The following is a 114,208-nucleotide window of genomic DNA, read 5'->3' as shown; positions in this document are numbered from 1 at the left end:
CGCCAGACCAAACACATGGGCATCGCTGACCTGCGCATGTTCCAGCAGGCTTTGCTCGACTTCCCCGGGCTGCACCGATTTGCCGCCGCTGCGAATGATGTCCTTGCAGCGGCCCTGTACCACCAGCAAACCGTCCGGGCGGATGCGACCCAGATCGCCGCTGCGCAGCCAGCCGTTGTCTAGCACCTGAGCGCTGAGGTCGGGCTGCTGCCAGTAGCCGGCCATGAGTTGCGGGCCCGCGATGAAGATTTCGCCTGTGCCTTGCTCATCCGGCCGGTCGATGCGCACGGCACTGGAAAACACCGACCGTCCTACCAGACCTTCCGCCGACTCGCCGCCCGCCCGCACTTGGGCCATCTGCGCTGCCGACAAGTAGCAACTCCACGGTGCTTCGGTCATGCCGTACAACACGCTAAGGCGGTCGCCAAACACACCGCAGGCGCCGTCGAGCACTTCGCTGGCCAGGGCGGCGGCGCCGATGTCGAGGGTCTTGAATCGCGGCAAGGCGGCGGCCTGCGTGCCGGCTTCACGCAGCAACCGCAGCAACTGGGTCGGCACCAGCGAGCTGAATGCCGCCTCGTGCTGCTGCAATTGCCTGATAAAGGTCGCCGCCTCGAAACGCCCGCCCAGCACCACGTGCCCGCCGCTGAGCAGATGCCCAAGCACCGCGACAGCGGCGATCGGCCACAGCGGCCGCACATTGAGCAATACGTCACCGGGCACCGCGCCACGGGCCATGACGATGTTCTGCAGCACCGCGCACAGGCTGGCATGCCGATGCATGACCGCCTTGGGCACGCCGGTGGTGCCGCCGGTGTAGTTCAGCGACGCCAGCGAATCGGCAGGCCGGGGCGGGCGTGGCGCCGCTGCAACGTCCGCTGCTGCAACGTCCGCCACTGCGATGAAGTTTTCCAGCGCCTCACACTGCACACCGGCCTGACGCAGCGGTTCGATCAGCGCTTGGTGCTGGCAGGAATACAGCAGCAACGCGGCCTGGGCATCGCGCACCTGCGCCAGCAACTCTTCAACCAACAAGGCCGGGTCCAGCGGTACGCGCACCCGGCCGTTGGCCATGCAGCCATAGTCGGCGAGCAGGTAGTCGATACTGGCCTCGGCCAGCAACGCCACCCGCGCACCGGTTGGAATATTGCGCTGTTCAAGGGTCAGGCCGAACGCACTCAATGTCTGATCGAGCTCGGCAAAGGTCAGGCGGCGCGCGCTGGCCGGCTCATGCAGGGCGATGTGCTCGGGCCACTTGCAGGCGGCCTGGTGCAGCAGTGTGCTGATGTCCATGCTCACCACCCGCTCAGGACGATGCGTCCGTTGACCTGTCGTGACTCCAGCAGCGCATGCGCCTGGGCCACTTCGGTAAACGGCAGTACCCGGTCGATCAAGGGCCGCACGTGACCGGCGGCGATCAGCGCCAGCGCGGTGCGCAGTTCTTCCAGTGTCGCGCTGCCCGAGCCCTGGATTTTCAGGCGCCGACCGATCAACAGGCCGGGCGCAATGGGCACGGCACTTGGGGCGACATTGCCCAGCACCACCACGCGCCCGCCGAGGGTCATGCTGCGCAGGGTTTCGCCCAGCGTAGAGCCGAGGTTTTCCATGGCCACATCGACGCCACGCTTGCCGGTCAGTTGCCAGACCTGCGCACTGTAATCGCCCCTGCTGACCACCACGTCATGGGCACCGAGCGCCTGCAGAAACTCGCGCTTGTCGGCGCTGCCGGTCACAGCGATGACCCGCGCACCCAAGGCCCGCGCCAGTTGCACCTGATGCGCACCAAGGCCGCCGCTGGCGCCGTTGATCAGCACGGTTTCGCCGGGCTTGAGCACCGCCTCGCCATGCAGTGCGCGCACACTGGTGGCAATCGGGCACGAGGCCAGCGCCGCCTGGGTGTAGTCAAGGCCGTCGGGCAATTCGACCGCCGATATCGCCGGCACGCGCAGGTATTGGGCGTAGGCGCCTTCGGTGTCGACCGAGGGCAAACCCAGGGCGCGGCACAAATCCTGGCGGCCGCGCAGGCATTGCCGGCATTGGCCGCAGAAACGCCGCTGGTAGATCACCACCCGCGCGCCGATGGCCAGGTTCGACACATCGGCGCCGACCTCGACCACTTCGCCGGCCACTTCATGGCCGAGCACTACGCCGGTGTGTGCACCGGGCAATTGTCCGGCGCGGTGGAGTAAATCGTGGTGGCAGACGCCGGCGGCGTGGACCTTGACCAGCACCTCGCCACGGCCTGCCTGTGGGGTGGGCACTTCTTCGACTTGCAGCTGCTCCGGGCCACCGAAGCCTTTCAGAACGATCGCTTTCATCATTTATAACCGTTAGTAACCATCTAATAATATGTTCATATAACAAACATGTTGTTTGCATTGTGCACATCTATTAAGTTTTCCCCACTTCGACGCTGACCTCAAGAGGCAATGCGTCTTTCTTTTGAAATGGGCGAAATCGGTTCATGACAGTCGAGTATCAGAAGCTGGGCGAAGGCGTCCTGCTGGTCACCCTCAACCGCCCCGAGCGCCTGAATGCGCTGAACAGCCAGACCAAGGCCGAGCTGGGTCAGGTGTGGCAGCGTGCCGAGGACGATGATGAAGTACGCGTGATCGTGCTGCGCGGTGCAGGCGAACGGGCGTTTTGTGCCGGTTCCGACCTCAAGGAAATCCAGGCCACCGGGCAGACCGCCAGCAGCGAAGTGCTCGCCCGCGCGCTGCCCGGTGTCGGCAACGCGCTGCGCAAGCCGGTGATTGCCGCCTTGCACGGCCACACTCTGGGGCTGGGCATCAGCCTGGCGATCCATTGCGATTTTCGTATTGCCCGGCATGACACGCAGTTCAGCTTTCCGGAAGTGCGCCACGGCATGCTGTCGGGCTTCAGCGCCATCACCCTGCCCGCCCTGATCGGCGAAGCGGCGGCGCTGGACATCATGCTCAGCGCCCGGCCGTTCGATGCCGCCCACGCCTTGAGCCTGGGGCTGGTCAACGAGGTAGTCGACGATCCTTTTGCCCGCGCATTTGAGCTGGCCGCGCAACTGGCCGCCCATGACCCCAAGGCCGTCGCCTGGACCAAGACACTGTTGCTCGCCGAACGCAATGAACGCCTGAAACGCCACCTGGCGCTGGTCGACGAAGCGCGCATCGACGTGATGCTCGACCGCTAGACACGAAAAACCATAACCAGATCTGCCCACACTTTTTCGCCCCACCAGTACTGTCAGGCACACCCACCACCAGGAATGGAAGCGGCGCTTCATTTGGAGCCTCAGCATGTTTCGCCCTTGCAGACCGTTTCGCCCCCGTCTCAGCCTGTTGACCGTCAGTATTCTGGGCCTGTGCACGGCGCCGTTGGCGCTGGCCGCCGATGAGCAGGACACCGCCCTGCAAACCGTGGTGGTCACTGGCGCCCGCGACAGCGGCCGCACGGTGGCCGAGAGCCTGGCGCCGATCGATGTGATCAGCGGCGAAGCGCTGGCGCGCTCCGGCAAGCAGAACCTGCGTGATGCACTGGCTGCCAGCGTGCCGTCGTACACCAACGCGGCAGGCTTTACCGGCGGCACCGGTCTGGCGGTGAAGTCGGCGACCTTGCGTGGCCTGGGCGGTAACCATGTGCTGGTGCTGGTCAACGGCAAGCGCCGGCACAACACTTCGCTGATCTTCGTGCAGACCGCCGCGACCTCCAGCGGCCAGTCGCCGGCCGACCTGGATTTGATTCCGGTCAGCGCCGTGGACCACATCGAAGTGCTGCGCGACGGCGCCGCCGCGCAGTACGGCTCGGATGCGATTGCCGGGGTGATCAACATCATTCTCAAGGGCAACGACCATGGCGGCAGCGCCAGCGCGTTGTATGGTCAGTACCGTGAGCGGGTCGGCGGCAAGGGCAACTTCGGCGCACGCGGCCAGGGGCAGATCAATCAGGGCTTTGCCTTGCCCAACGACGGTTTCTTCAGCCTGAGCGCCGACATCGGCATTCAGGAAAGCTCCAACGTCGCCGGTGCCGTGCCGGATTCGACGCGCATCTATTTCCCGCAGAACGGCCAGGCCGACCCACGGGAAACCAGCGAAAGCCGCTATCGCCAGCAGCTCGGCCAGCCGCGCTCGCAGACCTACAACCTGGGCTACAACGCCGAGTTGCCGCTCAACGACGATGTCACCCTGTACTCGTTCTCGACCGTCAGCCACCGCAATTCCACCAGTTGGGGCACCTACCGCACCGCTAACTCGCCGCAGAACATCGTCTCGGTGTACCCGGAAGGCTTCGCGCCGCGCTTTGTCGTCGAAGAAGACGATTTCCAGAGCGTGATCGGTGTGCGCAATGACAACCTGCTGGGCTGGAAATGGGACCTGAGCAGCAGTTATGGCCGCAACGACGCCAACATCCGCAACGAGCGCTCGCTGAACCCGTCGTTCGGTGCCGACAGCCCGCGCAATATGGACGGCGGCCATCTGATCGCCAGCCAGTGGACCAACAACCTCGACCTGACCCGCAGCTTCGACACTGGCTTGTTTGCCAAGCCGCTGAACGTGGCAACCGGTCTGGAGTTTCGCCGCGACGGTTTCGAAATCGAAGCCGGCGATTACGCCTCCTATGGCGATGGCGGCTATGTGTTCCCGGTCGGCCATCCGCTGGCCGGCCAGCGCCCCAACCCCGGCGCACCGGGCCTGGCCGGTTTCACCCCGCAGGATGCGCATAACTATTCACGCACCAACACCGCCGCTTATGTCGACCTCAACCAGAGCCTGACCGAAAAATGGGATGTCAGCCTGGCCGGGCGCTTCGAGCATTACAGCGACTTTGGCGACACCACTAGCGGCAAGCTGTCGACCCGTTATGCCTTTACCCCGCAGTTCGCGGTGCGCGGCACGGTCAGCAATGGCTTCCGTGCACCGTCGTTGCAGCAGGAAAACTATTCGTCGTCGCTGACCGCCTGGCGCGCCAACAGCTTTACCGGCCAGTTGGAGCAGAACACCACCCGTTATGTGACCGTCGACGACGCCGCCGGGCGTGCGCTGGGCGCGAAAAAACTCGACCCTGAGCGCTCGCTGAACTACAGCCTGGGCTTTGTCGCCACCCCGACCGACAACCTCAATGTCACCGTCGACCTGTACCAGATCGACATCAAGGACCGCATCCTGCAGACCAGTAACCTGCAAGGCACCGCCGTGTCCAACGTGCTGGCCAGCCAAGGGCTGAACCCCAACCAGATCGTCTCGTACTTCGGCAACCTGGCCGACACCCGCACCCGCGGCATCGACCTGGTCGCCGACTATCGCTACGACCTCGGCCAGTACGGCAAGACCCAATGGACGCTGCTGAGCAACCAGAGCCTGCAGACTATCGAGAAGGTCAAGGAGCCTGCCGCGCTGGCCGGCACCGGTGTCAGCGCCGTGGGCCGCGACCGTCAAGGCAACCTGACCACCGCCTACCCGAAAAACGTCACCTCGCTGAACCTGGCCTGGCAACTGGGCGACTTCGACGTGAATCTCAAGGGCACGCGCTATTCCAAAGTCGTCGGTCAAAACCAGATTTCCGAGAGCCGCGACGAGAAGATCCGTGCCGCCTTCATCACCGACCTGAGCCTGGGCTATTACCTGACCGATTCGGTGAAGCTGACCGTGGGCGGCGAGAACATCTTTGACCGCCGGCCGCAGCAACTGAATGCCGAGGCCAAGCGCTTCTACTTCTTCCCCACTGACAACCCGACCTACAGCTGGTATTCGCCGTACGGCCTGGAAGGTGCGTACTACTTCGCCAAAGTCGACGTGAGCTGGTGATCGCATGAGCCATTCAAACGCTACGCCAGCCGCGCATGGGCTGACCGGAGAAAGCCAAGGGTTCGATCAGGCGCTGTACCGCAAGCTGGCCTGGCGGATCATGCCGTTCCTGTTCCTGTGCTTTGTGCTCAATTGGCTGGACCGGGTGAACATCAGCTTTGCCCACTTGCAGTTCAAGACTGACCTGAACATCAGCGACGCGACCTTCGGCATCATTGTCGGCGTGTTCTCCATCGGCTATCTGCTGTTCGAGATTCCCAGCAACCTGTTGCTGGAAAAGATCGGCGCCAAGAAAACCATGATGCGCATCATGGTGCTCTGGGGACTGGTGACCATCGCCACCGCCTTTGCGCAGACGCCGATGCAGTTTTATGTGCTGCGCATTCTGCTGGGTGCCGCCGAAGCCGGGTTCTTTCCCGGTGTAATCCTGTACCTGACCTACTGGTTTCCGGCCAGTTACCGGGCACGCATCACCTCGCGCTTCATCATGGCGATTGCCGTGTGCGGGATCATCGGCGGGCCGTTGTCGACCTGGATCATGGGCCACTTTGCCGGCGTGGGCGGCTTTACCGGCTGGCAATGGCTGTTCGTGGTCACCGGTATTCCGCCGGTGATGGCGGGTTTGTTCGCCTGGTACTGGCTGGACGACAAACCGGCCACGGCCAAATGGCTTACCCCGGATGAAAAACAGCGCATCGAACAGGCACTGGCCAATGAGCGGCTCAATCGCAAACCCGGCGGCCACCAGCGTTTCGTCGAGGCGCTGAAGGACCGCAAGGTGTGGTTCATCACCCTGGCCTACTGCCTGACCATCATGTGCACCGGCAACGTCACCAATATCTGGGCGCCGTCGATCATTCGCGATTCGGGCGTGGCCAGCCTCAGCCAGTTGGGTCTGTTCTCGGCCCTGCCATATGTGGTCGGGGTCTGCGTGATGTTGCTCGCCTGCCATCACTCCGACCTGCGTCAGGAGCGCCGCTGGCACTTTGCAGTGGGCGGCCTGGTGGCGGCCAGCGCCATGTTGATCTTGCCCAATTTTCTGTTCAGCCCGTGGACGGCGATCAGCGTGCTGACCTTGATGACCAGCGGCTATCTGGTGGCCACGGCGGTGTTCTGGACCATTCCGACCTATTACCTGTCGGATCAGGCCAAAGCTGCAGGGCTGGCGATGGTCAATTGCTGCGGGCAGATCAGCAGCCTGCTGACGCCGATCATGATCGGCTCGATCAAGACCCATACCGGCAGCATCAGCCTGGCGCTGTACATCGTCGCGGGTCTGGTGACCTGTGGCGCCCTGATTCTGTTGTTCGGTGTCCCGCGCCAGGCGCTGCGTGACGCCTCCCCCGATGCCTGATTGTCAGATGGAAGAAGTAATGACCGATTACGTAGCACTGGCCGAACAACTGGCCGCCCGGATTCAACCCGGCGCCGCCGAGCGCGATGCCGGCAGAATCCTGCCCTTTGCCCAGCTCGACCTGATTCGCGAGTCCGGGCTGGGCGCAGCGCGGGTGCCAAAAGAGCTGGGCGGCGGCGATGTCGATCAGCTTCAGGTGGCGCAGATTTTCATGATCCTGGCCAAGGCCGACCCCAGCGTCGCCCAGGCGCTGTTTCCGCATTTCGCCACGGTCGAACACCTGCGCCTGATCGCCAACGAGCGCCAGCAGCGCGAATACCTCGGCGCCTTTGCCGAACGCAAATTGTCCTCGGGCGCGATTGCCGAGCGCAGTGGCGTGTTTCGTGGCGAGATTCATACCCGGCTGGAGCGTCACGGCGATCAGTTTGTACTCAATGGCAGCAAGTTCTACAGCACCGGCTGCCTGTTCGCCGACCTGCTGAAAATCCAGGCCGTGGATGAAGACGGCAATGCGGTGTACGTGATGCTGCCGGCCGGCACGCCGGGCGTGACCTTGCTCGACGACTGGGACGGCATGGGCCAGCGCGTTACTGCCAGCGGCAGCACGTTGCTGGAAAATGTGCAGGTGCATCCCGATCAGGTCATTCCACTGGCGCAGTGGTATCAGCGGCGTAATTACATCGGCGCCAGCGCGCAGTTGATTCATTGCGCGCTGGATGTCGGCATCGGCCTGGCCGCGCTGGACGATGCCATCGCCTGGGCGCGCAATGGCTCGCGTCCGGTGCGTGAAAGCGGTGTCGATAAAGCCAGCAACGATCCGTACATCCTGCACACCATCGGTGACTTATCGGCAAGCATTCATGGCGCGCAGGCGCTGGTCGAGAAAGCCGCAGGCCTAGTGCAGAAAGCTGCCACCGCGCAATTGCAAGGCCTGGCCGAAGGCGAAGCGCTGGACGCCATTCTGGCCCGCGCCTCGATCAGCGTCGCCGAAGCCAAGATCGCCTCGACCCGTGCGGCCCTGCATGTCTGCGAGCGGCTGTATGAAGTGGGTGGCGCGGCAACCACGCAAACCCGGCACAACTTCGACCGCCACTGGCGCAACGCCCGCACCCACACCACTCACGATTCACTGGCCTACAAATACAAGGCCATCGGGGACTATCTGCTCAATGGCAACTATCCGCCTATCGCCTTCACGTACTGACTTGATCGGCGCGGCACTGCTGCTAGCCCTGAGCATGGGCCAGGCGCAGGCCGCTGCCTTCGACACTGCAGCCGATCCCTGGGCCGACCTGCCCGCGCAGGTCAGCCAGCTTTTACCGGGGATCATCGAGCTGCGCCATGCCATTCATCAGCACCCGGAACTGGGCAACCGTGAGTTCGACACCCGCCAGCGCATCGCCCAACGCCTGCGCGAACTGGGGCTGGAGGTGCAGACCGGGGTGGCGCACACCGGCGTGGTCGGTATTCTCAAGGGCGGCAAGCCGGGCCCGGTGGTCGCAATCCGCGCCGAACTCGATGCGCTGCCGCTGAACGAGAACACCGGCCTGCCGTACGCCTCGACCGTGCGCGCCAAGGACATCGGTAACGACCTGCGCACCCGCGGCAAAGACATCGGCGTGATGCACGCCTGTGGCCATGACGCGCACATGGCGATGGCCATCGGCGTGGCTGAAGTGCTGGCCGCGCACCGCGATGAATTGCCGGGCACGCTGAAGCTGATTTTCCAGCCCGCCGAGGAAGGCCCGCCACTGGGCGAAGAAGGCGGCGCGGCGCTGATGATCAAGCAAGGCGTTTTGCAGGCACCCAAGCCTGAGGTGATCTTCGGTATTCATGTCACCGCCGGCACCGCTGGCACCTTCACCCTGAGCAAGGCGCGCACCACGGCCTCGGCCGACACCTTTGTCGCGCACATCACCGGGCGCCAGACCCATGCCGCCTTTCCATGGACCGGCATCGACCCGGTGCCGGTCGCCGCCCAGGTGATCCTGGCCTGGCAGACCATTCCCAGCCGCCAGTCGAACCTCAGCGTGCTGCCGGCGCCGGTGATTTCAGTGGGGCGTATCGAAGGCGGCGACCGGCACAACATCATCCCGGCCGAGGTGCGCCTGGAAGGCTCGATACGCACCGTCAGCGACGAACAGCGCGAGGATGTGCTCAAGCGCATGAGCAATACCGCACAGGGCATCGCGCAAGCGTCGGGAGCAACGGCGAAAGTCGAGGTCCTGCCCGGCGGCTACCGCTCGGGCTACAACGACACCGCCTTGGTCGAGCGCATGCTGCCGGTGCTGCAACAGCTATCGACCACACCGGTGAAGATCGATAACGGCACGTACGGTGCGGATGATTTTGCCGAGTATGCACGGCAAATCCCGGGGATCTTCATGCGCATGGGCGTGACGCCCAAGGCACTCGAAGGCCAGACCGTGTGGCCGACGCACTCACCAGGCTTTCAGGTCGATGACCCGAGCCTGGCGGTGGGGATCAAAGCGCTAAGCCTGATGACCTTGCGCTATATGCGTCACGAGGGTTTGTAAAAGACGGGCAATCAGGCACCACGCCCCATCATGCTCGCTGCTTGCTCCGTCGCCTCGGTGGTTCGGGTGGCCAGTTTGCGCACTTCATCGGCGACCACGGCAAAACCACGCCCGGCCTCTCCTGCGCGCGCCGCTTCGATGGCCGCATTGAGCGCCAGAAGGTTGGTCTGGCTGGCGATGCTCTGGATGGTGCCGACGATCTGCGTCAACTGGGTGATATTCTGTTCCAGGTTTCGCTGATGCTCGGCTTCGTTTTCACGCAGTGCCTCCTGCTCATGTTGCAGGTTCACATCCACCAGGGCACCGACGACACGCAAGGGCGCACCACTGGCGTCACGGCGAGTCTGGCCGCGCGCCCTGAACCAGCGGTATTCACCGGTTTTCATTTTCAGACGGTACTCGATATCGAAGGGCGTCTTGCCCGTGCGGTCATTCAAATGCGCACCGAAGGCCGTCAGGCTGCGTTCCTTGTCATCGGGGTGCAGTCGGGATGCCCAACTGTCCAGAACATCCGGAAACTCCTGGACCGTTTCAAAGCCCAGTAGCCGACGAAACTGGGGCGACCACCAGAAGGGGTTTTTCGGGTTGACCGGGTCACCCGCGATCACCTCCATATCCCACAAGCCGTCAGACAGCATCTCGCGGGCGAGCTCGAAGCGGGTGATGATCACGTCATGTTCAAGGTCGCGCTCGAGTTCATCGTGAATGTCACGCAGCGACCCGGCGACTCTCAGGGGCAAGCCTCTGGCGTCGCGCAAGGTTTCACCCTGTGCATAGAACCACCGGTAAGAGCCGTCTTTCATCGCCAGCCGGTTGCGCACCTTATAAGGCGTATGACCCGATTTGTCGTTGAGGTGCCTGGCAAATGCATCCAGTGTGGCCTGCTTGTCCTGCGGGTGCAGACGGTCGGCCCAACTGGCCAGCACGTTGGGAAAATCGCGTTCGTCAGTGAAGCCCAGCAGGTTGCGCAATTGTTGCGACCACCAGAAGCGGTTTTTCGGGTTGACCGGGTCACCGGCAACCACCTCCATGTCCCAAAGCCCTTCGCTGGACGCTCGGTTGACCAGGTCAAAGCGCGTTTCATAGGCGGCTGCAGAAGCCGCTGCCTCGGCGAGAAGACTGCGCGCCGCTTCCAGTTCCTGCTCCAGTTGATCGATACGTTGCTGCTCGGTACGACTTCTTGCGTCGAGGGTCGTCCAGGCGTCGTTGACGGCAGCCGCCGCCGCACAGCCCTGAACGTCCGGCCTGGCGCCTTGAGAAATGGAAGACAACAATTGCTCAAGCGCACGCCTGTCACGGCGAAAACCAAAAAGATGGAGCATGGAGAACTCACTCGATAAAGGTAATGGGCCTCATCCATGGCACTTTGCCAACTATATAGTTCAGCCCATCACCTGTAGTACACATTTTGCTACAGCGCCGACGGACGTGGATTTAACAGGCCTTCAGGCTTGATTAAAAAAAGCGCCGCCGTTAAACAGGGCACCTATAAGACCCGTGCGCCATGGAGGCCCCAGACAAACGCTTATGTCAGACACTACTGTTTCCCGAAACCGCCGCGCCCCCAAGGGCGAAAAACGCCGTGAAGAAATACTGGTTGCCGCCCTCGGGCTTTTCTCACTGGAAGGTTATGCCGGTGCGTCGATTGCGCGCATCGCCGATCTGGTCGGCATCTCTGTCGCCGGCGTGCTGCACCACTTCCCCAACAAGGCCGCGCTACTGATGGCCGTGCTGGCGCGCCGGGACGAGGTCAATCAGAACGTCGCCGACACGCTGCAGAGCGAACCGACTCTTGAGGGTTTCGTTGAAGGGCTGCAACAGATCAACCGGTCGAACGCCACAGCACCCGGTGTCGTTCGCGCGTTCAGTATTCTCAATGCCGAGAGCCTGGTGGAGTCGCATCCGGCCTGGGAGTGGTTCCAATCGCGTTACCGGATGATTCATCAAAGAATGCGCGCCCGGCTGGATAACCTCGTGGCGGCGGGGGAAGTGCGGGGGGATGTGGACCTGGACCTGATCATCCAGCAGGTGCTGGCGATGATGGACGGGCTGCAACTGCAATGGCTGCGCTTTCCGGAAACCGTCGACCTGGTCGCCAGCTTTGAAAGCTACATGGCCCAGGTCAGACGGGATATACAGGTGTAAAGCCGGGGGATCCGCGACAACCGAATCGCCCCGGCAAGGGTGATCAGTACTCGGTGTTGCCGTCGTAGTCGGCGTTACCGTTACTGTCGTCGATGTTTTCGTCCTGATTGAACACGCCGCCGGTCTTGACCGCCGGCAGCGTGGCCTTGACCGAGTTCAGCGCCGAGCGTGGCAGCGGGTTGCTGGTGGTGGTCGACAGTTCCTGGCGGAACGAGTTGACCAGCTTGGCATTGAGACGAATATCGTCGGAAGCCGCGCCCACGCTGATGTTGAAGGTGTCGGCATCGACGACCCACTGCTTGCTGGTGTCGTCGTAGTAAGCCAGCGAGCGGTCGTTGAGCTCGATGGTCACGTGACGGGTTTCACCCGGTTTCAGGAACACCTTCTTGTAGCCCTTGAGCTCTTTGACGGCACGCTCGACTTTCGGGTTCTGCTGGCCCACATACAGCTCGGCGACTTCGGAGCCGGCGCGCTGGCCGCTGTTGGTCAGGTCGAACGACACCTTGATCGGCGTGTTGCCCACGGCAACGCCCGGCGTGACCTGGATGTTGTTGTAGCTGAAGCGGGTGTAGGACAGACCATGGCCGAAGGCGAACAACGGCTTGGTGCCGGTCTTGTCGTAACCGCGATAGCCGAGCATCGTCAGGTCGTTCTTGTAGCTGATTTCCTTGAGCGTGCGGGTGTTATCGAAGTTCGGGAAGTCCGCGTACAACGGGTTGTCTTCGATGTTGCGCTCGATACTGATCGGCAGTTTGCCCGACGGGTTGACCTTGCCAAACAGAATCTCGGCCAGTGCCTGACCGCCGTTCTGGCCTGGATAGAAGGCGTGCAACGCCGCCGGAACCTGATCGATCCAGTCGCTCATTTTCAAAGCCGTGCCGCCGTGCAGGGTCACGATGGTGTTGGGGTTGGCCTTGGCGATGTTCTGGATCAGCTCGTTCTGATACTCGGGCAGGTCGAAGCTGTGGTCGAAACCTTCGCCTTCGTATTCGTTGCTGTTGCCCACCGCGACCACCACGGCGTCGTAGTTCGACAAATCGGTTGGTGCTGTCAGCGAAGCCCAGGCCATCTGCACACCGACCAGCCCGCCCATTGTCGACAGGTAACCGTCGCGGCGCGAGTATTCAAGCTTGACGTCGTACGCCTTGCCTGCTTCCAGCTTGATCTTGCCCGACACTGGAATCGTCGGCGGAATGCTCTTGTTGGTGATGTTCTCGCCATCGCCATTGTCGATGACCTTCTGGCCGTTGACCCACAAGCGCACGGCGCCGTCGGCACGCACCTTGAAAACCTGCTCGCCACCGGTGACCGGCGTCATCTGGCCGCTCCAGCGAATCGAGGTGTTGGCGGTGTCGCCATCGCTTGGCAGATCGTCGGTGGACCAGTCCATATTGACGTGGGTGTCGATACGGGTGGCCGAGGCATCGCCGGACCAGTTGGCGTTGGTGAAGAACTCGGTTTTCAGGCCGGCAACGTTGTTGCCCTTGCTGTCGGTGGTCGTCCACTTGGAGGCAGCAGGGTCCAGCGACAGGCCATCGAGAAACTCGACCTTGGCGCCTGGCGCCATCTGTTGCAGGCCACTCAGCTCGCTGATGTAGTGCGTGGCATCGACGTGGGCACTGCCAAAACCGGTGGGTGGCGCGTACTTGGCCAGATCACCGACCACGGCGATGCGCTTGACCCTGGCCTTGTCCAGCGGCAGCACGTCGTTCTGGTTCTTCAGCAGCACGATACCTTCACGGGCGATGTTCAGCGCAACCTTGTTGCTGGTCGCGCTGTTCATGTTGTGGGCGGTCAACGGGGCGATTTTGTCGAACTGGTACAGGTAGATGTTCTTGAGGATGCGGCGGACCTTGTCATCGATGGTCGCCATGTCCAGCTCGCCACTGTCCAGGTACGGCTTGAGCACCTTGCTGTTCATCTGGCCGCCCATCATGTCCAGGTCGGTGCCGGCCTTGGCGGCAGGCAGACCATTGACGATGGCGTTGTAATCGCTTTGTACCAGGCCCTTGAAGCCCCATTCCTTCTTGAGAATGTTGGCGATCAGGTGCTCGCTCTCGCAGGCGTACTCGCCGTTCACCTTCTGGAACGCACACATCATCATCGCGACCGTGCCGTTCTTGGTCGCCGACTCGAAAGGCGGCAGCGTCATCTCGCGCAGCACACGCTCGGGCATGACCTGATTGAGGATGAAGCGGTTGGTTTCCTGATCGTTGCCCGCATAGTGCTTGGCTTCGGCCCAGACACGGCGCTGCTGGATACCGTTGATCACCGCAGGACCGAGGCTGGCGCCCAGGAAGGGATCTTCACCGGAGAGGTATTCGAAGGCACGGCCGCTCCACGGCATGCGATACAGGTTCATGCCGGGGCCGGTGACGAACTGATAGCCGCCGGTCGCGGTGTCGTAGCCCAGCGCGCGGCCGAAATCGAGGGCGCGACGCGGGTTGAAAGTGGCCGCCAGGTTCGGACCGGACGGATAGACCACGCCTGGATCATTGCCTTCGCTGGTGTAGCGGATGCCCGCGCCGCCGTCGGCGCCGTGGATCTGCGGCACACCGTACTGAGACAACGGCTTGACGTCCCAGCCGCCGATGCCGCCGATGTAGGCCAGTTTTTCTTCCTGGGTCATCTTCGCCAGGGTGTTCTCTGCCGCCTTGTCGGCGCGCACCTCTCTGGCGGCCAGTTGTTCCTGGGTGGTCGCCGCGTTGGCATGACCGATTGCCAGGCTCAACAGAGCCAATGCACCAAACGTTCTACGGGTTCGCATAGATAAAAACACTCCTGATATCGCCTGCGCGCAATGGTCGCAGTTGACACGCCACACGCCTTTTATTCCGGGCAATAGTTCGCCTATACCGGTGCTTCATAATGAAACAGCGGACGAATAAAAATGACGCGCCTGCAAGCAAAGAACCTGGGCGATATAACTACTTAAATAAACTACTGGCACTACGCCAGTTAAATACGCGGTGGATTCCCGCGACATTTAAATTAAGACAATTGTTTTCAGTTGAAGTCAAACGAAATATAACAGTCATGAAACACATGGAAATTTTTTGACACACTCAGTGAACCTTGGCTAAACCTATAGGTCTGTAGGTTTAACAATTTTTACCAAACCTGCATCGATCCCCTGTGAAAAATCGGGCTATCCGAGGCCTTAAGCACGTGTCAACGCCCTTCTGCAGAGCGATGCCATCATTTCAACATTGTTAAAAAACTGGAGATTCATCATATGAAATTGCCACTAGTTGGTACGATTGCCGCCCTGACCCTGACGTTCGCCGCGACAACTATGGCGGCCGAGTCCGACACAAAAGAAACAGTATCCGGCGCACCTGACTCCACAGTCATGACCCAGGCCAAAAAAGTAAAGACCGAGAAAAAACAGCACAAGCAAGTTCAAGCCGACGAAAACACTCGTGGTCGCCCAACGAATAAAACCGCCACACCGTCCAACTAACAACCTGCACTAAAAAAGCGCCTTCGCTCCGGCGACTCATTAACACCACGTCGTGCCCTACTTTGAATCCTATTCACCTCCAACAACTGGCCACTCACTCGACGCAGGCACTGTGTGCCTGGCTGCTGGCCAATGCCGGACTGAAAACAGGTGATCTGGATCGGGCACGGCGCCTGGCGCAAGAGTCGCCGGGCAGTTCGCTGACCGAGTTGCTCACCCGCCTGGGCCTGGTCTCGGAACTGGACCTGGCCAAGGCGTGGGCATCGACGCTGGAGACGCCGCTGCTGGTCGCCGACGCGGTACCCATTCCCGGCGATGCCCTGCCCGTCCTCAGCGAGCGCTTCCTGCGTCACCACCGATTGTTGCCCATCGGCAAACATGCCGACGGCATCCACGTGCTGGCGGCCAATCCGGGTAATAGCTATGCGCTGGAAGCGATTCGCTATGCATGCCAGTTGCCGGTGTACCTGTCGGTTGGGCCGGCCAGTGAAGTCGACGGTCTCATCGAGCGCTTCTACGGCCAGGGCCGCTCGGCCATGGGCTCGCTGATCGAAACGATGGACGACCACAGCGGCGCCGAAGAAGACATCGAGCACCTGAAAGACCTGGCCTCGGAGGCGCCGGTCATCCGCCTGGTCAACCTGATTTTGCAACGCGCCGTCGAACAACGCGCGTCGGACATTCATATCGAACCCTTCGAAAGCCAGCTCAAGGTGCGCTACCGCATCGATGGGGTGCTGCACGAGGCGGAAGCGCCGCCCTCCAGCTCTTCGGCGGCGATCATCTCGCGCCTGAAAATCATGGCGCGGCTGGACATCGCCGAGCGCCGATTGCCGCAGGATGGGCGGATCATGCTGCGCATCCAGGGCAAGGAACTGGATCTGCGCGTGAGCACGGTGCCCACCAGTTTTGGCGAGTCGGTGGTCATGCGCCTGCTCGATCGCCAGACCGTGAGTTTTGATTTCCCCAGCCTGGGCATGGACGGCGAGCGCCTGCAGAATTTTCTCGATGTGCTGGAAAACCCCCACGGCATTCTGTTGGTAACCGGCCCCACCGGCTCGGGCAAGACCACCACCCTGTACACCGCGTTGTCACGCCTGAACACCGCTGAACGCAAGATCATCACGGTGGAAGATCCGGTGGAGTACCAGCTTGAAGGCATCAACCAGATTCAGGTCAAGCCTTCGATTGGCCTGGACTTCGCCGGCGCCCTGCGTTCTATCGTGCGCCAGGACCCGGACGTGATCATGATCGGCGAGATGCGCGACCTGGAAACCTGCCGGATCGCCATTCAATCCTCGCTCACCGGGCACCTGGTGCTGTCGACCCTGCACACCAACAGCGCGGCGGCGAGTATCACCCGCCTGCTGGACATGGGCGTCGAAAGCTACCTGATTGCCTCGACCGTCAAAGGCATTCTGGCGCAGCGGCTGGTGCGCCGGCTTGATCCTGTGACGCGCATCGCATTCGAGGTGCCCGCCGAGCTGATCGCCGAACACGGCCTGGACCGCTTTACCGAGCAGCGGCCGATCATGCTGTACCAACCCGCCAGCGAGTTGCCGGGCGGCGGTTATCACGGCCGCAGCGCAATCACCGAATTGCTGGTGATGAACGAAGAACTGCGCACCCTGCTGATGCGCCAGGCCGATGCCGCGACGCTGGAAGCCGCCGCCCGACGTGGCGGACTGCGCACGCTGTATGAAGAAGGCCTGCGCCAGGCCGTCGCGGGCGTGACCTCGCTTGAAGAGGTGCTGCGCGTCACGCGCGGCGATTGATCATGGCGCATTTCAAATACCGTGCGCTGGACGCCGATGGCGTCGCGCAGAACGGCACGCTGGAAGCGCCGGACCATAATGCCGCAGTGGCGATCGTGCAAAAGCGCGGCCTGTTGCTGCTCAGCCTGGAAGCAGGATCGACCAGCGGCCTGGGCGCCGCCCTGCGCCGTCATGCGCTGAACGGTGCCGCGCTGGTCAGCTTTACCCAGCAACTGGCGACACTGATTGGCGCCGGCCAGCCGCTGGAGCGCGCGTTAGGCACATTACTGCGCCAAAGCCACGACCCCAGGCGCCAGGCACTGATCGAGCGCATTCGTGAGCAGGTCAAGGCCGGCAAGCCGTTGAGTCAGGCCCTGGAAGAAGAGCACGGCCAGTTCTCGAGCCTGTACATCAGCATGGTCCGCGCAGGCGAAGCCGGCGGCTCGCTGGAGAACACCCTGCACCAGCTCTGTGAATACCTTGAGCGCAGCCAGAAGCTGCGCGGCGAAGTCATCAATGCCTTGATCTACCCGATCTTTCTGGTGGTTGGAGTACTCGGTTCGCTGGCGTTGCTGCTGGCGTACGTGGTGCCGCAATTCGTGCCGATCTTTCGCGATCTGGGCGTGCCCATTCCGCTGATCACCCAGGCGATTCTCGGCCTCGGTGAGTTTTTGAGTGCTTACGGCCTGCTGCTGTTGGCCGCCCTCGTTGCATTGATCTGGGGCGTTGCCGTCTTGCGCCGCGACCCGCAGCGACGCCAGCAACACGACCGGCGCCTGCTCTCGATGAAAGTCATCGGCCCGCTGCTGCAACGTATCGAAGCGGCGCGCCTGGCGCGAACCCTGGGCACGCTGCTGAGCAACGGCGTTGCGCTGCTGCAGGCCATGAACATCGTACGCCAGGTGTGCGGCAACCACGCGCTGCGCGCCCAGGTCGAGCAAGCCACCGAGCGGGTCAAGGGCGGCGGCACGCTGGCGCACGCGTTCGGCGAACAACCGCTGCTGCCGGAGCTTGCACTGCAAATGATCGAGGTCGGCGAACAGGCCGGCAACCTCGACAGCATGCTGCTCAAGGTCGCCGACGTTTTCGATGTCGAGGCCAAGCGCGGCATCGACCGCATGCTCGCCGCCCTGGTGCCCAGCCTGACCGTGGTCATGGCGGTGATGGTGGCGGTAATCATGCTCGCCATCATGCTGCCGCTGATGAGCCTGACCAGTAACATTTAGAGGAAACATCCCAATGAAAACCCTTAAGTCGGCCCGTCGTCAGGGCGGTTTTACCCTGCTGGAAATGCTCGCGGTCATCGTCTTGCTCGGCATCGTCGCCACCATCGTTGTGCGTCAGGTCGGCGGCAATGTCGACAAGGGCAAGTACGGCGCCGGCAAGGCGCAACTGGCCAGCCTGAGCATGAAGATCGAAAGCTACGGCCTGGATGTCGGCTCGCCGCCTGCCAACCTGCAGCAACTGGTGGCCAAGCCTGCGAACGCCACCGGCTGGGCAGGCCCGTACGCCAAGCAGTCCGACCTCAAAGACCCGTTTGGCCACGCCTTCGGTTATCGCTACCCCGGCGAGCATGGCAGCTTTGACCTGATCTTCTTCGGCCAGGACGGTCAGGCCGGTGGCGACGGCTACAAAGCCGACATCGGTAACTGGGAATAACATGCGCGCCCTGCCCCGCGCCCGCGGCTTCACCCTGTTCGAACTGCTGGTGGTGATCGTGTTGATCGGCATCAGCGTCGGCCTGGTGGGCTATGGCGTGGGCAAAGGCCTGCACAGTGCCAGCGAGCGGCGCGCCCTGGGCGAAGTGGTCCAGGCCCTGCGCGCAGCACGGGTGCAGGCCATCGTCACCGGGCAACCGGCGCGCACGCAGTTTGATTTGAACAGCGGCCGCTTTCAGGGACCGTTGCAAAAAGCCCGGCAGTTGCCCCGCGACATGCACGTACAACTGCAAACCGCTGATGGCCTGGGTTCGGCGTTCGAGTTCTATCCGGACGGTGGCGCCAGCGGCGGCCATCTGTTGCTGACGCGTAACGACAAACGCTGGCGGGTCGACATCAATTGGCTCACCGGCAACGTTCAGTTGCGCACGCTCAATTGAAGCGTAAGCGCGGTTTCACCTTGCTGGAAATGCTCGCCGCCCTGGCGGTATTGGCGGTGTGCAGCAGTGTGCTGGTGGTGGCGTTCGGGCACAGCGCGCGGGCGCTGCAACAGGCTCAACGCAGTGACCGGCTGAGCCTGGCGGCACGCTCGCTGATGGATGAGGCCAGCGCCGAGCGCTTGCGGCCAGGGCTGACCGAAGGCCGGTGGTCGGGTCTGGACTGGCGACTGAACATCAGCGCGTTACCGGCGGGCAATGCTTCGGTCAATGCATGGCGGCTGGATCTGCAGGTCAGCGACGGCTCGCGCACAGCGCATTACAGCGGCCTGCAACTGCGCAGTGCCGGTTCAGGTGCCGGGGCTGAGCAATGAAACTTCAGTCGCGCGGGTTCACTTTGCTGGAAGTGTTGGTGGTGCTGAGCCTGCTGGGCGTGCTGCTGATGTTGATCGCCGGCGCCATTACCGGCGCCAACCGCGCGATGGCCAAGGCCGAGCGCTACAGCACACGACTGGACGAGGTGCGCTCGACACAGAACTTTTTACGCAACGCCCTCGGCCAGAGCTTGCCCCTGGCGGCCGGCACACCCGGCGACAAACAGCCGCCGGTGTTTGTCGGTGAGCCACAAAGCCTGAGTTTTTACGCGCCATTGATGGCCAGCCTGGGCGGCGGTTTGTACCGCTACAGCGTGACGCTGGCGGCGGGTGAGCGCTTGCAGGTCAGCCTGCAACGCCTGCAAGAGCAAGGCCTGTTGCCTGTCGGCGAACCGCAGGTGCTGCTGTATCAGGTGCGCAGCGTGCGTTTCAGCTATCGCGGGATCTCGCCACAGGGCGCCGCCAGCGACTGGCTGGATCACTGGCCGTGGCCGGGGCGCCTGCCGGAGAGCGTGCGCATCGATGCGCAACTGGCAGGCCCCGTGCCCTGGCCGCGGCAAAGCATCGACCTGCGCCTGGATCTGTCTGGCGAGGCGCAAGCGTTATGAGCAAGCAACGCGGGGTCGCGCTGCTGCTGGTGCTGTGGGTCCTGGCGTTGCTGGGAACGCTGCTGGCCGGGCTGATTGGCTGGGTGCACCTGCAAAATCGCCAGGCGCTGTGGCAGCGCCAGCATACGCAAGCGGTACTCGCCGCCGAAGCCGGTGTCGGCATGGCGGTGCTGGCGCAACTGGACCGCGACCCACAGCGGCGCTGGAAGGCCGACGGCCAGCCGCACGCACTGCGTTTCGATGAGGCCACGTTGCAGGTCAGCCTGAACAGTGAGGCTGGCAAGCTCGATGTCAACGCAGCCCCAGTGGCGTCGTTCGACCGGCTGCTGCAGGCGTGCGGCGCATCGGCCGGGCGAGCCGGGCAACTGGCGCAGACGCTGGAGCGCCGCCGGGGCGGCAACCCGGCACCGCTACGGGTGATCGAGGAGGTGCGCGAGTTACCGGGCATGGATCAGGCGCTTTACCGCTGCGCCAGTGCGCACCTGACGATGTGGAGCGGGTTGCCCGCGCCGGATGCGCGCCTGGCCTCGCCCTGGCTGCGCCGGGCATTGAACCTGGCTCAAACCGGTACGGCTGGAAGCACCGGCACGGCGGACGACGCAGGATCAGTCATCACCGTACACAGCCAGGCAACGTTGCCGGGCGGTTTTACCACGACGCTGAGCGTCACCCTGTTACTGAACCCATTGAAGGAGGGTGTCAGGCCTTACCGGGTCCTGCGCTGGCAAGAATGAAGCATTTATTTTCCAGACGGCTTGGCCCGCTGCAGTCCAGGGTTCACAGCCAGTGGCGCGACAGCCGCGCCCAACAGCTGTGGCACGCATGGCTGCACGAACTGCAAAACATGTTGCCGGCGGCAGCACGAGCGCGCCTGCTGCCCCAGGTGCGCGAACGCCTGATCGACTGGCCACTGCGAGGCGATAGCCCGCCGCACGCCGATGAGCGCCTGATTCTGGTATTGCCGGCCAGCATGGTCCTGGCACAAACGCTGTCGCTGCCGATGGCGGCGTTGCGCGACCTGCACAACGTCATCGGTTTCGAGCTCGACAAGCACACGCCCTACCCCCGCGATCAGATGCACTACGTGGCCCGCGTGATCGGCAAAGAAGGCATGCAGGCACAGGTGCTGCTGGTGGCGATCCTGAGCGAGCGTCTGCAACCGGCCATCGATGAATGCAAGGCGCAGGGATTGGCGCTGCACGGCGTCGACAGCCGCGACGCGCAGGGCGCCCGACTGGGCGTCGACCTGTTGCCCGCCGAACAGAAACCGCCGCGCATCGGCGGTGCGCGTCTGCCCCGCTACCTGGCGCTGGCGTGCTGTGCGCTGGTATTCGCCTGCATGGCGCTGTGGCTGGATGCGCGCACGGCCATGGTCGACGCCATGCAACAGCACGTCGATGAGCAACGCAGCCAGGTGCAGCAGGTTCAGAACCTGCGCCGCGAATTGATCAACACCCAAGGGGCAGCGCGTTACCTCGCGCAACAGAAAGCCGCACAGCCGACGCTGTCCAGCCTGCTGGTCGACCTCACCGGTTGTCTGGGCGCCGACACCTGGGTCGAACAACTGGAGATCGCCGAGGGCGGCGCGGTTTCCATTGCCGGGCAAAGCGCCAGGGCCAGCGCCCTGATCACCCGCATGAAGGACTGCAAGACCCTGCAGGACGCGCAGTTCCAGGGAATCATCCAGCCCGACGCAGACACCGGCAAAGAGCGTTTTTCGCTGCGCGCCCAGTTACGCAAGGAGACCACCGATGCGCCGTGAATTGACTCAACGAGAACGTCGTGGTGCCGCACTGATCGTGCTGGCGCTGGTGCTATGGGCGGCGTGGTGGTTGCTGGTGCAGAGCTGGTTTCTCGATCCCTTGAGCGCTCTGCAAGAACAAGCCGACAGCCTGCGTGCGCAGCAACAGCGCTACGCCGGGGTCCTTGCGCAACGAGACAGTCTCGAACAGCAATTGCAGGCCGCGCGGCGCGACCCTTCGAGCCGCACCAGTCTGTTGCCGGGTGAAGACCCCAGCGCTGTCGCCGCTGATCTGATGCAGCGCAGCCTCGACATGGTCAAGGCCCACGCCAGTCAGGGCCCGGGCTGCCAGGTCACCCAGCGCATGCCGATCACTGAACAGCGCGACAGCGCAGAACCCTATCGTCAGGTGAAAGTCAGCCTGACACTGGAGTGCGCGATGGAGCCTCTGGCCAAACTGCTGCACGACGTCGAATACGGCCAGCCGTTTCTCTATATCGACAACCTGACCCTGCGGCGCGCAACGTCAGCCCCGGCCAGCGGTGGCGCGGGACGGCTGCAGGTCCACCTGTTGCTGCGCGGCTATCTGCAACAGGCGCCCGCGCCTCGACCGGGGAGCCTGAAGCATGAGGCTTGACACACTGACCCTCGCGCTGCTGGCGAGCACGGCGCTGCTGAGCGCTGCGGCCGTCAGTCTGGCGCTGGGCAGCGGACAATCCGTGGACTGGCTACCCGCGGGCCCGCCGCGTGAAGTGGCGCCTGCCGAGGCGCTGCAACCGACCCAGCCGTTGCCGCCTCAGGCCCTGGCGTTGACCTGGCAGCAGTCGATGTTCAGCCCCGACCGCAAGCCCGACCTTGCCACCGGCAAGGCGCAAGCTTCGTCTCTGGACGGCATCAGCCTCAGCGGCGTGATCATCGATGGCCAGGCCCAATGGGTGCTGCTGCGCATGCCGGACAAACGCCACCTGAAGCTTGCCGTCGGCAGCAGCCTCGATAACGGCTGGACGCTCACCGGCGCCACGCCACAGCAAGCCACCTTCACGCATCAGGGCCAGACCCGCGAGTTGCGCCTGCCCCTGCTGCGCCTTCCACCGCCTTCGAAAACTCCCCTCATTACCCTTCCAGACGTACCCACACCATGAACAATCGCTACCTTGAGTTTCCCCGTTTGCGCAGCCCTCTTATCTGCCTGGCCACCGCCGTGGCACTGGCCGGTTGCGCCACCGCACCGGAGCGTTTCGAAAACGACCCGGCATTGATGCAGGAAGCACTCGATGGCACCGGTTCACAACGCCCGCCACAGACCGAGGCAGCCCCGCTGCCCGCGCAGGCTAACGCACCTGCCGCAGCGCCCAGGGGCCAGCAGATCATTCGCGGCAACCAGACCTTCGTGCACGGGCCGGGTGCGCAGCAGCCGGCATCGGGCGCGAAACCGTCGGCAGAAGCCAGCGGCGATATCGTGTTCAATTTCAGTAACCAGCCGATCGAGGCGGTGATCAACAGTGTGATGGGCGACCTGTTGCACGAAAACTACAGCATCAACGAGGGCGTCAAGGGCGATGTCAGCTTCTCGACCTCAAAGCCGGTGAACAAGCAGCAGGCGTTATCGATCCTCGAAACCCTGTTGTCCTGGACCGACAACGCGATGATCAAGCAGGGTGACCGCTATGTGATCCTGCCGGCCAACCAGGCGGTGGCGGGCAAGCTGGTGCCTGAAATGCCGGTGGCGCGGCCGTCGAGCGGGTTGTCGGCGCGGCTGTTTCCGCTGCACTACATCTCGGCCACCGAGATGCAGAAACTGCTCAAACCCTTCGCTCGTGACAACGCCTTTCTGCTGGTCGATCCTGCGCGCAACGTGTTGAGCCTGGCCGGTACGCCGGATGAACTGGCCAACTATCAGGACACCATCGATACCTTCGACGTGGACTGGCTCAAGGGCATGTCGATTGGCGTCTATGGCTTGCAACGCGCCACCGTGGGCGAGTTGATGCCTGAACTGCAGAAGATCTTCGGCCCCGACAGTGGCATGCCACTGGCCGGCATGGTGCGGTTCATGCCCATCGAACGAACCAACTCGGTGGTGGCGATCTCGTCGCAACCGCAGTACCTCAGTGAGGTGGGTGACTGGATTCACACCATTGACGAGGGCGGCGGCAACGAACCGCAGATGTACGTGTACGACGTTCGCAACATGAAGGCCACTGACCTGGCCAAGTACCTGCGGCAGATCTACGGCAACGGCCAGATCAAGGATGACAGCGCCGCCAAGGTCGCCCCCGGCTTGCGCACCCGCTCGCTGTCTTCGCTCAATGGCAGCGGTAACGGTAACGGTAGCGCTGGCGGCATGGGGCTGGGCAGCAGCGGCAGCAATGCCGGCATGCAGACCGACAGGCAGCAGAATGAGGAAGATGGCCTTGGCGAAGAACCTGAAGACGACAGCGGCAGCAACATGGGCAGTGACAGCGCCGAGGGCAGCGACAGCGAGATGGCCAGCCCCGAGTCCGGCGCCAGCAAGCGCCTGGATGACAGCACGCGTATCACCGCGCAAAAAAGCAGCAACCAGTTATTGATCCGCACCCGCCCCGCGCAATGGGCCGAGATCGAGTCGGCGATCAAGCGCCTGGACAATGCGCCGATGCAGGTGCAGATCGAAACCCGGATTCTGGAGGTCAACCTCAACGGAGAACTGGATCTGGGGGTGCAATGGTATCTGGGCCGCCTGGCCGGCAACTCCGCCAGCACCACGGTCGCCAACGCCTCGGGCAGCCAGGGAGCGCTGGGTGGCGGAGGCGCTGGGCTGGGTGCCGCTGATTCGCTGTTCTATTCCTTTGTCAGCAGCAACCTGCAATTCGCCCTGCACGCCCTGGAAACCAGCGGCCGCACACAAGTGCTGTCGGCACCGTCGCTGGTGGTCATGAACAACCAGCAGGCGCAGATTCAGGTGGGCGACAACATTCCTATCAGCCAGACCACGGTCAACACCAATGTCTCCGACACCACGCTGAGCAGTGTCGAATACGTGCAGACCGGGGTGATCCTCGATGTGGTGCCGCGGATCAATCCGGGCGGTCTTGTGTACATGGACATTCAGCAGCAGGTCAGCGATGCGGACAACACCCAGGCAGCGGACAATAACGGCAACCCGCGCATCTCGACCCGCTCGGTCTCCACTCAAGTGGCGGTGCAAAGCGGCCAGACCGTTTTGCTCGGCGGGCTGATCAAGCAGGACAATGCCGACAGCGTTGCAGCGGTGCCCTACCTGGGACGCGTGCCAGGGCTGCGCTGGTTGTTTGGCAATACCAGTAAAAGCAAAAAGCGCACAGAGCTGATCGTGCTGATCACTCCAAGGGTGGTCACCAACAACAGTCAGGCGCGACAGGTGACCGATGATTACCGGCAACAACTGCAACTGATCAAACCGGCGAAGTAAGCGGCGGGAGCGCTGATCCACCAGGGCAGATGGAGTTGCCCTGACAGTGAGGCAAAATTCAGGCAATAAAAAAGCCACCCTGAGGTGGCTTTTTTATTTGCTTCAAGGAGTTCAAGGCCTTGAAGCCATGTATGGCGCAGCGGACGGGACTCGAACCCGCGACCCCCGGCGTGACAGGCCGGTATTCTAACCGACTGAACTACCGCTGCGTATCGCTTGTGTAACTCTTTTAATCGACCTGAAACAAACCTTCGGTAGTTTGTTTCACTGCCTGATTGAACAACCCTTGGGCTTTTCAATCGCAGACCCGGCGAACCCGGTCTGGATAATATGGCGCAGCGGACGGGACTCGAACCCGCGACCCCCGGCGTGACAGGCCGGTATTCTAACCGACTGAACTACCGCTGCGCATTCAGGACTTTCACCCTGGTTTTGACACTTTGAAAGCCCTCGTGAAACAGCCTTCAAACTCAACGATGGTGGGTGATGACGGGATCGAACCGCCGACCCTCTGCTTGTAAGGCAGATGCTCTCCCGGCTGAGCTAATCACCCTTTGCTTCGCTGAGGCCGCGAAATTTACGCACCTGACGAACCTAAGTCAATACCCTCATTGAAGTTTTTTTCAATCAGGGTAAAAGCAGCGCGCTTTTACTTGCAGCTATTCACTTGCAGCTTGCAGCTATTCTACGTAAATCATCTTGCGGCTCATGCCGCCGTCAACCACAAACTCTTGGCCTGTCACGAAACCGGAATTACGCGATAACAGCCAGGCGACCATGGCGGCTACGTCTTCGACTGTCCCCACTCTGCCGACCGGGTGTTGCGCGTGGTCGGCATCCGCCAGTGGTTCGGCACGCCTTACCGAAGGATCACGGGCGTCGATCCAGCCGGGGCATACAGCATTGACGCGAATTTCCGGGCCCAGGCTGATGGCCAGGGCATGGGTCAGGGCCAGCAGGCCGCCCTTGCTCGCCGCATAAGCCTCTGTATCGGGCTCGGACTGGTGAGCGCGGGTCGAGGTCAGGTTGACGATGCCACCGCCGTGAGCACGCAGGTAAGGCGCACAGTGCTTGGCCAGCAGCATGGGGCCGCTGAGATTGACCCCCAGCACCCGGTTCCAGTGCTCCAGACTCAGGCTTTCGAGTGTGCCGTTGTGCGCCTCGGACACCGCCGCGTTGCACACCAGCGCATCCAGCCGCCCGAACTGGCGCAGCACCTGAGCCACACCACCGACCACCTGGCTTTCGCTGGCCACGTCCATGGAAATGAACAAGGCGTTCTCGCCCAGGCTTTCGGCGACTTTGGCCCCGCGAATGCGATCCACATCGGTCAGCACCACCTGCCAGCCTTCGCTGATCAGCCAGGCCGCGATGCCCAGGCCGATGCCGCGAGCGGCACCGGTTACCAGGGCTACGCGGCCGTTGCTGTGGCTGTGCACCGGCAGCGACCAGTCACTCACAGTGCTGCCAGCCCGCGTGCCATGTCCGCTTGCAGGTCAGTCACATCTTCCAGACCGACCGCCAGACGGATCAGGCTGTCGCTGATACCCGCCGACGCACGCTCTTGCGGCGACAAGCGGCCGTGGGAGGTGGTGGCCGGATGGGTGATGGTAGTTTTGCTGTCGCCCAGGTTGGCGGTGATCGACACCAGCCGCGTGGCGTCGATGAAGCGCCAGGCGCCCTCTTTGCCACCCTTGACCTCGAAACTCACTACCGCACCGAAGCCTTTTTGCTGGCGCTGGGCCAGGTCATGCTGCGGATGGCTCTTGAGGCCGGCGTAATGCACCTTCTCGATGCCGTCCTGCTGTTCCAGCCACTCGGCCACCGCCTGAGCATTGGCGCAATGAGCACGCATGCGCAGGCTGAGGGTTTCCAGGCCCTTGAGGAAGATCCAGGCGTTGAACGGGCTCAGGGTCGGGCCTGCGGTGCGCAGAAAGCCCACCACTTCTTTCATCTGTTCGCTGCGACCGGCAACCACACCGCCCATGCAACGGCCCTGGCCGTCGATGAACTTGGTAGCCGAGTGCACGACCACATCGGCGCCCAGTTTCAGCGGCTGTTGCAGCGCCGGAGTGCAGAAGCAGTTGTCGACCACCAGCATCGCGCCCTTGGCGTGAGCGATTTCAGCCAGTGCAGAGATATCGACCAGTTCGGCCAGCGGGTTGGACGGCGATTCGACGAACAACAGCTTGGTGTTGCTCTTGATCGCCGCGTCCCAGCCGGCCAGTTCGGCCAGCGGTACGTAGTCGACTTCAATGCCGAAGCGTTTGAAATACTTCTCGAACAGGCTGATGGTCGAACCGAACACGCTGCGCGACACCAGCACATGGTCGCCGGCGCTGCACAGGCTCATCACCACCGACAGAATGGCGGCCATGCCGGTGGCCGTGGCCACCGCTTGCTCGGCGCCTTCAAGCGCGGCAATGCGCTCTTCGAAGGCGCGCACGGTCGGGTTGGTGTAGCGCGAGTAGACGTTGCCCGGCACTTCGCCCGCGAAACGCGCGGCGGCATCGGCCGCCGTGCGGAACACGTAGCTGGAGGTGAAGAACATCGGATCGCCGTGCTCGCCTTCCGGCGTGCGGTGCTGACCGGCGCGCACGGCCAGTGTGTCGAAGCCTACGCCTTCGAGATCACTGTCCAGGCGCCCTGCATCCCATTGCTCAGACATGCACGTATTCCTTGTACCAATCAGTTGTTGTACAGATCGATGATCGCACTCACCGCCTGGGTCTTGACCTTGGCAGCGTCGTTACGCGCATCTTCGATGCGGTTCAGGTAGTGCTCGTCGATGTCGCCGGTGACGTACTTGCCGTCGAAAACCGAGCAGTCGAAGTTGTCGATCTTGATCTTCTTGCTGCCGCTGACCGCTTCGATCAGGTCGCTGAGATCCTGATAGACCAGCCAGTCGGCGCCGATCAGGTCGGCCACTTCCTGGGTGCTGCGGTTGTGGGCGATCAGTTCGTGAGCACTCGGCATGTCGATGCCGTAGACGTTCGGGTAGCGTACAGCCGGGGCCGCCGAGCAGAAATACACGTTCTTGGCGCCGGCTTCGCGGGCCATCTGAATGATCTGCTTGCAGGTGGTGCCGCGCACGATCGAGTCGTCGACCAGCATCACGTTCTTGCCACGGAACTCAAGCTCGATGGCGTTGAGCTTCTGGCGCACGGATTTTTTCCGTGCCGCCTGGCCCGGCATGATGAAGGTACGGCCGATGTAACGGTTCTTGACGAAGCCTTCGCGGAACTTGACGCCCAGGTGGTTGGCCAGTTCCAGTGCGGCGGTGCGGCTGGTGTCCGGAATCGGGATGACCACATCGATGTCGTGCTCGGGACGCTCGCGACGGATCTTGTCGGCCAGGCGCTCGCCCATGCGCAGACGCGCCTTGTACACCGAAATACCGTCGATGATCGAGTCCGGACGCGCCAGGTAGACGTGTTCGAAAATGCACGGTGCGTATTTTGGATCGGGTGCGCACTGACGGGTATAGAGCTTGCCGTCGTCAGTGATGTACACCGCCTCCCCTGGCGCCAGGTCACGGATCAGGGTGAAGCCCAATACATCCAGGGCCACGCTTTCGGAGGCGATCATGTACTCGACGCCTTCGTCGGTGTGACGCTGGCCGAACACGATCGGGCGGATCGCGTCCGGGTCACGGAAGCCGACGATGCCATAGCCGGTGATCATCGCCACGACGGCGTAGCCACCACGGCAACGTTTGTGCACGTCGGTCACGGCCGCGAAGATGTCTTCTTCGGTCGGCTGCAGCTTGCCGCGCACGGCCAGCTCATGGGCGAACACGTTGAGCAGCACTTCCGAATCGGAATTGGTGTTGACGTGGCGCAGGTCAGACTCGTAGATCTCCTTGGCCAACTGCACGACGTTGGTCAGGTTGCCGTTGTGCGCCAACGTGATGCCGTAAGGCGAGTTGACGTAGAACGGCTGGGCTTCGGCCGAAGTCGAACTGCCCGCTGTTGGATAGCGCACATGACCGATGCCCATGTGCCCGACCAGACGCTGCATATGGCGCTGCTGGAACACATCGCGCACCAATCCGTTGTCTTTGCGCAGGAACAACCGGCCATCATGGCTGGTCACGATACCGGCAGCATCCTGGCCGCGATGCTGGAGGACGGTGAGCGCGTCATACAGCGCCTGATTGACATTCGACTTACCGACGATTCCGACGATGCCACACATGCGACACAACCCCTACTTAGTGGAACTGGATTTACCGAGCACGTCCTGAGCCATTTCCGGCGACAGTACCTGCTCCTTGAACGGTAGATCGGCAGGAATGCCGATACCGCTGGTTGACCACTGACTCGTCATCCCCAGAACGAGGTTTTTCGACCAGTCAGCGACCATGAGAAATTGCGGAAGCAGACGCGATTGCTGCCACCATTGATCCTGTTGCACCGGCCCCAGGCTCAGCAGCCCGACCGCGATGACAACCAGCAGGCCGCCGCGCGCCGCGCCGAAGACCATGCCCAGAAAACGATCGGTCCCGGACAGGCCGGTGACGCGAATCAGTTCGCCGATGAGAAAATTGACCATTGCGCCCACCAGCAGGGTGGCGACGAAAAGAATGATGCAACTGGCAATGACACGCGCTGAAGGCGTCGTAATGTAGTCAGCCAGGTGATGGGCCAGCCCCGCGCCGAACATCCAGGCGACCGCACCTGCAATGATCCAGGTCAGCAGCGACAGGGCCTCCTTGACGAAGCCACGCTTGAGACTGATCAAAGCGGAGATGGCGACAATCGCAAGGATCGCCCAGTCAACCGGAGTAAGTGCCACGTTGCAGCCTGCAGACGGATAAGGCGGCGCATTTTAGCAGAGCGGCCGCCCCTCGGTAAGCGGCGATTATCGGCGTAGAGCTTTTTCTCGAAAACCCAGGCTATCAACCGCGCTCAGGCTGGAAGCGCACGACGATACCCTTGAGCTTTTGCTGCTTGTCGAGCTGGTCGCGCAGACGCTCAGCCTCGGCGCGCTCGATCAGCGGTCCGACGAATACCCGGTTTACACCGTCAGCGGTGCGGATATAAGCGTTGTAACCCTGGGTGCGCAGGGTTTTCTGCAGGTTGTCGGCATTGGCCCGGTTGGACAGACTGGCCAATTGCACCGACCAGCTTACCGACAGGCCGTTGGCATCAACACCACTGGGGGTCGCAGGTTTTGCAGGCGCTACGGCGGCGGTAGCCGGCGCAGGCTTGGGCGCGGGCGCCGCAGGTTTAGGCGCGGGCGCTGCGGGCGCACTGGCAACGGGGGCCGAAGGCTGCACAGGTGCCGTGGGTGCAGGCGTGATGGGCATTGCCGGTGGCGCGTTGCCGGTCGGCGCCTGATCGACCAGTACCTGCTGCTGCTCAGGGACCGGAACCGGCTCTATCTGTACCGGCTGAACGACCGGTTCCTGTGGCGCCGCCGGGGCATCGACCTGCACCGAGCGGGCATCGTCCTGGCGAGTAAACAGCATCGGCAGAAAAATCACCGCCAAAGCGATCAATACCAGCGCACCGACCATCCGCTGCTTGTAAGCCTTATCCAGAAACGCCATGTGCAGCTTCCTCAATCCTCAATCGGTATGCCGGGCCAACCATTCCAGAGCCTCGGCAACACAATAAAAAGACCCGAACAACAGGATCTCGTCATCAGTTGTCGCCAGCGCACACTGCGCTTGCAGTGCCTGCGCGACGTCCTGATAAGACGTCACACTCGCGCCAAGGTTCTGCAGGGCCGACTGCAATTGCTCAACCGGTCGAGTACGCGGTGTCGGCAAGGGCGCTACAGCCCAGTGCCGGACACTGTCCAACAGCTCGCTCACAACGCCTTCGAGGTCTTTGTCCGACAGCAGGCCGAACACCGCCAGACGCCTGGCAGCCAGCGGACGCTGGGCCATGCGCTGCGCCAGAAAATGCGCGGCCTGGGGGTTATGGCCGACGTCGAGCAACAGCGTGAGGGTTTTGCCCTGCCAGCGGAATACCCGCCGGTCCAGTCGACCGACGATGCGGGTACCGCTCAGCGCCTGGCTCAGTTGATCGGCCTGCCAGGGCAAGTCAAGCTGAGCATAGGCTTGCAATGCCAGGGCTGCGTTTTCCATCGGCAGGTCGAGCAACGGCAAATCGCGCAGTTCAAGCGCCTGCCCTGCGCGGTTGCTTCCTTGCCAATGCCAGGCGTGCGCTTCGATACTCAGGTCGAAATCGCGACCGCGCAGCGACAACGGGCAATCCAGCTCGGCAGCACGGGCCAGCAAAGGCGCTGGCGGATCGAGATCGCCACACAGCGCGGGAATACCGGCACGAAAGATTCCGGCCTTTTCAAAGGCCACCGACTCGCGGGTATCACCCAGCCAGTCAGCATGGTCCAGACCGATACTGGTGACCAGCGCCAGATCGGCATCGATCAGATTGACCGCATCCAGACGTCCACCCAGACCCACCTCAAGCACCACGGCATCCAGTTGCGCCTGCTCGAACAGCCAGAACGCCGCCAGGGTACCCATCTCGAAATAGGTCAGGGTGATATCGCCGCGCGCCGCCTCGACGGCGCTGAAGGCTTCGCACAACCGAGCATCGCTGGCCTGCTCGCCCTGCACCTGGACACGCTCGTTGTAGCGCAGCAGGTGCGGCGAACTATAGACGCCAACCTTGAGCCCCTGAGCCTGCAACAAGGCCGCCAGGAAGGCGCAGGTCGAGCCCTTGCCGTTGGTGCCGGTCACGGTGATCACCCGTGGCGCCGGCCGGGTCAGGCCCAACTGACTGGCGACTTGCCGCGAGCGGTCCAGGCCCATGTCGATGGCCGACGGGTGCAGTTGCTCCAGGTAGGCGAGCCAGTCGCTCAGCGTGCGCGAGGTCATACGGTGGCCAGGTCCGGCTCTGCAACCACGGCTTCAAACACCGGCTTTGGCGTCTTTGGCGACGGCAAGCCAAGCAGTTGCGCCAGCAGCGTGGCCAGACGCACGCGCAGTTCCTGACGCGGAATGATCATGTCGATGGCACCGTGCTCGATCAGGAACTCGCTGCGCTGGAAGCCTTCTGGCAGCTTCTCGCGAACGGTCTGCTCGATCACGCGAGGGCCGGCGAAACCGACCAGCGCCTTGGGTTCGGCGATGATCACATCACCCAGCATCGCCAGACTGGCAGAAACGCCACCGTAGACAGGGTCGGTCAGCACGGAAATGAACGGAATGCCCTCTTCGCGCAGACGCGCCAGTGCAGCCGAGGTCTTGGCCATCTGCATCAGCGAGATCAGCGCCTCTTGCATGCGCGCGCCGCCGGAGGCCGAGAAGCAGATCATCGGGCAGCGATGCTCGAGTGCATAGTTGGCTGCACGCACGAAACGTTCGCCGACGATGGCGCCCATCGAGCCGCCCATGAACGAGAACTCGAACGCCGAGACCACCACAGGGATGTCCAGCAGGGTGCCGCTCATGGAGATCAGCGCGTCTTTTTCGCCGGTCTGCTTCTGGGCGGCGGTCAGACGGTCCTTGTACTTCTTGCCGTCACGAAATTTCAGGCGGTCCACAGGTTCCAGGTCGACGCCCAGCTCATTGCGGCCTTCGGCATCCAGGAAAATATTGATGCGCTGGCGTGCGCCGATGCGCATGTGGTGATCGCACTTGGGGCAGACGTCCAGGGTCTTTTCCAGTTCGGGGCGATACAGCACCGCTTCGCAGGATGGACACTTGTGCCACAGACCCTCGGGAACCGAGCTCTTCTTGACCTCGGAACGCATGATCGAAGGGATCAGTTTGTCTACCAACCAATTGCTCATGCTTTGCTTCTCCAGTACCGGTTAGGTTCCCGCACCGGACGCCAGTGCGTCGGGTGCATACCCTTGACTAAATTCGTAATAATGGACGGCGGCCCGCTGGCAACCGTCACATCAGGCTCCGTGCACTGCTTTCATGAATGCACGAATCTTGCCGTGATCTTTTATGCCCTTGTGCAGCTCGACCCCGCCACTGACATCCACGGCATAAGGCTGCACCTGGGCAATGGCCTGTGCCACGTTGTCCGGGTTCAGCCCGCCCGCCAGGATCACCGGCTTTGGCAGATTCCCGGGGATCAGGCTCCAGTCGAAGGTTTCGCCGGTGCCGCCCGGCACACCGGGCACATAGGCATCGAGCAACAGACCACTGGCCCTGGCATACACCCCGCAGGCCGCCGCTATGTCGTCGCCCGGCTTGACCCGCAGCGCCTTGATGAATGGCCGGTGGTAACCCTCGCAATCCTCGGGGGCTTCATCGCCATGGAACTGCAACAGGTCCAGTGCCACGGCCTCCAGCGTCTCGTTGAGTTCGCAGCGGCTGGCGTTGACGAACAATCCGACCGTGGTGACGAACGGTGGCAAGGCGGCAATGATCGCCCGCGCCTGCAACACACTGACCGCACGCGGACTGGGTGGATAGAACACAAAGCCAATGGCATCTGCCCCCGCCTCGACGGCGGCCAGCGCATCTTCTATGCGGGTAATCCCGCAGATCTTGCTTCGAACGGCTGACATGTTGCGAAACCTCAGTCCTTTCGGAAAGCCCCGGATGTTAACAAATGCTGTTGCAGGCGTCAGCCGGCAAGGTCTGCAAAGCCTGTAAGAAAGTGCGGACCGATGTAACGTTCCGGCAACTCGAACTCATCGCGGTACTCGACCTGCACCAGATACAGCCCGAACGGGTGCGCAGTCACGCCACCATTGCGCCGCACCCGGCTTTGCAAGACTTCTTCGGCCCATTGCGGCGCACGCTCACCGGTGCCGATGGTCATCAGCACGCCGGCAATGTTGCGCACCATGTGATGCAGGAAGGCATTGGCACGCACATCAATGACAATCATCTTGCCGTGCCGGGTCACACGCAGGTGATGCATTTGCTTGATGGGGGATTTGGCCTGGCACTGGCCGGCGCGAAACGCACTGAAATCGTGAGTACCTACCAGGTATTGCGCGGCCTCTTGCATGCGCTCGACATCCAGCGGCCGGTAGTTCCAGGTGACTTCCTGGCCCATGTGCGCCGGACGAATCTGATCGTTGTAGATCACATAGCGGTAACGCCGGGCGATAGCCTTGAAGCGCGCATGAAAATGCGCCGGCATGGCCCGCGCCCAGGTCACGCTGACATCGTGTGGCAGGCTGGCATTAGTGCCCATGACCCAGGCTTTTTCGGAGCGTTCCACCGTGGTGTCGAAATGCACCACCTGGCCGCAGGCATGCACACCCGAATCGGTGCGCCCGGCGCACTGCAACGAGACAGGCGTCGCCGCCACTTTGCCCAAGGCATTTTCAAGGACTTCCTGCACGGTCATCGCACTGCTGAGCTGACGCTGCCAGCCGTTATAGCGCGAGCCTTTGTATTCGACGCCCAGCGCAATGCGGTAAACGCCCTCGGCGGCCGTTTCGGCAGCCGGGTTATCTATGTTCGCCAAGGAAATACAGCCTGCGGGGTTACGAAGAGGGCGGCCATTATACGGCGGTGGAAAAAAGACGCCAGCAAGGGCGGGTCAGCCATTGCGGCCAACCCGCCAGAACATCACTCAGGCGATGCTCGCCAGCAGCTCACGGGCTTCGCTCTTCTGCCCTTCGTCGCCTTCGTCGACCACTTCACCAAGGATGTCGCGCGCACCTTCTGCGTCACCCATGTCGATGTAGGCGCGCGCCAGATCGAGCTTGGTGGCAGCCTCGTCAGTGCCCGAAAGGAAGTCGAACTCAGGCTCGTCGTCGAATGCCGACATATCGTTGCTGGTGAAAGCCTGCTCTTCGAGCGGCGGGCTTTCCAGGCTTTGCGACAGGCGATCGAGTTCGGCATTGACGTCGTCGATCTCGGACGCGAACGCCTCGCTGGCATGCTCGGTTTCGATCTCGTCGGCCAGCGACAGGTCGAAATCTTCAGGCAGTTCCAGATCGACACTGGCCTTTTCAGGCTCGCTCTCGCCCAGGTCCAGCGGGTCTTCACCCAGGCCGACCAGGAAGTCGTCCTCGGTACTGAGCACCGGATCTTCATCGGCAAGGTCCAGATCGAAGTCGGACAAATCGTCAGGCTCAGGACTCGTTGCAGACAGCGGCTCGGCAATCACCGGCTCATCAACACTGCTCAGCGAATCATCCAGCAGCAGACCGTCCAGATCATCGACAGTGACCACCTCATCGGCAGGCGCGGCCTCAAGCGCATCCAGACTCAGATCGAAATCGTTGTCCAGCGAATCGACTTCAGGCTCAGGCTCGACAGCCGGTGCCTGCTCAGGCTCGTCGTCGGCCAGCAACTCTTCCAGGTACTTGGCATCCAGCTCGGTCGACAGCGCAGCCGTGGTGGCGGCAACCGCCGCTGCTGCAGCGACGGCGGCGACCGGGGCGGCGGTGTCGGCCGCTTTAGGCTCAGGCGCTGGCGGCACGATGACAGGGGCTATTACCGGCGCCGGACCGGCCTCAGCTTGAAGCTTTCCCGCCGCCACCAACTTTCGTTCATGAGCCGCGAACGCCTTGTGGTTGCCTTGCTCGGCGTAAATCTCCATCAGCTTCAGGCGCAGATCGTCACGCTGCGGCTCTTCCTTGACCGACTCTTCAAGCAGCTCGACGGCCTGATTCATACGGCCATAGGCAATGTGGATCTCGGCCTGCACCAACGGATCGGTCGGACGCTCGCGAGAGGCATTGGCGGCGGCGGCGGCAACGGCCGCCGGCGCCATCTTGTAGCTGGGCGACACTTCCAGACCGTCGAAGCCGTCGGCCGGCGCATTCAGGTCCATGTCGGCAGCAAACTGAGAATCTTCGGCCAGCACCCGCGCCATGCGCTTGTGCTTCTCTTCTTCGGCCTTGGCATTGCGACGACGCGCCAGGAACAACAGCAGCAAAGCCAGAATGAGCAAGGCAGCGCCACCGATCAGCCCCAGCATGACCGGGTTGTCGAGTACCGCCTTGAGCGGGTCGGACGCAGGCTCTTCGGCCGTCACAGGTTCGACGGCCAGCGGCTGGTCAGCAGGTGGCGTGGCAACCTGAGCCGCAGCCAGAGCGTCTTCCGGGGCAATTTCGCCGGCCGGCTTGATCGGCGTGCCGGCGGCATCGACTGCCGTGGCTGGCAACGCTGGACTGGCTGGCGCAGGCTCGGCAGTGCCCGCCTGCATTTTGGCCAGTTGATCGTTCTTGAGGGTCATCAAGCGTTGCAGCTTGTCGAGCTGGCTCTGCAGGTCGCTCATGCGGCTTTGCAGCTCGGCGTTATCGCGGCGCGTGGTGTCCAGTGCTTCCTGAGTGACGGCCAGCTTGTTGGCCAGATCGCCGTCAGCGGCAGCGCCTTTCTGTGCAGACGCGGCACTGGCTGCGACCAGGCTGAGATTATCCCTGGCTTCGACCTGAGCAGGCGCTGCGCCTGCGCTGGCGCGACGGGTGGCATCGACCTGACGTGTACCGGCCGGCGTGCGACGACCTTCGCGCCAGGCACGATATTGCTGGGCCACTTCGGCCACGGCCTGGCTTTGCGACAATGAGGTAGTTTGTTGAGCCGTCGGCAGGCGCAGTACCTGGCCTTTTTTCAAGCGGTTGATATTGCCGTCGATAAAAGCGTCCGGGTTCAGCGCCTGGATGGCCAGCATGGTCTGCTGGATGGTGCCGCCATTGCGCACCTTCGCAGCGATTTCCCACAAGGTATCGTTGTTGGAGGTGACATACTGGGCAGACTTGTCAGCGGCCGGCGCCGGCAACGGCGCGTCGACAGGCTTGGCGGTCGCAGGCGCTGCAGGCGCAGGCGCGGTCACTGCAGGGGTCACCGCCGGCAATTGGGCAGGCGCAGCAACAGGCGCCGGTGCCGGCGTTGGTGCAGGCGCTGCATTTTCGGCAAACTTGGGCGGGTCAAGCAGCAGGCTGTATTCACGTTGCGCGCGACCATTGGGCCACAGCACCTGCACCAGGAACTTCACATACGGGTCACGCACCGGCTTGCTGGAGGTGATGCGCAGGACACTTTTACCGCCGGGATTAATCACCGGAGTGAACGTCAGGTCGCTGAGAAAGGCCTGCCGGGTAACCCCTGCCTGTGCGAAATCGGCGGTGGTGCCAAGACTGGGCACCAGTTGCGAGGCGTTGATGCCCCTGGCATCGGTCAGCTCGATTTCAGCCAGCAGCGGCTGGTTCAGGGTCGACTTGACCGACAACTCACCGAGCCCCAAAGCGTGCGCCATCCCCGATGACAGCGCCGAAGCCGCAGCTATTGCTACTACCAGTTTACGAACCTGAACCATAGCCCATCCCTTGTCAAATATTCCCCGAAGCTGAAGAACTTAGTTCCGCAATGGGTCTAAAGCATGCTGTTGCTAGAGTATTTCTGCAAATTGTTGCCAAGTATCTTTTACACATGGTCTTTTATCAACAATTCACCCAACTGCACAGCATTCAACGCCGCACCTTTTCGCGCATTATCGGACACAAGCCACAGACTGAGCTGACGCGGATCGTCGATCGAGCCACGCACCCGGCCGACATACACCACATCCTGACCGACCGCATCGCCCACCGGCGTAGGATAATCCCCCGCCTCGACCCGCTCGATTCCAGGTGCCGTGTCGAGCCGCTGGTTGATAGCCTGCACATCGACATCCTGAGCACTTTGCAGCGAGACACTGAAACTGTCGCCAAAAAACACCGGCACCTGAATGCACGTCACCGCGACCTTGAGTAAAGGCAGATCCAGCAATTGGCGCAACTCCAGCACCAGACGTTTTTCCAGCGTTACATGCCCGTTATCATCGGGGCTACCCACCTGGGCCAGCACATTGAAAGCCACCTGCCGATCAAAGAAGCGGGGCTCCAGCGGACGGACATTGAGCAGTTCGGCGGTCTGGCGCGCCAGTTCGCTGACCCCTTCGCGCCCCAATGTCGAGACGGCAAGACACGCCGTTACATCGACACGCTGGATGTCCAGCAGGTCACGCAAAGGTGCCAGCGCCAACGCCAGAGCGGTCGCCGACGGACTCGGGCTGGACACCAATCGGGCAGCAGACGACGCGGCCAGGCGTGCCGCGTTGATTTCCGGCACCACATGGGGTGCCTGCTCGCCAGGGAAAGCACCCGACAGATCGATGACCGAGCAACCGGCTTGCAGCGCGCGCGGCACGAAGCTCAAGCTGACGGCGGGACCTGCGGCAAAGAATGCCAGGCGCACGCGGGAAAAATCGAAGGCATCGACTTCACGCACCCGCACGTTCTTGCCGCGAAAAGCCAGCGAACTGCCGGCAGACTCGGCACTGGCCAGCAGGTGCAGGTCACCCACCGGAAAGTCGCGCTCTTCAAGAATCTGGACGATGGTTTCGCCGACAGTACCGGTGGCGCCGATCACGGCAATGGCAATGGACTGGCTCATGCAAAAACCTCAGGAAAAACAGGGAGCGGCACTTTACGCGTGCAATCCTTGTCAGGCAAACGAGCTCAAGGCTCAAGGCCTATACGGAAGAACGCGCCCTTGCTCCAGACACCCAGCCAGCGCTGCCCGTCGAGTTCACGCGGCACCGCCAGTTCGACCAGTTGGTAGAACACATTGCGATGAATCAAGGCCTCAAGATTGTCGCGCACATGCACATAAGGTGCAGGCTCTTGCGTCAGCGGGTCGATGTGCACACGCAAAGGATGATCGGGGCCGACCTCGACCTGCTCTTCGACATGGGTCTCAAGGCGCAGGACTTGTGTGTCGCCCTCGCCCGACACTTGCAAGGTCACGGCCACGAACGGCGCGTCGTCAACCTTGATGCCGACCTTTTCTACCGGCGTGACCAGAAAATAATCGTCGCCGTCGCGGCGAATGATGCGCGAGAACAGCCGCACCATCGGCTTGCGGCCGATGGGCGACCCCAGGTAGTACCAGGTGCCGTCGCGGGCAATGCGCATGTCGATATCACCGCAAAATGCCGGATTCCACTGGTGCACCGGGGCCGGTGCGCCGCTTTTTGGAATCTGCGCCAGCAGATCGTCAACCTTGCCTGACTCGCTCATCGCTCAAATCCTAACGGGAAAGCCCCAACAGACTACGAGCGTAGTCCTCAAGAGGCGGGCCGAGCAAATCTTCAGGGCGATTATCGTAAAGCGTCAGCAATCCGCCGCGGCTGCGAATGCGCGCACTGTCGATCAGGTAGCGAGTACTGGTTTCGATCAACATCAACTGAATGACGCCACTGTCGATGCCCAGCCGGTCCACCGCCTCTTCGTCAGCCCATTGATCATAGGTGCCGATCCGGTCGTCAGCCCTGGCAAAGCGGGTGTACAGCAGGTAGTGCGCGCCCGCACTGCGCGCCTCGGTCAAGGCATCGTCCAGCCCCAGCGGGCCACGGGCCCTACGCACCATGGGGAAGAATTCGGCAAAGTTATTGAACGCCTCTTCGGCCACCACGTTAGGGCGTGGGTAGGCTTTGCCGGGTGGCACAAAGGCGCCCTGGGCGATATAGATGAACGAATCTGGCTGCAGGCGAAAGTTGCCGGTGCGCCGGGTTTGGCTGTGATCGAGCAGGCCGGCGTCGCTGAACTGCTCACGTACGCCCTCCCCCATATCACTGACTTTCATGCAACCGCCCAGCGCCACAAGCGCCAGCAGCAAGACCAGGCTACGCATCATGTTCCTCCCAGAGGCCGGTGACGAAAAACCGGCGAATGGTCGCCAGATGCAGCTTCCGCGCCATTTCCGCTCGCATGAAGAGCCGTTGTTTATTTGTCGGCCGAATCCAGGGCAGGCTCCGGCGGATGATCCGTATCACGCTTGCGCTTGTTGCCCATGCGCACACCGATGTCCATCAGAAACTGGAAAAAGCCTTCCTGATCTTCGAGCACGTTGCTCCAGAACGGCGAGTGATACAGCGCCACCGCGCCATGCACCAGCGCCCAGGCGGCACAATAGTGAAAATACGGCGGCACATCTTCCAGCTTGCCTTCGTTGATACGCCCCTTGATCAGCAGGGTCAGGTGCTCGAAGTTGGAAGCGCGGATACGGTGCAGCTCTTCGACCATCTCGGGCACCTGATTGCCTTTGACGACCTTCTCTTCAAGGCGGTCGAACAGTCGGTAGCGCTGCGGATCACGCATACGAAACTCGAAATAGGCACGCGACAGCGCTTCCTTGTCCTTGTCGACATCGGCCGAGTGCAGCAGCTCGTTCAGGTCGCGCTCGTAATCGAGCATCAGGCGCAGATAAATCTCGGCCTTGGACTTGAAGTGCTTGTAGATGGTCCCTTTACCGATCCCTACAGCATCGGCAATCATTTCAACGGTGACGCTGTCTTCGCCCTGTTCCAGAAACAACTTCAGCGCAGTATCAAGAATTTCCTGCTCACGGCGGCGAAATTCACGGACCTTTCGAGGTTCTTTTTGCATATTGAGTAGATCTGCAGGGCTCAAATCGAAGCCGCGTATTATGCCTGTCTGGCGCGAAATTGCACGGACAAGCTATCCCTGTACCGGCCCGATAACAAGCAAGCCCGGACACCCGGCCGATCAGTGCTCAAAAGCCGGCGATACGCCGCCGATGAACTCCATATAGCCGGTGACCACCACATAAACGGCAAAATAGGCAAAGATCAGCGCCGAGGCGATATACGACCACTTGAGCATACGCTCGCCGAGCAAACGGCCACCCTGATGAGCCAGCGCGCACAACGCGAATGACCAGCACAGCCCGGCGACGAAAAAACCGCTCAAAAAAGCCGACGCACTGCCCAGGTCTGCGCCTTGCCGGGCAATGATCGCCCCACCGACAGCGGCAAACCACAAAATGGCGGTCGGCGACGACATAGCCAGAAAGATACCGCGAAAGAACAAGGTGCTATTGCTGTCGTTGGCCGGGCGCTCCTGGGTTTGCAAGACCGCTGTGGCCGACATGGCGCTCATGATCATTTTGAAGCAGAACCAGCTCAGCACCGCCGTGCCGCCCAGCCACAGCACATAGCGCACCGTCTCATACTGCAGCAATACGGCCATGCCGGTCATCGCCAGTACGGCATAGGCCAGATCGCCGAAACAGGTGCCGATGCCCAGCCACAAGCCTTTGGAAAAGCCACGCTGCATCGCCAGGGTCATCATGGCGATATTGGCCAGGCCAATATCCAGGCATAACGACAGGCTGAGCAGAAAGCCGTTGGAAAACTCCATTTTTCATCGCCTCACAAGACAGGAAAGAGCCGATGAGCGGCGCACAGACCATTCATCACGCTCTGAATTCGCGGTTTAGTATTCCAAAACTGTTTAAAAAATGATCAAAATCGACTGGACGCTACTGCATCCTCATCAATACTTAAAACGTTGGCGTGCATTCCCCCAAGTGTCGCGCCAGTAAAGGCACTCATGGATGACCTGCCTTTGTTTTACTCCTAATGGTCTTGGACCCGGATTCACCCCCCAGAACCCGGGTTTCTTTTTGCGCGCGATTTAACCCCGCAAGTGGGCAAGCGGGAACAGACGGGCGAAGTTGGCCGTGGTCTGCTCGGCAAAGCGCTCATAGGACTCGCCACGCAGCATGGCCAGAAATTCGGCCACTTCGCGCACGTATTGCGGCAGGTTGGGCTTGCCGCGATACGGAATCGGCGCCAGGTAGGGCGAGTCGGTCTCGACCAGCAGCCGATCGGCCGGCACCTGACGTGCAACGTCGCGCAGGGCATCGGCATTGCGGAAGGTCACGATCCCGGACAATGAAATATAAAAGCCCAGATCCAGTGCAGCCCTGGCCATGTCCCAGTCTTCGGTAAAGCAATGCAGCACGCCGGCCTGCGGCAGAGCTGCCTCGCGCAGCAGATCAAGGGTGTCGCTGCGCGCTGCCCGGGTGTGCACGATCACCGGCTTGCCGGTGACCTGGGCTGCCTGCAAGTGCAGACGAAACGAAGCCTGCTGCAACTCGGCAGCCTCGGGTTCGTAGTGATAGTCCAGGCCGGTTTCACCGATGGCCACCACGCGCGGGTGGTCCAGTTCGGTCAGCAGCCATTCAAGGGCAGGCGCCTCGCCCGGGGTCAGGTCCAGCGGGTGGATACCGACCGAGCAGTCGATGTCGTCATAGCGCTGCGCAAGGTCTTTGACCACGGCGGCGTTGTCGGCGCTGACGCCAATACACAGGAAATGACCGACACCTCTGGCGCGCGCAGCGTCGAGCGCCGCATCGAGCGACCCCGCGTGCGAGGTCAAATCGAGGCGGTCAAGGTGACAATGGGAATCTACAAGCATGGCAAGCACACAACTACATCGTATGGGTGGGACGGTCGGACTTGAGGGCGCCGGCCAGATGGGTTTCGATCAGGTTACGCGCGGTATTGTCGCCGTCGCTGAATTGCACGCCGACGCCGGCAGCGCGGTTGCCCTGCCCGCCTTTGGGCGTGATCCAGATCACGCGCCCGGCGACCGGGACCTTTTCCGGCTCGTCCATCAGGTTGAGCAACATGAACACTTCATCGCCCAGCTTGTAGTTCTTGCCGGTCGGAATGAACAAACCGCCGTTCTTGACGAACGGCATGTAGGCGGCATACAGCACAGACTTGTCCTTGATGGTCAACGACAAAATGCCGTTACGCGGACCTGGACTGATCGGCAAGCTCATTGCAGCTCCTCGAAATAACGTTCAACGCAGTCTACGCCTGTCCTGGCAGACCTGCCCACTGCACCAGCAAGGCTTCAAGCAACAGCACGCGGTTAAGGTTGGCTTTGCCCATGACTTTCTGGCGCTGCGCCAATACCCAGTCCTGAATAGCCAACACCTTGCTGCGTGCCGACTTTTGAGCAAGATACTGCACCACCTTGCGCATGTCGTGCAGGCCCAGGCCGTCTTCGTCCTGGGTCATCTGATAACGCAACATCAGGTGCGACCAGTCGCAGAACCAGTCGAACAGCAACAGCAGCGGCACGTCTTTCCAGGCTTCGGCCAACTGAGTGGGCGATTGCTGTTGCTTGAGCAGTTTCTTGACGCCGTCGACCACCAGCGCACGCTGTTCACTGACGCCCTGGGCATGCAGCTTGACCGCCAGCAGCGGCGACCCGGCCGCCAGGGTCAGCAGTTCGCCGCGCAGCGCCTCGCTGACATCCGGCAGTGCAGCGCCCAGCCAGTCAAGGCTCATGCGCTCGCCCGGCAAAGGGCACGCCTGCTGCACACAACGACTCTTGATGGTCGGCAACAAACGGCTGGGCTGGTGGCTGACCAACAGCAATACGGTATTGCCCGAGGGCTCTTCGAGGCTTTTCAGCAGGGCATTGGCCGCATTGATGTTCATTGCCTCGACCGGCTCGATGAGCACCACCTTGCGCCCGCCCATTTGCGCGGTCTGCACCACGAAGCTGACCAGGTCACGCACCTGATCGACCTTGATCGGCTTGTCGGCCTCTTCAGGCTCAAGAATGTAGTTGTCCGGGTGACTGCCCGCCGCCAGTAACAGGCAAGACTTGCACTGTCCGCAGGCATTCAGGCTCTCGGGCCGCTGGCACAGCAACAGCGCCATCAGCCGCTCGGCCAGCGCGCGCTTGCCGATGCCGGCCGGGCCGTGCAACAGATAGGCATGTGCATGCTGAGGGCGACCGGCCAACTGCTTCCATAGAGCGTCCTGCCAGGGGAAGGCCTCAGCCACGGCAGCGTTCCAGCAAGGCAGGCAGCAGGGCATCTAGCGATTGCTGGACCTGCTCCAGCGACTGCGAGGCATCGATCAACTGGTAGCGTGCCGGCTCGGCATGGGCGCGCTGCAAATAGGTGCTGCGCACCGCATCGAAAAACGCCCGGCCTTCTTGCTCGAAGCGATCCAGCCGACCACGCGCCGCCGCACGCGACAGACCGATTTCCACCGGCAAGTCGAAGACCAGCGTCAGGTCAGGACGCAGCTCGCCCTGGACGAACTGCTCCAGGATAGCAATGCGCTCGTGCGACAGCCCGCGCCCGCCGCCCTGGTAGGCGTAAGTGGCATCGGTGAAGCGATCACACAAAACCACCGCACCCTGCGCCAGCGCCGGACGAATGACCTGGGCAATGTGCTGGGCACGGGCGGCGAACACCAGCAGCAACTCGGCATCGCTGCTCATGCTTTCATCGCTGGGTGCCAGCAGGATCTCGCGAATGCGCTCGGCCAGCGGCGTGCCACCAGGCTCGCGGGTCAGCACCACGTCGATGTCATGGGCGCGCAACTGCGCCGCCAGGTATTCGCGATTGGTGCTTTTGCCGGCGCCTTCCGGGCCTTCGAGAGTGATAAACAGGCCAGTCACAGGAAATCCTTGAAGGTCATTGCGCAACCGGCTCGTCACCGGGCGCTTGCCCAGCCTCGGCAGGGTCGGCTGGCGCAGGGGTTGAGTCGGTGGCCGGCGCAGTCAACGGCGCCGGACTTGAACGGTAATCGGCGCGGCGCTTGATCTGATACTCGCGCACTGCCGCATTGTGCTCGTCCAGGTTGGCCGAAAACACATGGCTGCCATCGCCCTTGGCAACGAAATACAGGCTGCGCCCGGCCACCGGATGCAGGGCAGCATTGATCGCTTCGCGACCGGCCAGGGCAATCGGCGTCGGCGGTAAGCCGGCAATGACGTAGGTGTTGTAGGGCGTAGGCTCTTTGAGGTGGGCGCGGGTGATCTTGCCGTTGTAGCGCTCACCCATGCCGTAGATCACGGTCGGGTCGGTCTGCAGCAGCATGCCCACTTGCAGACGACGCACGAAAACCCCGGCGATCTGGCCACGCTCCTGAGGCACACCGGTTTCTTTCTCGACCAGTGACGCCATGATCAAGGCCTGGTACGGATCGACATACGGCAAGTCTGGCGCACGGTCGCGCCATTCATCGTCCAGCACATCCTCCAGACGCTTGTAGGCTTGCTTGAGCAGTTCGGCATCGCTCATGCCGCGAACATAGCGATAGGTGTCGGGGAAGAATCGACCTTCGGGCACGATGCCCGGATAGCCAAGCCGCGCCATCAGCTCGCTGTCGCTGAGGCCCTGCAGGGTTTGTTCAAGCTTTTCCTGACGTGCCAGCGCTGCACGCACCTGACGGAAATTCCAGCCTTCGACTAGCGTCACGCTGTACTGCACGACTTCTTTGCGCTTCCAGACACCGAACAGGTCCTGCACGCTCATGCCCGGTGTCATGCGGTACTCACCGCTGTGCAACGGCTGGCCGGACAGGTTGAAGCGCCAGTACAGGCGCAGCCAGAACGCGCCATCAATGACACCATCGCCTTGCAGGCGATTGAGGACACCCGATGGCGTAGAGCCATTTGGTACATCCAGTAAACGCTCCTCGGCAACCTTCAAGGGTTGATGCAAGGCCTGGTGTTGTTCCCAGAGCGCATAGCCGAGCCCCAGCACAACCAGAACCACGGCAGTTTCCAGCAACACCAATAATTTTCGGATCACGAATCAGTTACCCAGAAGCATGCACGCAATAGCCTGCAGTTTACGGGTGAGCGGCCCGACCGGCCAGTTCAACTGTGCGTACCCACGCACCGGCCAGATGCCATACACGCTATTGCACACAAAGAGTTCGTCCGACTGCTCAAGGTCGGACATCGACACATCGCGGATTTCGACAGCAATCCCCAGTGTTTGTGCCTGAGCGAGGATTTCTTCGCGCATCACGCCAGCCACGCCACAGCGGCTCAAATCCGCAGTGAGCAATACGCCGTTACGAATCAGGAACAGATTGCTGTACACCCCTTCGACCGGGCGCCCCGACATGTCGCGCATCAGCCCTTCGGCATAATCCGGGTCGCGCCATTCGGCACGGGCCAGCACCTGCTCCAGGCGATTGAGATGTTTGAGGCCAGCCAGCAGCGGCTGCTCGGCCAGGCGTGTCTGGCACTCGAACAGGCGCACACCCTGCTGGTAATGCCCGGCTGGGTAAACCGGTGCCGACGAACCCTGGAGTATGCGCCGGGGTGCTGCATCGAGTGCCGGGGCATAACCGCGCTGGCTGTCGCCACGGGTCAGAATCAGCTTCATGACCCCTTCGCCCAGTTGTGCAGCGAAGCGGGTCATTTCATCGCCGATCAGCGGCAGGTCCACGTCGATGGCCAGCCGCTGGCAGGCGTTGTCGAGGCGTTGCAGATGACGCTCGAACAACAAGGGGCGGCCCGCTTTCACGGCGATGGTCTCGAAAAGGCCATCGCCGTACGCCAGACCCCGGTTGCTCAGCGACAGTGTGTCCGCCGGGCAACCGTCGATCCAGGCCGGCATCACTCGTTGAACCGGCGGAACACCAGCGAGCCGTTGGTACCACCAAAGCCAAAGGAGTTGGACAATACGACATCGATCGGCATACGCCGGGCTTCATGGGCAACGAAGTCCAGGTCACAGCCTTCGTCAGGCTGGTCGAGGTTGATGGTCGGCGGGGCCACTTGATCGAGCAGGGCCAGCACGCTGAAAATCGCCTCGACGGCGCCTGCAGCACCCAGCAAGTGGCCGGTCATCGACTTGGTCGAACTGACTGCCAGCGTGTAGGCGTGCTCGCCGAACACGCTCTTGATCGCCTGGGCTTCAGCGAGGTCGCCGGCCGGGGTCGAGGTGCCATGGGCGTTGATGTACTGCACCTGCTCGGGATTGATCCGGGCATCGCGCAAGGCATTGGCGATACAACGGGCAGCGCCTGCGCCATTGTCGGGCGGCGAGGTCATGTGAAACGCATCGCCGCTCATGCCGAAGCCGACCAGTTCGGCCAGGATGGTGGCGCCACGCGCCTTGGCATGCTCAAGCTCTTCGAGGACCAGCGCACCGGAACCGTCGGACAGTACGAAACCGTCGCGATCCTTGTCCCAGGGACGACTGGCACGCGCAGGCTCGTCATTGCGGGTCGACAACGCACGTGCTGCGCCGAAACCGCCCATGCCCAGACCGCACGCGGCCATTTCGGCACCGCCGGCAATCATCACATCGGCTTCGCCATAGGCAATGTTGCGCGCCGCCATGCCAATGCAATGGGTACCGGTGGTACACGCCGTGGAAATGGCGTAGTTGGGCCCCTGTGCACCCAGATGGATAGACAGGAAACCGGAAATCATATTGATGATCGAGCCTGGCACAAAAAACGGAGAAATCCGTCCCGGCCCCTGCTCGTGCAGCAGACGGCTGCTGCTCTCGATGTTGGTCAGACCGCCAATGCCAGAACCCATGGCAACGCCGATGCGCTCACGATTGGCATCGGTCACTTCAAGCCCTGCGTTACGCACAGCCTGAAAACTGGCCGCCAGGCCATACTGGATAAAGAGGTCGACCCGCCGCGCCTCTTTGGGCGCCAGGTATTGAGTGACGTCAAAATCCTTCACCGAACCACCGAAGCGAGTGGTGAAAGCCGACAGGTCAGTGTGCTTGATAAGATCAATGCCACTGCGGCCTGCCAGAATGCCTTGCCAACTGCTGGGTACATCATTGCCCAGTGGCGATATCATTCCCATCCCGGTGACCACGACGCGTCTACGCGACACAGGACTCTCCTTCTCTCTCGTTGGCGAAACATCTTCATCGTTTTAAAGAAAAAACCGCACGCCGGTAAAAGCAGTGCGGTTTTCCCATGACAGCAGGCAGCGATTACGAAAAATCAGCCTTGGTGGGCGTTTACGTAGTCGATGGCAGCCTGAACGGTGGTGATCTTTTCCGCTTCTTCGTCAGGGATTTCGGTCTCGAATTCCTCTTCCAGAGCCATGACCAGCTCAACGGTATCCAGGGAGTCAGCACCCAGGTCTTCAACAAAAGACGATGCATTTTTTACTTCGTCTTCTTTGACGCCAAGTTGCTCGGCAACGATTTTCTTGACGCGCTCTTCGATGGTGCTCATACCTAGTTTTAACTCCTAGTGGAAATGTTCAGGCATCTGGCCAGAGGGTAAGTGTATAGAAGAGGTTTTGGGCTTTTCAAGCTTATCGCACCCCTACGACTCCCCGCCGACCCTGTACCCCTTGAAAGATTGCAGCTTTATAACGGATTTTAGACAGCTCGTATTACATTTTTTTGAAACGAACAGTCGCCATCAGCTCACATGTACATCCCGCCGTTCACCGGGATTGTAGCCCCGGTCACATAGCCTGCACCCTCGGACGCCAAAAATGCCACTACGTTGGCGATTTCCTGCGCTTGCCCCAGACGCCCCAGAGGAATCTGGGTCAGCAAGGCTTCACGCTGGGCATCAGGCAGCTCGCGAGTCATGTCCGTGTCGATAAAGCCTGGCGCGACCGCGTTCACGGTCACAGCACGCGAACCGAGCTCACGCGCCAAAGCACGGCTGAAACCTTCAAGGCCAGCCTTCGCGGAAGCGTAGTTTACTTGACCGGCGTTGCCCATGGCACCGACTACCGAGCCAATATTGATGATTCGGCCCCAGCGCGCCTTGGTCATGCCACGCAAAACGCCCTTGGACAGGCGGTACAGACTGGTCAGGTTGGTGTTGATGACGTCATGCCATTCGTCGTCTTTCATGCGCATCATCAGATTATCGCGTGTGATGCCGGCATTATTGACCAAGATCGCAGGAGCACCAACGCGCGCCTGAATGGTCGCCAGCACCGCTTCGACGGACTCGGCGCTGCAAACGTCCAGCGCCAGGCCAAAACCTTCGACGCCGTTTTCCTTGAGGGTCGCAGTGATGCGCTCTGCACCCGCTTCGGATGTCGCGGTACCGACAACCACGGCACCGTTGCGCCCCAGCTCCAGAGCGATGGCCTGGCCAATCCCACGGCTCGCGCCGGTCACCAGTGCAACTTTACCTTGCAGACTCATGCAGATTTCTCCTTGTTCAAGCCAGTGCCGCACGCGCGGCAGCAAAGGCATCGGGGGTATCCAGGTTGTAGGTCACTACGCCATCGGCGCAGCGCTTGTTCAGGCCGGCGAGCACTTTGCCCGGGCCACACTCGACCAATTGGGTCACACCGAGACCTGCCAGGCACTGAATGGACTCGACCCAGCGCACTGGCTTGTACAGCTGCTCAAGCAGATCGCGCTTGAGGATCGCCAGATCAGTCACGGCGGCGGCGCTGACGTTCTGCACCAGCGCAATGCCCGGCGCTTGCCACTCGATAGCTTCGACCGATTCGGCAAACCGCTCGGCTGCCGGACGCATCAACTCACAGTGCGACGGCACGCTGACCGGCAGTGGCAGCGCACGCTTGGCGCCACGCGCCTTGCACAGCTCGATGGCGCGCTTGACGGCCTCGGCACTGCCGGCAATGACGACCTGGCCTGGCGAGTTGAAATTCACCGCACTGACCACTTCGCCTTGCGCCGCTTCAGCACAGGCAGCAATCACGTCGGCATCGCTCAGACCGAGAATCGCAGCCATACCGCCCTGCCCGGCCGGCACGGCCTCCTGCATCAACTGACCGCGACGCTCGACCAGCCTGACGGCATCTTCCAGCGTCAGGCTTTGCGAGGCCACCAGGGCACTGTATTCGCCCAGACTGTGACCGGCGACATACGCAGGCACCGCGCCGCCCTCGGCCAGCCACACATGCCACAGGGCAATGGAGGCTGTGAGAATGGCCGGCTGGGTCTTGTCGGTCTGGTTGAGCAGCTCGACCGGACCTTCCTGAACCAGCTTCCACAGATCGTAGTTCAGCGCTTCGGACGCCTGCTCGAAAGTATCGAGGATCAACGGATGTTGCGCGCCTTGTTCGGCAAGCATGCCGAGCGATTGCGATCCTTGACCCGGAAAGACGAATGCGAGGGATGCAGACATGTAACAGGCCCCTGAGTGATTATCTTTGAAATGAGCCGCCGGCGTGGCCGACGGCATGATGCAAGTCTTCACGACCAAATTGACACAACTGAACGTTTGGATGATCCGCTCGCGGGCAGCGTCACATTTGCGCACGCCCCTGCAATAGCGTTTCAAGCCGCCCGCGCAGGCGTTGCGGCAGATTTTCCTGAACCTGCACCACCGCGCGCTGAATCGCGCTTTGCAGGCCTTCGACACCGGCAGCACCGTGGCTTTTGACCACGATGCCTTGCAGGCCCAGCAAACTGGCGCCGTTGTGTCGCGCAGGCGCAAGGTCGCTTTGCAGGCGCTTGAGCAACGGCAAAGCCACGACCCCCGCCAGCTTGCCAAGCACACCTTGCGTGAACAAGGTTTCAATTCTGCCAGCAATCATGGTCACCAGTCCTTCACTGGACTTGAGCAAGACATTGCCGACAAAACCGTCGCACACCACGACATCCGCCTCGCCACGGTACAGGCCGTCACCTTCGACAAAACCAATGTAGTTGAGCCCTGACGCCGCGTGCAGCAAGGTTGCCGCCTGACGCACCTGCTGGTTGCCCTTGATGTCTTCGGTACCGACATTGAGCAGCGCGACTTTTGGTCGCGGCACACCCAGCACTTCGGCGGCCACAGCACCCATGACCGCGAACTGGTACAGGTTTTCGGCACTGCAATCGACGTTTGCACCCAGGTCCAGCAACTGGCAATAGCCATTACGGGTCGGAATCGCCGCCACCATGGCTGGCCGGTCGATTCCCGGCAGGGTCTTGAGGACGAAACGCGACAGCGCCATCAATGCTCCGGTATTGCCGGCACTGACGCACGCTTGCGCCTGACCGCCAGCCACCAGCCCAAGCGCCACACGCATCGAAGAATCAGGTTTGCCACGCAAGGCCTGTGAAGGCTTCTCATCCATGGTGATGACTTCGCTGGCATGCACAACGTGCAGGCGCGTACGGTCCACACCCTGCTGGCGGGCGATCAGTTCTTCAAGAAGGGGGGCTTGGCCGACGAGGACCAGGTGCAGCGAGGGGTTTGCAGTCAGGCAGGCGAGGCTTGCCTTTACAATGCTGCGGGGACCGAAGTCCCCGCCCATTGCGTCGATCGCGATGATCGGAGCGGACAAGAAATTACTCGTCAGCGCCCTTGTCGATCACTTTGCGGCCACGGTATACGCCTTCTGGCGATACGTGGTGACGCAGGTGAACTTCACCGGTGGTTTTCTCAACCGACAGAGCGCTGGCCTCGAGGGCGTCGTGCGAACGGCGCATGTCGCGGGCAGAGCGGGATTTTTTGTTCTGCTGAACAGCCATAATTGATTAACTCCTAAACGTTTGGGTCACGCTTTAACTGCGCCAATACACTGAACGGGTTGGACCGTGTTACCTCGTCCACGCTCGGTTCGGGCTCATCGAGACCCGCCGGTTGCTGGCATTCTTCCGGTTGATGAGCCGGCACGATGGGCAAGGCAAGCAGAAGCTCTTCCTCGATCAGTGCCAGCAGATCCAAAGGATCTTCGCCCAGTTCCAGTACGTCATAACCTTTCGGCAACGACTGGGTATTCGCACCCTCCTTCACCACGATGTAGGTACATTCGCTTTGGATCGGCAGGGTGACCAGCTCAAGACAACGCTGGCAAACCATTTTGACCGGGACCTGCAACTGGGTGTGGAAAACCACCGACCGGCGCTCATCTCGCTCGAAAATGAATTTCGCTTGTACCGTGCCGACATTGTCGGCCAACGGGTCGCACAGCCTCTCCAGATCGGCCAGCTGCACATACCCTTCAAGGGAAGTACCGCGATCAGCCAATTTGCGAGGGTCAACGTGAGGTGGAATCTGGTCATTCAACATAGGCGCAGCATTCTAGGGATCACCCCTTGGCATGTCAAAGGAAATTCAGGCCTGTCACCGAGTACCGGCTCTGATTAGAATTCATCGTTCAATCCGTGGAGAACCGCATGCCATCCCTGCTTCTTGCCTCCAGCTCGCCTTACCGGCGCCAATTGCTTGCCCGTTTGCGCCTGCCGTTCACCTGCAGCTCGCCCGACATCGACGAAAGCCACAGGCCCGGCGAGAGCGCCATCGAACTGGTACAGCGCCTGGCACAAGAGAAAGCCCAGGCCCTGGCTGACAGCCATCCCGACCACCTGATCATCGGCTCCGATCAGGTCGCGGTACTGGGCGAGCAGATCCTCGGCAAGCCGCACACGTTCGAGCGCGCCCTGGCGCAACTGTCGGCCGCCAGCGGCAGGCAGGTCACGTTTCTGACCGGTCTGGCACTGCTGAACAGCCGCACCGGCCAGTGCCAGGTCGACTATGTGCCATTCAGCGTAAAACTTCGCGAGCTCGACAACGCCACACTGGAGCGCTACCTGCACGCCGAACAACCCTACGACTGCGCCGGCAGCTTCAAGGCCGAAGGCCTGGGCGTCAGCCTGTTTCAGAGCACCGAAGGTACGGACGCCACCAGTCTGATCGGCCTGCCCTTGATTCGACTGGTGGACATGCTGATAAAGGAAGGCGTCAACCTTCCCTGAAATCAGCGCAAGGTGGGTCCGGTGAAACCGGCCCACATCGCCAGACGCTCGGCAATGCTGGTGCCCAGCTTCTTGGAGAACCGGTCAAACGGCGACTCCTGAATCGTGTAGTCGACGATATCCTTGGCACCGATCACCTCACGAGCCACATAGCTGGAGCTGCCCAGCCCATCGACCAGCCCCAGCCCGACAGCCTGCTCGCCGGTCCACACCAGACCGGAGAACAGCTCGGGATGCTCCTTGTCCTTCAGACGATCACCACGCCCCTGCTTCACGCTGGCAATGAACTGGCGATGCGTGGTGGCCAGCACTTCTTGCCAGAATTGAGTTTCGTCAGCCTTCTGCGGCTGGAACGGATCGAGAAACGCCTTGTGCTCGCCCGAGGTGTAGGTACGCCGGTCGACACCGAGCTTTTCCATGACCCCGACAAAGCCGAAGCCCGCCGCCGTGACCCCGATAGAACCGACAAGGCTGGCCTTGTCGGCGTAAATCTGATCGGCCGCACTGGCAATGTAGTAAGCCCCCGAAGCGCCCAGGTCGGAAATTACCGCATAGACCTTGATGGCCGGCTTCTCGGCACGCAAACGACGAATCTCGTCGTACACATAACCCGACTGCACAGGGCTGCCGCCTGGACTGTTGATGCGCAGGATCACGCCACGAGTCTTGCTGTCTTCGAAAGCCGCTCGCAGGCTGCCGACGATGTTGTCGGCACTGGCCGACTCCTTGTCGGCGATCATGCCCTGAATTTCGACCAGCGCCGTATGATCGCCTTTACTCGACGCTTTCTTGTCGCCAAACAAAGGCACAAACAGCAGCAAGGCCGTGAACAGATAGGCAAACGTCAGAAACTTGAAAAAAATACCCCAGCGCCGGCTTCGACGCTGCTCCTGAACACTTGCCAGCAGGGTTTTCTCCAGCAACTTCCAGCTCTTGGCATCTTCCGGCGCCGCGTCTTTTTCCAGCGACGGCGCCTTCCATTGGTCAGACATAGCTCATTCACCCCACCTGCGAAAACTAATTACCACGTCCATCCAGCCAGGTACGCAGCTCGGAAAAATGCTCGATAGCCAACCGCGGCCCGTATTCGCGCAGCGAGTCCAGCGATTGCGCACCATAACCCACCGCCACCGAATCCATACCGGCATTGCGTGCCATCAACAGATCGAACGAAGCGTCACCAATCATCAGCGAGCGCTCGGGCGCAACATCACAATGCGCCATGATCTGGTGCAGCATCAACGGATCAGGCTTGCTGGCCGTCTCGTCGACAGCCCGGGTGATATCGAAATACTCAAGCCAGCCATGCGCCCCCAGCACCCGATCCAGCCCGCGCCGAGCCTTGCCGGTCGCGACCGCCAGACGGTAGCCCTGCTCACGAAACACCTGCATCGACTCCAGCACACCGTCGAACAGCGGTGAAGCCACCTGATCCATGGCCATATAGCTGTCGGCATAGCGCTGGCGAAAATCCAGCAGTGCATTGGGGGAAATATCCGGGTACAGCGTACGAATGGCCTCAGGAAGCCCCAGACCGATGATGCCCTTGATCGCCGCATCATCACGCACCGGCATGTCGCCAGTGATAGCGGCTGCGCGCATGGACTCAACGATACGGCCGATGGAGTCGGCCAGGGTGCCGTCCCAGTCGAAGATCAGCAGGTCATAGTCACGGCGCACTCAAACGCTCCACGGTCTTGGCCCACACCTCATCGACGGGAGCCTGCAATTGAAGAGAGCCACCATCGGGCAGCGGCACATTGAGCATGTAGGCATGCAAAAACAGCCGCTTGCCGCCCAGGTCGCGAATCTCGCGGGTGAAATCCTCGTCACCGTATTTGGAGTCACCGGCAATCGCGTGCCCGGCATGCAGGGTGTGCACACGAATCTGGTGAGTACGACCGGTGACCGGCCTGGCCTCGACCATGGTGGCAAAATCACCGAAACGACGCAGCACCTTGAACAGCGTCAAGGCTTCCTTACCCTCGTCGTTGACTTCGACCATGCGCTCGCCCGAACGCAAGTTGCTCTTGAGCAACGGCGCCCGCACCTGCTTGCAACTGGCCGGCCAGTTGCCGCGCACCAGCGCCATGTAGCGCTTGTCGACGCCATCGCCGCGCAAGGCCTCGTGCAGATGGCGGAGCATGCTGCGCTTCTTGGCAATCATCAGCAGGCCGGAAGTGTCGCGATCCAGACGATGGACCAGCTCCAGCTCCTTGGCATCGGGGCGTAACTGGCGAAACGCCTCGATGACGCCAAAGCTCAGGCCGCTGCCGCCATGCACGGCGATGCCGGCAGGCTTGTTGATCACGATCAGCCCTTTATCTTCATGGACAATCGACGCTTCCAGGCGCTGCAACAACGCCTGCGCCACCGGCACTGGCTCGTCGCGCTCAGGCACCCGCACCGGCGGAATGCGCACGATGTCGCCCGCCTGCAATTTGTACTCGGGCTTGGTCCGCCCCTTGTTCACCCGCACTTCGCCTTTGCGCACGATGCGGTAGATCAAGGTCTTGGGCACGCCCTTGAGGTACGTGATCAGGAAGTTATCAATACGTTGGCCGGCAAGTTCCGGGGCAACCTCGACCAGCTGGATGCCGGGGGTTGGGGGGGCAATATTCGTCATGCCGCGAATGATAACAATTTTTTATGGATTTGAAGCACTTAATGATTGCTGCTATAGTCGCGAACGCCGCCAAAAGCGGCCGGACAGCGGACAAACGGTTGACAACCGGCCCTGACCAACGCAATTCACAGGGCGGGAGGCCGCCCTGCAAGGCTTAGGTGACAACAAAGCCCCCTGGAAATGTAACGAGCGCAGGTGACATGAGGCCTGTAATACGCCGGATCGCTGAGTCAACACTCGCCTTCCCGAGCGAAGAACCCACGGCCAGTTCACAAGGTGCAGTCGCTTCCGGGCGCTTTGAGCGAAGCCTTACGAACTACGCCTCGAGCCATGATGCGCGACCTTCCACGGGAAGATCGCGGTAAATGCCAACCCGCTGCGGATTCTGCGCGCGGCAGCACCCGAATTATCAGGGATACGTGTAGGGCGGAGATGCACGACCATCGGACTGTGTAGCAACAACGCTGTTCAAAGACGCTTCATCTCGTCCGCTACCGATGGCCGATTCCTCCTCCTGATCAAGCTTTTGCTGACTGGGTGTCTTATGTCACCACAGCAAACAGGAAACGTCGCCGCGACTTTCCGGCCCTGTTGGCCGGGATCCTCGCCAGAAACTGGAGCGCTTCGGCACTCCTGACGTGCTCTGACACCGACCGTGAGAAGTCGTGTGTGCCGAACGCCGTTTCCGGCAGCCCGGAAACCGACGGTACTACATGAAAAGAATGCTGATTAACGCAACTCAACCCGAAGAGTTGCGTGTTGCCCTGGTAGACGGCCAGCGCCTCTACGATCTGGACATCGAGTCCGGTGCACGCGAGCAGAAAAAGGCCAACATCTATAAGGGCCGCATCACTCGCATCGAACCCAGCCTTGAGGCCGCCTTTGTCGACTTCGGCTCCGAGCGCCACGGCTTTCTGCCCCTAAAAGAAATTTCCCGCGAATACTTCAAGAAAAACCCTGAAGGCCGGGTCAACATCAAGGACGTCCTGAGCGAAGGCCAGGAAGTCATCGTTCAGGTCGAAAAAGAAGAACGTGGCAACAAGGGCGCCGCCCTGACCACCTTCATCAGCCTGGCCGGCCGTTACCTGGTGCTGATGCCCAACAACCCGCGTGCCGGCGGCATCTCGCGCCGTATCGAAGGCGAAGAGCGCAACGAACTGCGCGAAGCCCTCAACGGCCTGATCGCTCCGGCCGACATGGGCCTGATCGTGCGCACTGCGGGCCTTGGCCGCAGCAGCGAAGAAATGCAGTGGGACCTCGATTACCTGCTGCAACTGTGGACCGCCATCAAAGAAGCCTCGCTGGATCGCTCTGCGCCGTTCCTGATCTATCAGGAAAGCAACGTGATCATCCGCGCGATTCGCGATTACCTGCGCCAGGACATCGGCGAAGTGCTGATCGACAGCATCGAGGCCCAGGAAGAAGCCCTGACCTTCATCCGCCAGGTCATGCCGCAGTACGCCAGCAAGATCAAACTGTACGAAGACAGCGTGCCGCTGTTCAACCGCTTCCAGATCGAAAGCCAGATCGAAACCGCCTTCCAGCGCGTGGTCGAACTGCCGTCCGGCGGCTCGATCGTGATCGACCCGACCGAAGCCCTGGTGTCGATCGACATCAACTCGGCGCGCGCCACCAAAGGCAGCGACATCGAAGAAACCGCCCTGCAGACCAACCTGGAAGCGGCCGAAGAAATCGCCCGCCAACTGCGTCTGCGTGACATTGGCGGCCTGATCGTCATCGACTTCATCGACATGACGCCGGCCAAGAACCAGCGCGCCGTCGAAGAAAAAGTCCGCGAATGCCTCGAAGCCGACCGCGCCCGCGTTCAGGTCGGCCGTATCTCGCGCTTCGGCCTGCTGGAAATGTCCCGTCAGCGCCTGCGTCCTTCGCTGGGTGAAAGCAGCGGTATCGTCTGCCCACGCTGCAACGGCACCGGCATCATCCGTGACGTCGAATCGCTGTCGCTGGCCATTTTGCGCCTGATCGAAGAAGAAGCCCTGAAAGACCGCACCGCCGAAGTCCGCGCCCAGGTGCCGATTCCGGTTGCAGCCTTCCTGCTCAACGAAAAACGTAACTCGATCACCAAGATCGAACTGCGTACCCGCGCCCGCATCGTCATCCTGCCGACCGATCACCTCGAAACGCCGCACTTCGAAGTGCAGCGCCTGCGTGACGACAACCCGGACGCCAACATCAACACCAGCTACGAAATCGCTGCAGCCGCCGCTGAAGTCGAAGACGTCGTGCCGCAGGTCAGCGCCACCCGCACCCTGGTTCGCCAGGAAGCTGCGGTCAAGACCGCACCGGCTCGTGCCAACGCTCCGGTTCCTGCCGAAGAAGCAGCACCGGCTCCGGTCGCCGCACCGGTACCGGCGCACGAACCCAGCCTGTTCAAGGGCCTGGTGAAGTCGCTGGTCAGCCTGTTCGCCACCAGCAAGCCTGAACCTGTCGCTCCGGTCGCTGCCGAAAAACCGGCCAGCACCGAGCGCCCGGCGCGCAACGACGAACGCCGTAATGGCCGTCAGCAGAGCCGTGGTCGCAACAACCGTCGCGACGAAGAGCGCAAACCACGCGAAGAACGCGCCGAACGCGCTCCACGCGAAGAGCGTGCGCCTCGCGAAGAACGTGCTCCGCGTGAAGAGCGAGCCCCACGCGAAGAACGTGCACCGCGCGAAGAGCGCGCACCTCGTGAAGAACGCGCACCACGCGAACCTCGCGAAGACACTGCACCGCGTGAAGAACGTCCGGCCCGCGCCCCGCGCGAAGAGCGCAACTCTCGTGATCGCAAACCGCGCGAAGAGCGTGTGCGTGAACTGCGCGAGCCGCTGGATGCCGCCCCTGTAGCTGCAGCTCTGGCAGCCAGCACGGTAGAGGCACCCGCCGCCGATACACCGGCCGTACGTGAAGAACGCCCGGAGCGCGCGCCACGCGAAGAGCGCCAGCCACGTGCGCCGCGTGAAGAGCGTCAACCACGCGTCGAGCAGGACACTGCTGCAGGTGAAGAAGAAGCACTGAACGCTGAAGACCAGGCGCACGACGACCAACAGGATGGCAACGACGGCGATCGCCCTCGTCGTCGCTCCCGTGGCCAGCGTCGTCGCAGCAACCGTCGCGAGCGTCAACGCGATGCCAACGGCAACATCATCGAAGGCAGCGAAGAAGCTGGCAACGATGAACACAGCGACGCCGTGGCCGCCGGCCTGGTCGTTACAGCAGCCGTTGCAGGCGGCGTGCTCAGCGCCCCGGCCGAAGCCGATGCCAATCAGCAAGCCGAACGCGCCAGCGAAACCCCTGCCCAGGCCATCGAGCCTGCTGCACAAGTGGTTGCCAACGCCCCTGAAGCCGTAGCACCTGCCACCGCAGACGCTCCAGCCGAAACCGTTGAAGCACCTGCTGTCGAGACGATTACCAGCGAAGTCCCTGCTGCACCTGCCGCACAAACAGCTCCGGCTGTCGTTGAAGCCCCGGCTGTCGAAAGCACCGAGCCTGTACCTGCAAGCCCGGCCGCTCCAGAAGTCGAACTGGCCAGCGAGGCACCGGCACCGATCGTCATCGCCGACGACCAGCCAGCAGCACGCTTTACACCGACACCAGAGCCAACGCCACACGTTGAAGCTCCGGTCGAGGCGGTAGCAGAAACTGACGCTCCGGCAACCGAGTCTGCCGAGCTGAGCGTACCTGTCGCCCAGGCAGAGCCTGAAGCGACTGAGGCACCGGCCGTCATCGCCGAAGCGCCGGTGGTTGAATCGCCGATCGTTGAAGCCCCGGCAGTTGAAGCACCGGTTGTCGAGGCGCCCGTCGTTGAAGCGCCAGTCGTGCAAGCGCCGGCTGTCGAAGCGCCTGCAGCCCCCGTAGCTGTAGAAGTACCGGCCCTGCCGGTCAGCAGTTCGGGCCGCGCCCCTAATGACCCACGTGAAGTGCGTCGCCGCAAGCGCGAAGAAGAAGAGCGTCGTCGTCTCGAGGCCGAAAACCAGGCAGCCCCAGCGGCACCGGTCGAGGCACCTGCCGTAGAAGCTCCTGTCGTTGAAAATGCGGCAATCGAAGCACCAGCCGTAGAACCGCTGGTTGTAACCGAAGCAGCACCTGCTCAGAGCACCACTGAGGAAAAGGTCGAACAGACCGCACCTCAGCAGGCCCTGACTGAGGAAGACAGCCGCGAAAGCAAACCGCTGGTCTGATCGTCCCGATAAAAAAGCCCCGCCTGTGTAAGCAGGCGGGGCTTTTTTTGTCTGTGATTCATGGCCATAGCCTCAACGAGAGAATCACCATGCCCATTGCTTTAAAAGGCTTCACTGAAACCGATGTGCCGGACCAGTCTGGCAAATGCTTTATGGTCACTGGCGCCAATACCGGATTGGGCTATCAGATCACCCGCGCACTGGCTGCACGTGGCGCACGTGTCTTGCTTGCCTGCCGCGACCAGGCCAAGGCCGAACAAGCAATCCAGCGTATCAAGGCCATCCACCCGCAGGCTGATCTGACGTATATCGCGCTGGACCTTGCCGATCTATCCAGCCTCCAGGCAACAGCCACAAAAGTGGCCACTGAACCCCGCCTCGATGGGCTTATCAATAACGCCGGCGTGATGACGCCGCCCTTGATGCGCACCCGACAGGGTTTTGAGCTGCAGCTCGGCGTCAATCACCTGGGCACGTTTGCCCTGACTGCCCTGTTGCTGCCAAAGCTGAGCGAAACCCCAGGCTCACGCATCGTGACGACCTCAAGCATCGCGCACCGGGGCGCCAGCATCGACTGGAACGATCTGAATGCCGAAAAAAGCTATAACCGGATGACACGCTATGGCGCCAGCAAGCTGGCCAATGCACTGTTCTTTTTCGAGCTGGACCGACGCCTGCGCGCGGCACACTCAAATGTCACGGCACTGGGTTGTCATCCAGGCATCGCCGCTACGGAACTGGGACGCTTCATGGGCCCCATGCAGTTCTTCGGCCCGCTGGTCAGGTGGTTTCTCAACACCGCAGAAAAAGGCGCCTTGCCGGCGCTGCAAGCCGCCACCGGTGCGGTAACGCCTGGCGCTTATTACGGACCGACCGGTTTGGGTGAGGCAAGAGGTGTTTCAGGCGAAGCGTCACGCTCGGCGAAGGCGCAAGACCCCGCACTCGCACGACGACTCTGGGATGAGTCGATTGCCATGACCGGCATCGACCCCGGCTTGCCACCTGCCGATCAAGCCGCGCGGGCTTAATACAGGTTGGGCTCCATCTCCAGGCTGACCCCGAAACGCTCGACGATATCGGCCTGGATACGCTGCGCCAGATTCAACAGTTGCACGCCAGTGGCCGCGCCATAGTTGACCAGCACCAGCGCCTGTAACCGATGCACGCCCGCATCGCCCTCGCGAAAGCCCTTCCAGCCGGCCTGCTCGATCAACCAGCCTGCCGCCAGCTTCACCTGGCCATCGGCCTGTGGATAAGCCACCAGTTGCGGATAACGCAGCTTGAGGGCATCGGCCTGCTCAGCAGAAACCTGCGGATTCTTGAAGAAACTGCCGGCATTGCCCAATACGGCAGGATCGGGAAGCTTCTCGCTACGAATAGAACAGATCGCCCGACTGACATCCAGTGGCGTCGGCTGGTCGATGCCCAGCTCACTCAGGCGCTGACGTACCGGACCATATTCAAGGTGCAGATGAGCCTCGCGGCTCAAGGTAAAGCGCACCCGCAAGATGATCCAGCGCCCGGGATTGCGCTTGAAGACGCTGTCGCGATAGCCGAACCGGCACTGCTGCAAAGAAAACGCGTGCAGTTCACCGGTTTCACGCTCCAGCGCGATCAGGCTGTGGAACACATCCTTGATCTCGACCCCGTACGCACCGATGTTCTGCATCGGTGCTGCACCGACCGTGCCGGGGATCAGGCTGAGGTTTTCCAGCCCCGCCAGCCCCATCTGCAAGCAAGTCTGCACAAACGGATGCCAAGGCTCGCCAGCCTCGGCCTCGACCACGACCTGCTGCGGCCCATCGCTGACTATGCGCACACCACGACTGGCCATGCGCAACACCAGCGCCTGCACATCAGCGCTCAGCAACAGGTTGCTGCCCCCACCGATCACCAGCAACGGCACCTGCAACTCACGGGCCCGGGCCAGCGCCTGGCGCACCTGATCGTCGTCATGAGCTTCCGCGAACAGCTGCGCCTGCACATCAACGGCAAAACTGTTGAACGGTTTGAGAGACACCGCCGGGCGCACGTCAAGACTCATCAGCCCTCCAGCAAGCGCCGCACGCGCTCCAGGTCTTCAGGGGTGTCCACACCGGCCGGCGGTGCTTCGACAGCGTCGGCCACGTGAATACGCACGCCGTGCCAGAGTGCTCGCAACTGCTCCAGAGACTCGGTGTTTTCCAGCCAGCATGGTCCCCACGCGACAAAGTCATGCAGAAAGCCCGCACGGTACGCATAGATACCGATGTGCCGACGATACGGTACGCCTTGCGGCAGTACATCGCGGCTGGCCGCCAGTGCATCGCGCGCCCAGGGCAGCGGCGCACGACTGAACGTCAGGGCCAGGCCGTTGATGTCGGTCGCCACCTTGACCACATTGGGATTGAACAGGCTGGCAACGTCTTCAATCGGCTCGGACAGGGTAGAAATACCGGCTTCAGGGTGCGCCGCCAGGTTGGCCGCGACCTGATCGATAAGTGCTGGCGGAATCAATGGCTCGTCACCTTGCACGTTGACCACGATCGCATCTGCCGCCAGGCCCAGCTTGCCGGCCACTTCGGCCAGACGGTCAGTGCCGGAATTGTGATCCTCACGGGTCAGCAAGACTTCGGCACCAAAGCCTTGGCAGGCCTCGGCGATACGCGCGTCATCGGTGGCCACGACCACCCGCTCGGCACTGCTTTTGCGAGCTTGCTCCCAGACATGCTGAACCATCGGCTTGCCGGCAATGGTCTTGAGCGGTTTACCGGGAAAACGGCTGGAGCCGAAACGGGCCGGAATGACGACGGTAAAGGACGCTGTCATTTTTCCAGACGCTCCTCGGCAGTCAGGGTACGTGCCTCGCTTTCGAGCATCACCGGGATGCCGTCACGAATCGGGTAGGCCAGGCCTGCGCCCTTGCTGATCAACTCGGTCTTGTCGGCGCTGAGTTTAAGAGGTCCCTTGCAGATCGGGCAGGCGAGGATGTCGAGCAGTTTGGTATCCATGGAAGATCCCGTCATTTAATAAGATGTGCCAGCTGCTCATCGAACCAGCTGACGAATGCCGTGGAGGGCTTGGCGTCCACGGCCAGATACCACCAGTCTTCGGCGGCGAAGGACCGGCATTTCACCGCATCCTTCTCGGTCATGACCAACGGCAGCGCAGGTGTAAAGCTCAGTACCTGCGCATCGAATACAGCATGGTCGGCGAAGGCATGCGCCACAGGCCGCCAGTCTAGCCCTTCAAGGGTGTTGAAGAAACGTTGCGGGTTGCCGATACCGGCCACCGCATGCAGCGCTTGCCCCGGTGGGAAATGCTCCACGCCGACCCGTTGACCGGTGCGCAGATTGACCAGCGCCGAAGGCTTGAGGGTAAAGGCAAAGCCATCCTCACGATCGGCCTGGGCACCGTTATAAAGCAGCGCATCGACGCTTTGCAGGCGCTCGACCGGCTCACGCAGGGGGCCGGCCGGCAAACAGCGGCGATTGCCCAACCCGCGCGCGGCGTCGATCAGTACCAGTTCCAGATCACGGGCCAGGCGGTAATGCTGCATGCCGTCGTCGGAAAGGATCAGGTCCAGAGGTTCAGTGTCGAGCAGCGCCTGCACGGCGCGCCCGCGATCCGGGTCGATCACCAGCGGCACGCCGGTGCGCTGCACGATCAGCAAAGGTTCGTCACCGGCCTCGGCAGCGCTTTGTTCAGCACGCACCCGCCACGGAAAACTCGGCGGCTTGGCGCCGTAACCGCGGCTGACCACACCAACCCTCAGGCCCCGCGCACGACAGTGCTCGATCAACCACAGGATCAACGGCGTCTTGCCGGTGCCGCCAACGGTAATGTTACCCACCACCACGACGGGCACTGCCGCCTTGTAGATCGTCCCCTCACCGGCCAGAAAGCGCGCCCGCCTGGCATTGACCACTCGGCGATACAGACACTCCAGCGGCCGCAACAGCGTCAGCGCCGGATGCCCGCCATACCAGGCGGCAAGCAGACGGCCGGAAAGCGTCATCAGTTAGCCGCCATCAATTAGCTGAAGCGGCCTGAACGGTCGTCATGCGCAAATGGCTGAACCCCAGCTTGCCGGCCGCATCCATGGCCGTGACCACCGCTTGATGTGGGGTCTTGCCATCGGCACTGATCGACAGTGGCAGGCTGGTGTCACCGGCCGACTCACGCTGCAGGGCATCGATCAGGCTGGCCAGATCGTTGCTGGGCAGCAACTGGTTGTTCACCGAAAAGATCCCGTCGGCATTGATCGCGATGTCCACCTGCTTGCGCGCAGCGTCATCGTTCGAGGCCCCGGTCACCGCCTGTGGCAGGTCGACACGCAGTTGAGTCTCACGGGTAAACGTGGTGGTCAGAATGAAGAACAGCAACAGGATGAACACCACATCGATCAACGCCACCAGATTGATGTCGATGATGTCGCGCTGTTTGCGGCGACGGAACTTCACTTTCTCTTGCCCCCGGTCTTGGCCAGCGACTTGAGATCGACCGGCGCATCGACCAGGTCGACTTCGCGATCACCCTGCACCACTTCAACCAGACGAATAGCCTGTTGCTCCATACCGACCACCAGTTCGTCGACCCGGCCTTGCAGGAAGCGATGGAAGAAAATCGTCGGGATAGCGACCATCAGGCCCGAAGCGGTACAGATCAGCGCCTTGGAAATACCGCCGGCCAGGACCACGGCGTTGCCGGCGGTGCCTGTCGCGTTGAACGAGGCGAAGATGTCGATCATGCCCAGCACGGTACCCAGCAAACCGAGCAGCGGCGCCATGGCACCGATCGACCCCAGCGCACTCAGGTAGCGCTCCAGTTCATGGATAACGCGTGCGGCCGCCTCTTCGATGCTCTCCTTCATGATCTCGCGACCATGTTTGGAGTTGGCCAGGCCCGCTGCAAGGATTTCACCCAGCGGCGAGTCGGCGCGCAACTGCTTGAGTTTTTCGCCGTCGAGTTTATTTTCCTGAATCCATTGCCACACCTGTCCCAGCAGATGCGGCGGAGTGATCCGGCTGCTGCGCAGCGTCCAGAGGCGCTCGATAATGATGCCGGCTGCGACGATCGAACTCAAAATGATCGGCAGCATCATCCAGCCGCCGGATTTGACCAGTTCCCACACAGTGCCGTCCCCCCCTGAAAAATTGGCGCCACTCTAACACGACCGATGTCAGGTATCGACGTATCAGTCTCGCCACCAGCGCCGCTGCGCGCGCGCGGCCTCTGGCTGGCCGAAAGTCCCCAGGCGCAAACCGATTGCCCCTGCTTCTGCACTGTCGTACATGACAATCCCCAGCGCCTTGTAACGCGCCTTTACCACAGGGTGCGGGTGGCCAAAATTGTTGTGCCTGCCACGGGAAACCAGCACGCCTTCGGGGGCAACACGCTCCAGCAACCGCCGTGAAGATGAAGTACGACTGCCATGGTGTGGCGCCTGTAACCAATGCGCCTGTAGCTCAAAGTCGGCCGTCAGCAGGGCACGCTCGGCACCTGACTCGATATCACCGGTGAGCAACAACCGCTCACCGCTCGCCTCGACACTCAGCACACATGAAGACTCGTTGCTGCTGCGGGCATCGTCCCAGCGCCAGGTCGCGAAACTGACCCCGTTCCATTGCCAGCGCTCACCATTGCGACAAGGCCTTGCCGCCAATAACGGCGGCAAGGCCTCGGCTTCACCGCTCAGCACCTGCTTGACGGGTACGCCACGCTGAACCGCCAGCGCGCCACCGGCATGGTCGGCATGCGCATGACTGATCAGCATCAGGTCCAACTGACGCACCCCGGCTTTGCGCAGCACTGGCAACACCACTCGCTCGCCCAGATCGACCCCTGCCGCGGCAGGCCCTGCGTCATATAGAAGGCTGTGATCGCGGGTGCGCAACAGAATCGCCAGCCCTTGCCCGACATCCAGTTGCAACACTTCAACCTGCCCGTGCGGGATCTTCTCGGCCGGTGCAAACACGCACAACAGCAGCAACGGCCAGCCCAGCAGGCGCATGGGTAACCCCGTGGGCAACAATAACAGCAGCGCACCGAGCAGGCTCAAAGCCCAGGCCCACCACGGCAGGGTCGCCGGCAGCCAGGCCGGCGCCTGTACGGCCAGCCAGCCCAGAAACACGAACAACACCTGCAAGGCACCACCTGCCAGCCACAGCAAAGACTCGCCGACGCCGGGCAACGGCAATAGCAGCGTGCCCAGCAAAGCCAGCGGCAAAACGATCAGGCTGACCCAAGGCACCGCCAACAGGTTGGCGAACGGTCCACTGAGACTGACTGGCAGGTTCAGTGCCAGCAAGAAAGGCAACAAGCCAGTCGCGATCAGCCACTGCGCACGGGTCCAGGCCTGCCACCAGCGCCACCCGCCCAGCCGCCCGCCAAACGCCAGAATCAGCACGCCCACTGCCGCGAACGACAGCCAGAAGCCCGGTTGCAGGCTGGCCAGCGGCTCAAAGACCAGCACCAGATTGAGCGACACCAGCCACGGCCAGATCAGCCCCAGATGGCGAAAACGCAAACGCCACAACAGCACCATGGCGACCATCGCACAGGCGCGGCGCACCGGCACTTCAAACCCCGCCAGCAGCCCATACCCCAATGCCGCCGCAAAGGCCAGGCCGCATGCCCACGGCAACCATGGCAAGGCACGCGGCCACAACCCCCAGCGAGCCAACGCGGCAATCAGGAAGTACACCGCGCCGGCCAGCAACCCCACATGCTGGCCCGAGATCACCAGCAGATGTACGGTGCCGGTCTCTTGCAGTACCTGCCAGTCGTCGCTCGACAACCCGGCACCATCGCCGAGCACCAACGCCGCCAGCCCGCCCTCACGGCCCTGAGCGTCCACCGCCAGCAGCCGCTGACGAATAGCCTCACGCCAGGCCGAATGCCCCGGCGCCAATAACTGTCCGTCGACCACCGTGCCGCTCGCACCGATACGCCGCGCCAGCAGCCAGGCCTGGTAATCGAATGTACCGGGGTTGACCAGCCCGTCAGGGCGCCGCAGCTTGACCGCCAGGCGCCAACGCTCACCACTGCGCACCTGAGGCCCGCCATGCCAGCTCATCCGAATACGCTTTGGCAACCGCGCCCGCCGTGAATCGGCATCCTTGAGTTCGAAACGCATGACCCCGTCCCTGTCACTCGGCAGCCCAACCACCTCACCCTGCAACCATAGCGTCTGGCCATCGAGTCTAGGCAACAGCTGGTCATCCAGCGCCGATTGCGCCGACACGCACGCCCAGCTCAAACCCAGCAACCACATCGCCAGCGGGTAGGTACGCCAGGGCAACAGCATCAAGGCCAGCAACGGCATGAGCAGCAACAGCCAGACCGGCGGCAATGCCGGCAAGAAACGCAAGGTCAACAGACCCAGTGCAAGCGCGACCATCCCTGTGCGCATGAGCATTCCTCAAGACGGGAAAGCCGCACAGGATGGACCTCAAAAACGGGTGGCGCAGCGGCGGAGTGTTGCAGCGTTTTAGCGGCAAAAATCCCCTCGCTACACAGCCCTTTTCTTACAGCCCCTGAAGAAATGCCCTGCTTTTTTCTGCACGGTAAATGGCTAGCCTCGTGGGTCTTTGCTGCAACGACTGACAGGGACACACACATGCTCACCACCGACGGTCATTTCAGCCTGCTCCTCAAGGACTCAAGCCATGACTTTCAGGTGCTGTCTTTCGACGGCGAAGAAGCCATCAGCCAGCCTTACCGATTCAACGTCGAACTGGTCAGCGAACGCCCGCGACTGGACCTGCCATCACTGTTGCACCAACTGGCGTTCCTGACCTTCGAGCGCGACGGCGCAGGCATTCACGGCCAGATCCAGCACATCGTGCAAAAAGACAGTGGCAGACGCCTGGCCCACTACAGCCTGACACTCGTACCACGGCTGAGTTATCTGCAGCACCGGGTCAATCAACGCATCTTCCAGAAAAAGACCGTCCAGCAAATCATCGAGGCGGTTCTCAAGGAACACGGGCTGTTCAGTAACACGTGCCAGTTCAGGCTCGCAGGCCGCTATAAGGCGCGGGAATATTGCGTGCAGTACGCCGAAAGCGACCTGCACTTCATTCAGCGCCTGTGTGAAGAAGAAGGCCTGCATTACCACTTTGAACACAGCCGTGAGCAGCACACGCTGATCTTTGCCGACCACCAGAGCATGTTTCGCAAACTGGCCTTGCCCGTCCGTTACCACCCGCCCAGCGGCGCGCAGGCAGACGAAACCGTGATCCAGCAACTGAGCATGCGCCTGCAAGCACGCAGCAGCCGCGCCACTCGGCGCGACTACGACTTTCAGAAAGCCAGCCGGCAACTGGAATACAAGTCCCCCGCGGACCCGGCAATTGTTCAGCCAGACCTTGAGGACTACCGCTACCCCGGCGGTTTCAGCGGCGAAGAGCGCGGCAAGCCCTTGACCCAGCGCGCTCTGGAGCGCAGCCGTATCGATTATTGCCAGGTCGAAGGCAGTAGCGATCACCCGAAACTGCTCAGCGGCCATTTCATGACCCTGCGCGACCACCCGCGACAGGAATGGAACGCCGAATGGCTGTTGAATCGTGTCGAGCACCAGGGCAAGCAACCTCGGGTGCTGGAAGAAAACCTCACCCACATCGATGACCGCCACGGCTTCAGCCAGGGCTACCGCAACCGCTTCACCGCCACGCCTTGGGATACCTTCTTTCGCTCGGCACTGAACCACCCTCGACCCCGGATACTCGGCAGCCAGACCGCACGGGTAACAGGTCCGGCCAGCGAAGAGATTCATTGCGATCAATTCGGCCGAGTCAAAGTGCAGTTTCACTGGGACCGCCACGGTCAATACGACGCCGACAGCAGTTGCTGGCTGCGGGTGGCGTCCAACTGGGCGGGCGACACGCATGGCAGCGTCACCATTCCGCGCATCGGCATGGAAGTACTGGTGACCTTTCTGGAGGGCGATCCCGATCAGCCGGTGATCAGCGGCTGCTTTCCCAACAGCATCAACCCTGCGCCCTACCCGCTGCCAGCGAACAAGACCCGCAGCGTGTTTCGCAGCCGCAGCACGCCCAAAGGCACCGGCTACAACGAACTGCACATCGAAGACCGTACCGGTCAGGAGTTGATCTACCTGCACGCACAGCGCGATCTGGAACAGAAGGTCAACAACGACAGCCGCCTTGAAGTCGGCAAAGACCGGCTGGAGACCATCAAGGGCAATAGCATCAGCCAACTGGAAGGCGAAGCCCGGTGCACGGTAACGGCGGATCGCAAAACCCACTTGAAGGCTGACGATTACCTGCATATCGAGAGCAATAGTTACACCCGCGCAGGACAGGTGCTGGCCATCGAAGCGGGCCAGCAGGTCCACCTCAAATCGGGGGCCAACCTGATTATCGATGCCGGAGCCAGTATCACCCTCAAGGCTGGAGGCCAGCATCTGCAGATCAGCATGGCTGGCATTTTCAGCAGCAGCCCGATCCTTCCCGGCGGTCCGGCACTGGTCGGCATGCCTGCCTTGTCGGCGATACCGACCCCGCTAGCCGCCTTGCAGGCGCTGACCCTCACTATGCAAAAACAAGCCTTTCGCAGTGCCGCACAACAGGCAGCACCGGTGTGCGCGGTGTGCCAGAAACTCAGGGCGCCAGGAGCATGAGAAATACGTACCTGCTGCTCGACAGCGCGCAGATCGACGAGCTGCCGCAGTTCCTGCTGAGCCTTGGGCAATTCATGCCCTGCCATCCTCTTTACCTGACCACAGTCTATGCGGAACTGGCTGACTGCGGCCCGCTGCTGGTACCCGTTGTTCCGGGCAGCCAGTTGGCACTTTCGTTTATTCAGCGGTGGCGCATGCACGCCGGTATCTGGCTGGAAACCGATGCTCCGGAGCCGGCCTTGCTCGATCACTTGCGCAGCCTGGTGCATGTGAGCCTGGAAGGTAAGGTCACCGCGTTCTTTCGCTATCACGATCCACGTATCGCCCGGCTATGGCTGCAAGGCCTGCAACCCATCGAGCGTGATCGGGCCATGGGCCCGATCCAGTTGATCCGCTTGCCTGCCGAAGACGGCAGCGACCTGTCGATTGTCAGCAGCGGCCAGACACCAGGGCAGCGTTATGCGCACACGCCCTGGCTGCAGTTGAGCGCCGCCCAACTCGAACACCTCGGCCAGGCACAGCGCCAGCAATTCGACCGACACCTGATCGAGCATTGCCAACGGTATTTCCCCAGCGCCTTGCATGGGCTTGATAACGCTGCGCAACACGCGTGGGCACAGGCCTGCCAGCTCAGCGCCGGACGCCAGGGTTACAGCACGCAAGACGAAGTCACTCGCTGGGTCAGCCTGCATGTGCATTTGGGTGCGAACTTTCCGTATGAGTCCACCCATCAGGCCTATCGGAAGATTCTTGAAGCAGCAGGTCTGTCGCCCGCGCAACGGCTGGATGGCCTGTTAAGCGAACTGACCCTGCAACTGATTCATGACCAGGAGCCTCGCTCATGAGCATTGACGCAAATGAAACCGCCCTGATCAACCTCAGCAACGCCGACCGGGCGGCCAAAGCGCAGCCTCATTTAGACATCAACAGCCCGCTTGCCGCCTGCGCGGCCAGCCAGGACAAGATCTTTGTGGTGCCGGTGCGCTATGCCCTGGCCGAGCAGGCCGCCAGCCACCCGAGCTGCCAACCGGGCGTCCAGCCCAAAAGCCATTCGATGGCTGCACGCAGGTTGCGTACCGGCTTTCTCTACCTGTGGCAAGGCACCGGCCCCCTGCAACGTTACGGCGTGTGCGCCGAGGGCAAACTGGACCCCGAAGCGCTGGATGACGACGATACCCGGCTCCAGCGCGGCACCCAGACCGGTATCGCATTGAGCAAACACCAGCCGGCGTGGCTGATGTACACCGAGTACCCCCTCGATATGCCGCGCTGCCAAGAACTGGCACAACCCGCCATCCGGCAAAAACGCATGCGCCAGATTGACCTGCCGGAGGTGGCCAACCAGTTACAGGCTGACCACTGCCCGCCGCTGGAAGCCACCGAACAGGTCATCGCCGAACTGATGCCGGAAACCTACCACTGGGGCGTGGTCAGCGACCATCAACGCAACGGCGAAACCGAACGCCAGCAAGCCTATGACCTGCGTGAAAAGATGCTCGAAAACCCTACACCTGAAACCCTTCAGGCTTACACCGACGCCCTGTACTGGGTCGGTGAGCGCGACTATGTCATGTCCAAACACGCAGGCGCCGCCAAGGACCGCCCGCCTCCCGGCGACTGGAGTGCACACGACTGGCACGCCTTGCGCACCCGTGGCTGGTTGCAGTCGGCGAAGCAGGAGGCACAAGGGTTATGGGCGGTGTTCGCCTGCCTCGACGATGACCTGGGCGTACTGCGCGATATCGATCATGAACAGGACCATCTGGAAATCAGTCACCAGCAGTGGATTGGCGAGAACCAGATACGCCTGACGGTGGGCGGATTTGTGCGCAGTTTGTTGACCGAGGACGGGGCGGAGGTGGCGAATCTGGTCAATTACCGTTATGTAGAACGCAACCTCGGCCTCACGCCTGAACAAGGAGAGGTTCTTTTAGACATCAATGCACAAGCAGAACCGTTGCGTTTCGAAGAAGCCCGCCTTGCCAATGCTCAAACCGTACAGATGACCACCGAGGGCAAGCAGCAACTGGCCAATATTCGGGAACAGATCAGGCAGTTGCAATTACCGATGGCGAAATTCCTGCCTGTTGAGCTGCATAAAGACGTCGACAAAGAAGTCCGGCGCTATCGAAAGCAGAAAGATTACAACCAGAGAAAAGGCAAGTTCAGTGGCAGGATCGATGAAAATATCGACCTGCCCGCCATGAATAACTGGCTGGACGAAACCGCACCGGCCCACTACCAACGCGTCAAGGAACGTCATGAGCTGCTGTATGCCGACCGGGGTATTTTCCTGGCGCGTCATGACAGCGGCACGTGGTTTGTGAACTATGACGACGCCCACCACCGTGAGTGGCTGGACGATCTGGCAGAAGGCTGCCTAACCGCCCAATGCCTGTACAACCAGGGCGCCGAACAATATGCCGGCTATGTGCGCAGCAAGGATCCCGGAGCCTTGCGACAGTTGTTCTTCTCCTGGAGCCCGAGCCTGGAAGCCGCGCTCAACAGTGAAACGCGCCTGGGCGAAATAATGGCAGCGCTGAGCGACGAGAACCTGAGCAACACCCAGGCTGCCTTGTCCAAAGCACTGGGTGAAGCGGCCAACCCGGTGCTTGCGCATATGCGGGTCATGGCCGATGACAGTCGCTGGGTAACCATGGTCAACCGGCTTAGCCCGGCAGTACTGCTGCTGCGAAGCAAACTGGATCGTCTGAGCGAAAGCTGGGTAGGGATGATGGTCTTTGCGAGGACCAATGCGCAGATTGGTTTCAAATGGAGCAAGGACCAGAACTTCATGGTCTTTGAGGCCTTTGGCAAGGGAATTAAAGAACTGGAGCAATGGGCAAGAAGCACGGCCTTTGCTATCAGTAAAGGCAATACGGCTAACATTCTTAATAGCAAGGTTGTACAAAACAGCGGGGGCCTGACACCGCTGCTTGTGTTGGTGCTCAATACCTGGAATGCCAGTCGGTATGTCAATGACGCATCCATCGTCGAGAGGATGGGTGAACAACGCACCTATGATGTTATTTCTGCAGTGTTGTATACCGCTGCGGCGTTGATGGCGGTTGTGGATAACGTGGTACGAAAGGGGTACGGGCTATCGGAATACAGAGCCCTTTCCAGACAGATGCCCATCGCTCCATTATTTGGCGGCATCATAGGCCTTCTATCATTTGAGGCAGCAAGATACGAATTCAAGTCGATTCAAGAACAAATTGAAAGCTCACACAATTCAGTAGACCCTTGGCTGAAGCTCCGGAAAAACATAGTAGGCGGCCAAATGGCTGTTTATGCAGCCCAGGCAGCAGCAGGATTCGGTTTCACCATGGCCGCCATTACAGGCGTTATAACCCCCAGTGCCGCCATTGCTGGATTCACGATCGTGATGGCCTATTTATTCTGGGTTATCGCCTTTATGGGCGGGCTCTATCTGGTCGCCTGGTTCTTTCAAAAAACACCTTTGCAGAATTTCTTACATCATTGCTGCTGGTCCAGACAGAAAGCCGGCGACCTTTCACCCATCACCCTGAGCGCACAAAAAGACGAGATGGATGAGCTGCTCGTATTGCTTTACTCACCACGTGTCAATTTCAAGGAAAAATCCGAAAAACCTGACTCAGGCAAGATCCTTTACTTACAGGATGAACACTACGTCGAGGCTGTGAGCATTGACTTGCCAGGCGCACTGCCCAACAGCGTACGCCTGGATATCTCTTTGATAGGCGACCCTATTGACTATGAGTTGTGGATGGAACGACGACGCAAACCCGGGCTGCATACACCGCCGTACTTGATACGCGACATGGGGACTCACTGGCTTGAAAACAGCCATTGTGAATGGATCCCTCCAGATGAAGGCCAGGGCCTGCGTATCACTGGAGTATTTAAAAAAGTTGCCTATAAACTGGCCTCGCTACCCCAAAACGTCTCCATTCGAGTGAAATACAGCTCACCGCTCACCTCACTATTGCAAATAAACCGCTTTATTGGTGGCGAAGAGGGCTTGTCTTTTACCCTTACGCCCAAGGGCGGTGTCATCCCATTACGCAACGATGAGACACTTATCCTGAACAATGTAATAGAGCATCGATTAGGCGAACAACAATGTTCAAAATTCCTGCAACCCAAGGCTAAAAAATGAGCACGCCACCCGCAGGCTCCTTTAAAAAGACACTCGTCTCTCGAAAAGATTATCTGGCACCCCTCCCTCTGCCCACGGGGCAAAAGCCAAGTGACTGCCTTAATATCATATGGCGCAAAAATGATATATTTCTGGACATAAACAACTACAACATCGGCACGGCATCCGCACTGGCCTGGTTTCAAATAGTATCTTGTCTAGCACTTGCAATACCACTAAGCTACATAACCTCTTCTATAGCCTGGGAGATATTGTTGTTTGGCGCTGTCATGACCTGCATATCTGTTGTATTTTTGATCATTGGCCTGAGGCGCCCCACCCCTCTTCCCATGCGTTTCAATCGTCAACGCCGCGAAGCCTGTTTTCTGCACAAAAACGGCGAGTACCGGATCATCCCCTGGGAAAGCGTTGTAGCGACCATCACTGAGTTTTCGACCGTAACCCAAGGCGGACGTATCTCTCATGGCATGTTACTTATCAGCCTGGAAAATCCCGATACCGCCGATAAAAACCAGGACTTTGCGATGGTTTTCCCCTGCGGCGGCGGCAAACCTGCCATGGCGTTGTGGGAGTGCGTGCGCACGTATATGGAGGTGGGTCCCGATGCCGTAAGCGATCTCACCGCCAAGTTCGCCCGTACCAAGGGAGTCTGGGCCAGCTATCTGGACGATCTTCGCGACGCTGCCAAGCGTAAAGGCTGGTTCAGAACCCTGCTCCGGGAGGGTTTATTCGAATTGCTTATCTTCAATACATTACTGGCCGATCTGCTGGAACGCAAAAAGCTCTACCCACTTCCCGACCTCGACCACCCCGACATCATCGAATGGTCCAAACCCCTGCCCCGCGAACAATGGGCTAGCCCATCCCCCGAGTTTCAGGCTGCTCTGGCCAAGCTACACCCCAGCCAGAAATAACCAGAATTCCCCACCGGGCCAGCAGGCCCGGAGAGAAACCAACCATCAGTGGCGCATACCCCGCCCACTCACCAACAAGCGAATACAGAAAACATACAGCAGCACACTCGCCACTACCATGAACGCCAGCGCAATGCTGATGCGGATATCCGACACGCCCAGAATGCCGTAGCGGAAGGCGTTGACCATGTGCAGCACCGGGTTGGCCAGTGACACGGTCTGCCAGAACGGCGGCAGCAGGCTGATGGAGTAGAACACGCCGCCCAGGTAGGTCAGCGGAGTCAGGACGAAGGTCGGAATGATCGAGATATCGTCGAAGTTGCGCGCGAACACCGCGTTGACCAGGCCCAGCAGCGAGAAGATGGTCGCGGTCAGCAGCACCACGACGATAGTCACGCCCAGATGGTGCACTTGCAGGTCGGTAAAGAACATCGACAGCACGGTCACGATCACGCCGACCATCAGGCCGCGCAGTACGCCGCCCAGCACGTAGCCGATGAGGATGGTGTGCGGCGAGACCGGCGAGACCATCAGTTCTTCGATGGAATGCTGGAATTTGGCGCCGAAGAAGCTTGAGACCACGTTGCCGTAGGAGTTGGTGATGATCGACATCATGATCAGCCCCGGCACGATGTACTGCATGTAGCTGAAGCCGCCCATGTCGCCGATCTGCCGGCCGATCAGGTTACCGAAGATCACGAAGTACAGCACCATGGTAATCGCTGGCGGCAGCAGGGTTTGCGGCCAGATGCGGGTAAATCGTCGTACTTCGCGGTAGACGATGGTGTTCAGGGCCACCAGATTGGGGCGCAATTCGCCGGTTTGCTTGCTCATTGGGCTACCTTCTGCAGGTTCTTCTCGACCAGCGATACGAACAACTCCTCGAGTCGGTTGGCTTTGTTGCGCAGGCTCAGTACCTCGATCCCTTGCTGGGCCAGTTGGCTGAACAGCGCGGTGATGCCTACGTTTTTGTCGACCTGCACTTCAAGGGTGTGGTTGTCGATCAGCTTGCAGGGAAAGCCCGGCAGTTGCGGAGCAGCCGGATAGGATTGCTTGAGGTCGAGCACGAAGGTTTCTACCGTCAGGGTATTGAGCAATTGCTTCATGCCCATGTTCTGCACGATTTCACCGTGGTCGATGATGCCGATATTGCGGCACAGCTGTTCGGCCTCTTCCAGGTAATGGGTAGTGAGAATAATGGTGATGCCCTTCTGGTTCAGCTCGGTCAGAAAGGTCCACATCGAGCGGCGCAGTTCGATGTCCACGCCAGCAGTCGGCTCGTCGAGAATCAACAGGCGCGGCTCGTGCACCAGTGCGCGGGCGATCATCAAACGTCGCTTCATGCCGCCGGACAACGAACGCGAAGGCACATCGCGCTTGTCCCACAGCCCAAGCTGGGTCAGGTATTGCTCGGCACGTTCCCTGGCGACTTTGGCCGGAATTCCGTAGTAGCCCGCCTGGGTCACGACGATGTCGAAGGTCTTTTCGAACTGGTTGAAGTTGAATTCCTGCGGCACCACGCCGATCGAGCGCTTGAGCGCAGCCGGGTCGCGGTCCAGGTCATGGCCGAAAATACTGACCGTGCCACTGCTCTTGTTCACCAGCGTCGAAAGGATGCCGATGGTGGTGGATTTGCCGGCGCCGTTAGGGCCAAGCAAGGCGAAGAAGTCGCCTTCGGCCACTTCCAGATCAATGCCCTTGAGGGCCTGGAAACCGTTGCCGTAGGTCTTGGTGAGCTGTCGGATGGACAGGGCTGAACTCATAGCGGAAAACGCACCCATCTGAAGAATAAGGAAGGTCCATGGTGGCCTGATCGAACCATGTTCCTTGGCCAGGCCACTCAAGTACAGACACATTCATTAATAATAAGTATTAAACAGACACAAAAAAGCTCGACGAGCTGTAACCGGTCAAAATCAAGGCCTCAGGTCAGCGGCGTCATGACGGCTTTGCGATACGCCGGGCGAGCGCTCAGGCGCTCGTACCAGGCTTGCAGGTGCGGCAACGGCGCGCGCTCGATGGGCATTGCGAACCAGCCGTAGGCGAAGCAACCCAGCGGGATATCGCCCATGCCCAGTTCATCGCCGGACAGATAAGGCTGATGGGCCAATGCCGCATCGACGATGGCCCACAGCTCATTGAGTTCTTGCACGCCCCGGGCAATGGCCGCCTTGTCCTGTTGCTCAGCCGGGGTACGCACCAGCCCCCAGAACACTGGGCGAAACGGTGCGGCCAGGGTCGAACTGGCCCAGTCCATCCATTTATCGGCCTGTGCACGGGTTTGCGGGTCAGCCGGATAAAAGCCCGAATCTGCGCCATAACGGGCCGCCAGATAACGCACGATGGCGTTGGATTCCCAGAGGATGAATTCGCCGTCCTCGATCATCGGCACACGGCCGTTAGGATTCTTGGCGCGGTAATCGGGCTCGTCGACCAGGCCGAATTCACCCCCGGCATTCAACGACTGGTAAGGCACACCGACCTCTTCTGCGATCCACAGCGCTTTGCGCACATTGGTGGAATTCTGACGTCCCCAGATCTTGAGCATTGCGTTTTCCTCCTTGGCAGTTCGGGCAATCACGGCCTGCCAGTCTACCCTGTCAGGGTCGCAACTTCCTCGTTGCACGTACCCATAGCAACTTACAGAGACTCACAGGGTCACTATCGAGATTGCCCGCTATCGGGTATCCAGTCTTTGACAACGCCCTGAGCGTTGTCATCACGGAGGATTCTTTATGCTGTTGTTGTGGATTGCAGGACTGGTGGCCGGCATTGCCTGGCTGGCCCACCGGCGCATCACACCCGTTGCCACCCTGGGCATCGTCGCGGTGTACCTGTTGGCCATGGGTATCTGGAGCCATGCGCCGGGATGGCTGCTGGCGATTTTCTGGTTGTTGTGGCTGGCCGTATTGCTGCCTGTAGTGCTGCCCGACCTGCGCCGTCAGTACTTCAGTGCGCCGATGTTTCGCTGGTTCAAGAAGGTATTGCCGCCGATGTCTGAAACCGAGCGCGATGCCATCGAGGCCGGCACGGTCTGGTGGGACGGTGAACTGTTCAGCGGCCGGCCCAACTGGAACACCCTGCTGGCCTATCCACAAGCGCGTCTGACCGAAGAAGAACAAGCCTTTATCGATGGCCCTACCGATGAGCTGTGCGCGCTGGTCAGCGACTGGCAGATCGGCCAGGACATGGACCTGCCGCCAGAAGCCTGGGCGCATATCAAGACCCACGGTTTTTTTGCCCTGATCATTCCCAAGGAATATGGCGGCAAAGGCTTCTCGGCTTATGCCCACTCGCAGGTCGCCATGAAACTGGCGACCCGCAGCGGCGACCTGGCCTCTACGGTCATGGTCCCCAACTCGCTGGGCCCTGCCGAATTGTTGCTGCATTACGGCACCGATGAACAGCGCAACCATTACCTGCCACGTCTGGCGCGGGGCGATGACATTCCGTGCTTTGCACTGACCGGGCCGCTGGCTGGCTCCGATGCCGGGGCGATGCCTGACACCGGCATCATCTGCAAGGGCCAATGGCAAGGCGAAGAAGTGCTTGGCCTGCGCCTGAACTGGGAAAAGCGCTACATCACGCTGGGGCCGGTGGCTACCCTGCTGGGCCTGGCCTTCAAGGCCTACGACCCTGATCATCTGCTGGGCGAACAAGAAGATCTGGGCATCAGCCTGGCGCTGATTCCGACTGACACCGCAGGCGTCGAGATCGGCCGTCGCCATTTGCCGCTGGGCGCAGCCTTCATGAACGGCCCCAACTCCGGCAAGGACGTGTTTGTACCGCTCGACTTCCTGATTGGTGGTCAGGCGATGCTCGGCAAGGGCTGGATGATGCTGATGAATTGCCTGTCGGTGGGCCGTTCGATCTCGTTGCCGGCGGTCGGCACCGGCGCGGCCAAGTACACCAGCCTGGTGACCGGCCAGTACGCTCAGGTACGCGAGCAGTTCAATGTGCCGCTGTCGGCATTCGAAGGTATTCAGGAAGCGCTGGCGCGGATCGGCGGCAATGCCTGGCTGATGGACAGCGCACGCATTCTGACTGCCAACGCGGTGGACCTGGGTGAAAAGCCTTCGGTGCTTTCGGCCATTCTCAAGTACCACCTGACCGAACGTGGCCGCGAATGCATCAGCCACGCCATGGATGTCCACGGTGGCAAGGGCATTGTCATGGGGCCCAATAACTATCTGGCACGCAGCTGGCAGACCGCACCGATTTTCATCACCGTCGAAGGGGCCAATATCCTTTCGCGCAATCTGATGATCTTCGGGCAGGGCGCGATTCGCTGCCATCCGTTCGTGCTCAAGGAAATGGCCCTGGTCGGGCGCGAAGATCAGCAGCGGGCGCTGTACGAGTTCGACGACCTGCTGCTGCGCCATATCGGTTTTGCCGTCGGTAATGCCGCCAGTACGCTGGTACTCAACTTCGGCCTGGGCCGGTTCGACAAGACACCTGGCGACAGTCTGAGCCAGGGTTACTTCCGTGCGCTTGACCGTCAGGCGGCAGCTTTTGCGCTGCTCGCAGACCTGAGCATGATGCTGCTGGGCGGCGAACTGAAACGTCGCGAACGCCTGTCGGCACGTCTGGGCGATGTGCTCAGCCACTTGTATCTTGGCTCGGCGGCGCTCAAGCGTTATCACGATCAGGGTTCGCCTCAGGAACTGCGCCCTCTGCTGCGTTGGGCCATGGAAGAAAGTCTCGGCGAGGCTGAACGCGCGCTGGACGAACTGCTACGTAACTTCCCCAACAAGTGGCTCGGCTGCGCCTTGCGCGTGGTGGTCTTCCCGTTCGGACGTCGACACAAGGGACCGTCGGATGCACTGGACGCCGAAATCGCTCAGTTGCTGGGGCAATCCAGGGGCGAGCCGGCGCTGGAAGCGTTGCTGACAGGCTGCTACCGCCCACAATCGGCAGATGATCCGGTCGGCGCGCTGCAACAGGCGCATGACCTGCTGCAAGCCGCTTATCCGGTGCGCCGCAAGCTGGCCCACGCGATAAAGAGCAAGCAGCTCGATCTGGCACCCGGCGAGTCGCCGGTGGCTGCGGCCGTGCAGTCCGGGATTCTGCAAGCCAGTGAAGCGCAGAGCCTGGAAGAGGCCGAGCGCGCACGGCGCAAGGTCATCGACGTGGATGATTTTGCCAAGGAAGAGTTGACCCTGGCGCCAGGCAAGACCCGCTAAACGTCACAACGTCATACACACAGCGGGCGCGCAGAGCTTTATACTCTCGCGCCCGTTTTGTCTTTGAGGATTTCACCATGGCCGACGCCATTCTCGACCATCACCTGAGCCTGCTGGCTCACCTGCGCAGCATTCTGGTCGCGCTGGGCGAGGCAGAACAGGTTCCCGAAGAAAGTCATTCCCTGTTTCTGGAGCGCTTCGACGAACTGCTCGAGCAACTGCCGCAGGACCCGATCGAAAGCCAGTACCTGGGCCAGGATATTCTCTGCCAGATCATCCAGCGCTATCCGCAGATCGCTCATCTGGTGCCGCGCGATCTGTTGTGGTTCTTCGGCGGTGATTGCCTGCACTTCATGCCGGACGACGAAATCGAGCTGTATCAGGCGCTGGAAGAGCGCCGTTTCGAGGCCGAGCAAAACGAAGAACCGTTCGACTGGCTGCAAGAAAAACAGCTACTGGCCCTGTCGACGCAAGGCCAGTCGCACTAAGCCTTATTCAAGGCTGGCCAGCAAATCGCTGGCCATCTGCTGGTGGGCTTCGTCAGACTCGTCGAGCACCTGCAACAACAAGCGCCGCGCCTGATCGATCTCGCCTTCATCGATCAACAACTGAGCCTGATTGATCAAGGTCAGCGGTGTTTCGTCCAGATCCAGCAAATCGAACTCCATGCCCTCGTCACCGGCGAAACTGTCGAGAAAGGCATCGTCCAGCTCATCGCTGGCAGCCGGCTCAATCACTTCCAGCGGTTCGATCAGCTCGATGGACTCGGCTAACGGCGTTTCAGGATCCGACAGATCGCCCAGAAACGGGTCGTCCTGCAACTCGAACACTTCCGGCAATTCATTGAGGTTCGAAGCAAAGCCAGGATCGGTTTCGACCGGCGCCAGGGTTTCAGGCGCCTGACGCGCCGCCGGGGTGTCGAAGGGATCGACCAGATCCCAGTCGGCATCCATCGACAGATCGTCGAGATTGAGCTGAAATTCGTCGGGATGCTCAGGATTGAGTGCAGCCGCCGCCGTTTCATCGAGTTGCGCAGGCGGTTCGGGCTTGTCCGATGCACTTGCAACTGCCGCAAGGGCCACAGCAGCCACTGCTGCCGCGACTGGCGCAGCACTTGAAACGGGCGCAGGCGCTGTGGGGGTGGGCTTGAGTTGCGGGTAACGATTGCGCACGGCCTGGATTTGCTCATCGGTCATACCGTGATCCAGCGCGGTCTGTGTCTCGCGCTCAAAACCTGTGGCATCCCCCTGCTCGGCCAGCAGTTCGAGAATGCGCACGCGGATATCTTCGCGCTCAGGCTGCTTGTCCAGGGCATCGCGCAAAATACCCATGGCTTCGTTGAAACGGCCATAGGCTATGTAGATGCTCACGCCATCAAGGGCATCAGGGGCAGCGCCCGCCAGACGTTTGGCGGGGGCCGGCTCCTTGCTCAGTGACGGCGCCGTTGCCTGGGTGGATACCGGTTGTGGCGACACTGCCGGAATTTCATACACCGGCAGCACCGTCGACTGCGCAGGCTTGATCAGCGGCTCTTCCGGGGCGACTACAGGTGCCACCGGTTCAGGCTTGCGACGCTGGCGACGCGAATACACAAGCCCCGACAACAGCAGGATAACCAACAATGCGCCCAACAATAGCGGCAGGCTGAACAGCGGGTTGTCGTCAACGGTTTGTACGGCTGGTGCAACAACGGGAGCGGCAGCCACCACCGGAGCGGCCGGCACCATGATCGGCCCGGCAGCAGGCGCGCTGGCTTCAGTCAGGCGGACCTGCAGCACCGACACGGTCTTGTCCCTTTCGATCAGCTGCTCCTGCAAGCTTTGGTTCTGGGCCTTGAGCTCATCGACGCTGCGCGCCAGCTGCTGATTTTCGATGGCAGCCGCAGCCAGCTCGGCCGCAGCAAGCTGAACCTCGGCAGGTGCGGCAGGTGCTGGAGCCGAAACGGGCGCATTGTTGGCTGGCGCATTACTGCTGACCGAGGCCGGCAGCACCGCGTTGTCGGGTACCAACAAGCTTTGCCCGGCTTTCAGCGCAGAACCCGAACCATTTGGAAACGCCAGCGGGTTCAAGGCCTGGATACCTTCGGCCAGTTGGGCAGCCGGTACTTTGCCGCCAGGGCCTTGCAGGCGTCGTGCAATGGCGCCCAGGGTGTCGCCGCTCGCTACGGTGTAATGCTTGCCTTGCACCGCTGGCGGCGGCGCCACCGGCAGACGCGAAGCGGCCGACGCAGCCTCCTGGGCGCGGGCTTCTTCCTGACGACTGCGGGTCGCCGCCAGACCTTGAGGCGAGGTCGCAGGGTCAAGCAGCAATGTGTACTCGTGCAGCAGATCGCCATTGGGCTGCGCCACTTGCACCACAAAACTCAAATACGGCTCAGTGACAGCCTTGGAGGACTGCACCTGAATAAAGCTGCGATTACCGCGAATCACGGGTGTAAAGCGCAAGTCATTGAGAAAGAACCCACGCTCGATACCTGCCTTGGCAAACGCCTCGGGCGAGGCCAGCTTGACGATGAGGTCATCGCTGCTCAAGCCATCGGTCTCGATCAGTGCGATCCGTGCATTGAACGGTTGATTCAAGGCCGAGTGCAGGGTGATTTCACCCAGACCCAGCGCCGACGCCAGTCCCGACCAGGATAACGACGCCAGTGCCAGCGACAGCACCATCGCAGCCTTGGCGCCGCCACGAACCACAGCCCTGAAGTCGTCCTCGACAACCACCTGAGATCTTTTCAGCATGCGTCCCCTTGAGGAAACCGGACACGGCTTCTCGTGCTTGAAATATGTGCAAATAGTATGAGCGAGAACGTGCCGCTGTGCCTCAGGTTCTTTCCAGATTAGCCAGTATCCGCGCATGCACATGCATGCACTGCTGCAGCTCGCTTTCATCGATACCGGTCAGCAGTTCGGCGCGCAAGGTATTGGAAATGGCCTCGATCTGCGCGATCAACGGTGTCGCACTGTCGCTGAGCAGAATCTTTTTGGCCCGGCGGTCTTCCAGTACCGCCTGGCGGTGCACCAGCCCCTGGCTTTCAAGGCTGTCGAGCAAACGGGCCAGGGTCGGCCCCTCGACGCCGACGCTTTGTGCCAGTTCACGCTGGGTCGGCGCGTCATCGAAACGCGCCAGATGCAGCAGCACCAGCCAACGGGCCTGGGACAAGCCCAGGCTGGCCAGGCGCCGGTCCAGCTCGGCGCGCCAACCGCGGGTCAGTTGGGCCAGTTGCATCCCGAAGCGGTGTTGATCTGTCAGTGGCATGGCAAACTCTTGATTGAAACAATTGTTAGGCAGCTAAGCATGGTCCCCGGTGCCGATCAAGGCAGCGTGTGTGACCTTTCGTCACAGCAGGTTACGCCTCGAACTCCGACTGCAAGGCCGCCCGAACGCAATACAACACACCGTCCGGCACGCGACCGCTGAACTGCGCGGCCACTTCGCTGACCGGCGGCAATTCGCCTTCACCATCGAGGAAGGCATCCTGAATTTCGCCCAACAGGTCCTCAGGCAAGTCCAGCGCCTGCTCCACCGACAACTGCTGTTTGCCAATGGCCTCGGCCAGCAGGCTGTAGACGTTCTTTTCCGAACATTGTAATTGCCCGGCAATTTGCGCAGGCGTCATGCCGGCCCGCGCCAAGCTGATCAGTTCATGACGCAGGTCGGTGACCACGCGCGGCGCCTCGGCCTTGCCACTGAGCACCTCCAGAAAGGCCTCGCCATAGCGCTCCAGTTTGCGTGCCCCCACACCGCTGACCCGGCCCATGTCGGCCATCGAGCCTGGCTGGCTGCGCAGCATTTCCAGCAGTGTAGAGTCGGGGAAGATCACATAAGGCGGCACGCCATGCTCTTCGGCCAGGCGCCGACGCAGGGCGCGCAGGGCTTCCCATTGTTCGCGCTCTTCGCCGCGCACCAATTGGCTGGCAGGGCTGGCGCCACCGGACTTGCTGCTGGTCTGCGGCTTGAGATCACGGCGCAACTGCAGGCTGACTTCACCGCGCAATAAAGGCCGGCAGGTGTCGGACAGGCGCAGCCCGCCGTAACCTTCAAGGTCGATATCGGCCAGCCCGCGAGCCACCAACTGGCGGAACAACGAGCGCCATTCACCCTCGGAATGGGCTTTGCCGACGCCAAAGACCGACAAACGCTCATGCCCGAAGCTCTGCACCTTGTCGTTGCTCTTGCCCAGCAATACATCCACCAGATGGCCGACGCCATAGCGCTGCCCGGTGCGGAAGATCGTCGACAGGGCCTGGCGCGCAGGCTCCGTGGCGTCCCAGGTCTGCACGCCGTCGACGCAGTTATCACAATGCCCGCACGGCTGTGGCAGGTCCTCGTCGAAATAGGCCAGCAGCGCCTGGCGCCGGCAGCGGGTTTCTTCGCACAACGCCAGCATGGCGTCGAGTTTGTGATGCTCAAGACGTTTATGCCGCTCGTCGCCTTCGGAGCTTTGCAGCATCTGCTTGAGCATCAGCACATCCTGCAACCCGTAGGCCATCCAGGCATCGGCCGGTAAACCATCGCGCCCTGCCCGGCCGGTCTCCTGGTAGTAGGCTTCGAGCGACTTGGGCAGGTCCATGTGCGCAACGAAGCGTACGTTGGGCTTGTCGATGCCCATGCCGAACGCAATGGTCGCGACCATGATCAGGCCTTCCTCATTGAGGAAGCGCTTCTGGTTGGCCGCCCGTACATCGGCAGGCAAGCCTGCATGATACGGCAGCGCCGGGTAGCCGTTGTCGCTGAGGAACGTCGCTGTTTCTTCGACTTTCTTGCGCGACAGGCAATAAACGATGCCGGCATCGCTGCGACGCTGGGACAGGAATGCCAGCAATTGCTTGCGTGGCTGCTCTTTGGGCACGATGCGATAAAAGATGTTGGGCCGGTCGAAACTGGACAGGTAGCGCTCGGCATTCTGCAAATGCAGGCGGCTAACGATCTCTTCGCGGGTACGCTTGTCGGCCGTAGCCGTAAGGGCAATGCGCGGAACGTCCGGGAACAGCTCGGCCAGTTGCCCCAGTTGCAGGTATTCAGGCCGGAAATCATGACCCCATTGCGAGACGCAATGCGCCTCATCAATGGCAAACAGGGCAATCTTGAGGTTCTGCAAAAACGCCAGCATGCGTGGCTGAACCAGCCGCTCGGGCGCCAGATAAAGCATCTTGATCTCGCCCTGGCGAATCCGCCCGGCCAGCTCGCGCTGCTGTTCGGCGCTCATCGTAGAGTTGAGCGCCGCAGCCGACACACCCAGCTCATCGAGGGTTGCGACCTGATCGTCCATCAGTGCGATCAGCGGCGAGACCACCACACACAGGCCATCACGCAACAGGCCAGGGACCTGAAAGCATAACGACTTGCCGCCGCCGGTGGGCATCAGCACCAGGGCATCGCCACCGTTGGCCACACGCTCGATGATCGCACCCTGGCTACCCCGGAAACTGTCGTAGCCGAAGATGTCCTTGAGAATGTGTTGAGCCTGTTCGAGCATAATTACCCCGGGTTGTCCTGCAACAGCGGGCCACGCGGTCGAGCCGCCCGGCCGTAAACGCGGCAGTATACCCGACCCTTTGTGGCAAGGGACGCTTGCGACATAAGCGGTCGAATATCGATCCTGACACCATGGTGGGTAGCGCACCGGACGCTCAGGGCCTAGAATTCAGCATCGTTTATTTCCTAGGTAGTCCGTCCATGTCCTTCGCTGAGCAACTTACCCGCCTGCAAGTCTTTCTCGATGCAGATGACCTGCACGATGAAGCACTGGACTATGTGGCCGCCCACGGCTTCATGACTGCCTTGTCGATCTGTGCCGACGAAGTGCCGGAGCGCGAGTGGATCGACGCCCTGTTCTCCGAGCCGCCGCACTATGCAAGCGACGCCCAGCGCGAAGAGGTCGAAACCACGCTGGTGCTGCTCAAGGCCCATATTGCCCGCCAGCTGGCCTCGGACGAAGAGTTCGAACTGCCGTGCGACCTGGACCTGGGCAACGACCCGGACGATTCCGACCTGCGCGGCTGGTGCATCGGCTTCATGGAAGGGGTGTTCCTGCGCGAAGAAGCCTGGTTCGAACAGGCCGAAGAAGAAGTCAGCGAAATGCTCCTGCCGATCATGGTGGGTTCGGGCCTGTTCGACGAGCAGCCTGAGTTTGCCGACATCGCCCAGGATGCCAACCTGATGGACGACATGATCGTGCAGATTCCAGAAGCCCTGACTGCACTGTTTCTGCTGTGCCAGGCACCCGACGAAAAACCGGCGATTCTCAAGCCTCGTCACCACTGAGATGCCGCAACACCCGCCGCGCACCAGTCGTCATGCACTGGTGCGCTACGCGCTGCTGGCCGCCGGCTGGCTGAGCGTGGTGCTGGGCATCGTCGGCATTTTCCTGCCGCTGCTGCCCACCACTCCCTTCCTGCTGCTGGCCGCTGCCTGCTTTGCACGCAGCTCACCCCGCTTCTACCACTGGCTGGTCGATCACCCGCGCCTGGGGCCCTGGATCCGTGATTATCTGCACGGCAACGGCATTCCGCTCAAGGCCAAGGTCTACGCCATCGCCCTGATGTGGATCAGCATCGGCATTTCCTGCTGGTGGGTGCCGCTGACCTGGGTGCGAATCCTGTTGCTGGTCTGCGCCACGCTGGTGAGCGTGTGGATAGCGCGTCAGAAAACGTTGCACACGCCTGTCAAACCGGCATAAGCCTTATGCAAAAACCGTCTGATCCTGATTAAAAGTTGTTCTTAGCTGTTGTTACACGCTTGTGACGCTTCACGGCGCCCGGCGTTACACCTCACATCAGCAAGGACCCAACCCCATGCGCGATTTTCCTCCGCTTTACAGCGCTATCCTGCGGGCGCTGGCCGAAGCGCTTATACCCGCCCTGCCGACCCATCATGATGATTTTCAGGATAATGGCCACACAGCCCGAAACTCGCCTGACAGTCCACTGGCAAAACATAGCCAGGTTACGCGGACACTGAACCCTTCGGGCTTGCGGCAACTACGCGGTTGAAGGACGTCAGGCGACGGACAGACTGTCCAGCGAACGGTCAACCAGCATTTTGGTCATTTGCGCCAGATGCAGGACGGACAGGTTCAGATCGCGACCTGCACCCTGAGTGGCTTCGGTACCTTCACTTGCCGTTGCGATAATGCAGCGCAGCAAATCGGAGGCGTGATTAAGGGCTGTTTCCGGATTCACGGTGTCGATAATCGAAAACAGACAGGATGTGGCGGGCTTACAATCGGACATGAGTGATCTCCATGAGGCTTGCGGTGGCCAGCGTCCTTGTCGACCAAACATAGCGTCGCGGCGCACCGCGAGCTGCGGGCCTTGCGACACCGGCGCCTATGGCAACCGGAGTACCGCGACTGGCGCAGAGTAGGGAGCTACTGCGCCAGGTGCAAGGTATCGGTGAATACTAGGACATTTCACTCAAAGCTAACGGAATGTTCTGTAGTTCCTTCCCACATGAGCGGCCACATAAACACCTGATTGGCACGCAACTTTCGCGCAAATACTATTTTTTCCTATCCTTGGCGAACGCCGCTTCCAGTGCTTCATTAAGAGTGCGCAGAACTTTGACCCGCGCCCAGCGCTTGTCATTGGCCTCAACCAGCGTCCAGGGCGCAATCGATGTGCTGGTGCGATCGACCATATCGCTGACCGCCTGACGGTACTGCGGCCACTTCTTGCGATTGCGCCAGTCGTCCTCGGTGATCTTGTAACGCTTGAAGGGGATTTTCTCCCGCGCCTTGAAACGCTCCAGCTGGGTTTGCTGATCGATCGCCAGCCAGAACTTGACGACCACCACGCCGGCATCGGTGAGCTGTTCCTCGAAATCGTTGATCTCGCCGTAAGCGCGCAGCCAGTCGGTGTCGCTGCAAAACCCTTCGACCCGCTCCACCAGCACCCGGCCATACCAGGAGCGATCAAAGATAGTGAACTTGCCCCGCGACGGAATCTGCCGCCAGAAACGCCACAAATACGGCTGCGCCCGCTCGTCTTCGCTGGGCGCGGCAATGGGCACGATATGGTACTGACGCGGGTCGAGTGCCGCTGCCGCACGGCGAATGGCACCGCCCTTGCCAGCAGCATCATTGCCTTCGAACACCGCCAGCAGCGCATGGCGTTTCATGCGTTTGTCGCGCATGTTCAGCGACAATCGCGCCTGCTCGGCAATCAGCTCGACCTCGTAGTCGTCTTTTTCCAGTGACAGGCTCAAGTCCAGACTGTCGAGCAACGTCAGGTCATCGTCATGAGTACCCCGCGCGCCTACAGCCAGCGCCTGGGGTTCGACCTGCGGCGTATTCAGCGCCGCCTGCATGCCTTCGAGCAGCAGCCGACCGACCGTCAGGCTACGGTAGTTGGCGTCTGCCCCCTCGATCACATGCCAGGGTGCATATTCACGGCTACTGCGGCGCAGCACACGTTCGCCGAAACGCACAAACCTGTCGTAGGTTTTCGATTGCTGCCAGTCCAGCGGGCTGATACGCCAGCTGTGCAGCGGGTCGTCGCGCAAACTCTTGAGACGGTGCTTCATTTGCTTGCGCGACAGGTGAAACCAGAACTTGAAGATCAGCGCGCCTTCGTCGCTGAGCATTTTTTCCAGGCGCTCGGCACCACTGATCGCCTGATCGAGTTCAGGGTCCTTGAGCAGGCCATGAACACGGTCTTGCAGCATCTGGCTGTACCAGTTACCGAAAAAGATCCCCATGCGCCCCTTGGCCGGCAACTGGCGCCAATAGCGCCAGGCACGCGGGTGATCGAGTTCTTCATCGGTTTTCTGATCGAAGGTCCGCACCTCGATCAGTCGCGGGTCCATCCATTCGTTGAGCAGCTTGACGGTTTCACCCTTGCCGGCACCTTCGATGCCGTTGATCAACACGATGATCGGCCTTTGTGCCTGCTCATGCAGTTCGTACTGCGCATCGAGCAAGGCCTCGCGCAAGGCGGGCACTTGTTCGTCGTAAGACTGCTTGTCGATGGCGTGGCCGATTTCGGCGGATTCGAACATCAGAAACTCCCTTTGCCAGCTCTGGTGGATAGCCCTTTGCCCATTAAAAGACCACCAATGCAGCAAATGGGTCAATCGGTTTGCCGCCCACATAGCACGTGCGGCAGGTAAACTGGCGCGCCTGCCGCCCCCGTAAAGACCGAGCCAACATGACCAGCCCCCTTCACCATGCCCAGATCGTCTGGGACGAACATGGCAATCCCAATTCCAGCGTGTTTGGCGATGTGTATTTCGCCACCGGCTCAGGCCTTGAAGAAACCCGCCATGTGTTCATGACCCAGAACAACCTGCGCGAGCGTTTCTCGACCCTGCCCGCAGGCGGGCGGTTGGTGATCGGTGAAACCGGTTTTGGCACCGGGCTGAATTTTCTTTGCGCCTGGCAGCTGTTTGCCGAGTGCGCGCCGGCGGATGCACAACTGCACTTTGTCAGCGTCGAGAAATTTCCGTTGAGCCGCGCCGACCTGCAACGTGCCCTGGATTTGTGGCCGGAACTGGCCGCACAGGCAGCGCCGTTGCTGGCGCAGTACGTGGCGATTCATCCGGGCTTTCAGCGCCTGATCTTCGAGGACCAACGCGTCACCCTGACCCTGCTGATCGGTGACGCCCAAGAGATGCTGACGCAACTGGACGGGCAGATCGACGCCTGGTTTCTCGACGGCTTTGCGCCGGCGAAAAACCCCGACATGTGGAACGACGCCCTGTTTGCCGAACTGGCCCGGCTGTCGGCGCCACAGGCAACCCTGGGCACGTTCACCAGCACCGGCTGGGTGCGGCGCGCCTTGAAAGCGGCGGGTTTTGCCATGAAGCGCATCCCCGGCATTGGCCACAAATGGGAAGTGATGCGCGGCACCTTTGCCGGTTGGCCGGACGAAGTCGCGCCGGCGGCTGCGGTCAAACCCTGGTTCGCCCGCCCGCCTGCGCTTGAGATTGAACGCCGGGCACTGGTGATCGGCGGCGGCCTGGCCGGTTGCAGCACCGCGCGCAGCCTGGCCATGCGCGGCTGGCAGGTCATGTTGCTGGAGCGCCACGACGCCCTGGCCAGCGAAGCCTCGGGCAATCCGCAAGGCGTGCTGTACCTGAAACTCTCGGCCCACGGCACCGCGCTGTCGCAGTTGATTCTTGCCGGCTTCGGCCACACTCGGCGCCTGCTGGAACGCTTGCAGCGCGGTAGCGAATGGAGTGATTGCGGCGTATTGCAACTGGCCTTCGACGCCAAGGAAGCGCAACGCCAGGCGCAACTGGCCGAGGCTTTTCCCGAAAGCCTGCTGCACTTGCTCGATCAGCCAGCGGCAGAGCAACAAGCAGGTGTACATCTGGGCAGTGGCGGGCTGTATTACCCCGAAGGCGGCTGGGTGCACCCACCGGCACTGTGCCGCCAGCAGGCCGCGCATCCGAATATCCAGACGCTGTTGCACCATCAAGCGCTGGAACTGCGCCGGGTCGACGGTCAATGGCAGGCATGGGACGGCGAACGCCTGCTGGCCAGTGCACCGGTAGCCATTTTGGCCAATGCCGCGCAAATCAAGGATTTCGCACAAAGCGCCGAGCTACCGCTCAAGCGGATTCGCGGGCAGATCACCCGCCTGCCCGCCACCAACACCAGCCAGCATCTGCGTACCGTGGTTTGCGCCGAGGGTTATGTGGCCCCGGCCCGCGAGGGCGAGCACACGCTGGGTGCCAGCTTCGACTTTCATAACCTCGACCTGACCCCGACCCTTGAAGAGCACCGCAGCAACCTGCAACTGCTGGAAGAAATCTCCACCGACCTGAGCGAACGTCTAAATGCCGCCCATCTGGATGCAGAACAACTGCAAGGCCGAGCCGCGTTTCGCTGCACCAGCCCCGACTACCTGCCCATCGTCGGCCCGCTGGCCGATCGTCAGGCATTTGTCGACACCTATGCGGCACTGGCCAAGGACGCGCGCCAGGTGCCAGCACTGCCCTGCCCCTGGCTGGACGGCTTGTACATCAACAGCGGCCACGGTTCACGCGGACTGATCACCGCCCCCTTGGCAGCCGAACTGCTGGCCGCCTGGCTGAACAATGAGCCGTTGCCCATGCCGCGTAGCGTGGCCGAGGCCTGCCACCCTAACCGGTTTGTTTTGCGCAACCTGATAAGAGGCCCGAAAACACAGAGCAAAAGCTAGATTGTGCGTATTTCTGTAACAGGCAATTGCAGCAACGCCTTTGACCTGAGCGTCGATTGCCCCTACGGTGAACACTTGCACAGTGCTGAAAATGGAGGCTTGCATGCTGTTCCGTCAATTGTTCGACAGCCAGACATCCACCTACAGTTACCTGCTGGCCGATCACGGACAAGCGCTGCTGATCGACCCGGTCAAAGAGCATCTGAATGACTATCTTCAGTTGCTTTCCGACCTGGAACTGCAACTGATCATGGCCATCGACACCCATACCCACGCCGACCACATCACGGCCCTGGGCGACCTGCGCGATGCTACCGGCTGTAACACCGGGCTGGGCCAGGAAAGCCAGGTGCCGTGCGCCAGCTTCACGTTCCACGATGGCCAGAGCCTTGCCCTTGGCGGTCGCGAGCTGACGGTCTGGCACACGCCGGGGCATACCCGTGATTCCTACTGTTTCTTGCTGGCTGCACGGGGTCGCCAGCCAACCTGGCTGTTCAGCGGCGACACGCTGTTGATTCGCGGCAGTGGTCGCACGGACTTCCAGAACGGCAGCGCCCATCAACAATGGAGCAGCCTGCAACGTCTGTTGAATCTGGGCGATGACACGCTGGTGTTCCCGGCGCACGACTACAAAGGCTGGACCTGCTCGACCATTGGCGAAGAGCGGCGACACAACCCGCGCCTGCAAGTGGCCAATGCCGACGAATACGCGGCCCTGATGAGCGACCTGAACCTGCCGCCACCGCGCCTGCTGGACGTTGCGCTGGCGGCCAACCGGGCTTGCGGCCAGAACTGACCCGGCCTTCAATGTGAGTCATCGCCCATGCTGCAGGTTGTCGATCTGCTCAAGCACTACCCCACAGCTCTTGGCCCATTGCAAGTGCTCGACGGGGTCAGCCTGCAACTGGCGCAGGGTGAAAGCCTGGCGCTGATGGGCGAGTCGGGCAGCGGCAAAAGCACCTTGCTGCACCTGATCGCCGGGCTGGACCGCGCCGACGGCGGGCATATCGAGATTGACGGCCAGCGTCTCGACGGTCTGAGCGAAGCCAGTCTGGCGAATTGGCGACGCACCGGCATCGGCCTGGTGTTCCAGCAGTTCAACTTGATCGGCAGCCTCAAGGTGGCTGACAATCTGGCGTTTCAGGCACGCCTGGCCGGGCGCCATGATGCGGCATGGCTGGCGCATCTGGTCGAACGCCTGGGCCTGGGCGATCTGCTGACCCGTTACCCCGAACAGCTGTCCGGCGGTCAGCAGCAGCGCGTGGCCATCGGCCGCGCCCTTGCCTCGCGTCCAGTCCTGTTGCTGGCCGATGAGCCGACCGGCAACCTCGACGAAGCCACCAGCGACGAAGTCCTCACGCTGTTACTCGATCTGCTGGCCGACAGCCCCACCAGTCTGCTGATGGTCACACACAGTCCGCGCATTGCCGCCCACCTGATGCATAGGGTGGTATTACACAAGGGGCGGCTGGTCAGCGCCGATCAGTCCTGAGATGTCGGTGCTTTACTGGACACTGCGTGCCCTGCTCAGCCATTGGCGACGCCATCCGGTGCAGTTGTTCAGCGTGCTCACTGGCTTGTGGCTGGCTACCGGTCTGTTGACCGGTGTACAAGCGCTCAACAGCCAGGCGCTAGACAGTTATCAGCGCGCCAGCCAGTTACTCGGTGGCGAGCCGCAAAGCTGGCTGACCACCTCGTCGGATACGCCATTTCCCCAACAGATTTTCGTCGACCTGCGCCGCGCCGGGTGGCCGGTTTCACCGCAGGTGCAAGGCCGCGTGACGCTGAATGGAGAGCGCTTGCAACTGATTGGCATCGAACCGCTGACCCTGCCCCGCGACCTGGCTTTGGCCGGGCAACGTCAGGGGGTCGGGCAACTGCTGGATTTTCTGCGTGTGCCGGGCGTGACCTGGATTGCCCGCGACACGCTGCAAGCGTTGGGCCTTGAAGAAGGCCAGCAACCAACGAGCGATAACGGCCAGACCCTGCCACCGCTGCGCAGCCTGGCGGACATGGCCCCCGGCGTCCTGCTGACCGACATCGGCGAGGCGCAGCGGGTGCTGGCGATGCCGGGGCAGATCAGCCGCCTGCTGGTGGCCCGCGACTTTGCCGCCGCCAATCCCGTCTTGCCTGCGCCGATGGCAGGCCTTTTGGTCATGCAGCACGGCGACAGCAGCGACGATCTGGCGCGGCTCACCGAAAGCTTTCACCTGAACCTTGATGCCTTGGGCGTACTGGCCTTTGTCGTCGGTCTGTTTATCGTGCATGCCGCCATCGGCCTGGCGCTGGAACAGCGACGCGGCCTGCTGCGCAACCTGCGCGCCAGCGGCGTCAGTGCGCGGCTGCTGATCGGTGCACTGGGCCTGGAACTGACCGGTATGGCGCTGCTGGCCGGGGTGGCCGGGATAATCAGTGGCTACCTGCTGGCCGGCTGGCTGCTACCGGACCTGGCGGCCAGCCTGCGCGGCCTGTACGGCGCGGCGGTGGCAGGGCAACTTGACCTGAGTGCTTCGTGGTGGCTGAGCCGTCTGGCCGTGGCCTTGCTCGGGGCGCTATTGGCCGGAGTCAGCAGCCTGTTGCGCGCCGCCCGCCTGCCCTTGCTGGCACTGGCTCGGGTACAGGCGTGGCGTCAGGCTTATGAGCGCTGGTTACGCCGGCAAGCGCAGATTTCAGTGCTGGCCCTTGCCGCTGCGTTGCTCGCATTGATGGGTGACAACCTGCTCAGCGGTTTCATCCTGGTGTCCGCCATCCTGCTCAGCGCCGCGCTCGGCCTGCCGGTGCTGCTCGATAAAATGCTCGGGGCGGCGCTGCGGCGCAGTCGCTCGGTACTGGGCCATTGGTTTCTGGCTGATTGCCGCCAGCAGCTTCCAGCGTTGAGCCTGGCCTTGATCGCGCTGCTGCTGGCCCTGGCCGCCAGTATCGGCGCTGGCAGCATGACCTCAGGCTTTCGCCAGACCTTCGGCGACTGGCTCGACCAACGCCTGAGCGCCGAGCTGTACGTCACCGCCGCCAGCCCGGAACAGGCCCGCGACCTGCACACCTGGCTGACCCGGCAGCCGACGGTCAGCGCAGTGCTGCCCGACTGGCAGGTCAGCATTCGCCTGCAAGGCTGGCCGGCGGAACTGCACGGTGCCGTGGCGAATCCTCATTATCGACAGCACTGGCCCTTGCTGGCTGCCAGCGACGGCGATGTCTGGCAACGTCTTGCCGACGAAGACAGCGTCATGATCAGCGAACAACTGGCTCGACGCCTGGGCGTTAATCTTGACGACTCACTCGATATCCCGGTGCCGCAGGGCCGCTGGACACCGCGCATCGTGGGGCTTTACGCCGATTACGGCAACGCCCGTGGTCACTTGCTGGTCGATGCGCGGCACCTGTTGCAGCACTGGCCGGACCTGCCGCCCAGCCGTTTCAATCTGCGCATCGCGCCCGCCGATATCGCCGCATTGACGACCCAATTGCAGACGGTCTTTGCGCTGGATGATAACCGTATCGTCGACCAGCAACAGCTCAAGGCATGGTCCAGCCGGGTCTTCGAGCGCACCTTCGCCGCCACCGCCGCCCTCAACAGTCTGACCCTGGGCGTGGCCGCTATCGCGCTGTTCATCAGTTTGCTGACGCAAAGCCAGGACCGCCTGAGACAACTGGCGCCGCTGTGGGCCCTGGGCGGCACGCGGCGTCAGTTGATGCTGCTCAACCTGGGCCAGACCTGGCTGCTGGCGAGCCTGACGTTACTGGCCGCCTTGCCGCTGGGCCTGCTGCTGGCCTGGTGCCTGAACGCCGTGATTCAGGTGCAGGCCTTTGGCTGGCGCCTGCCTTCGCACCTGTTTCCAGGCCAGTGGCTGAGCCTGATGGCCCTGGCGCTGCTTGCCACGCTGCTGGCCTCGGCCTGGCCGTTATGGCGCCTGTACCGCAGCCAGCCAGGCGACCTGCTGAGGAGCTTCGACCGTGAGAATTGACTGGCTGGCCATCCTGCTCGGCGCGTTGCTGCTCAGCGGTTGCGATGACCCAACGCCAGCCACGCAGGGTTTTGCCGGGCTGGGCGAAGACAGTGGTGCGTTCACCGAAGTGACGCCAGGCCGCCCTTTCGTCTTCCCGCTGGACCATGCACCGCACGCAGGCTTTCGCATCGAATGGTGGTACATCACCGCCAACCTGAAGGATGCCAACGGCCAGCCGTTTGGCGTGCAATGGACCCTGTTTCGCAGCGCCCTGCGCCCAGGCCCAACGACATCCGGCTGGAACGACCCCTTCCTGTGGATGGGCCACGCCGCCGTGACCTCAGCCACCACCCACCACGCCGCCCAGCGCCTGGGGCGTGGCGGTGTCGGCCAGGCCGGCGTGAACCTGACGCCGTTCAGCGCCTGGATCGACAACTGGTCGTTGAACAGCGAACTGCCCGCCGGCAGCAGTGCCGACCCCATGACCCAAGCGCGCCTGCGGGCCAGCGACCCCAGATTCGAGTATGACCTGCAACTGACCAGCGACCGGCCTCTGGTGCTACAGGGCGAACAAGGCTACAGCCGCAAATCCGAACAAGGCCAGGCCTCGTACTACTACAGCCAGCCGTTCTTCAGCGTAAAAGGCCAACTGCGCATCGATGGCCAGAACCACGCTGTAACAGGCCAGGCCTGGCTGGACCGCGAATGGAGCAGTCAGCCGCTGACTGCCGATCAAAGTGGCTGGGACTGGTTTTCTTTGCACCTGCGTGATGGCACGCGCGTGATGCTCTATCGCATCCGCCGCGACAGCGGCCATCACTACCTGATCGGCAGCTGGATCGGTCAGGATGGCAAAGTGCAAAGCCTGGCCGCCGACGACATCAAGCTCACGCCCTTGCAGCAAACCCGCGTGGCCGGCAAACCCCTGCCCACCCGCTGGTCGATCGAGATCCCCGGCAAGCAATTGGCGATCACCACCGATGCGCTCAATCCCAAGGCGTGGATGGATCTGGATGTGCAGTACTGGGAAGGTCCGGTGACGGTGAGTGGCAGTCAGGAGGGGGTTGGGTATCTGGAGATGACAGGGTATTGATTGTAGAAGTGCATTGCACTCATCCCGCCCTTATAACCGATTGATCTAAAACTCCCACACTCTCACCGGGTCAGTTTCTGGGTGACTGCTCTTACGGTCACCTCCCCAACGGAAACCCGGTAAGGACATATGTGCGGACTAGCAGGCGAACTACGTTTTGACAATCAACCAGCGGACCTTGCCGCTGTTGAACGAATCACCCACGATCTGGCCCCTCGCGGCCCGGATGCGTGGGGTTTTCATAGCCAAGGGCCAGTTGCCCTGGGCCATCGTCGTCTGAAGATCATGGATCTGTCCGACGGCTCGGCGCAGCCGATGATCGACAACCAGTTGGGTCTGTCGCTGGCCTTCAACGGCGCCATCTATAACTTCCCGGAATTACGTGCCGAGCTTGAAGCCTTGGGCTATGCGTTTTATTCCGGTGGCGACACCGAAGTGCTGCTCAAGGGCTATCACGCCTGGGGCAAGGACTTGCTGCCCAAGCTCAATGGCATGTTTGCCTTTGCCATCTGGGAGCGTGACAGCAAGCGCCTGTTCATTGCCCGCGACCGTCTGGGCGTCAAGCCGCTGTACCTGTCGAAAACCGACAAGCGTCTGCGCTTTGCTTCCAGCCTGCCGGCGCTGCTCAAGGGCGGCGATATCAGCGGCATGCTCGACCCGGTGGCGCTCAATCATTACCTGAACTTCCATGCCGTGGTCCCCGCACCGCGTACCTTGTTGGCCGGCGTCGAGAAACTTCCGCCCGCCAGCTGGCTGCTGATCGATGCCGACGGCAAGAGTGAGCAACAGGTGTGGTGGACCCTGCCCTACGCCCCACGTGAAGACGAACGCAACCTGAGTTTCGAAGACTGGCGTCGGCGTGTGCTCGACAGCACCCGCGAAGCGGTGGCAATTCGTCAGCGTGCGGCGGTGGATGTCGGTGTGCTGCTGTCCGGCGGCGTCGACTCCAGCATGCTGGTGGGCCTGCTGCGCGAAGTCGGTGCCGAGAACCTGTCGACCTTCTCCATCGGCTTTGAAGATGCCGGTGGCGAACGCGGCGACGAGTTCCAGTACTCGGACCTGATCGCCAAGCATTACGGCACTAACCATCACCAGTTGCGTATTAAAGAAAGCGAGATCATCGAGCAATTGCCAGCGGCCTTCCGGGCCATGAGCGAGCCGATGGTCAGCCACGACTGCATCGCCTTCTATTTGCTGTCGCGTGAAGTGGCCAAGCATTGCAAGGTCGTGCAGAGCGGCCAGGGTGCTGACGAACTGTTTGCCGGTTACCACTGGTACCCGCAAGTCGATGGCGCCAGCGATCCGGTGGCTGCATATCGCGCTGCCTTCGTTGACCGTAGCTACGACGAATATGCCGCTACCGTGCAACCAAAATGGCTGCTCGACCACGACGCTGCCGGTGACTTTGTCCGCGAGCACTTCGCCCAGCCGGGCGCAGAAGCGGCGGTCGACAAGGCGCTGCGTCTGGACAGCACCGTGATGCTGGTCGATGACCCGGTCAAGCGCGTAGACAATATGACCATGGCCTGGGGCCTGGAAGCGCGTACGCCGTTTCTGGATTACCGCCTGGTCGAGCTGTCGGCACGGGTTCCGGCACGCTTCAAGCTGCCTAATGGCGGCAAGCATGTGCTCAAGGAAGCGGCACGCCTGGTGATTCCGGCCGAAGTGATTGATCGCAAGAAAGGTTATTTCCCGGTGCCAGGCCTCAAGCATCTGGAAGGCAACACCCTGAACTGGGTACGCGAGCTGTTGCTCGACCCCAGCCAGGATCGCGGCCTGTTCAACCCGTCTATCGTCGACACTCTGCTGACCAACCCCAAGGACCAGCTCACGCCACTGCGCGGCTCCAAGCTGTGGCAATTGGCGGCTTTGAACCTGTGGCTGAGCGAACAAGGACTCTGATCCATGAAATCCAACGCCACCACTTACAATCAGCGACTGTTGCGACGTCAGTCACCGTCCTACGAACGCTTGCAGGCGCAGTTTGCCGAAGACGGCAACCAGAGCGACGGCGGGCCACTGGCCCTGCACTGCGGTTGGGGACGACTGCTGGTCGGTCACACTTATCCTGAGCCTGCGGCACTGGCCCAGGAGCTGCTCAACGAAAAACCCGGCGAGCGCGATATCGCGCTTTATGTGGCCGCGCCGCAACAGGTGCTGGCCCAGGCGCCGCAGCAATTGTTTCTCGACCCGTCCGATACGCTGCGCCTGTGGTTCAGCGACTACCGTCCGGCGCAGCGGGTGTTTCGTGGCTTTCGGATTCGTCGGGCGCAGAACGAGGCCGATTGGCAGGCGATCAATAACCTGTACATTGCCCGCGGCATGTTGCCCATCGACCCTGCGCTGCTGACCCCGCGCCATGAAGGCGGCCCGGTGTACTGGCTGGCCGAGGATGAAACCACCAATGCGGTGATCGGCAGCGTCATGGGCCTGAACCACTTGAAGGCGTTTCAGGACCCTGAAAAAGGCAGCAGCCTGTGGTGCCTGGCGGTCGACCCCAATTGCACGCGCCCTGGTGTCGGCGAAGTGCTGGTGCGTCATTTGATCGAGCATTTCATGAGCCGTGGCCTGAGCTATCTTGACCTGTCGGTGTTGCATGACAACCACCAGGCCAAGGCGCTGTACGCCAAGCTGGATTTCCGCACCCTGCCGACCTTCGCCATCAAGCGCAAGAACGGCATCAACGAGGTGCTGTTTCTCGGTCCCGGCCCGCAGGCGGATTTCAATCCTTATGCGCGGATCATCGTCGAAGAAGCGCATCGCCGCGGCATTGATGTGCAAGTCGACGATGCCGATGCCGGTCTGTTCACCTTGAGTTACGGCGGTCGGCGCATACGCTGTCGTGAATCGCTCAGCGACCTCACCAGTGCGGTGAGCATGACCTTGTGCCAGGACAAAAGCCTGACCCATCGCGCACTCAAAGCCGCCGGCCTGCGTTTACCAGCACAACAGCGCGCCGCCAGCGCCGATGACAACCTGGCGTTTCTCGAAGAACACGGCCGCATCGTGGTCAAGCCGCTGGACGGCGAACAAGGCCAGGGCGTGGCGGTGGACCTGCGTACGATTGAAGACGTGCAACAAGCCATCGAACGCGCACGGCAGTTCGACACCCGGGTGATTCTGGAAAGCTTCCATGAAGGCCTGGATCTGCGCATCGTGGTCATCGGCTTTGAGGTGGTGGCCGCCGCCATCCGCCGGCCTGCCGAAATCCTTGGTGACGGTCGACACAGCATCAAACAGTTGATCGAAGCCCAAAGCCGTCGCCGCGCCGCAGCCACCGGTGGCGAAAGCCGTATTCCGATGGACGAAGAAACCGAGCGCACGGTGCGCGAGGCCGGCTTCGAGTACGACAGCATCTTGCCCATGGACCAGCGCCTGGCCGTGCGCCGGACTGCCAACCTGCACACCGGCGGTTGCCTGGAAGACGTGACCGCCATCCTTCATCCAGTGCTAGTCGACGCGGCCGTACGCGCCGCACGCGCCCTGGATATCCCGGTCGTCGGCCTGGACCTTATGGTGCCTGCCGCCGACCAGCCTGAATACGTGTTCATCGAGGCCAACGAACGGGTAGGCCTGGCCAATCATGAACCGCAACCCACCGCCGAGCGCTTTGTTGATCTACTGTTTCCACACAGCCTGCCCGCCCATCACTAAAGGCAGCTGCAAGCTATCAGCCTCAAGCTGCAAGTGGCTCAATACCTCTTGCAGCTTGTAGCTTCAAACTTGCTGCTGCTCCGAAGGAGCTTCCTCCATGCCTGATGCAAATATCCCTGATCCGGATCTGAATTATCTGCAGAAAGTCCTGCTGGAAATGCTCGCGATTCCCAGCCCTACCGGTTTTACCGACACCATCGTGCGCTACGTCGCCGAGCGCCTGGAAGAACTGGACATTCCCTTCGAACTGACCCGGCGCGGCACCATCCGCGCCACGCTCAAGGGCCGCAAGAACAGCCCTGACCGCGCGGTGTCGGCGCACCTGGACACCATTGGCGCCAGCGTCCGTGAGGTCAAGGACAACGGTCGCTTGTCACTGGCGCCGGTCGGTTGCTGGTCGAGCCGCTTTGCCGAAGGTAGCCGTGTCAGCGTGTTTACCGACACGGGCGTAATTCGTGGCAGTGTGCTGCCGCTACTGGCCTCCGGGCATGCGTTCAATACGGCGGTGGACCAGATGCCGGTCAGTTGGGACCACGTCGAACTGCGCCTGGACGCCTACTGCGCGACTCGCGCCGACTGTGAGTCGCTGGGCGTGGGCATTGGTGATTTCGTCGCCTTCGATCCACTGCCCGAATTCACCGAAAGCGGCCATATCAGCGCCCGCCATCTGGACGACAAAGCCGGTGTGGCGGCATTGCTGGCAGCCCTCAAGGCGGTAAAAGACAGCGGCGCAGAGCCGGTCATCGATTGCCATCCGCTGTTCACCATTACCGAAGAAACCGGCACCGGTGCTGCCGGTGCATTGCCGTGGGATGTCAGCGAATTCGTCGGCATCGACATCGCCCCGGTCGCACCGGGCCAGCACTCCAGCGAACATGCGGTCAGTGTGGCCATGCAGGACTCCGGCGGGCCTTATGACTATCATTTGTCGCGGCACCTGCTGCGCCTGGGCGTGGACAATGAACTGCCGGTACGCCGCGATGTGTTTCGCTACTACTTCAGCGATGCGCACTCGGCGATTACCTCCGGGCACGATATCCGCACAGCCTTGCTGGCATTCGGCTGCGACGCAACCCATGGTTACGAGCGCACCCATATCGATAGCCTGGCGGCCTTAAGCAAGCTGCTTAGCGCCTATATCCTCAGCCCGCCAGTGTTCGCCAGCGATGCACAACCGGGCAAGGCGTCGCTGGAAAGCTTCAGCCATCAGCTTGAGCACGAGACGCAGATGGAGCCGGAAACTCGTGTTCCGCCGGTCGACAGCCTGATCGGCCAGGGTCGCGAGGAGTAAACGATACGCCCATGGGAACCGGTCGGGCGCTGCTCGACCGGTCCTGCGCTGTGCACTATCATCCTCGGCCCTGCCGTGAGAGCCGACCATGCTGATTCCGTACGACCAACTCGAACCTGAAACCCTGACCCGCCTGATCGAGGATTTCGTCAGCCGCGACGGCACTGACAATGGCGATGACACGCCTCAGGAAACCCGCGTGCTGCGCGTGCGCCATGCCTTGAGCAAAGGCCAGGCGGTGATCTTTTTCGATGTTGAAAGCCAGCAGTGCCAACTGATGGCCCGCCATCAGGTGCCCAAGGAAATGTTCGACTGAGCGAACTCAGGCCGCTGGCGATTGCGGTCGCTCCTGCGGCTCGGACAAGGTCTGGGCGATGCGCCGGAATACTTCGGCGCGATGAATCTTGATGTGCTTGGGGGCCTCGAAGCCAAAGCGCACCTGATTGCCGCTCACTCCGAGAATCTGCACAGTGATTTCGTCGCCGATAGAAAAGGTTTCGCCCACTTCCCGCGTCAGTACCAGCATGTTCCTGCTCTCTTGTTATCCTGTAAGCAGGCAGAGTGCCGCGCATGGCACAGTGCTTCAACGCTGCACGGGAAAATCAGCCATGTCCTTCAAACTCGCCACCACTGACTGAAGGAAATGTCTTACAAGGAGCCAGGATTTGTAGGAAAACCTTCGATTCAAGAGGCCGTGCCGCGTGGCCCCCAGAGGATAATCGTTGCGCCCAGCACGCACAGCGCCACCCCCAGCCAGTCGGAGTTCAGCGGCCTGACTTTTTCGACCATCGCCAGCCAGGCAATCGAAGCCACGATGTAAATCCCGCCATAGGCCGCGTAGGCACGCCCGGCATAGGCCGCCTCTACCCGCGTCAGCAGCAAAGCAAATACCGTAAGGCTGATCAGCGCCGGAATCACCCACAAGGCGCTTTTGCCCTGGCGCAGCCACAGCCAGAAGGCATAGCAGCCAAAAATCTCGAACAGCGCCGCGATGAAGAACCACAGGTAATTGAGCACAGGACAGCCTCGTCAGGGATGCAGAAAAGGTGGCTACCCTAGCAGAAACCTGTGCCTTATCGAGCAGTACGGCGCACACGCAGCCAGCGCCTGAGCACCCAGCCGTAACCCAGCACATTGACCAGCAACACAATCGAGCCCAGCCAGAGCTGAATAGATGCCGTCAGGCCAGCCGGATAGATCAGCGCAATCAGGTAATGCTCGACGAAACCGCCGCTATAACCCTGATCGCCTGCTTGCTGGCGCAGGCTGTTCTCCAGCGGCGTGAGCGGGCAATACAGGTGCAGGAATTCCACCGCCATGCCCCACAGCACGGCCGGCACATGCAGCAGCGCAAGCCACGGCCTGTAAGCCACCAGCAAGGCCCCGAAAAGGACAAAAACAATAAACAACAAATGCACAATCACCACCAGATCGGCGGCCAGACGAATCAGCATGCAGGGGACCTGTTATCGGCGTAGTCATCAAATCGGAGGCGATACTACAGTGCCCGACAAGTTCAAAGTTTTTACAACTAACAAAACGCCACTAAATTGTAAAAAAATATTCTAAACCATTAGAACCTTTCTGAAATCCCCAGAGTCGGAGTATTCAAGAGGCCTGCAAACTTGATGCCTACAGGGTCAGGGAATAGCGGCAATCTTCGCTTCCATAATCGAAAGAAGGAACTCGTCATGGGCATCAGTACAATTCTTATCATCGTCTTGATCCTGCTGTTGGTCGGCGGTCTGCCAGTATTCCCGCACTCGCGCAGCTGGGGTTACGGTCCGTCCGGCGTGATCGGTACGATTCTGATCATTCTGCTGGTATTGGTGCTGCTCGGAAGGATATGAACCAGGCTCCCCATTAGAAGACAAAAAAAGCAGCCTGCGAAGGCTGCTTTTTTGTTGTGCCGGGTTTAACCGTCAGTGCGAGACTGCACCGCTGGCGCCCAGGCCGGTTTGCGAACGGACGAACTGTGGAACGAACAGCGCACGCTCATCAGCCGCAGCCTTGGATTTGTCGGTGATCGAGAAGAACCAGATGCCGACAAAGGCGATGATGATCGAGAACAGCGCCGGGTACTCGTACGGGAAGATCGCTTTCGGGTTGTGCAGGATCTGCACCCAGATGGTCGGACCCAGCACCATCAGCACCACGGCGCTGATCAGGCCCATCCAGCCGCCGATCATGGCGCCACGGGTGGTCAGGTTTTTCCAGTACATCGAGAGCAACAGCACCGGGAAGTTGCAGCTCGCTGCGATCGAGAACGCCAGGCCGACCATGAACGCGATGTTCTGGCTCTCGAAGGCGATACCCAGGACGATGGCAACCACAGCCAGAGCGATGGTGGTCATCTTCGACACGCGGATCTCGTCTTTCTCGTTGGCCTTGCCCTTCTTCACTACGCTGGCGTAAAGGTCGTGCGACACCGCCGAAGCACCGGCCAGGGTCAGGCCTGCAACCACTGCCAGGATCGTCGCGAAAGCCACCGCCGAGATGAAGCCCAGGAACAGGCTGCCGCCCACGGCATTCGCCAGGTGTACCGCCGCCATGTTGTTACCGCCGATCAACGCGCCGGCTGCGTCCTTGAACATCGGGTTGGTGCTGACCAGCAGGATCGCGCCAAAGCCGATGATGAAGGTCAGGATGTAGAAGTAACCGATGAAACCGGTGGCGTAGAACACCGACTTGCGGGCTTCCTTGGCATCGCTCACGGTGAAGAAGCGCATCAGGATATGTGGCAGGCCAGCCGTACCGAACATCAGCGCCAGACCCAGAGAGAACGCCGAGATCGGATCCTTGACCAGACCGCCGGGGCTCATGATCGCTTCACCTTTAGGGTGAACGGCGACCGCTTGGGCGAACAGCTGGTTGAAGTCGAAGTTGACGTGTTTCATGACCATCAGCGCCATGAACGAGGCACCGGAGAGCAGCATCACCGCCTTGATGATCTGTACCCAGGTGGTGGCCAGCATGCCGCCGAACAACACGTACAGGCACATCAGGATACCGACCAGAATCACCGCCACGGTGTAGTCCAGACCAAACAGCAACTGGATCAGCTTGCCGGCACCCACCATTTGCGCGATCAGGTAGAACGCCACCACCACCAGCGAACCGCAAGCGGACAGGGTACGGATTTCCATTTGCTTGAGGCGGTAGGACGCCACGTCGGCAAAGGTGTATTTACCCAGGTTACGCAGGCGCTCGGCGATCAGGAACAGAATGATCGGCCAGCCCACCAGGAAGCCGATCGAGTAGATCAGGCCGTCGTAGCCGGAGGTATACACCAACGCAGAAATACCCAGGAAAGACGCTGCCGACATGTAGTCGCCCGCGATGGCCAGACCATTCTGGAAGCCGGTGATCTTGCCGCCGGCGGCATAGTAGTCCGAAGCCGATTTGTTTTTCTTCGATGCCCAGTAGGTGATGTAAAGGGTAAACAGGACGAACGCCACGAACATGACGATCGCCGGAACGTTCAGTGGTTGTTTTTGCACCGCGCCCGTGAGGGCATCGGCGGCCAGCAAAGCCGGCGCGAACGCTGTGAGACCAATGCCTGCAAAGAGACGACGGATCATTGCTGAATCTCCTTGAGCACGGCGTTGTTCAGATCGTCGAACTCACCGTTGGCACGGCGTACATAGATGCCGGTCAGGATGAATGCCGTCAGGATCAGGCCGACACCGATCGGCATGCCCCAGGTAATGGTCGATGTGGGACTGAGTTTGGCTCCCAGAATATGCGGCCCATAAGCAATCAGAAGAATGAAGCATGCATAAAGCCCGAGCATGATCGCCGAGAGGATCCAGGCGAAACGTTCTCGCTTGGCAACCAGCTCTTTGAAGCGCGGGCTGTTCTGTATCGTTTGGTAGATGCTGTCGTTCATTGTTTTTGTCCTCGCAGCACGGAAGAGATGACACAACTTTACTTTAGTCCGCTGCGGGGCCGACTCCAGACGACCTTAGTATTAGAACGACATTAATTCTGGACGGTTGGCCGAAATGACCTGCGCCTGAGGCTACGTATAAAGAAAAAAACCACCCATAGCCTGCGCCGGGTGGTTTTCGACAGACGGCCCGCAGGCCGTCAGATAAACGGGGGAGTCTGTTACTTGGCGGTCCAGGCAGCCACACGCTCAGGATTTTTGGCAACCCACTCTTTGGCGGCCGCTTCAGGTTTGGCGCCATCCTGGATAGCCAGCATCACAGCGCCAATCTCGTCCTTGGATTGCCACTGGAATTTTTTCAGGAACGCGACCACATCCGGGGCTTTCTTTTCCAGGCTCAGGCTGCCGACACTGTTAACGGTTTCAGCAGCGCCGTACACGCCTTTAGGGTCTTCCAGGAAGCGCAGTTTCCACTTGGCGAACATCCAGTGCGGCACCCAGCCGGTCACGGCGATGGATTCATTGCGCTTTTCGGCGCGGGTCAGCTCGGCGATCATGCCGGCCCCGGAACTGGCCTGCAGTTTATAGCTGTCCAGGCCGTAGTCCTTGATGGCCTGATCGGTCTTGAGCATCACGCCAGCACCGGCGTCGATACCGGTGATCTTGTTCTTGAAGGACTCATCGGTCTTGAGGTCGGCAATGCTGATGGCCTTGACGTACTCCGGCACGATCAGGCCGATCTTGGCGTCCTTGAAGTTGGGGCCGTAATCGACCACCTGATCCTTGTACTTGGCGATGTATTCGCCGTGGGTGCCCGGCAACCAGGCCGACAAAATCAGGTCCAGTTTATCGGTGGCCACCGCTTGCCACATGATCCCGGCCGCAACGGACTGCAGTTTGACGTCATAGCCCAGCTTCTGCTTGAGCACTTCAGCAGCGACAAACGTTGTCGCGACACTGTCGGACCAGCCTTCGACATAGCCGATGCTCACGGTCTTGGTTTCAGCAATGGCCAGCGTGGAACTGGCGGCGAGTACCAGAGCGGTACCCGCCCCCAGGAGTTTGCGCATATTCATCATTACTTCCCCGGTAGAGTTCTGCACCGACAAGGGTCGGGCATCGTTGACGTTGTTTTCTGGACCGCGCAGCACGCGCGAAAACGGGCCATGCGAGTCCTTCACGTTTCAAGCACTCTTGCGCGCAGTGACACCCACTGCATCGACCCGTTGATCATCTGCCGCGCCGCCCAACCGACATGCTCTGTCAGCGACCCCCAGACAGCGGTAAACGACATCACCGAGCCACCAGCGACAAACCCGCAAAAAAACGCCTCCAACAGAGAAGAAACACAATGTGTTACCGCCGACGCTGTCGCGCTCCAATGAGCGGGTAACACGGGAACACATCAGGGTCTGAAACGTGCCAGAGCCGGCACGCATTTTTTTAAGCTATTGATTTTTAAGGACTTTAAAAAGTTGGCACAGCATCTGCTATATCTCAGGCACAACAAGAACAAAAACACGCAGCAACCCAATAAAAACAAGACGTACGGCTCTGACATAACAAGAACAACACGGACAGAGACGAAGCCAACTGATTTTTTTGGAGTAGATACGCTTCACCGGGTCTTTTGCGGAAGGCCACGCAGCCAGGCACAGAACAATAAAACTACCTTCAGGTAGCACCGCACTGGTTGGATCGCGCTGTTGTGCAGGCAGTCGATTGAAGCAAGTCAGCGCTCAAAAAAATACGTTTGCTCTTGACCCCGTATGGGGGTCGCAAGAATGCAGTGAAGGGCGAGTCGACAAAAACAACAACAGATCGCCCTATAAAAACAAAAAGAGCACGTGAAAAACCACTAAAAGGGAGCCTATGGCTCCCTTTGTGCTTTGCGGCGTTCTGTGTGCGCCTGTAAAAAAACGCACATCTCTACATTCCCCAAACCCGGGAGAGTGTATCGTTTCACCCACCTCACAAAGATCGCTGGCCGATACGGCACTTTGGCAGCATGCCAATGGTCATAGCCTGCGTACCTTACCCTGCTCTTCTTTCCATGGGATTCAGTCATGCTCCGTCTCCTGCGCTTCGCTGCAGTCCTGGGTGGCCTCTGTTTAAGTGCAGCCGCCCTGGCGAAAAACGTCGATCCAGCCACTTATGGCTACCCGCTGACTAATCCGTTCGAAGCGACCATCGCCACAACGCCACCTGATCTGCGGCCAGACCTGCCTGCCGATGAAGACATCGACCAGGACGATTACACCCTCAACCTGCACCCTGAGCGCGAATTCACTCTGCCCGACAATTTCTGGGCCGTGAAAAAACTGCGCTATCGCCTGGCCAAACAGGATCATGCCGCCCCGCTGATTTTCCTGATTGCCGGCACCGGCGCGCCGTATAACAGCACCATCAACGAATTCCTCAAGAAGTTGTACTACGGTGCCGGCTACCACGTGGTGCAACTGTCGTCGCCCACCAGCTATGACTTCATGAGTTCGGCGTCGCGCTATGCCACGCCAGGCCTGTCCAAGGAAGATGCCGAAGACATCTACCGGGTCATGCAAGCCATTCGTGCCCAGAATGCCCAATTGCCGATTACCGACTTTTACCTGACCGGTTACAGCCTTGGCGCGTTGAACGCTGCATTTGTCAGCAAGCTGGATGAAACCCGGCGCAGTTTCAACTTCAAGAAAGTGCTGCTGCTCAACCCGCCGGTCAACCTGTACACCTCTGTGTCCAACCTGGACAAGCTGGTTCAGACTCAGGTCAAGGGCATCAACAACACCACCACGTTCTATGAGCTGGTGCTGGCCAAGCTGACCCGTTACTTCCAGCAAAAAGGCTACATCGACCTCAACGACGCGCTGCTTTATGACTTCCAGTTGTCCAAGGAACACTTGAGCAACGAACAGATGGCCATGCTGATCGGCACATCGTTCCGCTTCTCGTCGGCCGACATTGCTTTTACCTCGGACCTGATCAACCGCCGCGGTCTGATCATCCCGCCGAAATTCCCGATCACCGAAGGCACCAGCCTGACGCCGTTCCTCAAGCGCGCCATGCAGTGCGACTTCGACTGCTACATGACCGAACAACTGATCCCCATGTGGCGTGCGCGCACCGACGGTGGCAGCATGCTGCAACTGGTCGACCAGGTCAGCCTGTATGCGCTCAAGGATTACCTGCACAGCAGCAGCAAGATCGCCGTCATGCACAACGCCGACGACGTGATTCTGGGCTCCGGTGACCTGGGCTTTCTGCGTCAGACCTTTGGCGATCGCCTGACCGTCTACCCCCATGGCGGGCATTGCGGCAACATTAACTACCGCGTCAACAGCGACGCCATGCTGGAGTTCTTCCGTGGCTAAACGTCTCTTGCTTCTTGCCGCCCTGCTGGTTGCCGGTACGGCTCAGGCCGAAAAAACCGACATTTCCCATGCCACCAAGGACGAAGCCACCGTAGTGCCCCGCTACGAGGCCGACGGTTTTACCCAGCCGTTGAAGTCGTTGAAGTTCAACCCTGGCCTGGACCAGCGCGAATTCGAGCGGGCCTCGATCAACGCCCTGGAAGTCTTCGACCCGCTGGAGTCGTGGAACCGCCGCGTTTACCACTTCAACTACCGCTTCGACGAGTGGGTATTCCTGCCGGTGGTCAATGGCTACCGCTACATCACCCCAGGTTTCGTGCGCAGCGGTGTCAGTAACTTCTTCAGCAACCTGGGCGATGTGCCTAATCTGGTCAACAGCCTGTTGCAGTTCAAGGGCCAGCGCTCGCTGCAAACCACCGGGCGCCTGCTGCTCAACACCACCATCGGCGTGGCCGGCCTCTGGGACCCGGCAACCATGATGGGCCTGCCGCGCCAGAGCGAAGACTTCGGCCAGACCCTGGGCTTCTATGGCGTACCGGCAGGCCCGTACATCATGCTGCCGCTGTTCGGGCCCTCCAACCTGCGCGACACCGGCGGGCTGATCTTCGACGTCGCCGCCGAAGCCCAGATCAATTTCCTCAATGTGGCTCAGGTCAGCAGCGACCACCCGGAAATTCTCCTGTTGCGCGCCATCGACCGCCGTTACACGACCAGCTTCCGCTACGGGCAGATGAACTCGCCGTTCGAATACGAAAAGGTTCGGTATGTGTACACCGAATCACGCAAGTTGCAGATTGCCGAGTAGGTTGGTGGTGTAATGAAAAAGGCCAGGCCGGGAAACCGGACTGGCCTTTTTTACAGGCTCGATACGGTCGATATTGAAATCAGCGTAAAGGCACCGGCCCGAAGCGGTTATTGCCATCGGTACCGGGCTGAAACAACAGAAACAGCACAATCAAGGGGCCGATCAGTGGAACAAGACTGATAACAAACCACCCGCTCCCCAGATTCGAATCATGAAGCCGGCGCACACTCAAGGCCAGGTTGGGCAGACAATTCAGGACCAGAAAAAGCATCAGGCAGGGTCCGGCGCCCCAATCGCTGCTGTACCAGCCGCGACTCACATCGAGATAGACAAGTGCACTCGACGCGATCAGCAGGAAGATAAAGTAAATGCCCACTTCACGAATACTTGAGCGCCCTTCGAAGTCAAAAGAACGTTTATAAACACTCAGAATTGATCTCATTTGACGATCCCGACCTTAAGGATTGATTAACTTCAAAGGCAAGCCCTTCAAACCTTTGATCAAAGTCGAGCAATATAGAGGCACATAAAAATATAGATGCAGGCCAAAGCAACAAAGCTTGTAGGAATACTCTGTAAACTTCTCGACACACATAAACCACTTACCGAGCGCCCGCCAAGTGCGCTCATATGAAGATGACAGCGACGGAGCAATCGTAAAATTCGATTGATCACAGGGAAATTTCAAACCCATTCATCAATCCATCCCGCTTACCATGCGCCCATCGCCACTTGGTAAGGAGCGCCCCTCTCATGACCCCGTTTCGCAAGGTGCTATCGATTCACACCGGCCAGCCCACCTCCGATGGCGCCGGCGTGCGCCTGACCCGCGTGTTCGGCGGCGCAGGTGTCGAGCAGTTCGATCCGTTTCTGATGCTCGACGAGTTCGGCTCCGACAACCCCGATGAATACATCGCCGGCTTTCCGCCGCACCCACACCGTGGCTTCGAGACCGTGACCTACATGCTCGAAGGCCGCATGCGCCATGAAGACCACATGGGTAATGTCGGCCTGCTGGAGGCCGGCGGCGTGCAGTGGATGACCGCCGCGCGCGGCATTATTCACAGCGAAATGCCAGAACAGGAACATGGCGTGATGCGCGGATTTCAGCTGTGGCTGAACCTGCCGGGCAAGAACAAGCTGATGGATGCCAGCTATCGCGATATCCAGCCGCAGGACATTCCACGCCTGACCACCGCAGCCGGTATCGATGTGGTGGTAATTGCCGGTCGCTTTGACGATGGCCAGGTGCAGCAGGACGGCGCCGTGCAGCGGCCGGACACCGAGCCGCAGTATTTCGACCTGCACTTGCCGGCCGGCAGCCAGATCAGTCCACAGATCGCTGAGGGACATCGGGTGTTGTTGTATGTGTACGAAGGTCAGATCGAAGTGGCTGGCTGCGCGCAACCGGTGGCAGCCAGCCGTCTGGTGCGGCTGGGCGAAGCAGGCGAACTACGCATCGACAGCGCCGCCGGTGCTCGCGTGCTGCTGATTGCCGGCAAACCGCTGGGCGAGCCGATCGTGCAATACGGGCCGTTCGTGATGAACAGCCGCGAACAAATCGAACAGGCGCTGCGCGACTTTCGCGACGACCAGCTGACGGCGTGATGGGTCGCCTCAGGCAATACGCAAAAAGCGCTTGAGATCTTCGCTCTGGGCCATGGCGTCATGCCGGCCCAGCTCAATCAACTCGCTGCAATAGCCGGCCTCGAACAGCAGGTAGCTCAGCACGCTGGCACCGCTGGTCCTGGTCGCACCGGGACCGCGCAGAAAGGTACGCAAGGCAGGCGGCAGTTCGTGACGATGGCGAGCCGCAATCTCGTCCAGCGGACGGCTAGGGGAAATGACCAGCACCTCTACCGGCGCCATGCCTGGCTGGCAACGTGCTTGCGGGTCGGGCAACAAAGCGCTGAGTGTGTTCAGGCGCTCGAGCAGCTCGATATCGCTCTCCAGGCTGTCAATGAACGTGCTATTGAGCAAATGGCCGCTGATCTGCGCCAGGCTCGGTTGCTGGCCGCTGGTCACGCGGTGTACCGGTGCCTGAGCCTGCACACCGCGCGGGTTGCCGCTGACGCCGATCACCAGAACGCGGTTGGCGCCCAGGTGCAGCGCCGGGCTGATCGGCGCCGACTGCCGCACAGCACCATCGCCGAAATATTCCTGCTCGACCTTGACCGGTGCGAACAATAACGGAATCGCCGAACTGGCCAGCAGGTGATCCACCGTCAACCGGGTTGGCAAGCCCACACGGCGATGGCGCAGCCAGGGGTCGATGGTGCCCTTGCCCTGATAAAAAGTGACCGCCTGCCCGGACTCGTAGCCGAAGGCAGTCACTGCCACCGCACGTAAATGCTGGGCTTCGATGGCCTGGTCAATGCCTGAGAGGTCCAGCCGCTCAGTGAGCAAATCACGCAAGGGCGAGCTGTTGAGTAGCGCCACCGGCACTTGAGAACCCAGGCCCAACAGGCTTTTACCCATGAAACGCCCGGCCTGGCGCATGACGCCCGGCCAGTCGCTGCGCAGTACCTGATGGCTGCGAAAGTTCTGCCAGAACAGGGTCAGATGATGAATCGCAGCGCGAAACTGCATGGCTTCACTGGCCAGCTTTACCGCATTGATCGCACCGGCCGAGGTGCCGACGATCACCGGAAACGGATTGGACGCCCCGTAGGGCAGCAGCTCGGCGATACCGGCCAGCACGCCGACCTGATAAGCCGCGCGGGCACCGCCACCGGACAGGATCAGGCCGGTGACGGGCTCGACGTCGCCGCAAGGGTTTGTCACTACGACGGGTTCAGACATCAAAAAAGAACCTCAGCGATCGCTGTTTTTATTTTTTTGCGTACAGCTTGGGCTCACCGGGCGGGCGGCTCTTGAAGCGCCGGTGCGCCCACAAGTATTGCGCGGGGCATTCGGTAATAGCCTTTTCTACCCATTGATTGATGCGCAGGCAATCTTCTTCGTCGCTTTGCCCTGGAAAATTGTCCAGTGCCGGGTGAATGACCAACCGATAACCGCTGCCGTCGGCCAGACGCTGCTGGGTGAACGGCACGACGCGGGCACGGCCCAGTTTGGCAAACTTGCTGGTCGCGGTGACGGTGGCGGCCTGAATACCGAACAACGGCACGAACACGCTTTGTTTGGCACCGTAGTCCTGGTCCGGTGCATACCAGATGGCGCGGCCGTTGCGCAGCAGCTTGAGCATGCCACGCACGTCCTCACGTTCTACCGCCAGCGAGTCGAGGTTGTGCCGCTCGCGGCCACGGCGCTGGACGAAGTCGAACAACGGGTTTTTGTGTTCACGGTACATGCCGTCGATGGTGTGCTGTTGGCCAAGCAACGCGGCGCCGATTTCGAGCGTGGTGAAATGCAGGGCCATGAGAATCACCCCTTCACCCTTCTCATGCGCCTCGCGCAGGTGCTCCAGGCCCTCGATGTGCGCCAGTTTTGCCAGGCGCTGCGGCGACCACCACCAGCTCATGGCCATCTCGAAGAAGGCAATGCCGGTGGACGCGAAGTTTTCCTTGAGCAGTTTTTTGCGCTGATCGTCGCAAAGCTGCGGGAAACACAGCTGCAAATTGCGCGCAGCGATGTATTTTCGATCAGCGGCAAAGCCGTACATCACCATCCCCAGCAAGCGACCGATGAACAGCAGCACCCGAAACGGCAATTGCACGATCAGCCACAACAGCGCCAGCCCCAGCCAGAGCCCCCAGAAACGCGGATGCAGAAAATAAGGTCGAAAACGCGGGCGATCCATTTAAGCTTCCGTCAGAAGATTGGCCGCGCATTCTACATCGGTTCCTTACACAGGATCTCTGCATGAGTTCTTCATGGCTTGCGGCTCGCGGATGTTCTCGTTATAAGTCACGGCACTTTTAGTGACAAGCCGTTGTCTATGCCGACCATGAGCCAGACCGAATCGCAATACACCGACCCCGTGTTTCAGCTCAAGGGCAGCATGCTTGCCATCACTGTGATGGAACTGGCGCGCGCCGACCTTGAAGCACTTGATCGTCAATTGGCAGCCAAGGTTGCCCAGGCGCCGAATTTCTTCAGCAATACACCGCTGATCCTGGCCCTGGACAAACTCTCGCCGCACGAAGGGTCCATAGACCTTCAGGCGCTGGTGCGCCTGTGTCGCCAGCATGGTTTGCGAACCCTGGCGATTCGTGCCAGCCGTATCGAAGACATCGCTGCCGCGATTGCCATCGACCTGCCGGTCCTGCCACCTTCGGGTGCTCGCGAGCGGGTGCTTGAACCCGTCGATGCCGAGCCTGCGAAGAAAATTCCGGAAAAACCACCAGAACCCCTCATAAAGCCAACCCGCGTCATCACCTCGCCTGTGCGCGGCGGCCAACAGATCTATGCTCAGGGCAGCGATCTGGTGGTCATCGCACCAGTGAGCCCCGGTGCGGAACTTCTGGCCGATGGCAACATCCATGTCTATGGTCCATTACGTGGCAGGGCACTGGCGGGTATCAAAGGCGATACCAGAGCACGGATTTTCTGTCAGCAGATGGGTGCCGAGCTGATTTCGATTGCAGGTCAATACAAGGTTTCAGAGGATTTGCGTCGCGATCCGCTGTGGGGCACCGGAGTACAGATCAGCCTGTCTGGCGATGTGTTGAACATCATTAGGCTTTAACGGATACTGCCGCTATTTATCAAAGCATCTCTGACTGGTTGCGAAAACGTAGCAAAGGCTTTAGGAAATCCAGAGAACTTTGTGCCTTACATAGCCGCCTTAGCAGGCCGCTTAAAAGCCGATAACTTCCGTGTTTTCCATCATTGCTCTACTGACGCCGCTTCAAGGGACGCTCTTCAGGACTGAACTAGTCCGTTTGCTCTAGGGGTGAAACACCTTGGCCAAGATTCTCGTAGTTACATCCGGCAAGGGTGGTGTGGGCAAGACCACCACCAGCGCCGCTATCGGTACCGGCCTCGCACTGCGTGGCCACAAGACGGTCATCGTCGACTTCGACGTCGGCTTGCGCAACCTCGACCTGATCATGGGCTGTGAGCGCCGCGTGGTGTATGACTTCGTCAACGTGGTCAATGGAGAAGCGAACCTGCAGCAGGCGCTAATCAAAGACAAGAAGATCGAGCACCTGTTCGTCCTGGCGGCCAGCCAGACCCGCGACAAGGAAGCCCTGAACAAGGAAGGCGTCGGTAAAGTCCTCGAAGAACTCAAAAAAATGGAGTTCGAATTTATCGTCTGCGATTCGCCAGCAGGCATCGAGACCGGCGCGCACCTGGCCATGTATTTCGCTGACGAAGCGATCGTGGTGACCAACCCCGAGGTGTCTTCGGTTCGCGACTCCGACCGCATGCTGGGCCTGCTGGCCAGCAAGTCGCTGCGTGCCGAGAACGGCGAAGACCCGATCAAGGAACACCTGCTGGTGACCCGCTACAATCCGGAGCGCGTCAGCAAAGGCGAAATGCTCGGCGTAGAGGACGTCAAGGACATTCTGGCAGTGACCCTGCTGGGTGTGATCCCTGAGTCCCAGGCCGTACTCAAGGCATCCAACCAGGGCATCCCGGTGATTCTCGACGAACAGAGCGACGCCGGCCAGGCGTATAGCGATGCCGTCGACCGCCTGCTGGGCAAGACCCTGGACCACAGGTTTCTGGATGTCCACAAGAAAGGATTCTTTGAACGGCTGTTCGGGGGTTGACGCATGAATATTTTTGACTTCTTTCGTGACCGCAAGAAAGCCAATACCGCTTCGGTTGCGAAAGAGCGTCTACAGATTATTGTGGCGCACGAGCGCGGCCAACGCGGTCAACAGACCCCCGACTACCTGCCTGCATTGCAGAAGGAGCTGGTGGAAGTGATCCGCAAATACGTCAATATCGAGTCCGATCAAGTGCAGGTCGCTCTGGAAAAC

103 protein-coding genes, 3 tRNA genes and 2 pseudogenes (1 of these 108 only partly in view) are annotated in these 114,208 nt (G+C 61.0%); 45 read left to right on the top strand and 63 right to left on the bottom strand.

Annotation, left to right across the window (positions count from 1 at the left end):
* Both ACYP2A_RS25680 and ACYP2A_RS25675 read right to left on the bottom strand, forming a co-directional pair.
* A protein-coding gene (locus tag ACYP2A_RS25680) for a class I adenylate-forming enzyme family protein (protein WP_459748729.1) crosses the window boundary here: on the bottom strand, nucleotides 1-1,293 show its 5' portion. 210 nt of this gene lie to the left of the window's left edge; 1,293 of the gene's 1,503 nt are visible here — the first part of the coding sequence; its start codon is at nucleotides 1,291-1,293; its stop codon lies beyond the left edge, outside the window.
* Between the two features lie 2 nt (nucleotides 1,294-1,295).
* Nucleotides 1,296-2,318, bottom strand: coding sequence for an alcohol dehydrogenase catalytic domain-containing protein (locus ACYP2A_RS25675; protein ID WP_459748728.1), 1,023 nt, complete (start codon nucleotides 2,316-2,318; stop codon nucleotides 1,296-1,298).
* Nucleotides 2,319-2,464: 146 nt separating this feature from the next.
* Here ACYP2A_RS25675 and ACYP2A_RS25670 point away from each other — a divergent pair, with 146 nt between their 5' ends.
* The 5 genes from ACYP2A_RS25670 to ACYP2A_RS25650 all read left to right on the top strand — a co-directional run bounded on the left by ACYP2A_RS25670 (nucleotide 2,465) and on the right by ACYP2A_RS25650 (nucleotide 9,668).
* Nucleotides 2,465-3,166 carry an enoyl-CoA hydratase/isomerase family protein gene (locus ACYP2A_RS25670; RefSeq protein WP_459748727.1) on the top strand — a complete coding sequence of 234 codons (702 nt, stop codon included), beginning with the start codon at nucleotides 2,465-2,467 and terminating at the stop codon, nucleotides 3,164-3,166.
* A 106-nt stretch (nucleotides 3,167-3,272) separates the two neighbouring features.
* Nucleotides 3,273-5,777, top strand: a complete 2,505-nt coding sequence (locus ACYP2A_RS25665; RefSeq protein WP_459748726.1) for a TonB-dependent receptor plug domain-containing protein — start codon at nucleotides 3,273-3,275, stop codon at nucleotides 5,775-5,777.
* A gap of 4 nt (nucleotides 5,778-5,781) precedes the next feature.
* Nucleotides 5,782-7,131: an MFS transporter gene (locus tag ACYP2A_RS25660; RefSeq protein WP_459748725.1), complete on the top strand. Its 1,350-nt coding sequence runs from the start codon at nucleotides 5,782-5,784 to the stop codon at nucleotides 7,129-7,131.
* A gap of 19 nt (nucleotides 7,132-7,150) precedes the next feature.
* Nucleotides 7,151-8,335 carry an acyl-CoA dehydrogenase family protein gene (locus ACYP2A_RS25655; protein ID WP_459748724.1) on the top strand — a complete coding sequence of 395 codons (1,185 nt, stop codon included), beginning with the start codon at nucleotides 7,151-7,153 and terminating at the stop codon, nucleotides 8,333-8,335.
* Nucleotides 8,301-9,668 (top strand): amidohydrolase, encoded by a 1,368-nt coding sequence (locus ACYP2A_RS25650; protein WP_459748723.1) that lies wholly within the window; start codon nucleotides 8,301-8,303, stop codon nucleotides 9,666-9,668. Before ACYP2A_RS25655 ends, ACYP2A_RS25650 begins: the two co-directional genes overlap by 35 nt.
* Nucleotides 9,669-9,694: 26 nt before the next feature.
* Here the strand turns inward: ACYP2A_RS25650 and ACYP2A_RS25645 are convergent.
* Nucleotides 9,695-10,426 (bottom strand): annotated as a pseudogene (locus ACYP2A_RS25645) (methyl-accepting chemotaxis protein); the annotation flags it as partial.
* Nucleotides 10,400-10,699, bottom strand: a pseudogene (locus ACYP2A_RS25640) (PAS domain-containing protein); the annotation flags it as partial. The pseudogenes ACYP2A_RS25640 and ACYP2A_RS25645, both read right to left, overlap by 27 nt.
* A gap of 496 nt (nucleotides 10,700-11,195) precedes the next feature.
* Here ACYP2A_RS25640 and ACYP2A_RS25635 point away from each other — a divergent pair.
* On the top strand, nucleotides 11,196-11,813 hold the full coding sequence (locus ACYP2A_RS25635) for a TetR/AcrR family transcriptional regulator (RefSeq protein ID WP_459748722.1): 618 nt from the start codon (nucleotides 11,196-11,198) through the stop codon (nucleotides 11,811-11,813).
* A 43-nt stretch (nucleotides 11,814-11,856) separates the two neighbouring features.
* On the opposite strand, the gene ACYP2A_RS25630 is transcribed toward ACYP2A_RS25635, so the two are convergent.
* On the bottom strand, nucleotides 11,857-14,580 hold the full coding sequence (locus ACYP2A_RS25630; protein WP_459748721.1) for a beta-glucosidase: 2,724 nt from the start codon (nucleotides 14,578-14,580) through the stop codon (nucleotides 11,857-11,859).
* 468 nt (nucleotides 14,581-15,048) lie between these two features.
* Here ACYP2A_RS25630 and ACYP2A_RS25625 point away from each other — a divergent pair, with 468 nt between their 5' ends.
* The 12 genes from ACYP2A_RS25625 (at nucleotide 15,049) to gspD (ending at nucleotide 25,278) form a co-directional block, all read left to right on the top strand.
* Nucleotides 15,049-15,276 carry a hypothetical protein gene (locus tag ACYP2A_RS25625; protein ID WP_459748720.1) on the top strand — a complete coding sequence of 76 codons (228 nt, stop codon included), beginning with the start codon at nucleotides 15,049-15,051 and terminating at the stop codon, nucleotides 15,274-15,276.
* Nucleotides 15,277-15,338: 62 nt separating this feature from the next.
* Nucleotides 15,339-17,051, top strand: coding sequence for a type II secretion system ATPase GspE (gene gspE, locus ACYP2A_RS25620; protein ID WP_459748719.1), 1,713 nt, complete (start codon nucleotides 15,339-15,341; stop codon nucleotides 17,049-17,051).
* Nucleotides 17,052-17,053: 2 nt separating this feature from the next.
* Nucleotides 17,054-18,256, top strand: a complete 1,203-nt coding sequence (gene gspF / locus ACYP2A_RS25615) for a type II secretion system inner membrane protein GspF (protein ID WP_459748718.1) — start codon at nucleotides 17,054-17,056, stop codon at nucleotides 18,254-18,256.
* 13 nt (nucleotides 18,257-18,269) lie between these two features.
* Nucleotides 18,270-18,689, top strand: coding sequence for a type II secretion system major pseudopilin GspG (gene gspG / locus ACYP2A_RS25610; protein ID WP_459748717.1), 420 nt, complete (start codon nucleotides 18,270-18,272; stop codon nucleotides 18,687-18,689).
* A gap of 1 nt (nucleotide 18,690) precedes the next feature.
* A complete protein-coding gene (locus tag ACYP2A_RS25605; protein WP_459748716.1) occupies nucleotides 18,691-19,128 on the top strand; it encodes a GspH/FimT family pseudopilin in 438 nt (145 codons plus the stop codon).
* Nucleotides 19,125-19,499, top strand: coding sequence for a type II secretion system protein (locus tag ACYP2A_RS25600; RefSeq protein ID WP_459748715.1), 375 nt, complete (start codon nucleotides 19,125-19,127; stop codon nucleotides 19,497-19,499). The genes ACYP2A_RS25605 and ACYP2A_RS25600 overlap by 4 nt, the downstream gene beginning before the upstream one ends.
* Nucleotides 19,496-20,107, top strand: a complete 612-nt coding sequence (locus ACYP2A_RS25595; protein ID WP_459748714.1) for a prepilin-type N-terminal cleavage/methylation domain-containing protein — start codon at nucleotides 19,496-19,498, stop codon at nucleotides 20,105-20,107. The genes ACYP2A_RS25600 and ACYP2A_RS25595 overlap by 4 nt, the downstream gene beginning before the upstream one ends.
* On the top strand, nucleotides 20,104-20,841 hold the full coding sequence (locus tag ACYP2A_RS25590) for a type II secretion system minor pseudopilin GspK (protein WP_459748713.1): 738 nt from the start codon (nucleotides 20,104-20,106) through the stop codon (nucleotides 20,839-20,841). The genes ACYP2A_RS25595 and ACYP2A_RS25590 overlap by 4 nt, the downstream gene beginning before the upstream one ends.
* On the top strand, nucleotides 20,838-21,869 hold the full coding sequence (locus ACYP2A_RS25585; RefSeq protein ID WP_459748712.1) for a PilN domain-containing protein: 1,032 nt from the start codon (nucleotides 20,838-20,840) through the stop codon (nucleotides 21,867-21,869). The genes ACYP2A_RS25590 and ACYP2A_RS25585 overlap by 4 nt, the downstream gene beginning before the upstream one ends.
* On the top strand, nucleotides 21,859-22,485 hold the full coding sequence (gene gspM / locus ACYP2A_RS25580; RefSeq protein ID WP_459748711.1) for a type II secretion system protein GspM: 627 nt from the start codon (nucleotides 21,859-21,861) through the stop codon (nucleotides 22,483-22,485). Before ACYP2A_RS25585 ends, gspM begins: the two co-directional genes overlap by 11 nt.
* Entirely contained in the window at nucleotides 22,475-22,990 is a 516-nt protein-coding gene (locus tag ACYP2A_RS25575; RefSeq protein ID WP_459748710.1) for a hypothetical protein, read from the top strand. Before gspM ends, ACYP2A_RS25575 begins: the two co-directional genes overlap by 11 nt.
* Nucleotides 22,987-25,278 carry a type II secretion system secretin GspD gene (gene gspD / locus ACYP2A_RS25570; protein WP_459748709.1) on the top strand — a complete coding sequence of 764 codons (2,292 nt, stop codon included), beginning with the start codon at nucleotides 22,987-22,989 and terminating at the stop codon, nucleotides 25,276-25,278. Before ACYP2A_RS25575 ends, gspD begins: the two co-directional genes overlap by 4 nt.
* A gap of 132 nt (nucleotides 25,279-25,410) precedes the next feature.
* On the opposite strand, the gene ACYP2A_RS25565 is transcribed toward gspD, so the two are convergent.
* From ACYP2A_RS25565 to ACYP2A_RS25415, 31 genes are all read right to left on the bottom strand, one after another.
* Nucleotides 25,411-25,487, bottom strand: a tRNA-Asp gene (locus ACYP2A_RS25565).
* A 122-nt stretch (nucleotides 25,488-25,609) separates the two neighbouring features.
* Nucleotides 25,610-25,686, bottom strand: a tRNA-Asp gene (locus ACYP2A_RS25560).
* A 69-nt stretch (nucleotides 25,687-25,755) separates the two neighbouring features.
* Nucleotides 25,756-25,831, bottom strand: a tRNA-Val gene (locus ACYP2A_RS25555).
* Between the two features lie 127 nt (nucleotides 25,832-25,958).
* Nucleotides 25,959-26,738: an SDR family oxidoreductase gene (locus ACYP2A_RS25550; protein ID WP_459748708.1), complete on the bottom strand. Its 780-nt coding sequence runs from the start codon at nucleotides 26,736-26,738 to the stop codon at nucleotides 25,959-25,961.
* Nucleotides 26,735-27,946, bottom strand: a complete 1,212-nt coding sequence (locus ACYP2A_RS25545) for an O-succinylhomoserine sulfhydrylase (protein ID WP_459748707.1) — start codon at nucleotides 27,944-27,946, stop codon at nucleotides 26,735-26,737. The genes ACYP2A_RS25550 and ACYP2A_RS25545 overlap by 4 nt, the downstream gene beginning before the upstream one ends.
* 20 nt (nucleotides 27,947-27,966) lie before the next feature.
* On the bottom strand, nucleotides 27,967-29,475 hold the full coding sequence (gene purF, locus ACYP2A_RS25540; RefSeq protein ID WP_459748706.1) for an amidophosphoribosyltransferase: 1,509 nt from the start codon (nucleotides 29,473-29,475) through the stop codon (nucleotides 27,967-27,969).
* Nucleotides 29,476-29,487: 12 nt separating this feature from the next.
* The gene (locus ACYP2A_RS25535; protein ID WP_459748705.1) at nucleotides 29,488-30,075 is read right to left on the bottom strand and encodes a CvpA family protein; all 588 of its coding nucleotides are present in this window, start codon (nucleotides 30,073-30,075) and stop codon (nucleotides 29,488-29,490) included.
* A gap of 103 nt (nucleotides 30,076-30,178) precedes the next feature.
* Nucleotides 30,179-30,832 (bottom strand): SPOR domain-containing protein, encoded by a 654-nt coding sequence (locus ACYP2A_RS25530; protein ID WP_459748704.1) that lies wholly within the window; start codon nucleotides 30,830-30,832, stop codon nucleotides 30,179-30,181.
* An 18-nt stretch (nucleotides 30,833-30,850) separates the two neighbouring features.
* Nucleotides 30,851-32,131 (bottom strand): bifunctional tetrahydrofolate synthase/dihydrofolate synthase, encoded by a 1,281-nt coding sequence (gene folC / locus ACYP2A_RS25525; protein ID WP_459748703.1) that lies wholly within the window; start codon nucleotides 32,129-32,131, stop codon nucleotides 30,851-30,853.
* Nucleotides 32,128-33,048, bottom strand: a complete 921-nt coding sequence (accD, locus tag ACYP2A_RS25520; RefSeq protein ID WP_459748702.1) for an acetyl-CoA carboxylase, carboxyltransferase subunit beta — start codon at nucleotides 33,046-33,048, stop codon at nucleotides 32,128-32,130. The genes folC and accD overlap by 4 nt, the downstream gene beginning before the upstream one ends.
* 111 nt (nucleotides 33,049-33,159) lie before the next feature.
* Nucleotides 33,160-33,780 (bottom strand): phosphoribosylanthranilate isomerase, encoded by a 621-nt coding sequence (locus ACYP2A_RS25515; RefSeq protein WP_459748701.1) that lies wholly within the window; start codon nucleotides 33,778-33,780, stop codon nucleotides 33,160-33,162.
* A gap of 59 nt (nucleotides 33,781-33,839) precedes the next feature.
* Nucleotides 33,840-34,694: a tRNA pseudouridine(38-40) synthase TruA gene (gene truA / locus ACYP2A_RS25510; protein ID WP_459748700.1), complete on the bottom strand. Its 855-nt coding sequence runs from the start codon at nucleotides 34,692-34,694 to the stop codon at nucleotides 33,840-33,842.
* Nucleotides 34,695-34,802: 108 nt separating this feature from the next.
* A complete protein-coding gene (locus ACYP2A_RS25505) occupies nucleotides 34,803-37,496 on the bottom strand; it encodes a FimV/HubP family polar landmark protein (RefSeq protein WP_459748699.1) in 2,694 nt (897 codons plus the stop codon).
* 107 nt (nucleotides 37,497-37,603) lie between these two features.
* Nucleotides 37,604-38,614 carry an aspartate-semialdehyde dehydrogenase gene (locus tag ACYP2A_RS25500; protein ID WP_459748698.1) on the bottom strand — a complete coding sequence of 337 codons (1,011 nt, stop codon included), beginning with the start codon at nucleotides 38,612-38,614 and terminating at the stop codon, nucleotides 37,604-37,606.
* Nucleotides 38,615-38,679: 65 nt separating this feature from the next.
* The gene (locus ACYP2A_RS25495) at nucleotides 38,680-39,240 is read right to left on the bottom strand and encodes a DUF1285 domain-containing protein (RefSeq protein WP_459748697.1); all 561 of its coding nucleotides are present in this window, start codon (nucleotides 39,238-39,240) and stop codon (nucleotides 38,680-38,682) included.
* A 10-nt stretch (nucleotides 39,241-39,250) separates the two neighbouring features.
* Entirely contained in the window at nucleotides 39,251-39,853 is a 603-nt protein-coding gene (locus ACYP2A_RS25490) for a DUF4823 domain-containing protein (protein WP_459748758.1), read from the bottom strand.
* 92 nt (nucleotides 39,854-39,945) lie between these two features.
* A complete protein-coding gene (locus tag ACYP2A_RS25485; RefSeq protein ID WP_459748696.1) occupies nucleotides 39,946-40,608 on the bottom strand; it encodes a TetR/AcrR family transcriptional regulator in 663 nt (220 codons plus the stop codon).
* A gap of 120 nt (nucleotides 40,609-40,728) precedes the next feature.
* Nucleotides 40,729-41,382: a LysE family translocator gene (locus ACYP2A_RS25480; protein WP_459748695.1), complete on the bottom strand. Its 654-nt coding sequence runs from the start codon at nucleotides 41,380-41,382 to the stop codon at nucleotides 40,729-40,731.
* Nucleotides 41,383-41,658: 276 nt separating this feature from the next.
* On the bottom strand, nucleotides 41,659-42,444 hold the full coding sequence (locus tag ACYP2A_RS25475; protein ID WP_459748694.1) for a TatD family hydrolase: 786 nt from the start codon (nucleotides 42,442-42,444) through the stop codon (nucleotides 41,659-41,661).
* 13 nt (nucleotides 42,445-42,457) lie between these two features.
* On the bottom strand, nucleotides 42,458-42,814 hold the full coding sequence (locus tag ACYP2A_RS25470) for a PilZ domain-containing protein (protein ID WP_056836836.1): 357 nt from the start codon (nucleotides 42,812-42,814) through the stop codon (nucleotides 42,458-42,460).
* Nucleotides 42,815-42,845: 31 nt separating this feature from the next.
* On the bottom strand, nucleotides 42,846-43,832 hold the full coding sequence (locus tag ACYP2A_RS25465) for a DNA polymerase III subunit delta' (RefSeq protein ID WP_459748693.1): 987 nt from the start codon (nucleotides 43,830-43,832) through the stop codon (nucleotides 42,846-42,848).
* Complete coding sequence (gene tmk, locus ACYP2A_RS25460) at nucleotides 43,825-44,457, bottom strand: dTMP kinase (RefSeq protein WP_459748692.1); 633 nt, start codon at nucleotides 44,455-44,457, stop codon at nucleotides 43,825-43,827. Before tmk ends, ACYP2A_RS25465 begins: the two co-directional genes overlap by 8 nt.
* A gap of 16 nt (nucleotides 44,458-44,473) precedes the next feature.
* A complete protein-coding gene (gene mltG / locus ACYP2A_RS25455; RefSeq protein WP_459748691.1) occupies nucleotides 44,474-45,595 on the bottom strand; it encodes an endolytic transglycosylase MltG in 1,122 nt (373 codons plus the stop codon).
* Nucleotides 45,596-45,598: 3 nt separating this feature from the next.
* A complete protein-coding gene (pabC, locus tag ACYP2A_RS25450) occupies nucleotides 45,599-46,414 on the bottom strand; it encodes an aminodeoxychorismate lyase (protein ID WP_459748690.1) in 816 nt (271 codons plus the stop codon).
* The gene (gene fabF, locus ACYP2A_RS25445) at nucleotides 46,414-47,658 is read right to left on the bottom strand and encodes a beta-ketoacyl-ACP synthase II (protein ID WP_459748689.1); all 1,245 of its coding nucleotides are present in this window, start codon (nucleotides 47,656-47,658) and stop codon (nucleotides 46,414-46,416) included. The genes pabC and fabF overlap by 1 nt, the downstream gene beginning before the upstream one ends.
* A 113-nt stretch (nucleotides 47,659-47,771) precedes the next feature.
* The gene (gene acpP, locus ACYP2A_RS25440; protein ID WP_459748688.1) at nucleotides 47,772-48,008 is read right to left on the bottom strand and encodes an acyl carrier protein; all 237 of its coding nucleotides are present in this window, start codon (nucleotides 48,006-48,008) and stop codon (nucleotides 47,772-47,774) included.
* A 197-nt stretch (nucleotides 48,009-48,205) separates the two neighbouring features.
* The gene (gene fabG / locus ACYP2A_RS25435; RefSeq protein ID WP_459748687.1) at nucleotides 48,206-48,946 is read right to left on the bottom strand and encodes a 3-oxoacyl-ACP reductase FabG; all 741 of its coding nucleotides are present in this window, start codon (nucleotides 48,944-48,946) and stop codon (nucleotides 48,206-48,208) included.
* A gap of 16 nt (nucleotides 48,947-48,962) precedes the next feature.
* Nucleotides 48,963-49,901, bottom strand: coding sequence for an ACP S-malonyltransferase (fabD, locus tag ACYP2A_RS25430; RefSeq protein ID WP_459748686.1), 939 nt, complete (start codon nucleotides 49,899-49,901; stop codon nucleotides 48,963-48,965).
* Between the two features lie 121 nt (nucleotides 49,902-50,022).
* Nucleotides 50,023-51,048: a phosphate acyltransferase PlsX gene (gene plsX, locus ACYP2A_RS25425; protein WP_459748685.1), complete on the bottom strand. Its 1,026-nt coding sequence runs from the start codon at nucleotides 51,046-51,048 to the stop codon at nucleotides 50,023-50,025.
* Between the two features lie 4 nt (nucleotides 51,049-51,052).
* A complete protein-coding gene (rpmF, locus tag ACYP2A_RS25420) occupies nucleotides 51,053-51,235 on the bottom strand; it encodes a 50S ribosomal protein L32 (protein WP_010447173.1) in 183 nt (60 codons plus the stop codon).
* A gap of 13 nt (nucleotides 51,236-51,248) precedes the next feature.
* Nucleotides 51,249-51,776, bottom strand: coding sequence for a YceD family protein (locus ACYP2A_RS25415; protein WP_459748684.1), 528 nt, complete (start codon nucleotides 51,774-51,776; stop codon nucleotides 51,249-51,251).
* A gap of 107 nt (nucleotides 51,777-51,883) precedes the next feature.
* Here ACYP2A_RS25415 and ACYP2A_RS25410 point away from each other — a divergent pair, with 107 nt between their 5' ends.
* On the top strand, nucleotides 51,884-52,462 hold the full coding sequence (locus tag ACYP2A_RS25410) for a Maf family protein (protein WP_459748683.1): 579 nt from the start codon (nucleotides 51,884-51,886) through the stop codon (nucleotides 52,460-52,462).
* 2 nt (nucleotides 52,463-52,464) lie between these two features.
* Here ACYP2A_RS25410 and ACYP2A_RS25405 read toward each other — a convergent pair whose 3' ends face one another.
* From ACYP2A_RS25405 to rluC, 3 genes are read right to left on the bottom strand one after another with little or no spacing between them, the layout of a single operon-like run.
* Complete coding sequence (locus tag ACYP2A_RS25405) at nucleotides 52,465-53,454, bottom strand: S49 family peptidase (protein ID WP_459748682.1); 990 nt, start codon at nucleotides 53,452-53,454, stop codon at nucleotides 52,465-52,467.
* Nucleotides 53,455-53,479: 25 nt separating this feature from the next.
* On the bottom strand, nucleotides 53,480-54,142 hold the full coding sequence (locus tag ACYP2A_RS25400) for an HAD-IA family hydrolase (RefSeq protein WP_459748681.1): 663 nt from the start codon (nucleotides 54,140-54,142) through the stop codon (nucleotides 53,480-53,482).
* A complete protein-coding gene (rluC, locus tag ACYP2A_RS25395) occupies nucleotides 54,132-55,088 on the bottom strand; it encodes a 23S rRNA pseudouridine(955/2504/2580) synthase RluC (protein WP_459748680.1) in 957 nt (318 codons plus the stop codon). The genes ACYP2A_RS25400 and rluC overlap by 11 nt, the downstream gene beginning before the upstream one ends.
* A 722-nt stretch (nucleotides 55,089-55,810) precedes the next feature.
* On the opposite strand from rluC, the gene rne reads away from it, so the two are divergent.
* Together rne and ACYP2A_RS25385 are read left to right on the top strand one after the other, a co-directional pair.
* Nucleotides 55,811-59,266: a ribonuclease E gene (gene rne, locus ACYP2A_RS25390; RefSeq protein ID WP_459748679.1), complete on the top strand. Its 3,456-nt coding sequence runs from the start codon at nucleotides 55,811-55,813 to the stop codon at nucleotides 59,264-59,266.
* 89 nt (nucleotides 59,267-59,355) lie between these two features.
* On the top strand, nucleotides 59,356-60,294 hold the full coding sequence (locus ACYP2A_RS25385; protein ID WP_459748678.1) for an oxidoreductase: 939 nt from the start codon (nucleotides 59,356-59,358) through the stop codon (nucleotides 60,292-60,294).
* On the opposite strand, the gene murB is transcribed toward ACYP2A_RS25385, so the two are convergent.
* The 7 genes from murB to ACYP2A_RS25350 all read right to left on the bottom strand — a co-directional run bounded on the left by murB (nucleotide 60,291) and on the right by ACYP2A_RS25350 (nucleotide 66,659).
* A complete protein-coding gene (gene murB, locus ACYP2A_RS25380) occupies nucleotides 60,291-61,310 on the bottom strand; it encodes a UDP-N-acetylmuramate dehydrogenase (protein WP_459748677.1) in 1,020 nt (339 codons plus the stop codon). The two genes, ACYP2A_RS25385 and murB, sit on opposite strands and share 4 nt — an antisense overlap.
* Nucleotides 61,310-62,074: a 3-deoxy-manno-octulosonate cytidylyltransferase gene (gene kdsB / locus ACYP2A_RS25375; RefSeq protein ID WP_459748676.1), complete on the bottom strand. Its 765-nt coding sequence runs from the start codon at nucleotides 62,072-62,074 to the stop codon at nucleotides 61,310-61,312. The genes murB and kdsB overlap by 1 nt, the downstream gene beginning before the upstream one ends.
* On the bottom strand, nucleotides 62,071-62,256 hold the full coding sequence (locus ACYP2A_RS25370; RefSeq protein ID WP_056836870.1) for a Trm112 family protein: 186 nt from the start codon (nucleotides 62,254-62,256) through the stop codon (nucleotides 62,071-62,073). The genes kdsB and ACYP2A_RS25370 overlap by 4 nt, the downstream gene beginning before the upstream one ends.
* A gap of 11 nt (nucleotides 62,257-62,267) precedes the next feature.
* Nucleotides 62,268-63,263 (bottom strand): tetraacyldisaccharide 4'-kinase, encoded by a 996-nt coding sequence (gene lpxK / locus ACYP2A_RS25365; protein WP_459748675.1) that lies wholly within the window; start codon nucleotides 63,261-63,263, stop codon nucleotides 62,268-62,270.
* 13 nt (nucleotides 63,264-63,276) lie between these two features.
* Nucleotides 63,277-63,708 (bottom strand): ExbD/TolR family protein, encoded by a 432-nt coding sequence (locus ACYP2A_RS25360; RefSeq protein ID WP_459748674.1) that lies wholly within the window; start codon nucleotides 63,706-63,708, stop codon nucleotides 63,277-63,279.
* Nucleotides 63,705-64,379 (bottom strand): MotA/TolQ/ExbB proton channel family protein, encoded by a 675-nt coding sequence (locus ACYP2A_RS25355; RefSeq protein WP_459748673.1) that lies wholly within the window; start codon nucleotides 64,377-64,379, stop codon nucleotides 63,705-63,707. The genes ACYP2A_RS25360 and ACYP2A_RS25355 overlap by 4 nt, the downstream gene beginning before the upstream one ends.
* 63 nt (nucleotides 64,380-64,442) lie before the next feature.
* Nucleotides 64,443-66,659, bottom strand: a complete 2,217-nt coding sequence (locus tag ACYP2A_RS25350; protein ID WP_459748672.1) for a DNA internalization-related competence protein ComEC/Rec2 — start codon at nucleotides 66,657-66,659, stop codon at nucleotides 64,443-64,445.
* 207 nt (nucleotides 66,660-66,866) lie between these two features.
* Here ACYP2A_RS25350 and ACYP2A_RS25345 point away from each other — a divergent pair, with 207 nt between their 5' ends.
* From ACYP2A_RS25345 to ACYP2A_RS25330, 4 genes are read left to right on the top strand one after another with little or no spacing between them, the layout of a single operon-like run.
* Nucleotides 66,867-68,891: a type VI secretion system Vgr family protein gene (locus ACYP2A_RS25345; RefSeq protein WP_459748671.1), complete on the top strand. Its 2,025-nt coding sequence runs from the start codon at nucleotides 66,867-66,869 to the stop codon at nucleotides 68,889-68,891.
* Entirely contained in the window at nucleotides 68,888-69,736 is an 849-nt protein-coding gene (locus tag ACYP2A_RS25340) for a DUF4123 domain-containing protein (RefSeq protein ID WP_459748670.1), read from the top strand. Before ACYP2A_RS25345 ends, ACYP2A_RS25340 begins: the two co-directional genes overlap by 4 nt.
* A complete protein-coding gene (locus tag ACYP2A_RS25335; protein WP_459748669.1) occupies nucleotides 69,733-73,035 on the top strand; it encodes a toxin VasX in 3,303 nt (1,100 codons plus the stop codon). The genes ACYP2A_RS25340 and ACYP2A_RS25335 overlap by 4 nt, the downstream gene beginning before the upstream one ends.
* Nucleotides 73,032-73,949: a DUF6708 domain-containing protein gene (locus ACYP2A_RS25330; protein WP_459748668.1), complete on the top strand. Its 918-nt coding sequence runs from the start codon at nucleotides 73,032-73,034 to the stop codon at nucleotides 73,947-73,949. Before ACYP2A_RS25335 ends, ACYP2A_RS25330 begins: the two co-directional genes overlap by 4 nt.
* A 45-nt stretch (nucleotides 73,950-73,994) precedes the next feature.
* On the opposite strand, the gene ACYP2A_RS25325 is transcribed toward ACYP2A_RS25330, so the two are convergent.
* From ACYP2A_RS25325 to ACYP2A_RS25315, 3 genes are all read right to left on the bottom strand, one after another.
* Complete coding sequence (locus ACYP2A_RS25325; protein ID WP_459748667.1) at nucleotides 73,995-74,783, bottom strand: ABC transporter permease; 789 nt, start codon at nucleotides 74,781-74,783, stop codon at nucleotides 73,995-73,997.
* Entirely contained in the window at nucleotides 74,780-75,712 is a 933-nt protein-coding gene (locus tag ACYP2A_RS25320) for an ABC transporter ATP-binding protein (protein ID WP_459748666.1), read from the bottom strand. The genes ACYP2A_RS25325 and ACYP2A_RS25320 overlap by 4 nt, the downstream gene beginning before the upstream one ends.
* A gap of 161 nt (nucleotides 75,713-75,873) precedes the next feature.
* Complete coding sequence (locus tag ACYP2A_RS25315) at nucleotides 75,874-76,497, bottom strand: glutathione S-transferase family protein (RefSeq protein WP_459748665.1); 624 nt, start codon at nucleotides 76,495-76,497, stop codon at nucleotides 75,874-75,876.
* Between the two features lie 187 nt (nucleotides 76,498-76,684).
* On the opposite strand from ACYP2A_RS25315, the gene ACYP2A_RS25310 reads away from it, so the two are divergent.
* Nucleotides 76,685-79,132 carry an acyl-CoA dehydrogenase gene (locus tag ACYP2A_RS25310; protein ID WP_459748664.1) on the top strand — a complete coding sequence of 816 codons (2,448 nt, stop codon included), beginning with the start codon at nucleotides 76,685-76,687 and terminating at the stop codon, nucleotides 79,130-79,132.
* Between the two features lie 77 nt (nucleotides 79,133-79,209).
* Nucleotides 79,210-79,620: a PA2817 family protein gene (locus tag ACYP2A_RS25305; RefSeq protein WP_459748663.1), complete on the top strand. Its 411-nt coding sequence runs from the start codon at nucleotides 79,210-79,212 to the stop codon at nucleotides 79,618-79,620.
* 3 nt (nucleotides 79,621-79,623) lie between these two features.
* On the opposite strand, the gene ACYP2A_RS25300 is transcribed toward ACYP2A_RS25305, so the two are convergent.
* The 3 genes from ACYP2A_RS25300 to recQ form a co-directional block, all read right to left on the bottom strand.
* On the bottom strand, nucleotides 79,624-81,870 hold the full coding sequence (locus tag ACYP2A_RS25300) for a type IV pilus assembly protein FimV (protein ID WP_459748662.1): 2,247 nt from the start codon (nucleotides 81,868-81,870) through the stop codon (nucleotides 79,624-79,626).
* 82 nt (nucleotides 81,871-81,952) lie between these two features.
* Nucleotides 81,953-82,387, bottom strand: a complete 435-nt coding sequence (gene slyA / locus ACYP2A_RS25295) for a transcriptional regulator SlyA (protein WP_459748661.1) — start codon at nucleotides 82,385-82,387, stop codon at nucleotides 81,953-81,955.
* A gap of 91 nt (nucleotides 82,388-82,478) precedes the next feature.
* Nucleotides 82,479-84,608 carry a DNA helicase RecQ gene (gene recQ / locus ACYP2A_RS25290; RefSeq protein ID WP_459748660.1) on the bottom strand — a complete coding sequence of 710 codons (2,130 nt, stop codon included), beginning with the start codon at nucleotides 84,606-84,608 and terminating at the stop codon, nucleotides 82,479-82,481.
* A gap of 200 nt (nucleotides 84,609-84,808) precedes the next feature.
* Between recQ and ACYP2A_RS25285 the strand changes: the two genes are divergently transcribed.
* Both ACYP2A_RS25285 and ACYP2A_RS25280 read left to right on the top strand, forming a co-directional pair.
* A complete protein-coding gene (locus tag ACYP2A_RS25285; protein ID WP_459748659.1) occupies nucleotides 84,809-85,396 on the top strand; it encodes a UPF0149 family protein in 588 nt (195 codons plus the stop codon).
* A 1-nt stretch (nucleotide 85,397) separates the two neighbouring features.
* Nucleotides 85,398-85,811 carry a YbaN family protein gene (locus ACYP2A_RS25280; RefSeq protein WP_459748658.1) on the top strand — a complete coding sequence of 138 codons (414 nt, stop codon included), beginning with the start codon at nucleotides 85,398-85,400 and terminating at the stop codon, nucleotides 85,809-85,811.
* A 319-nt stretch (nucleotides 85,812-86,130) separates the two neighbouring features.
* Here ACYP2A_RS25280 and ACYP2A_RS25275 read toward each other — a convergent pair whose 3' ends face one another.
* On the bottom strand, nucleotides 86,131-86,364 hold the full coding sequence (locus ACYP2A_RS25275) for a DUF6124 family protein (RefSeq protein ID WP_459748657.1): 234 nt from the start codon (nucleotides 86,362-86,364) through the stop codon (nucleotides 86,131-86,133).
* A 268-nt stretch (nucleotides 86,365-86,632) separates the two neighbouring features.
* Nucleotides 86,633-88,129, bottom strand: coding sequence for a polyphosphate:AMP phosphotransferase (gene pap, locus ACYP2A_RS25270; protein WP_459748656.1), 1,497 nt, complete (start codon nucleotides 88,127-88,129; stop codon nucleotides 86,633-86,635).
* A 149-nt stretch (nucleotides 88,130-88,278) separates the two neighbouring features.
* On the opposite strand from pap, the gene mnmC reads away from it, so the two are divergent.
* The 9 genes from mnmC (at nucleotide 88,279) to ACYP2A_RS25225 (ending at nucleotide 100,574) form a co-directional block, all read left to right on the top strand.
* Nucleotides 88,279-90,276, top strand: coding sequence for a bifunctional tRNA (5-methylaminomethyl-2-thiouridine)(34)-methyltransferase MnmD/FAD-dependent 5-carboxymethylaminomethyl-2-thiouridine(34) oxidoreductase MnmC (gene mnmC / locus ACYP2A_RS25265; protein ID WP_459748655.1), 1,998 nt, complete (start codon nucleotides 88,279-88,281; stop codon nucleotides 90,274-90,276).
* Nucleotides 90,277-90,379: 103 nt separating this feature from the next.
* Entirely contained in the window at nucleotides 90,380-91,072 is a 693-nt protein-coding gene (locus ACYP2A_RS25260) for an MBL fold metallo-hydrolase (RefSeq protein WP_459748654.1), read from the top strand.
* 27 nt (nucleotides 91,073-91,099) lie between these two features.
* On the top strand, nucleotides 91,100-91,768 hold the full coding sequence (locus tag ACYP2A_RS25255; protein WP_459748653.1) for an ABC transporter ATP-binding protein: 669 nt from the start codon (nucleotides 91,100-91,102) through the stop codon (nucleotides 91,766-91,768).
* Between the two features lies 1 nt (nucleotide 91,769).
* Entirely contained in the window at nucleotides 91,770-94,238 is a 2,469-nt protein-coding gene (locus ACYP2A_RS25250) for an ABC transporter permease (RefSeq protein WP_459748652.1), read from the top strand.
* Nucleotides 94,228-95,313 carry a lipocalin-like domain-containing protein gene (locus ACYP2A_RS25245; protein WP_459748651.1) on the top strand — a complete coding sequence of 362 codons (1,086 nt, stop codon included), beginning with the start codon at nucleotides 94,228-94,230 and terminating at the stop codon, nucleotides 95,311-95,313. The genes ACYP2A_RS25250 and ACYP2A_RS25245 overlap by 11 nt, the downstream gene beginning before the upstream one ends.
* Before the next feature lie 129 nt (nucleotides 95,314-95,442).
* Nucleotides 95,443-97,215, top strand: a complete 1,773-nt coding sequence (locus tag ACYP2A_RS25240; RefSeq protein WP_459748650.1) for an N-acetylglutaminylglutamine amidotransferase — start codon at nucleotides 95,443-95,445, stop codon at nucleotides 97,213-97,215.
* A 3-nt stretch (nucleotides 97,216-97,218) separates the two neighbouring features.
* Nucleotides 97,219-98,967 (top strand): N-acetylglutaminylglutamine synthetase, encoded by a 1,749-nt coding sequence (ngg, locus tag ACYP2A_RS25235; RefSeq protein WP_459748649.1) that lies wholly within the window; start codon nucleotides 97,219-97,221, stop codon nucleotides 98,965-98,967.
* 97 nt (nucleotides 98,968-99,064) lie between these two features.
* Entirely contained in the window at nucleotides 99,065-100,258 is a 1,194-nt protein-coding gene (locus tag ACYP2A_RS25230) for an osmoprotectant NAGGN system M42 family peptidase (RefSeq protein ID WP_459748648.1), read from the top strand.
* A gap of 88 nt (nucleotides 100,259-100,346) precedes the next feature.
* Entirely contained in the window at nucleotides 100,347-100,574 is a 228-nt protein-coding gene (locus tag ACYP2A_RS25225) for a YheU family protein (RefSeq protein ID WP_459748647.1), read from the top strand.
* 6 nt (nucleotides 100,575-100,580) lie between these two features.
* Here ACYP2A_RS25225 and csrA read toward each other — a convergent pair whose 3' ends face one another.
* The 3 genes from csrA to ACYP2A_RS25210 form a co-directional block, all read right to left on the bottom strand.
* On the bottom strand, nucleotides 100,581-100,784 hold the full coding sequence (csrA, locus tag ACYP2A_RS25220) for a carbon storage regulator CsrA (protein ID WP_459748646.1): 204 nt from the start codon (nucleotides 100,782-100,784) through the stop codon (nucleotides 100,581-100,583).
* Nucleotides 100,785-100,942: 158 nt separating this feature from the next.
* Nucleotides 100,943-101,275, bottom strand: a complete 333-nt coding sequence (locus tag ACYP2A_RS25215; RefSeq protein ID WP_459748645.1) for a YnfA family protein — start codon at nucleotides 101,273-101,275, stop codon at nucleotides 100,943-100,945.
* A gap of 56 nt (nucleotides 101,276-101,331) precedes the next feature.
* Nucleotides 101,332-101,712 carry a DUF2784 domain-containing protein gene (locus tag ACYP2A_RS25210; protein ID WP_459748644.1) on the bottom strand — a complete coding sequence of 127 codons (381 nt, stop codon included), beginning with the start codon at nucleotides 101,710-101,712 and terminating at the stop codon, nucleotides 101,332-101,334.
* A gap of 237 nt (nucleotides 101,713-101,949) precedes the next feature.
* Between ACYP2A_RS25210 and ACYP2A_RS25205 the strand changes: the two genes are divergently transcribed.
* Nucleotides 101,950-102,108: a DUF3309 family protein gene (locus ACYP2A_RS25205; RefSeq protein WP_459748643.1), complete on the top strand. Its 159-nt coding sequence runs from the start codon at nucleotides 101,950-101,952 to the stop codon at nucleotides 102,106-102,108.
* A gap of 72 nt (nucleotides 102,109-102,180) precedes the next feature.
* On the opposite strand, the gene ACYP2A_RS25200 is transcribed toward ACYP2A_RS25205, so the two are convergent.
* The 3 genes from ACYP2A_RS25200 to ACYP2A_RS25190 form a co-directional block, all read right to left on the bottom strand.
* Nucleotides 102,181-103,839 carry a cation acetate symporter gene (locus tag ACYP2A_RS25200; RefSeq protein ID WP_459748642.1) on the bottom strand — a complete coding sequence of 553 codons (1,659 nt, stop codon included), beginning with the start codon at nucleotides 103,837-103,839 and terminating at the stop codon, nucleotides 102,181-102,183.
* Nucleotides 103,836-104,147, bottom strand: coding sequence for a DUF485 domain-containing protein (locus tag ACYP2A_RS25195; RefSeq protein ID WP_459748641.1), 312 nt, complete (start codon nucleotides 104,145-104,147; stop codon nucleotides 103,836-103,838). Before ACYP2A_RS25195 ends, ACYP2A_RS25200 begins: the two co-directional genes overlap by 4 nt.
* 221 nt (nucleotides 104,148-104,368) lie before the next feature.
* Complete coding sequence (locus tag ACYP2A_RS25190; protein WP_459748757.1) at nucleotides 104,369-105,223, bottom strand: glycine betaine ABC transporter substrate-binding protein; 855 nt, start codon at nucleotides 105,221-105,223, stop codon at nucleotides 104,369-104,371.
* 990 nt (nucleotides 105,224-106,213) lie between these two features.
* Between ACYP2A_RS25190 and ACYP2A_RS25185 the strand changes: the two genes are divergently transcribed.
* Together ACYP2A_RS25185 and ACYP2A_RS25180 are read left to right on the top strand one after the other, a co-directional pair.
* Nucleotides 106,214-107,512, top strand: a complete 1,299-nt coding sequence (locus ACYP2A_RS25185; protein WP_459748640.1) for an alpha/beta fold hydrolase family protein — start codon at nucleotides 106,214-106,216, stop codon at nucleotides 107,510-107,512.
* Nucleotides 107,505-108,317, top strand: coding sequence for an MlaA family lipoprotein (locus ACYP2A_RS25180; RefSeq protein WP_459748639.1), 813 nt, complete (start codon nucleotides 107,505-107,507; stop codon nucleotides 108,315-108,317). Before ACYP2A_RS25185 ends, ACYP2A_RS25180 begins: the two co-directional genes overlap by 8 nt.
* Before the next feature lie 79 nt (nucleotides 108,318-108,396).
* Here ACYP2A_RS25180 and ACYP2A_RS25175 read toward each other — a convergent pair whose 3' ends face one another.
* Nucleotides 108,397-108,759, bottom strand: coding sequence for a DUF805 domain-containing protein (locus ACYP2A_RS25175; RefSeq protein WP_459748638.1), 363 nt, complete (start codon nucleotides 108,757-108,759; stop codon nucleotides 108,397-108,399).
* Nucleotides 108,760-109,070: 311 nt separating this feature from the next.
* Between ACYP2A_RS25175 and ACYP2A_RS25170 the strand changes: the two genes are divergently transcribed.
* On the top strand, nucleotides 109,071-109,925 hold the full coding sequence (locus ACYP2A_RS25170; protein WP_459748637.1) for a pirin family protein: 855 nt from the start codon (nucleotides 109,071-109,073) through the stop codon (nucleotides 109,923-109,925).
* Nucleotides 109,926-109,934: 9 nt separating this feature from the next.
* Here ACYP2A_RS25170 and ACYP2A_RS25165 read toward each other — a convergent pair whose 3' ends face one another.
* Together ACYP2A_RS25165 and ACYP2A_RS25160 are read right to left on the bottom strand one after the other, a co-directional pair.
* Nucleotides 109,935-111,119, bottom strand: a complete 1,185-nt coding sequence (locus ACYP2A_RS25165) for a patatin-like phospholipase family protein (RefSeq protein WP_459748636.1) — start codon at nucleotides 111,117-111,119, stop codon at nucleotides 109,935-109,937.
* Between the two features lie 28 nt (nucleotides 111,120-111,147).
* Nucleotides 111,148-112,077, bottom strand: a complete 930-nt coding sequence (locus ACYP2A_RS25160; protein ID WP_459748635.1) for a lipid A biosynthesis lauroyl acyltransferase — start codon at nucleotides 112,075-112,077, stop codon at nucleotides 111,148-111,150.
* A 147-nt stretch (nucleotides 112,078-112,224) separates the two neighbouring features.
* Between ACYP2A_RS25160 and minC the strand changes: the two genes are divergently transcribed.
* From minC to minE, 3 genes are all read left to right on the top strand, one after another.
* Nucleotides 112,225-112,965 carry a septum site-determining protein MinC gene (minC, locus tag ACYP2A_RS25155; protein ID WP_459748634.1) on the top strand — a complete coding sequence of 247 codons (741 nt, stop codon included), beginning with the start codon at nucleotides 112,225-112,227 and terminating at the stop codon, nucleotides 112,963-112,965.
* A 217-nt stretch (nucleotides 112,966-113,182) separates the two neighbouring features.
* Nucleotides 113,183-113,995 (top strand): septum site-determining protein MinD, encoded by an 813-nt coding sequence (minD, locus tag ACYP2A_RS25150; protein WP_459748633.1) that lies wholly within the window; start codon nucleotides 113,183-113,185, stop codon nucleotides 113,993-113,995.
* Between the two features lie 3 nt (nucleotides 113,996-113,998).
* A partial coding sequence (gene minE, locus ACYP2A_RS25145; protein ID WP_459748632.1) for a cell division topological specificity factor MinE occupies nucleotides 113,999-114,208 on the top strand: 210 nt, incomplete at its 3' end.

The organism is Pseudomonas sp. 3A(2025) (genome assembly GCF_054589175.1).
Note: the sequence above shows the minus strand (reverse complement) of the source record. Positions and strands in the feature narration are given on the sequence as shown.

Coding starts and splice junctions, on each gene's coding strand:
- ACYP2A_RS25675 (WP_459748728.1), bottom strand. CDS start 2,318: ATGAAAGCGATCGTTCTGAAAGGCTTCGGTGGCCCGGAGCAGCTGCAA.
- ACYP2A_RS25670 (WP_459748727.1), top strand. CDS start 2,465: ATGACAGTCGAGTATCAGAAGCTGGGCGAAGGCGTCCTGCTGGTCACC.
- ACYP2A_RS25665 (WP_459748726.1), top strand. CDS start 3,273: ATGTTTCGCCCTTGCAGACCGTTTCGCCCCCGTCTCAGCCTGTTGACC.
- ACYP2A_RS25660 (WP_459748725.1), top strand. CDS start 5,782: ATGAGCCATTCAAACGCTACGCCAGCCGCGCATGGGCTGACCGGAGAA.
- ACYP2A_RS25655 (WP_459748724.1), top strand. CDS start 7,151: ATGACCGATTACGTAGCACTGGCCGAACAACTGGCCGCCCGGATTCAA.
- ACYP2A_RS25650 (WP_459748723.1), top strand. CDS start 8,301: ATGGCAACTATCCGCCTATCGCCTTCACGTACTGACTTGATCGGCGCG.
- ACYP2A_RS25635 (WP_459748722.1), top strand. CDS start 11,196: ATGTCAGACACTACTGTTTCCCGAAACCGCCGCGCCCCCAAGGGCGAA.
- ACYP2A_RS25630 (WP_459748721.1), bottom strand. CDS start 14,580: ATGCGAACCCGTAGAACGTTTGGTGCATTGGCTCTGTTGAGCCTGGCA.
- ACYP2A_RS25625 (WP_459748720.1), top strand. CDS start 15,049: ATGAAATTGCCACTAGTTGGTACGATTGCCGCCCTGACCCTGACGTTC.
- gspF (WP_459748718.1), top strand. CDS start 17,054: ATGGCGCATTTCAAATACCGTGCGCTGGACGCCGATGGCGTCGCGCAG.
- gspG (WP_459748717.1), top strand. CDS start 18,270: ATGAAAACCCTTAAGTCGGCCCGTCGTCAGGGCGGTTTTACCCTGCTG.
- ACYP2A_RS25605 (WP_459748716.1), top strand. CDS start 18,691: ATGCGCGCCCTGCCCCGCGCCCGCGGCTTCACCCTGTTCGAACTGCTG.
- ACYP2A_RS25595 (WP_459748714.1), top strand. CDS start 19,496: ATGAAACTTCAGTCGCGCGGGTTCACTTTGCTGGAAGTGTTGGTGGTG.
- ACYP2A_RS25590 (WP_459748713.1), top strand. CDS start 20,104: ATGAGCAAGCAACGCGGGGTCGCGCTGCTGCTGGTGCTGTGGGTCCTG.
- ACYP2A_RS25585 (WP_459748712.1), top strand. CDS start 20,838: ATGAAGCATTTATTTTCCAGACGGCTTGGCCCGCTGCAGTCCAGGGTT.
- gspM (WP_459748711.1), top strand. CDS start 21,859: ATGCGCCGTGAATTGACTCAACGAGAACGTCGTGGTGCCGCACTGATC.
- ACYP2A_RS25575 (WP_459748710.1), top strand. CDS start 22,475: ATGAGGCTTGACACACTGACCCTCGCGCTGCTGGCGAGCACGGCGCTG.
- gspD (WP_459748709.1), top strand. CDS start 22,987: ATGAACAATCGCTACCTTGAGTTTCCCCGTTTGCGCAGCCCTCTTATC.
- ACYP2A_RS25545 (WP_459748707.1), bottom strand. CDS start 27,946: ATGTCTGAGCAATGGGATGCAGGGCGCCTGGACAGTGATCTCGAAGGC.
- purF (WP_459748706.1), bottom strand. CDS start 29,475: ATGTGTGGCATCGTCGGAATCGTCGGTAAGTCGAATGTCAATCAGGCG.
- ACYP2A_RS25530 (WP_459748704.1), bottom strand. CDS start 30,832: ATGGCGTTTCTGGATAAGGCTTACAAGCAGCGGATGGTCGGTGCGCTG.
- folC (WP_459748703.1), bottom strand. CDS start 32,131: ATGACCTCGCGCACGCTGAGCGACTGGCTCGCCTACCTGGAGCAACTG.
- accD (WP_459748702.1), bottom strand. CDS start 33,048: ATGAGCAATTGGTTGGTAGACAAACTGATCCCTTCGATCATGCGTTCC.
- ACYP2A_RS25515 (WP_459748701.1), bottom strand. CDS start 33,780: ATGTCAGCCGTTCGAAGCAAGATCTGCGGGATTACCCGCATAGAAGAT.
- ACYP2A_RS25505 (WP_459748699.1), bottom strand. CDS start 37,496: ATGGTTCAGGTTCGTAAACTGGTAGTAGCAATAGCTGCGGCTTCGGCG.
- ACYP2A_RS25500 (WP_459748698.1), bottom strand. CDS start 38,614: ATGAGCCAGTCCATTGCCATTGCCGTGATCGGCGCCACCGGTACTGTC.
- ACYP2A_RS25495 (WP_459748697.1), bottom strand. CDS start 39,240: ATGAGCGAGTCAGGCAAGGTTGACGATCTGCTGGCGCAGATTCCAAAA.
- ACYP2A_RS25490 (WP_459748758.1), bottom strand. CDS start 39,853: ATGCGTAGCCTGGTCTTGCTGCTGGCGCTTGTGGCGCTGGGCGGTTGC.
- ACYP2A_RS25485 (WP_459748696.1), bottom strand. CDS start 40,608: ATGCAAAAAGAACCTCGAAAGGTCCGTGAATTTCGCCGCCGTGAGCAG.
- ACYP2A_RS25480 (WP_459748695.1), bottom strand. CDS start 41,382: ATGGAGTTTTCCAACGGCTTTCTGCTCAGCCTGTCGTTATGCCTGGAT.
- ACYP2A_RS25475 (WP_459748694.1), bottom strand. CDS start 42,444: ATGCTTGTAGATTCCCATTGTCACCTTGACCGCCTCGATTTGACCTCG.
- ACYP2A_RS25470 (WP_056836836.1), bottom strand. CDS start 42,814: ATGAGCTTGCCGATCAGTCCAGGTCCGCGTAACGGCATTTTGTCGTTG.
- pabC (WP_459748690.1), bottom strand. CDS start 46,414: ATGCCGGCCTGGATCGACGGTTGCCCGGCGGACACACTGTCGCTGAGC.
- acpP (WP_459748688.1), bottom strand. CDS start 48,008: ATGAGCACCATCGAAGAGCGCGTCAAGAAAATCGTTGCCGAGCAACTT.
- fabG (WP_459748687.1), bottom strand. CDS start 48,946: ATGAGTCTGCAAGGTAAAGTTGCACTGGTGACCGGCGCGAGCCGTGGG.
- fabD (WP_459748686.1), bottom strand. CDS start 49,901: ATGTCTGCATCCCTCGCATTCGTCTTTCCGGGTCAAGGATCGCAATCG.
- rpmF (WP_010447173.1), bottom strand. CDS start 51,235: ATGGCTGTTCAGCAGAACAAAAAATCCCGCTCTGCCCGCGACATGCGC.
- ACYP2A_RS25415 (WP_459748684.1), bottom strand. CDS start 51,776: ATGTTGAATGACCAGATTCCACCTCACGTTGACCCTCGCAAATTGGCT.
- ACYP2A_RS25410 (WP_459748683.1), top strand. CDS start 51,884: ATGCCATCCCTGCTTCTTGCCTCCAGCTCGCCTTACCGGCGCCAATTG.
- ACYP2A_RS25405 (WP_459748682.1), bottom strand. CDS start 53,454: ATGTCTGACCAATGGAAGGCGCCGTCGCTGGAAAAAGACGCGGCGCCG.
- rluC (WP_459748680.1), bottom strand. CDS start 55,088: ATGACGAATATTGCCCCCCCAACCCCCGGCATCCAGCTGGTCGAGGTT.
- rne (WP_459748679.1), top strand. CDS start 55,811: ATGCTGATTAACGCAACTCAACCCGAAGAGTTGCGTGTTGCCCTGGTA.
- ACYP2A_RS25385 (WP_459748678.1), top strand. CDS start 59,356: ATGCCCATTGCTTTAAAAGGCTTCACTGAAACCGATGTGCCGGACCAG.
- murB (WP_459748677.1), bottom strand. CDS start 61,310: ATGAGTCTTGACGTGCGCCCGGCGGTGTCTCTCAAACCGTTCAACAGT.
- kdsB (WP_459748676.1), bottom strand. CDS start 62,074: ATGACAGCGTCCTTTACCGTCGTCATTCCGGCCCGTTTCGGCTCCAGC.
- ACYP2A_RS25370 (WP_056836870.1), bottom strand. CDS start 62,256: ATGGATACCAAACTGCTCGACATCCTCGCCTGCCCGATCTGCAAGGGA.
- lpxK (WP_459748675.1), bottom strand. CDS start 63,263: ATGACGCTTTCCGGCCGTCTGCTTGCCGCCTGGTATGGCGGGCATCCG.
- ACYP2A_RS25350 (WP_459748672.1), bottom strand. CDS start 66,659: ATGCGCACAGGGATGGTCGCGCTTGCACTGGGTCTGTTGACCTTGCGT.
- ACYP2A_RS25345 (WP_459748671.1), top strand. CDS start 66,867: ATGCTCACCACCGACGGTCATTTCAGCCTGCTCCTCAAGGACTCAAGC.
- ACYP2A_RS25340 (WP_459748670.1), top strand. CDS start 68,888: ATGAGAAATACGTACCTGCTGCTCGACAGCGCGCAGATCGACGAGCTG.
- ACYP2A_RS25335 (WP_459748669.1), top strand. CDS start 69,733: ATGAGCATTGACGCAAATGAAACCGCCCTGATCAACCTCAGCAACGCC.
- ACYP2A_RS25330 (WP_459748668.1), top strand. CDS start 73,032: ATGAGCACGCCACCCGCAGGCTCCTTTAAAAAGACACTCGTCTCTCGA.
- ACYP2A_RS25325 (WP_459748667.1), bottom strand. CDS start 74,783: ATGAGCAAGCAAACCGGCGAATTGCGCCCCAATCTGGTGGCCCTGAAC.
- ACYP2A_RS25320 (WP_459748666.1), bottom strand. CDS start 75,712: ATGAGTTCAGCCCTGTCCATCCGACAGCTCACCAAGACCTACGGCAAC.
- ACYP2A_RS25315 (WP_459748665.1), bottom strand. CDS start 76,497: ATGCTCAAGATCTGGGGACGTCAGAATTCCACCAATGTGCGCAAAGCG.
- ACYP2A_RS25310 (WP_459748664.1), top strand. CDS start 76,685: ATGCTGTTGTTGTGGATTGCAGGACTGGTGGCCGGCATTGCCTGGCTG.
- ACYP2A_RS25305 (WP_459748663.1), top strand. CDS start 79,210: ATGGCCGACGCCATTCTCGACCATCACCTGAGCCTGCTGGCTCACCTG.
- ACYP2A_RS25300 (WP_459748662.1), bottom strand. CDS start 81,870: ATGCTGAAAAGATCTCAGGTGGTTGTCGAGGACGACTTCAGGGCTGTG.
- slyA (WP_459748661.1), bottom strand. CDS start 82,387: ATGCCACTGACAGATCAACACCGCTTCGGGATGCAACTGGCCCAACTG.
- recQ (WP_459748660.1), bottom strand. CDS start 84,608: ATGCTCGAACAGGCTCAACACATTCTCAAGGACATCTTCGGCTACGAC.
- ACYP2A_RS25285 (WP_459748659.1), top strand. CDS start 84,809: ATGTCCTTCGCTGAGCAACTTACCCGCCTGCAAGTCTTTCTCGATGCA.
- ACYP2A_RS25280 (WP_459748658.1), top strand. CDS start 85,398: ATGCCGCAACACCCGCCGCGCACCAGTCGTCATGCACTGGTGCGCTAC.
- ACYP2A_RS25275 (WP_459748657.1), bottom strand. CDS start 86,364: ATGTCCGATTGTAAGCCCGCCACATCCTGTCTGTTTTCGATTATCGAC.
- pap (WP_459748656.1), bottom strand. CDS start 88,129: ATGTTCGAATCCGCCGAAATCGGCCACGCCATCGACAAGCAGTCTTAC.
- mnmC (WP_459748655.1), top strand. CDS start 88,279: ATGACCAGCCCCCTTCACCATGCCCAGATCGTCTGGGACGAACATGGC.
- ACYP2A_RS25260 (WP_459748654.1), top strand. CDS start 90,380: ATGCTGTTCCGTCAATTGTTCGACAGCCAGACATCCACCTACAGTTAC.
- ACYP2A_RS25255 (WP_459748653.1), top strand. CDS start 91,100: ATGCTGCAGGTTGTCGATCTGCTCAAGCACTACCCCACAGCTCTTGGC.
- ACYP2A_RS25250 (WP_459748652.1), top strand. CDS start 91,770: ATGTCGGTGCTTTACTGGACACTGCGTGCCCTGCTCAGCCATTGGCGA.
- ACYP2A_RS25240 (WP_459748650.1), top strand. CDS start 95,443: ATGTGCGGACTAGCAGGCGAACTACGTTTTGACAATCAACCAGCGGAC.
- ngg (WP_459748649.1), top strand. CDS start 97,219: ATGAAATCCAACGCCACCACTTACAATCAGCGACTGTTGCGACGTCAG.
- ACYP2A_RS25230 (WP_459748648.1), top strand. CDS start 99,065: ATGCCTGATGCAAATATCCCTGATCCGGATCTGAATTATCTGCAGAAA.
- ACYP2A_RS25225 (WP_459748647.1), top strand. CDS start 100,347: ATGCTGATTCCGTACGACCAACTCGAACCTGAAACCCTGACCCGCCTG.
- csrA (WP_459748646.1), bottom strand. CDS start 100,784: ATGCTGGTACTGACGCGGGAAGTGGGCGAAACCTTTTCTATCGGCGAC.
- ACYP2A_RS25210 (WP_459748644.1), bottom strand. CDS start 101,712: ATGCTGATTCGTCTGGCCGCCGATCTGGTGGTGATTGTGCATTTGTTG.
- ACYP2A_RS25205 (WP_459748643.1), top strand. CDS start 101,950: ATGGGCATCAGTACAATTCTTATCATCGTCTTGATCCTGCTGTTGGTC.
- ACYP2A_RS25200 (WP_459748642.1), bottom strand. CDS start 103,839: ATGATCCGTCGTCTCTTTGCAGGCATTGGTCTCACAGCGTTCGCGCCG.
- ACYP2A_RS25195 (WP_459748641.1), bottom strand. CDS start 104,147: ATGAACGACAGCATCTACCAAACGATACAGAACAGCCCGCGCTTCAAA.
- ACYP2A_RS25190 (WP_459748757.1), bottom strand. CDS start 105,223: ATGAATATGCGCAAACTCCTGGGGGCGGGTACCGCTCTGGTACTCGCC.
- ACYP2A_RS25185 (WP_459748640.1), top strand. CDS start 106,214: ATGCTCCGTCTCCTGCGCTTCGCTGCAGTCCTGGGTGGCCTCTGTTTA.
- ACYP2A_RS25175 (WP_459748638.1), bottom strand. CDS start 108,759: ATGAGATCAATTCTGAGTGTTTATAAACGTTCTTTTGACTTCGAAGGG.
- ACYP2A_RS25170 (WP_459748637.1), top strand. CDS start 109,071: ATGACCCCGTTTCGCAAGGTGCTATCGATTCACACCGGCCAGCCCACC.
- ACYP2A_RS25165 (WP_459748636.1), bottom strand. CDS start 111,119: ATGTCTGAACCCGTCGTAGTGACAAACCCTTGCGGCGACGTCGAGCCC.
- ACYP2A_RS25160 (WP_459748635.1), bottom strand. CDS start 112,077: ATGGATCGCCCGCGTTTTCGACCTTATTTTCTGCATCCGCGTTTCTGG.
- minC (WP_459748634.1), top strand. CDS start 112,225: ATGAGCCAGACCGAATCGCAATACACCGACCCCGTGTTTCAGCTCAAG.